This is a genomic window from Chryseobacterium flavum (assembly GCF_003385595.1).
Taxonomy (GTDB): domain Bacteria; phylum Bacteroidota; class Bacteroidia; order Flavobacteriales; family Weeksellaceae; genus Chryseobacterium; species Chryseobacterium flavum.
In genome coordinates this window covers 230,685-346,027 of record NZ_QNUE01000003.1, presented here as the reverse complement: position 1 = coordinate 346,027, position 115,343 = coordinate 230,685, and the positions used below count along the sequence as shown (strand labels likewise).

Annotated in this window: 106 protein-coding genes and 5 tRNA genes (2 of these 111 cut by a window edge); 48 read left to right on the top strand and 63 right to left on the bottom strand. The window is 36.5% G+C overall.

Annotated elements, in window-relative coordinates:
- From DRF59_RS05490 to DRF59_RS05475, 4 genes are all read left to right on the top strand, one after another.
- On the top strand, positions 1-304 hold the end of the coding sequence (locus DRF59_RS05490) for an ADP-ribosylglycohydrolase family protein (protein WP_115957559.1). The gene continues 638 nt to the left of window position 1, outside the view; the window shows 304 of its 942 coding nt (coding positions 639-942); its start codon lies off the left edge, out of view; the stop codon is at positions 302-304.
- Positions 305-316: 12 nt separating this feature from the next.
- Positions 317-859 (top strand): RNA 2'-phosphotransferase, encoded by a 543-nt coding sequence (locus DRF59_RS05485; protein ID WP_115957557.1) that lies wholly within the window; start codon positions 317-319, stop codon positions 857-859.
- A gap of 2 nt (positions 860-861) precedes the next feature.
- Entirely contained in the window at positions 862-1,593 is a 732-nt protein-coding gene (locus DRF59_RS05480) for a metallophosphoesterase family protein (RefSeq protein WP_115957555.1), read from the top strand.
- A 143-nt stretch (positions 1,594-1,736) separates the two neighbouring features.
- Positions 1,737-3,461, top strand: a complete 1,725-nt coding sequence (locus tag DRF59_RS05475) for a M14 family metallopeptidase (protein WP_115957553.1) — start codon at positions 1,737-1,739, stop codon at positions 3,459-3,461.
- Positions 3,462-3,521: 60 nt separating this feature from the next.
- On the opposite strand, the gene DRF59_RS05470 is transcribed toward DRF59_RS05475, so the two are convergent.
- Positions 3,522-4,403, bottom strand: coding sequence for a cupin-like domain-containing protein (locus DRF59_RS05470; protein WP_115957551.1), 882 nt, complete (start codon positions 4,401-4,403; stop codon positions 3,522-3,524).
- A 330-nt stretch (positions 4,404-4,733) separates the two neighbouring features.
- On the opposite strand from DRF59_RS05470, the gene DRF59_RS05465 reads away from it, so the two are divergent.
- On the top strand, positions 4,734-7,445 hold the full coding sequence (locus DRF59_RS05465; RefSeq protein WP_115957549.1) for a TonB-dependent receptor: 2,712 nt from the start codon (positions 4,734-4,736) through the stop codon (positions 7,443-7,445).
- Positions 7,446-7,500: 55 nt separating this feature from the next.
- Here the strand turns inward: DRF59_RS05465 and DRF59_RS05460 are convergent, their stop codons facing one another.
- Complete coding sequence (locus DRF59_RS05460; protein WP_115957547.1) at positions 7,501-7,998, bottom strand: DinB family protein; 498 nt, start codon at positions 7,996-7,998, stop codon at positions 7,501-7,503.
- Positions 7,999-8,175: 177 nt separating this feature from the next.
- Between DRF59_RS05460 and DRF59_RS05455 the strand changes: the two genes are divergently transcribed.
- The 6 genes from DRF59_RS05455 to DRF59_RS05430 all read left to right on the top strand — a co-directional run bounded on the left by DRF59_RS05455 (position 8,176) and on the right by DRF59_RS05430 (position 16,230).
- The gene (locus tag DRF59_RS05455; protein ID WP_115957545.1) at positions 8,176-9,081 is read left to right on the top strand and encodes a GLPGLI family protein; all 906 of its coding nucleotides are present in this window, start codon (positions 8,176-8,178) and stop codon (positions 9,079-9,081) included.
- Between the two features lie 518 nt (positions 9,082-9,599).
- Positions 9,600-9,854 (top strand): FeoA family protein, encoded by a 255-nt coding sequence (locus DRF59_RS05450; protein WP_115957543.1) that lies wholly within the window; start codon positions 9,600-9,602, stop codon positions 9,852-9,854.
- On the top strand, positions 9,854-11,887 hold the full coding sequence (gene feoB, locus DRF59_RS05445) for a ferrous iron transport protein B (protein WP_115957542.1): 2,034 nt from the start codon (positions 9,854-9,856) through the stop codon (positions 11,885-11,887). The genes DRF59_RS05450 and feoB overlap by 1 nt, the downstream gene beginning before the upstream one ends.
- Before the next feature lie 218 nt (positions 11,888-12,105).
- On the top strand, positions 12,106-13,122 hold the full coding sequence (locus tag DRF59_RS05440; protein ID WP_115957540.1) for a DUF4421 family protein: 1,017 nt from the start codon (positions 12,106-12,108) through the stop codon (positions 13,120-13,122).
- Positions 13,123-13,188: 66 nt separating this feature from the next.
- Positions 13,189-14,571, top strand: coding sequence for a phosphoglucosamine mutase (glmM, locus tag DRF59_RS05435; protein WP_115957538.1), 1,383 nt, complete (start codon positions 13,189-13,191; stop codon positions 14,569-14,571).
- Between the two features lie 279 nt (positions 14,572-14,850).
- Complete coding sequence (locus DRF59_RS05430; RefSeq protein WP_115957536.1) at positions 14,851-16,230, top strand: tetratricopeptide repeat protein; 1,380 nt, start codon at positions 14,851-14,853, stop codon at positions 16,228-16,230.
- 156 nt (positions 16,231-16,386) lie between these two features.
- Here DRF59_RS05430 and DRF59_RS05425 read toward each other — a convergent pair whose 3' ends face one another.
- The 3 genes from DRF59_RS05425 to DRF59_RS05415 are packed head-to-tail and all read right to left on the bottom strand — an operon-like array spanning position 16,387 to position 18,342.
- Positions 16,387-17,265, bottom strand: a complete 879-nt coding sequence (locus DRF59_RS05425) for a DMT family transporter (RefSeq protein WP_115957534.1) — start codon at positions 17,263-17,265, stop codon at positions 16,387-16,389.
- Positions 17,252-17,905: a leucyl/phenylalanyl-tRNA--protein transferase gene (aat, locus tag DRF59_RS05420; protein WP_115957532.1), complete on the bottom strand. Its 654-nt coding sequence runs from the start codon at positions 17,903-17,905 to the stop codon at positions 17,252-17,254. The genes DRF59_RS05425 and aat overlap by 14 nt, the downstream gene beginning before the upstream one ends.
- Before the next feature lie 59 nt (positions 17,906-17,964).
- The gene (locus DRF59_RS05415; protein WP_115957669.1) at positions 17,965-18,342 is read right to left on the bottom strand and encodes a DUF3127 domain-containing protein; all 378 of its coding nucleotides are present in this window, start codon (positions 18,340-18,342) and stop codon (positions 17,965-17,967) included.
- A gap of 176 nt (positions 18,343-18,518) precedes the next feature.
- Here DRF59_RS05415 and DRF59_RS05410 point away from each other — a divergent pair.
- From DRF59_RS05410 to DRF59_RS05390, 5 genes are all read left to right on the top strand, one after another.
- A tRNA-Leu gene (locus DRF59_RS05410) sits at positions 18,519-18,600 on the top strand.
- A gap of 4 nt (positions 18,601-18,604) precedes the next feature.
- A tRNA-Gly gene (locus DRF59_RS05405) sits at positions 18,605-18,680 on the top strand.
- Between the two features lie 6 nt (positions 18,681-18,686).
- Positions 18,687-18,770: transfer RNA gene (locus DRF59_RS05400), tRNA-Leu, on the top strand.
- A 122-nt stretch (positions 18,771-18,892) separates the two neighbouring features.
- Positions 18,893-18,974, top strand: a tRNA-Leu gene (locus tag DRF59_RS05395).
- Between the two features lie 53 nt (positions 18,975-19,027).
- A tRNA-Leu gene (locus tag DRF59_RS05390) sits at positions 19,028-19,111 on the top strand.
- Between the two features lie 58 nt (positions 19,112-19,169).
- Here DRF59_RS05390 and DRF59_RS05385 read toward each other — a convergent pair.
- On the bottom strand, positions 19,170-19,790 hold the full coding sequence (locus DRF59_RS05385; protein ID WP_115957530.1) for a helix-turn-helix domain-containing protein: 621 nt from the start codon (positions 19,788-19,790) through the stop codon (positions 19,170-19,172).
- A 121-nt stretch (positions 19,791-19,911) separates the two neighbouring features.
- Here DRF59_RS05385 and DRF59_RS05380 point away from each other — a divergent pair, with 121 nt between their 5' ends.
- From DRF59_RS05380 to DRF59_RS05345, 8 genes are all read left to right on the top strand, one after another.
- A complete protein-coding gene (locus DRF59_RS05380; protein WP_115957528.1) occupies positions 19,912-20,307 on the top strand; it encodes a type III secretion system chaperone family protein in 396 nt (131 codons plus the stop codon).
- Positions 20,308-20,326: 19 nt separating this feature from the next.
- Positions 20,327-21,028 (top strand): PspA/IM30 family protein, encoded by a 702-nt coding sequence (locus DRF59_RS05375; protein WP_115957526.1) that lies wholly within the window; start codon positions 20,327-20,329, stop codon positions 21,026-21,028.
- Between the two features lie 3 nt (positions 21,029-21,031).
- The gene (locus tag DRF59_RS05370; RefSeq protein WP_115957524.1) at positions 21,032-21,682 is read left to right on the top strand and encodes a hypothetical protein; all 651 of its coding nucleotides are present in this window, start codon (positions 21,032-21,034) and stop codon (positions 21,680-21,682) included.
- A gap of 119 nt (positions 21,683-21,801) precedes the next feature.
- Complete coding sequence (locus tag DRF59_RS05365) at positions 21,802-23,823, top strand: SPFH domain-containing protein (RefSeq protein ID WP_115957522.1); 2,022 nt, start codon at positions 21,802-21,804, stop codon at positions 23,821-23,823.
- Positions 23,824-23,954: 131 nt separating this feature from the next.
- Positions 23,955-28,757, top strand: coding sequence for a DNA repair ATPase (locus DRF59_RS05360; RefSeq protein WP_115957520.1), 4,803 nt, complete (start codon positions 23,955-23,957; stop codon positions 28,755-28,757).
- 230 nt (positions 28,758-28,987) lie between these two features.
- Positions 28,988-29,353, top strand: coding sequence for a hypothetical protein (locus DRF59_RS05355; RefSeq protein WP_115957518.1), 366 nt, complete (start codon positions 28,988-28,990; stop codon positions 29,351-29,353).
- Between the two features lie 40 nt (positions 29,354-29,393).
- Positions 29,394-30,812 carry an aminotransferase-like domain-containing protein gene (locus DRF59_RS05350; RefSeq protein ID WP_115957516.1) on the top strand — a complete coding sequence of 473 codons (1,419 nt, stop codon included), beginning with the start codon at positions 29,394-29,396 and terminating at the stop codon, positions 30,810-30,812.
- A gap of 11 nt (positions 30,813-30,823) precedes the next feature.
- The gene (locus DRF59_RS05345) at positions 30,824-31,309 is read left to right on the top strand and encodes a GNAT family N-acetyltransferase (protein WP_115957514.1); all 486 of its coding nucleotides are present in this window, start codon (positions 30,824-30,826) and stop codon (positions 31,307-31,309) included.
- Positions 31,310-31,385: 76 nt separating this feature from the next.
- Here DRF59_RS05345 and DRF59_RS05340 read toward each other — a convergent pair whose 3' ends face one another.
- The 6 genes from DRF59_RS05340 to DRF59_RS05315 all read right to left on the bottom strand — a co-directional run bounded on the left by DRF59_RS05340 (position 31,386) and on the right by DRF59_RS05315 (position 40,662).
- Positions 31,386-33,239, bottom strand: a complete 1,854-nt coding sequence (locus tag DRF59_RS05340; protein WP_115957512.1) for an alkaline phosphatase family protein — start codon at positions 33,237-33,239, stop codon at positions 31,386-31,388.
- Positions 33,240-33,604: 365 nt separating this feature from the next.
- On the bottom strand, positions 33,605-34,273 hold the full coding sequence (locus DRF59_RS05335) for an HAD-IA family hydrolase (RefSeq protein WP_115957667.1): 669 nt from the start codon (positions 34,271-34,273) through the stop codon (positions 33,605-33,607).
- Positions 34,274-34,280: 7 nt separating this feature from the next.
- Positions 34,281-35,435: a TIGR03364 family FAD-dependent oxidoreductase gene (locus DRF59_RS05330; RefSeq protein ID WP_115957510.1), complete on the bottom strand. Its 1,155-nt coding sequence runs from the start codon at positions 35,433-35,435 to the stop codon at positions 34,281-34,283.
- An 11-nt stretch (positions 35,436-35,446) separates the two neighbouring features.
- Positions 35,447-36,739: a DUF5690 family protein gene (locus DRF59_RS05325; RefSeq protein WP_115957508.1), complete on the bottom strand. Its 1,293-nt coding sequence runs from the start codon at positions 36,737-36,739 to the stop codon at positions 35,447-35,449.
- 9 nt (positions 36,740-36,748) lie between these two features.
- Positions 36,749-39,574 carry a TonB-dependent receptor gene (locus DRF59_RS05320; RefSeq protein ID WP_115957506.1) on the bottom strand — a complete coding sequence of 942 codons (2,826 nt, stop codon included), beginning with the start codon at positions 39,572-39,574 and terminating at the stop codon, positions 36,749-36,751.
- A 518-nt stretch (positions 39,575-40,092) separates the two neighbouring features.
- Positions 40,093-40,662, bottom strand: a complete 570-nt coding sequence (locus tag DRF59_RS05315) for a helix-turn-helix domain-containing protein (RefSeq protein ID WP_115957504.1) — start codon at positions 40,660-40,662, stop codon at positions 40,093-40,095.
- Between the two features lie 175 nt (positions 40,663-40,837).
- Between DRF59_RS05315 and DRF59_RS05310 the strand changes: the two genes are divergently transcribed.
- The 6 genes from DRF59_RS05310 to DRF59_RS05285 all read left to right on the top strand — a co-directional run bounded on the left by DRF59_RS05310 (position 40,838) and on the right by DRF59_RS05285 (position 47,260).
- Positions 40,838-41,545, top strand: a complete 708-nt coding sequence (locus DRF59_RS05310; RefSeq protein ID WP_115957502.1) for a response regulator transcription factor — start codon at positions 40,838-40,840, stop codon at positions 41,543-41,545.
- A 3-nt stretch (positions 41,546-41,548) separates the two neighbouring features.
- A complete protein-coding gene (locus tag DRF59_RS05305; RefSeq protein ID WP_115957500.1) occupies positions 41,549-42,949 on the top strand; it encodes a sensor histidine kinase in 1,401 nt (466 codons plus the stop codon).
- Positions 42,950-43,145: 196 nt separating this feature from the next.
- Positions 43,146-43,640 carry a hypothetical protein gene (locus tag DRF59_RS05300; protein WP_115957498.1) on the top strand — a complete coding sequence of 165 codons (495 nt, stop codon included), beginning with the start codon at positions 43,146-43,148 and terminating at the stop codon, positions 43,638-43,640.
- Positions 43,641-43,663: 23 nt separating this feature from the next.
- Positions 43,664-44,491, top strand: coding sequence for a YoaK family protein (locus tag DRF59_RS05295; RefSeq protein WP_115957496.1), 828 nt, complete (start codon positions 43,664-43,666; stop codon positions 44,489-44,491).
- A gap of 241 nt (positions 44,492-44,732) precedes the next feature.
- Entirely contained in the window at positions 44,733-46,526 is a 1,794-nt protein-coding gene (gene mutL, locus DRF59_RS05290; RefSeq protein ID WP_115957494.1) for a DNA mismatch repair endonuclease MutL, read from the top strand.
- Positions 46,527-46,531: 5 nt separating this feature from the next.
- Positions 46,532-47,260: a rhomboid family intramembrane serine protease gene (locus DRF59_RS05285; RefSeq protein WP_115957493.1), complete on the top strand. Its 729-nt coding sequence runs from the start codon at positions 46,532-46,534 to the stop codon at positions 47,258-47,260.
- Between the two features lie 2 nt (positions 47,261-47,262).
- On the opposite strand, the gene DRF59_RS21085 is transcribed toward DRF59_RS05285, so the two are convergent.
- Positions 47,263-47,475 carry a hypothetical protein gene (locus DRF59_RS21085; RefSeq protein WP_115957491.1) on the bottom strand — a complete coding sequence of 71 codons (213 nt, stop codon included), beginning with the start codon at positions 47,473-47,475 and terminating at the stop codon, positions 47,263-47,265.
- Between DRF59_RS21085 and DRF59_RS05275 the strand changes: the two genes are divergently transcribed.
- The 4 genes from DRF59_RS05275 (at position 47,474) to DRF59_RS05260 (ending at position 50,081) form a co-directional block, all read left to right on the top strand.
- On the top strand, positions 47,474-48,262 hold the full coding sequence (locus DRF59_RS05275) for an endonuclease/exonuclease/phosphatase family protein (protein ID WP_115957489.1): 789 nt from the start codon (positions 47,474-47,476) through the stop codon (positions 48,260-48,262). The genes DRF59_RS21085 and DRF59_RS05275 overlap by 2 nt on opposite strands.
- Positions 48,263-48,336: 74 nt before the next feature.
- Entirely contained in the window at positions 48,337-49,308 is a 972-nt protein-coding gene (locus DRF59_RS05270) for an endonuclease/exonuclease/phosphatase family protein (protein ID WP_115957487.1), read from the top strand.
- A 4-nt stretch (positions 49,309-49,312) separates the two neighbouring features.
- Positions 49,313-49,675 (top strand): hypothetical protein, encoded by a 363-nt coding sequence (locus tag DRF59_RS05265; RefSeq protein ID WP_115957485.1) that lies wholly within the window; start codon positions 49,313-49,315, stop codon positions 49,673-49,675.
- Positions 49,676-49,703: 28 nt separating this feature from the next.
- Positions 49,704-50,081, top strand: coding sequence for a hypothetical protein (locus DRF59_RS05260; protein ID WP_115957665.1), 378 nt, complete (start codon positions 49,704-49,706; stop codon positions 50,079-50,081).
- A 27-nt stretch (positions 50,082-50,108) separates the two neighbouring features.
- Here DRF59_RS05260 and DRF59_RS05255 read toward each other — a convergent pair whose 3' ends face one another.
- The 16 genes from DRF59_RS05255 to mraZ form a co-directional block, all read right to left on the bottom strand.
- Positions 50,109-51,623, bottom strand: coding sequence for a GH3 auxin-responsive promoter family protein (locus DRF59_RS05255; protein ID WP_115957483.1), 1,515 nt, complete (start codon positions 51,621-51,623; stop codon positions 50,109-50,111).
- A 103-nt stretch (positions 51,624-51,726) separates the two neighbouring features.
- Positions 51,727-52,137 (bottom strand): BrxA/BrxB family bacilliredoxin, encoded by a 411-nt coding sequence (locus DRF59_RS05250; protein WP_115957481.1) that lies wholly within the window; start codon positions 52,135-52,137, stop codon positions 51,727-51,729.
- A 446-nt stretch (positions 52,138-52,583) separates the two neighbouring features.
- Positions 52,584-53,030: a GatB/YqeY domain-containing protein gene (locus DRF59_RS05245; RefSeq protein WP_115957479.1), complete on the bottom strand. Its 447-nt coding sequence runs from the start codon at positions 53,028-53,030 to the stop codon at positions 52,584-52,586.
- An 89-nt stretch (positions 53,031-53,119) separates the two neighbouring features.
- Positions 53,120-55,030, bottom strand: coding sequence for a cell division protein FtsZ (gene ftsZ / locus DRF59_RS05240; protein WP_115957477.1), 1,911 nt, complete (start codon positions 55,028-55,030; stop codon positions 53,120-53,122).
- 78 nt (positions 55,031-55,108) lie between these two features.
- Positions 55,109-56,494 carry a cell division protein FtsA gene (ftsA, locus tag DRF59_RS05235; protein ID WP_115957663.1) on the bottom strand — a complete coding sequence of 462 codons (1,386 nt, stop codon included), beginning with the start codon at positions 56,492-56,494 and terminating at the stop codon, positions 55,109-55,111.
- Positions 56,495-56,565: 71 nt separating this feature from the next.
- On the bottom strand, positions 56,566-57,528 hold the full coding sequence (locus DRF59_RS05230; protein ID WP_115957475.1) for a cell division protein FtsQ/DivIB: 963 nt from the start codon (positions 57,526-57,528) through the stop codon (positions 56,566-56,568).
- 63 nt (positions 57,529-57,591) lie between these two features.
- A complete protein-coding gene (gene murC / locus DRF59_RS05225; RefSeq protein WP_115957661.1) occupies positions 57,592-58,950 on the bottom strand; it encodes a UDP-N-acetylmuramate--L-alanine ligase in 1,359 nt (452 codons plus the stop codon).
- 80 nt (positions 58,951-59,030) lie between these two features.
- Complete coding sequence (murG, locus tag DRF59_RS05220; protein WP_115957473.1) at positions 59,031-60,128, bottom strand: undecaprenyldiphospho-muramoylpentapeptide beta-N-acetylglucosaminyltransferase; 1,098 nt, start codon at positions 60,126-60,128, stop codon at positions 59,031-59,033.
- 1 nt (position 60,129) lies between these two features.
- Positions 60,130-61,368, bottom strand: a complete 1,239-nt coding sequence (locus DRF59_RS05215) for an FtsW/RodA/SpoVE family cell cycle protein (RefSeq protein WP_115957659.1) — start codon at positions 61,366-61,368, stop codon at positions 60,130-60,132.
- Positions 61,369-61,390: 22 nt separating this feature from the next.
- Entirely contained in the window at positions 61,391-62,728 is a 1,338-nt protein-coding gene (gene murD / locus DRF59_RS05210) for a UDP-N-acetylmuramoyl-L-alanine--D-glutamate ligase (RefSeq protein WP_115957471.1), read from the bottom strand.
- Positions 62,729-62,788: 60 nt separating this feature from the next.
- Positions 62,789-64,030, bottom strand: coding sequence for a phospho-N-acetylmuramoyl-pentapeptide-transferase (gene mraY, locus DRF59_RS05205; RefSeq protein ID WP_115957469.1), 1,242 nt, complete (start codon positions 64,028-64,030; stop codon positions 62,789-62,791).
- Positions 64,031-64,097: 67 nt separating this feature from the next.
- On the bottom strand, positions 64,098-65,558 hold the full coding sequence (locus DRF59_RS05200) for a UDP-N-acetylmuramoyl-L-alanyl-D-glutamate--2,6-diaminopimelate ligase (protein ID WP_115957467.1): 1,461 nt from the start codon (positions 65,556-65,558) through the stop codon (positions 64,098-64,100).
- 59 nt (positions 65,559-65,617) lie between these two features.
- Entirely contained in the window at positions 65,618-67,609 is a 1,992-nt protein-coding gene (locus DRF59_RS05195) for a penicillin-binding transpeptidase domain-containing protein (RefSeq protein WP_115957465.1), read from the bottom strand.
- Positions 67,593-67,958: an FtsL-like putative cell division protein gene (locus tag DRF59_RS05190; protein WP_007842000.1), complete on the bottom strand. Its 366-nt coding sequence runs from the start codon at positions 67,956-67,958 to the stop codon at positions 67,593-67,595. The genes DRF59_RS05195 and DRF59_RS05190 overlap by 17 nt, the downstream gene beginning before the upstream one ends.
- 81 nt (positions 67,959-68,039) lie before the next feature.
- The gene (rsmH, locus tag DRF59_RS05185; protein WP_115957463.1) at positions 68,040-68,933 is read right to left on the bottom strand and encodes a 16S rRNA (cytosine(1402)-N(4))-methyltransferase RsmH; all 894 of its coding nucleotides are present in this window, start codon (positions 68,931-68,933) and stop codon (positions 68,040-68,042) included.
- Between the two features lie 43 nt (positions 68,934-68,976).
- Positions 68,977-69,435: a division/cell wall cluster transcriptional repressor MraZ gene (gene mraZ, locus DRF59_RS05180; RefSeq protein ID WP_115957461.1), complete on the bottom strand. Its 459-nt coding sequence runs from the start codon at positions 69,433-69,435 to the stop codon at positions 68,977-68,979.
- Between the two features lie 272 nt (positions 69,436-69,707).
- Here mraZ and DRF59_RS05175 point away from each other — a divergent pair, with 272 nt between their 5' ends.
- The 3 genes from DRF59_RS05175 to DRF59_RS05165 all read left to right on the top strand — a co-directional run bounded on the left by DRF59_RS05175 (position 69,708) and on the right by DRF59_RS05165 (position 71,598).
- Positions 69,708-70,469 (top strand): alpha/beta fold hydrolase, encoded by a 762-nt coding sequence (locus DRF59_RS05175; protein WP_115957459.1) that lies wholly within the window; start codon positions 69,708-69,710, stop codon positions 70,467-70,469.
- Between the two features lie 63 nt (positions 70,470-70,532).
- On the top strand, positions 70,533-71,156 hold the full coding sequence (yihA, locus tag DRF59_RS05170) for a ribosome biogenesis GTP-binding protein YihA/YsxC (protein WP_115957457.1): 624 nt from the start codon (positions 70,533-70,535) through the stop codon (positions 71,154-71,156).
- Positions 71,149-71,598 carry a GNAT family N-acetyltransferase gene (locus DRF59_RS05165; protein WP_115957455.1) on the top strand — a complete coding sequence of 150 codons (450 nt, stop codon included), beginning with the start codon at positions 71,149-71,151 and terminating at the stop codon, positions 71,596-71,598. The genes yihA and DRF59_RS05165 overlap by 8 nt, the downstream gene beginning before the upstream one ends.
- A gap of 52 nt (positions 71,599-71,650) precedes the next feature.
- On the opposite strand, the gene DRF59_RS05160 is transcribed toward DRF59_RS05165, so the two are convergent.
- The 15 genes from DRF59_RS05160 to DRF59_RS20710 all read right to left on the bottom strand — a co-directional run bounded on the left by DRF59_RS05160 (position 71,651) and on the right by DRF59_RS20710 (position 81,496).
- Complete coding sequence (locus DRF59_RS05160) at positions 71,651-72,550, bottom strand: hypothetical protein (protein WP_115957453.1); 900 nt, start codon at positions 72,548-72,550, stop codon at positions 71,651-71,653.
- Positions 72,551-72,561: 11 nt separating this feature from the next.
- Positions 72,562-73,902 carry a beta-carotene 15,15'-monooxygenase gene (locus DRF59_RS05155; RefSeq protein WP_115957451.1) on the bottom strand — a complete coding sequence of 447 codons (1,341 nt, stop codon included), beginning with the start codon at positions 73,900-73,902 and terminating at the stop codon, positions 72,562-72,564.
- A 6-nt stretch (positions 73,903-73,908) separates the two neighbouring features.
- The gene (locus DRF59_RS05150) at positions 73,909-74,316 is read right to left on the bottom strand and encodes a hypothetical protein (protein ID WP_115957449.1); all 408 of its coding nucleotides are present in this window, start codon (positions 74,314-74,316) and stop codon (positions 73,909-73,911) included.
- A gap of 6 nt (positions 74,317-74,322) precedes the next feature.
- Positions 74,323-74,724 (bottom strand): DUF6804 family protein, encoded by a 402-nt coding sequence (locus DRF59_RS05145; RefSeq protein WP_115957447.1) that lies wholly within the window; start codon positions 74,722-74,724, stop codon positions 74,323-74,325.
- A gap of 9 nt (positions 74,725-74,733) precedes the next feature.
- The gene (locus DRF59_RS05140) at positions 74,734-74,949 is read right to left on the bottom strand and encodes a TM2 domain-containing protein (protein WP_115957445.1); all 216 of its coding nucleotides are present in this window, start codon (positions 74,947-74,949) and stop codon (positions 74,734-74,736) included.
- A gap of 3 nt (positions 74,950-74,952) precedes the next feature.
- Positions 74,953-75,579: a PH domain-containing protein gene (locus DRF59_RS05135; protein WP_115957443.1), complete on the bottom strand. Its 627-nt coding sequence runs from the start codon at positions 75,577-75,579 to the stop codon at positions 74,953-74,955.
- A 16-nt stretch (positions 75,580-75,595) separates the two neighbouring features.
- Positions 75,596-76,105, bottom strand: a complete 510-nt coding sequence (locus DRF59_RS05130; protein WP_115957441.1) for an SH3 domain-containing protein — start codon at positions 76,103-76,105, stop codon at positions 75,596-75,598.
- Between the two features lie 12 nt (positions 76,106-76,117).
- Positions 76,118-77,188, bottom strand: a complete 1,071-nt coding sequence (locus tag DRF59_RS05125; protein ID WP_115957440.1) for a type I restriction endonuclease — start codon at positions 77,186-77,188, stop codon at positions 76,118-76,120.
- Between the two features lie 5 nt (positions 77,189-77,193).
- Positions 77,194-77,532, bottom strand: coding sequence for a YegP family protein (locus tag DRF59_RS05120; RefSeq protein WP_115957438.1), 339 nt, complete (start codon positions 77,530-77,532; stop codon positions 77,194-77,196).
- 8 nt (positions 77,533-77,540) lie between these two features.
- Positions 77,541-77,825, bottom strand: a complete 285-nt coding sequence (gene yidD / locus DRF59_RS05115; protein WP_115957437.1) for a membrane protein insertion efficiency factor YidD — start codon at positions 77,823-77,825, stop codon at positions 77,541-77,543.
- Positions 77,797-78,060, bottom strand: coding sequence for a hypothetical protein (locus tag DRF59_RS05110; protein WP_115957435.1), 264 nt, complete (start codon positions 78,058-78,060; stop codon positions 77,797-77,799). Before DRF59_RS05110 ends, yidD begins: the two co-directional genes overlap by 29 nt.
- Positions 78,061-78,190: 130 nt before the next feature.
- A complete protein-coding gene (locus tag DRF59_RS05105; RefSeq protein ID WP_115957433.1) occupies positions 78,191-78,856 on the bottom strand; it encodes a response regulator in 666 nt (221 codons plus the stop codon).
- A 113-nt stretch (positions 78,857-78,969) separates the two neighbouring features.
- Positions 78,970-79,632, bottom strand: a complete 663-nt coding sequence (locus DRF59_RS05100; protein WP_115957431.1) for a DUF5932 domain-containing protein — start codon at positions 79,630-79,632, stop codon at positions 78,970-78,972.
- A gap of 10 nt (positions 79,633-79,642) precedes the next feature.
- Complete coding sequence (locus DRF59_RS05095; protein ID WP_115957429.1) at positions 79,643-81,274, bottom strand: tetratricopeptide repeat-containing sensor histidine kinase; 1,632 nt, start codon at positions 81,272-81,274, stop codon at positions 79,643-79,645.
- A 57-nt stretch (positions 81,275-81,331) separates the two neighbouring features.
- On the bottom strand, positions 81,332-81,496 hold the full coding sequence (locus DRF59_RS20710; protein WP_157967433.1) for a hypothetical protein: 165 nt from the start codon (positions 81,494-81,496) through the stop codon (positions 81,332-81,334).
- Between the two features lie 380 nt (positions 81,497-81,876).
- Here DRF59_RS20710 and DRF59_RS05090 point away from each other — a divergent pair, with 380 nt between their 5' ends.
- Positions 81,877-82,689 (top strand): hypothetical protein, encoded by an 813-nt coding sequence (locus DRF59_RS05090; protein WP_115957427.1) that lies wholly within the window; start codon positions 81,877-81,879, stop codon positions 82,687-82,689.
- Positions 82,690-82,903: 214 nt separating this feature from the next.
- Here DRF59_RS05090 and msrA read toward each other — a convergent pair whose 3' ends face one another.
- The 9 genes from msrA to DRF59_RS05045 form a co-directional block, all read right to left on the bottom strand.
- Entirely contained in the window at positions 82,904-83,458 is a 555-nt protein-coding gene (gene msrA / locus DRF59_RS05085; RefSeq protein WP_115957425.1) for a peptide-methionine (S)-S-oxide reductase MsrA, read from the bottom strand.
- Between the two features lie 267 nt (positions 83,459-83,725).
- Complete coding sequence (locus DRF59_RS05080; protein WP_115957423.1) at positions 83,726-84,694, bottom strand: ROK family protein; 969 nt, start codon at positions 84,692-84,694, stop codon at positions 83,726-83,728.
- 76 nt (positions 84,695-84,770) lie between these two features.
- Positions 84,771-85,982, bottom strand: a complete 1,212-nt coding sequence (locus DRF59_RS05075) for a PepSY-associated TM helix domain-containing protein (protein ID WP_115957421.1) — start codon at positions 85,980-85,982, stop codon at positions 84,771-84,773.
- A 49-nt stretch (positions 85,983-86,031) separates the two neighbouring features.
- The gene (locus DRF59_RS05070) at positions 86,032-88,146 is read right to left on the bottom strand and encodes a TonB-dependent receptor (RefSeq protein WP_115957657.1); all 2,115 of its coding nucleotides are present in this window, start codon (positions 88,144-88,146) and stop codon (positions 86,032-86,034) included.
- Positions 88,146-89,348 (bottom strand): PepSY-associated TM helix domain-containing protein, encoded by a 1,203-nt coding sequence (locus DRF59_RS05065; RefSeq protein ID WP_115957419.1) that lies wholly within the window; start codon positions 89,346-89,348, stop codon positions 88,146-88,148. The genes DRF59_RS05070 and DRF59_RS05065 overlap by 1 nt, the downstream gene beginning before the upstream one ends.
- Before the next feature lie 40 nt (positions 89,349-89,388).
- Positions 89,389-91,578, bottom strand: a complete 2,190-nt coding sequence (locus DRF59_RS05060; protein ID WP_115957417.1) for a TonB-dependent siderophore receptor — start codon at positions 91,576-91,578, stop codon at positions 89,389-89,391.
- Positions 91,579-91,728: 150 nt separating this feature from the next.
- Positions 91,729-94,803, bottom strand: coding sequence for a preprotein translocase subunit SecA (gene secA, locus DRF59_RS05055; RefSeq protein WP_115957415.1), 3,075 nt, complete (start codon positions 94,801-94,803; stop codon positions 91,729-91,731).
- Positions 94,804-94,926: 123 nt separating this feature from the next.
- Positions 94,927-95,148, bottom strand: a complete 222-nt coding sequence (locus DRF59_RS05050; RefSeq protein WP_002662059.1) for a DUF2795 domain-containing protein — start codon at positions 95,146-95,148, stop codon at positions 94,927-94,929.
- Positions 95,149-95,281: 133 nt separating this feature from the next.
- A complete protein-coding gene (locus DRF59_RS05045; protein WP_115957413.1) occupies positions 95,282-96,310 on the bottom strand; it encodes a GDP-mannose 4,6-dehydratase in 1,029 nt (342 codons plus the stop codon).
- A gap of 90 nt (positions 96,311-96,400) precedes the next feature.
- Here DRF59_RS05045 and DRF59_RS05040 point away from each other — a divergent pair, with 90 nt between their 5' ends.
- Both DRF59_RS05040 and DRF59_RS05035 read left to right on the top strand, forming a co-directional pair.
- A complete protein-coding gene (locus DRF59_RS05040) occupies positions 96,401-97,198 on the top strand; it encodes a DUF2797 domain-containing protein (RefSeq protein WP_115957411.1) in 798 nt (265 codons plus the stop codon).
- Positions 97,199-97,225: 27 nt separating this feature from the next.
- Positions 97,226-99,877, top strand: a complete 2,652-nt coding sequence (locus DRF59_RS05035) for an AsmA family protein (protein ID WP_115957409.1) — start codon at positions 97,226-97,228, stop codon at positions 99,875-99,877.
- Between the two features lie 77 nt (positions 99,878-99,954).
- Here the strand turns inward: DRF59_RS05035 and DRF59_RS05030 are convergent, their stop codons facing one another.
- Positions 99,955-100,305, bottom strand: a complete 351-nt coding sequence (locus tag DRF59_RS05030) for a hypothetical protein (RefSeq protein ID WP_115957407.1) — start codon at positions 100,303-100,305, stop codon at positions 99,955-99,957.
- 176 nt (positions 100,306-100,481) lie between these two features.
- Here DRF59_RS05030 and DRF59_RS05025 point away from each other — a divergent pair, with 176 nt between their 5' ends.
- Together DRF59_RS05025 and DRF59_RS05020 are read left to right on the top strand one after the other, a co-directional pair.
- A complete protein-coding gene (locus tag DRF59_RS05025; protein WP_115957405.1) occupies positions 100,482-100,676 on the top strand; it encodes a hypothetical protein in 195 nt (64 codons plus the stop codon).
- Between the two features lie 123 nt (positions 100,677-100,799).
- Entirely contained in the window at positions 100,800-101,846 is a 1,047-nt protein-coding gene (locus DRF59_RS05020; RefSeq protein WP_115957403.1) for a PA0069 family radical SAM protein, read from the top strand.
- Between the two features lie 76 nt (positions 101,847-101,922).
- Here DRF59_RS05020 and DRF59_RS20705 read toward each other — a convergent pair whose 3' ends face one another.
- From DRF59_RS20705 to DRF59_RS05015, 3 genes are all read right to left on the bottom strand, one after another.
- A complete protein-coding gene (locus DRF59_RS20705; protein WP_157967432.1) occupies positions 101,923-102,093 on the bottom strand; it encodes a bacteriocin-like protein in 171 nt (56 codons plus the stop codon).
- Positions 102,094-102,221: 128 nt separating this feature from the next.
- Complete coding sequence (locus DRF59_RS20895) at positions 102,222-102,386, bottom strand: bacteriocin-like protein (protein ID WP_167456646.1); 165 nt, start codon at positions 102,384-102,386, stop codon at positions 102,222-102,224.
- A 251-nt stretch (positions 102,387-102,637) separates the two neighbouring features.
- A complete protein-coding gene (locus DRF59_RS05015) occupies positions 102,638-103,588 on the bottom strand; it encodes an isopenicillin N synthase family dioxygenase (RefSeq protein WP_115957655.1) in 951 nt (316 codons plus the stop codon).
- A gap of 83 nt (positions 103,589-103,671) precedes the next feature.
- On the opposite strand from DRF59_RS05015, the gene menD reads away from it, so the two are divergent.
- Positions 103,672-105,348 carry a 2-succinyl-5-enolpyruvyl-6-hydroxy-3-cyclohexene-1-carboxylic-acid synthase gene (gene menD / locus DRF59_RS05010; RefSeq protein ID WP_115957402.1) on the top strand — a complete coding sequence of 559 codons (1,677 nt, stop codon included), beginning with the start codon at positions 103,672-103,674 and terminating at the stop codon, positions 105,346-105,348.
- Here the strand turns inward: menD and DRF59_RS05005 are convergent.
- Both DRF59_RS05005 and DRF59_RS05000 read right to left on the bottom strand, forming a co-directional pair.
- A complete protein-coding gene (locus DRF59_RS05005) occupies positions 105,345-105,971 on the bottom strand; it encodes an aminotransferase class IV (protein WP_115957400.1) in 627 nt (208 codons plus the stop codon). The two genes, menD and DRF59_RS05005, sit on opposite strands and share 4 nt — an antisense overlap.
- Positions 105,955-106,932, bottom strand: coding sequence for an aminodeoxychorismate synthase component I (locus DRF59_RS05000; RefSeq protein ID WP_115957398.1), 978 nt, complete (start codon positions 106,930-106,932; stop codon positions 105,955-105,957). Before DRF59_RS05000 ends, DRF59_RS05005 begins: the two co-directional genes overlap by 17 nt.
- 44 nt (positions 106,933-106,976) lie before the next feature.
- Between DRF59_RS05000 and DRF59_RS04995 the strand changes: the two genes are divergently transcribed.
- From DRF59_RS04995 to DRF59_RS04980, 4 genes are all read left to right on the top strand, one after another.
- Complete coding sequence (locus DRF59_RS04995; RefSeq protein WP_115957397.1) at positions 106,977-107,702, top strand: hypothetical protein; 726 nt, start codon at positions 106,977-106,979, stop codon at positions 107,700-107,702.
- Between the two features lie 72 nt (positions 107,703-107,774).
- Positions 107,775-108,503: a beta-carotene 15,15'-monooxygenase gene (locus DRF59_RS04990; protein ID WP_115957395.1), complete on the top strand. Its 729-nt coding sequence runs from the start codon at positions 107,775-107,777 to the stop codon at positions 108,501-108,503.
- Between the two features lie 15 nt (positions 108,504-108,518).
- A complete protein-coding gene (locus DRF59_RS04985; protein WP_115957393.1) occupies positions 108,519-109,598 on the top strand; it encodes an AI-2E family transporter in 1,080 nt (359 codons plus the stop codon).
- A 14-nt stretch (positions 109,599-109,612) separates the two neighbouring features.
- Positions 109,613-109,840 carry a DUF3820 family protein gene (locus DRF59_RS04980; protein WP_115957653.1) on the top strand — a complete coding sequence of 76 codons (228 nt, stop codon included), beginning with the start codon at positions 109,613-109,615 and terminating at the stop codon, positions 109,838-109,840.
- A 60-nt stretch (positions 109,841-109,900) separates the two neighbouring features.
- Here the strand turns inward: DRF59_RS04980 and uvrB are convergent, their stop codons facing one another.
- The 3 genes from uvrB to DRF59_RS04965 all read right to left on the bottom strand — a co-directional run bounded on the left by uvrB (position 109,901) and on the right by DRF59_RS04965 (position 113,878).
- Positions 109,901-111,892 carry an excinuclease ABC subunit UvrB gene (uvrB, locus tag DRF59_RS04975; protein WP_115957391.1) on the bottom strand — a complete coding sequence of 664 codons (1,992 nt, stop codon included), beginning with the start codon at positions 111,890-111,892 and terminating at the stop codon, positions 109,901-109,903.
- 195 nt (positions 111,893-112,087) lie between these two features.
- On the bottom strand, positions 112,088-113,503 hold the full coding sequence (locus tag DRF59_RS04970; protein ID WP_115957389.1) for a M56 family metallopeptidase: 1,416 nt from the start codon (positions 113,501-113,503) through the stop codon (positions 112,088-112,090).
- Positions 113,504-113,506: 3 nt separating this feature from the next.
- Positions 113,507-113,878 (bottom strand): BlaI/MecI/CopY family transcriptional regulator, encoded by a 372-nt coding sequence (locus DRF59_RS04965; protein WP_115957387.1) that lies wholly within the window; start codon positions 113,876-113,878, stop codon positions 113,507-113,509.
- Between the two features lie 107 nt (positions 113,879-113,985).
- Between DRF59_RS04965 and DRF59_RS04960 the strand changes: the two genes are divergently transcribed.
- A complete protein-coding gene (locus DRF59_RS04960; RefSeq protein ID WP_115957385.1) occupies positions 113,986-115,203 on the top strand; it encodes a PQQ-dependent sugar dehydrogenase in 1,218 nt (405 codons plus the stop codon).
- 81 nt (positions 115,204-115,284) lie between these two features.
- Here DRF59_RS04960 and DRF59_RS04955 read toward each other — a convergent pair whose 3' ends face one another.
- Positions 115,285-115,343: the 3' end of a TonB-dependent receptor plug domain-containing protein gene (locus DRF59_RS04955; protein WP_115957383.1), read on the bottom strand. The gene runs 2,377 nt beyond the window's last position; only the last 59 of its 2,436 coding nucleotides appear in the window; its start codon lies off the right edge, out of view; its stop codon occupies positions 115,285-115,287.

Genomic DNA, 115,343 nt, shown 5'->3' with positions numbered 1-115,343 from the left:
CAACAGGGTTTTAAAAAATAATATTTCCGGATATGCTGATGATGAAATCAAAAGTGGCGGCTATGTTCTCCATAGCCTGGAAGCCTCTTTATGGTGTTTTTTAAACTCAGAAAGCTATGCTGAAGCTGTTTTAAAAGCAGTCAATCTGGGAGAAGATACAGACACTACAGGAGCAATTACAGGAGGTATTGCAGGAATTTATTACGGATATCAAAATATTCCTAAGGAATGGATTACAGAGCTGGTGAGAAAGGATGATATTGAGAAGTTATGTGAGAAATTACACCAAAAATTAATGAATTAAAATGTACAAACCATGAACGAAATAGAAAAGAAAAAAATAAGTAAATTTTTAAGCCTTATTCTACGGCATCAGCCGGAAAGCATTGGGCTTACATTGGATGAAAACGGCTGGGCTGATGTAGAAGAACTGAGAGAAAAATCTGCAAGGAAAAGAATATTTTTTACTCCCGAAGAACTGGATGAGGTTGTAGAAACCAATAATAAAAAGCGTTTCGCTTTTAATGAAGATAAAACCATGATCAGAGCCAGTCAGGGACATTCTATTGATATAGATCTGGCGCTGCAAGCATTACAACCTCCTGATTTTCTGTACCACGGAACAGCAGAAACCAATATTTCTTCCATTTTAAAAAAAGGAATTGAAAAAAGGACACGTCAGCATGTACACTTAAGTGCTGATAAAGAGACGGCTGCAAAGGTCGGAATGAGACACGGTAAACCTGTGATTCTTACCATCAGAACCGGAACCATGCATAAAAATGGAATTTTATTCTACCGTTCTGCAAACGGGGTTTGGCTTACAGATTTTGTTGATGCAAAATATATTTCAAAATAAAGATGAGCAGAAAGCTGGTAATTGGAGATATTCACGGAGGATTTAAAGCATTAATACAGGTTCTTGAAAGAGCAGAAGTAACACCGGATGATCAACTGATCTTCCTTGGAGATTATGTGGACGGCTGGAGTGAGTCTTCACAAATTATACATTTTTTAACGGAGCTATCCGGAAAACAGGAATGTATTTTCATTAAAGGAAATCATGATGCCTGGTGTGAAGATTGGCTGGCATCGGGTCATACTCCTGATGTATGGCTTTTCAACGGAGGAAAAAGTACCTTAGAAAGTTATGAAGACTATCTTCCGGAAAAACTGGATCTTCATCTTGAATTTTTCCAGAGAATGAAAAACTATCATATTGACGATCAGAACCGGCTGTTTATTCATGCCGGATATGCTTCCATGCATGGCCCTGAAAGAGAAGTGTATTCCAGCAATTACCGTTGGGACAGAACCCTTTGGGAAACTGCTGTAGCAATGGATAAAAAACTGCAGAGAAATTCAGAATTATATCCTAAAAGACTGCTGTTGTATAAGGAAATATTTATCGGACATACTCCAACTCTTGATATTGGCAGCAGAATACCAGTCAACAAAGCCAATGTCTGGAATATGGATACCGGAGCGGCCTATACCGGAGCTTTATCTATCATGGATATTCATTCCAAGCAATTCTGGCAGAGTGATCCGCTTCCTTCTTTATACCCGGATGAAAAAGGCAGAAATTTATAAATAGAGAATGATCCTCAAGGAGTTTCAAAAACCTTGAGGTTATATTTTAAAGTAATTTGTCTATTTTGCTGTACAATTTTACCAGTTTCTTTATTCCCTTTCATAAAAGATAAGTACTTTTAAAGTCTGAAAATATGACTTCAATGAAACTGAAATACCTTTTATTTATTTTAAGTTCTACCTTATTTTTTGCACAGGAATCATTTCAGACTCCTTTTGAAAAAGGAAATGGCAATCAGACGGTTACCTACGATGAAATGAACAGCTATTATCATAATCTGGCTAAAAACTTCAATGCCATTGAATATCTTAAAAAAGGAGAAGATGACAACGGAAAACCGATTTATGTAGTCGTTTATAATCCTTTTGCAGAAAAAGACCTTGAAAAATTAAGAAAAGATAAAGCGATTCTTTTTGTTAACAATGGAATTCACCCGGGAGAACCGGATGGAATAGATGCCACCATGATGCTGATGAGAGATCTTGCCACCAAAAAGATCAAAGCCCCGCAAAACTTTATTATTGCTGCTATTTCAGCTTACAATATCAGCGGAATGCTCAACAGGGGTTCTTACTCCAGAGCCAATCAGAATGGACCGGAACAGTATGGCTTCAGAGGAAATGCAAGAAATTATGACCTGAACCGGGACTTTATTAAAGCAGATTCCAAAAATGCCAGAAGCTTTCAGGAAATCTATCAATGGCTGAAGCCGGATGTTTTTATCGATAATCATGTCAGTAACGGAGCGGATTATCAGTACACATTTACCTATATTTCCACCTTTAAGGAACGTCTGGGAAATACTCTCGGAAATTATTTCTATAACGATTATCAGGCCAAAAATCTGGCGGACATGCAAAAGCTGGGCTACGAAAGCACTCCTTATGTAAATATCCACGGGGACATTCCGGAAGTCGGATTTGCTTCATTTGAAGACTCTCCGAGATATTCCACAGGATATACTTCGCTGTTCAATTCATTAGGAACGGTTCCCGAAACCCATATGTTGAAGCCTTACGACAAAAGGGTAGATGCTACTTATAAATATATGCTGGTCAACCTGCAGAATTTAGATAAGGACTATCAAAAAATAAAACAGCTTCGCATTGAGAATCTGAAACAATATCAGGCAGAGAAACAATACGGAATCCGTTGGAAAATAGACTCTACGAAATTCTCAACGATGGATTTTAAAGGATATGAAGGACAATACAAGCCAAGTGATATTTCCGGAAAGCCAAGGCTGTATTATGACAGGAACAAGCCTTTTACAAAAAAAATAAAGCTCTTTACAACGGCAGTACCTACAGGATATATCACCATTCCGAAGTATTATGTGATCCCGCAGTCTCAGTATCGTGTTATCGAAGAATTTAAAAGAAATCATATTCAGATGAAACCGATTCAGAAAGACAGTACCTTAGCCGTTGAGTCTTATAAAATTAAAGATTATAAAACTGTTAAAAACCCTTATGAAGGACATTATCTGCATTTTGAAACTACTGTGGATACTTCCCGTAAAAACATGACATTTTCAGCAGGCGATTATCTGGTTACTACCAATCAGCCTGGTGTAAAATATATTATAGAAACTCTTGAACCTGAGGCGTTAGACTCATTTTTCAACTGGAATTTTTTTGATGGGATTCTGGCGCAGAAAGAATACTATTCTGCTTATATCTTCGAAGATACAGCGTCTGAACTTCTGCGAAAAGATAAAAATTTAAAAGAAGCTTTTGAAGCCGCTAAAAAAGCAGATAAAAAACTATCAGAAGATGGTGAGGCACAGCTGGATTGGGTTTATAGACATTCACCTTATTTTGAAGAAAAAACTTTCAGACAGTATCCTGTTTATAGAGTTTTGTAAATTATTGATAATAAACATGTAATATATAAAAAAGACGTTTCATTTGAAACGTCTTTTTTATTATTTTGGTAAGCCTCTCTTCAAAGCAATTTCAGCTCTTTTAATTGCCATTTTTTCTTTCCAGTCCATATATTTCTTTTTGAAATTGGCTTTCATAATATCATCAAACTTTCGCTGTACCGTAAGATTCCATAAAGAATGAGCCTTTACTGCCCAAGATTTGTCCCAGGCTCTGAGTGAAATGGAGAACGAACCATCCAGATATTTCATCCAGTGCCACCATCCTGTTGGCATAAATAAAGTATCTCCATGCTCAAGGAAGCATTCTATACCCTCCACACCATCCAGGGCAGGGAATTTCGTAAAGTCCGGATTTTCAATATTATAGTCTTCTAACGCATAGGTAGCATAGGGAATCTGATACAATCTTTCTTTCCATTTGTAGTCAAAAAGAAGGATGTGTTTTCTTCCGTTGAAATGCGTATGGAATATATGCGCCATATCAATGTCAAAGTGAAGGAAGGTTACTGATCCTTTACCTCCAAAGAACATATTCGGATATTTATCAAGGAAGCCCCCCATGAGTTCTTTCGGAGAAATATAGTCCTCCAGAAGTTTTGGAGCGTATTTTATCGGGTCAAAAAGAAAAATTCTGAGATCTGTAGGCTCTCTTTGGATAAGGTCTATATAATCTCCGAATTTCATTTTTGCTGCTGAAGCATTGATGGGAGCAGATGGGTCTGCCTTTGAGCTGTCATATAGCGGAACCTCCACATCTCCTACGACCTCTTTCATATATTCCATCGTCCATTTCTGATAAGCAGGCCATTTTTTTGCCATATTTTTGATGACAACGGGCCTTCTTGGCTTTAGATATTTTTCGTAGAAATCCTCTTTGGAAATGTCATCTACAACATCTATAGGCTTTAAAATAATTCCCATTTTATAAATTTTATGTTACAAAATTATTAAATTAAAATATACGAAAGAATGTTTAAGCTTTTTTTAATCTATGATTCAAATCATTTTTACCTATTTAGACTAAATAATAATAATAAATATTTATTTTCATTAGTATTAAAAGAACAGAGATATGATTTGTCGTAAGATTATTAATTTCAGCTGTAATCATAAATATGATGCTGTTTTTTTAAGGCTGAACACGGTATAACTATTCTTATAGTGATATTGATTTAACCTTTCAATTTAAAATTGATCTTTAGAAGTGTAACGAATAACAATAGTACCTAACTAATAGAGCAAATAATAAACATGAAAAAAAATATTTCTTTATTTCTGATGTTCTTTATTTCTGTATTCACTTTTGCACAGAAAACAGTATCAGGAAAAATTACTGATGATGACGGTGTTGCGATACCAAGCGCCAGTGTAACCATTGAGGAGCCTGGTAAAGATGCTATTCTGGCGTATGCAATTACGAATTCTAAAGGAGAATATAAAGTTGTATTCACTTCTGCAGAAGCCAATGTAGATCTTAAGGTGAAAGCATTCAACCAGAAACCCCTTACCAAACAGATCAGTAATAGCGATCAGATTCAGAATTTTAAAATGCAGTCAGAAGCTACGGAAATAAAAGAAGTACAGCTGAAAACCAAAATGATCACAGCAAGAGGGGATACAATTTCCTATGATCTTAAAGCATTCAACAGTAAAAATGACAGAACACTTGCAGATGTGATGAAAAAGATCCCCGGCATTGAAGTGAACAAAGATGGAACCATTCTTTATCAGGGAAATGCGATCAATAAATTTTATGTTAACGGAAAAGACCTGATGGAAGGAGGATACGGAACAATCAACAATTCCCTTCCTAAAGACGCTGTGCAAAAAGTAGAAGTTCTTGAAAATCACCAGCCAGTAAAAATTCTTCAGGATAAGGTTCCTTCAGATCAGGCAGCAATCAATATCAAGCTTAAAAACAGTGTTACCATGACCGGAAGAGGAGAGGTAGGAACAGGTTTTGGAGAACCATGGCTATGGAATGTAAAACTGACTCCCATGTTTTTCGGACAGAAAAGCCAGTGGGTAGTCAATTATAAAACCAATAATATGGGTGAGCAGGTGGAAAATGAAGGGAATATTCTTGCTTTCGGCAGCACATGGGAAGGGAGAAGAAGTAATATATCACAGAACAACTGGCTCAATGTGGAGAATGCAAGTACTCCTGATCTTCCGGTAAAAAGATATTTGATGAACAGCGTTCATTATCTGTCAGCGAATTACCTTACCAATATTGACAAGAAGAAGGAATGGGAACTCAAAGCGAATGCAAACTATACGAATAATGCAGTAGAAAGAGAGTCAAATAGTATTACCAGGGATATCCAGCAGGGAACACAATATACTACAAGATTTCTGAACAATTTCTATACGGATAAATTGAAAGGAGAGCTGATTTTCACAAAAAATGCTAAAAAAGGATTCTTTAAAAATACAACTACATTTTCACAGTTTTGGAATGGTGACAGAGCTTTTGCAGAAAGAAATGATAAACAAGGTTACAGAATAGGAAACGAAGCACTGGAATCCCCTACAACCTCTTTTCAGAACTCTCTGAGCACCATTATTCCGTGGAAGGAAAAAATGGTAAATTTCAAATCTTATATCAGCTATCAGAATGACAGGCAGATTTTAGAAATTTCTCCTGCCAATTATTTACAGTTCCCATATAAAGAACCGGGCAGTAATGATTTTACAACCATAAAATTCACACCGGGAAGTACAGCTTTACAATATTTCAGAATCAAATCTTTAGATACGTCGCATTCTGCAAATATCAGTTTTTCTACAAAAGGATGGACATTCACGCCTCAGGTAGGTTTTGACTTTTCTACAGACAAATTGACAACAGATTTTGATGGAAGTACAGTTAATAACTCTCCGGATTTTGCAAGCTTAGCCTATGAAAATGATTTGAAATTCACGAGAATCAATCCGTCTGCCTCCGTGGGGATTAATTATAAGTCCGAATCATGGAGTTTATTTTCAAGTTTCCCGGTAAACTTCAATAATATTAAGGCTGAAGATGCATTTAGAAATGTTTCCAAATCATTAAGCAAAGTAACATTTACCCCGAATGTTTTTGCTCAATATTCATTTGCTTCGTTCTTCAAAGCGAGTGTAAATGGAGGAGTCAGCAACAATTTCGGAGATATTCAGACGGCTTATGCAGGATATATTCTGACAAGCCCGGGAGGATTTAATGTGATGAATCCTAAAAACCCGATTCCTCAGGCCACTACAAAAAATGCAGGAGCAAGATTGGAGTACAGGAATCCGTTAAATAACCTTTTCTTCAACCTGGGATACAGATTAAGTGATGCAAAAAACAACCTTATTGCTTCAAGCGTCGTTAATGAATCCGGATTTAGGGTAACAGAATATCTTGAAAAAGAAAATAAAAGAACAAGTAATACATATTATGCAGAAATAGGAAAATATTTTCCAAAGTTTAAAACCAATGCATCCATAAACTATAACAATTCTGTATCCAAGTCACAATCAATAAGAAATGATGAAAACATTGATAATAAAACCAATGGGAATACACTCGGAATTAAATTTAACAATACCTATTTCTCCTGGATGAGTGTAGATTTTAATGCTTCTAAAACGTGGAATAACACCTCCAATATTTACCTTACCGGAAATAAAGGAAAAACTGAAGGGTACAATCATAATTTAAATGTCTTCTTCTATCCGTTAGAAAACCATACCATAGGATTTTACTGGGATCAGATCAATTCAAAATCTGCAGACGTAAAATATAATAATGGGTTCTTTGATCTTTCCTATCAGTTCTCATGGGCTAAAAAGAAAGTGGATTTTGAGCTAAAATGGATGAATATTGCTAATAAAAAGGTATTTGAAAGAATCGATATTGATAATACAACGATAACCCAGACAACCATGCAGCTCCGCCCAAGCCAGGTCATGTTAAGCGTAAAATTCAATTTTAAATAAAATAAAAGCCAATCCTGAAGGATTGGTTTTTTGTTGAATATATCTTGCATTACAGTTAGAAACTTTGCTGGTCTGCAGAAGGTCCATAGCTGCCCGGTAAAGGAATATCATTTAATCTGTAATAGACTCCCAGCTGGGCTCTGTGATGGGTAATCTGGTTCAGGGCATGACGAATAGCTCCGTATTTGCTCCAGCTTGCGAGCTCATGCCCGTCATTCTTAATCGTCCAGCTGGGGTTCAGTTGTTCTTCTGATGCATTTTCCAGGGCCTTTACACCAGCCTGGTAACTTTCATCCAGTTTTTTTAAAAGATCATCTTTGCTTGAAAGCTGAGACGGCTGATACCCGCCTTTGGCAAAGTCGAGTTCTGAGGTATTTAAAATAGTGTCAGGCCATTCAAAAATTTCAACAAGGTGAGTGGCAAGAGGCATCATTTTCATGCTTTTTTCATGAGGAGCATAATCGTTTTTTCCTTCAGGATAACGTTCAATAAATTTTTTTGTGGTTTGGAATTCTCCTTCCAGTTCGGATTTTAATTGAGATAAAGTATCCATAATATTTGTTTTTTAGAAGCTTAAAGGTAAGCGTTTTAAAAATGAAAATGTTTTAAGAGAATCATAATTTTTCGTTAGCTTCTATCGTAAACACATTGGCCAATCTTAAAAAAATAAATTTCAAAAAAAATGTAACAAAAGCAGACATGTGATTACTAATTATATAAACTTACTACAATGAAAAAGTTGTTCTCCGTATTTCTTATCACTCTTTTTGCTTTTGCCGGAGCTCAGGAATCAAAAGAAACAGCCAACCGCTTCTTTTATGAACTGACTTTTAAACCTAAGAAAGATTCAGCGAAGTTGGATAAGGTTATTACAATTTTAGATATTACAGATAAAAACAGATCCATTTATCAGGATTATACTGTAATAGCACAAGATTCTATTATGAAAGTAGAAATAGAAGCAATGCAAAAAGCAGGTATGATGAAAGATCTTTCAAAATCTCTTAAAACTCCGAAAATTTCAGCAAGAATTTATAAGTTTTATCCAGGGATGAAAGTTCAATATGTTGACAAAATTGCAAATGGATTCACACCAAGTAATATTGGTTATAGTGAAGATCTTAAGTTCAACTGGAATATTTTAGCCGATAAACAAAAAATAGGAGAATATAATGCTCAGAAAGCGACAACTGATTTTGGGGGAAGAACCTGGACGGCTTGGTTTAGTACGGATATACCATTTCAGGATGGACCTTATAAATTTTATGGGCTTCCGGGTTTAATTGTAAAGATTGAAGATGCGGATAAGAACTATTCTTGGGTGTTACAAGGAAATAAAAAAGTAAAAGATTATACAGAATTCTCTTATATTGAAAATTTAATGCATGCTTCGGGAGGAAAAGTGAATGAATTATCAAGAGAAAAATTTGAAAAAACATTTAATGATTTTAAAAAAGATCCTTTTGCATCAGTAAGACCTATGATGACACAGGAAATGATGTCCAAAACTATACCTGGAATGGATGGTACAGTAGGTGATATGATGAAAAAACAAGAGAAACAGTATAAGGACTTTTATAATGCCAACGACAATCCTATAGAAAAGGAAATTCCTTCTGACAAGAAGAAAAAATAAGCTTCATATCAACTAAATTATATTCAAATCAACCCAAATACATTGTTGTATCTGGGTTGATTTTTTGTTAAAAATTTAAGCATTTCAATTTACTGTAATAAAATATTTATCCAACTTTATAAATGGAAAAAGCATGATCAATTTAAAAATTTTCAAATTAAAATTGGATTTTCATTCTTATTCTAAACAGAAGCTAACAAGGAAAAAAAAGAAACTATTTTAATTACAAAAAAGAATATTAGAGAAGAAAAGAAATCCATAAAAATTGAATTAAAGACAGAAAATATTGATTTACATACGGCTTGTGTCATAGGTCTTGCTTATAATGTATGGAGTCATGGAGGAAATTTTCTTGAAGCAGCTGCTATAGGAGATGCTATTTGTCCATAAATGACAATCAAATTATAATTTCTAATCAACCCGGATACAGTAATGTGTTGGGGTTGATTTCTTTCATAAGCAAACGTTATTTAGATTAAATTTAAATAGCGTATATTTGCGTCACAAAAAATTAGGCTTTGAAAGAGAACGGCTTACATAAATTAAGTGGATTTCCTAAAAATAAAATGGGAAAGATATTGGGATATGATAATGACCATCTGAAAATGCCCAATAAAATCATTGAAATGGGACTCCTTCCGGAGACTGTTTTCAGGATTTTATATCAGGCTCCATTCAATGGGCCCATGTATGTAGAATTTGGAACAGAAAAAAGCCGGATTGCTCTTCGTGAGGAAGAAGGAGAATATATCATTGTTGAAGAATTGAATTAATGCAGGCAAACAAAAAAAAACAGATCCTTTTAGTAGGGAATCCTAATGTCGGAAAGTCTACGGTTTTCAATACACTTTGTAATAAGAAGCAGAAAACCGGGAACTATGCAGGGGTTACCGTTGCTAGCCATTCAGGAAACTATACTTACAAAAATGAAGAAGTAGAGGTTATTGATCTCCCGGGTTCTTACAGCGTTTACCCAAGTTCAGAAGATGAAGCTATTTTCTCCAAATACCTTATTGATGAACAGAAAAACTACGCAGGAGTAGTTTATATTCTTGAAGCATTAAGCTTAAAAAGAGGGCTGCTTCTGTTTCAGCAGATTCAGGATCTTGGAATTCCGATGATTCTCATTGTCAATCAGATTGACCAGGCAGAACGAAGAGGAATTTCTATCGATATTCAAAAATTTTCAGAAACATTAGGTATTAAAATTATTCAGACCAATGCCAAAGAACAGATCGGGATCGATGCGGTAAGAGAAGCTGTTTACAACAATGAATTTGTAAAAACAGATAAACTTTCATTTGAAACACCAAACGAGCATAGAGATTTTATTCAGAAACTGGCAGCACATAAAGGGTTTGATAATGAATATAAAGCCTGGATGAGCCTTTCATTGGGAACTGATCTCGGAAGAATAGGCTCTGTCATGGATCAGCTCAATGAATCTGATTCTAAAAGTTTGGTTCCAAAAAGATTACAGGTTCAGGAAACTGTTAGAAGATATCAGAATGTTGACAAAATACTGGCGGATATTATTTCTAAAAAACCTCAGTTCAAAGAATTACTGACCGAAAAACTGGATAAAGTTTTAGTTCATAAATTCTGGGGTTATGTAGTCTTTTTAGCGATCCTTCTGATTATTTTCCAAAGCGTTTTCTTCCTTGCAGAATATCCGATGAGCTGGATTGAAGATACATTCTCCTGGCTGGCTGCATTTACAAGCGAACACCTTCCTGAAGGACCTGTTAATTCATTGATCTCAAATGGGATCATTCCCGGAATCGGAGGAATTGTAGTTTTTGCACCACAGATTGGAATCCTGCTGTATTTCCTTTACCTGCTGGAAGATTCTGGATATATGGCAAGAGTAGTATTCCTGATGGACAGACTGCTTCGCCCTTTTGGGCTTAATGGTAAAAGTATTGTTCCGCTTGTTTCAGGAACAGCCTGTGCCATCCCGGCGGTGATCTCTACCAGAAATATTGAGAATGTAAAAGAAAGATTGCTGACCATATTGGTAACGCCATTTATGACCTGTTCTGCGAGACTTCCGGTATACAGTATTATCATCGGACTGATTATTTCAGAAGGAACATTTCTAGGAATAAAATACAAGGCGCTGGTTTTGATGGGAATGTATCTTCTTGGTTTTTTAGTCGCTTTATTTTCAGCATCAATCCTTAAAAGATTTATTAAAAGTAAAGGTAAAACTTATCTGGTAATGGACCTTCCGGCCTATAAAAAGCCACTTTTCGGATACGATTTTAAAATGGTCCTGGGAAAAGTATGGGATTTTATTACCGGAGCAGGAAAAATAATTTTCATTGTAAGCATCATCATCTGGTTCCTGAGCTATTTCGGACCAGGCCAAAAAACAAATGAGTTTGTAGCTACAGACGTTCACCTTGATCATTCTTACCTTGCAAAAATGGGTAAAGGAATAGAACCTGTTATTGCTCCGCTTGGCTACGACTGGAAAATGGGAGTAGGAATTCTTACAAGTTTTGTGGCAAGAGAAGTTTTTGTAGGGACAATGTCTACACTCTACAGCTTGGAAGATGATGCTCCGGAAGTAAAAGTAATTGATAAAATGAGAAGAGATGTAAAACCCGATGGAGAGAAAGTCTTCAGTTTTGCAACCGGAATATCGGTTCTTCTTTTCTATGCATTTGCAATGCAGTGTGTTTCTACACTTGCAGTAGTCTACAGAGAAACCAAAAGCTGGAAATGGACCGGCTTTCAGGTGGTCATGATGACAGGTTTGGCATATTTTGTGTCGATGATAGTATATCAGATTTTAAAGTAATGGACTCATCATTAATCATTCAATATGTACTTATATTATTAATTGTAGCATTTGCCTGTTACTCTTTATTTAAAGTACTTAAAAAGAATTTTGCACCTAAGAAATTCAGTTCCAAAAGGAGCAACTGTGACAAAGACTGCGGCTGTTCTTAATATTGGGTTCATCAGATAATTGAAAAAAATGTAGTAATTTCATTTTTCTAATGTAAATTATTCAAGTTGAATTTCTTAAAAACAGGATTATTAGGATTATTTTCTTTATTTGCCTTTCAGGTAAAAGCTCAGTCAGATACGGCCAACACCAGGTCTTATGCAGACCAGGTAATGATTCGTGTGAATCTTGATACCAATATTGAGAGCTATATTTTTTCAGCAGGAAAAGGAAAGGACGCATTCGAAACAACCCTGTCAATCAACAATAAAACAAAAACATCTGTTTCAATCGATTATAGAATCATAAGTGCAACGGTATCATTTACACCAAGATTTTTAGATGGAAATAATGATGATGAAATGAAAGGGAAAAGCTCTTATACTGATTTGAGCTTCAGATTTTTTCCCGGAAGGTTTATACAGAATGTTTATTATAAAAATGTAAGAGGCTTTTATGTCGAAAACATGAAAGACTTATCCCCTGAATGGCAGGAAGGAAGAGATCCATATATTCAGTTTCCGGATTTAAGAGTGCAAACTTTTGGAGGCTCCACATCTTATATTCTCAATGAAAATTTTTCAGCAAGAAGTATCTACACTCAGGGAGAGTGGCAGAAGAAAAGCAGTGGCAGCTGGATTCCGTTTGTGGATTATGACCTTACCATTTTCAGAAATAAGATTGACGGCGTAAAAAGTAAAGAGATACAATATAATATCGGAGGTAATATCGGGTATTTTTATAATTGGGTGATTGGAAATAAGGTCAGTATTTCTCCTTATCTGGCAGTAGGGATTGGCGGGAAGTTTTCCAGCTACAGGGATATTGAAAATGCACGAGCCAAAGAAAACGCGCAGTATGCAACCATAAGAATGCAGGGAGGGCTTCATATCGGTTATAATACTGACCGGTTTTTATTCGGGGGTAGAATGAATTTTAAGGCCTATGCCTACGATCAGAAAGATAATCAGACGGTAGAAAATAATAACCTCTATGGTTTGCTGTATATAGGGTATCGCTTTCCACCACCAAAGGCTGTCAGAAATACCTATGATAAAATTCAAAAAACAATACCCTTCTTATAAGTTAAAAGTCTTTTAAGTATCTTTGTTCCGAAAAATTTATACAATAAAAAGAAATATCAAATCATAATGTCGTTAATAAAATCTATTTCAGGAATTAGAGGAACAATCGGAGGAAAAGTAAATGATAATTTAACCCCGCTTGATGTGGTAAAATTTGCTTCGGCATTTGGAACCTGGCTTCAGAATAATAAAAATAAAAAAGATTTAACTCTGGTGATCGGGAGAGATGCCAGAATATCGGGACAAATGGTTTCTTCCCTGGTAACGGCTACCTTACAGGGACTAGGAATCAATGTTGTTGATCTTGGGCTTTCAACCACTCCCACTGTAGAAATAATGGTGCCTGAACTGAGAGCTGACGGAGGAATCATTCTTACAGCATCCCACAACCCTAAACAATGGAACGCCCTTAAATTACTCAATGAAAAAGGGGAGTTCATCAGTGGTGAAAATGGAGCAGAAGTACTTGCTTTGGCAGAAAGTGAAGATTTCAACTATGCGGAAGTAGATGATCTGGGAAAATATGAAACAAGAGATGATGCTTTTGATATCCATATTCAGCAGATTCTGGATTTACCAATGGTAGATGTAGAAGCAATCAAAGCGAAGAATTTTAAAGTTGTTCTGGATGCGGTAAACTCTACAGGAGGAATTGCAATTCCTATGCTTTTGGATAGATTAGGTTGTGAAACCATCAAGTTATACTGTGAACCTACAGGGCACTTCCCGCATAATCCTGAACCTTTGAAAGAACATCTGGGAGATATCTGTGAATTGGTGAAAAAAGAAAATGCAGATCTTGGAGTTGTGGTGGATCCGGATGTAGACAGACTGGCCTTAATTGATGAAAAAGGCGAAATGTTTGGGGAAGAGTATACTCTGGTAGCGGTAGCAGATTACCTCTTGAAACATAAAAACGGAGCAGCTGTTTCAAACCTTTCTTCAAGCCGTGCCCTGAAAGATGTTGCGCAAGCCCACAATTCGGAATACTTTGCAAGTGCTGTAGGGGAAGTAAATGTAGTTACTTTGATGAAAGAGAAAAACGCTGTCATCGGTGGAGAAGGAAACGGAGGAATTATTTACCCTGAATTACATTATGGGAGAGACTCTTTAGTAGGCGTTGCTTTATTTTTAACCCATCTTGCAAAAGAAAACAAAACGGTTTCTGAATTAAGAGCAGGATATCCGGGCTATTTTATGGGTAAAAAGAAAATAGAACTGACTCCGGAAATTGATGTAGATGCTATTTTAAGCAGAATGGAGAAAGAATACGAGAATGAAGAAGTTTCTACCGTAGATGGTGTTAAGATAGATTTCGAAACCAACTGGGTACACCTCAGAAAATCAAATACGGAGCCGATTATCAGGATCTATACTGAGGCTAAATCTCAGGAAGAGGCAGATAAATTAGGAGACGATATTATCGCTAAAATTAAAAGTTTAATTTAGAACTTACAATAAAAACGGATTCAGAAGGGTCCGTTTTTTAATTGGAGAAGGATTGACATAAAAATAACTTAATCCCAATTTCCGTTTTTTTATCCACAATCCTTTTATCTATTTTCTTTTTTTACTATTTTTATAATAGAAATTTATGAAATGGAAAATTCAAAAAAAAGTTGCAACTTTGCATAAATATTTGAATATCAGTTTCAGATGTATTATTAATTAAAAGTTTGCCGGGGTTTGTAAGTAATTTCAAACATCGGGCTGACAAAGAGGACACTATTGGAAGAGTATTTTGGAAATGAACTTGTAAAAAAGTTCGAGGAAATGATGGAAAATAATGATGAATTCTACTTTGATACAGAAGAGTTGGAAGACATTATTGTTTATTATTTGGAGCTGGGAGATTTTAATTACGCTGATATGGCGGTAAATTATGGATTGAAGCTCCACCCTAATTCTTTAGATATCAAGATCAAAAGACTTGAAATTCTTTTAGAATGGGAAGAATATAATACGGCGAAGGAACTTATTGATGAGCTGAAAGGTTCATCAATGGAAAATACAGACTTCATGGTTTGTTACGCAAAGTATTATTCGAACTTAGGAAATCCCAGAAAATCCATCGAAATCTGCAAACAAGCCCTTCAATTAGGAGAAGAGGAGAACTTTCTTCATAACTTTATTGCAGATGAATATGTAAATCTAGGAGATCCTTTTAACGCTCTTAAACATTACAGAAAAGCACTGAAAGAAGATCCTGCGGATGAATATGCGCTGGAAAATTGTATGGTATGCTTCAGTGACCTGAATAAGAGTGAGGAGGCTATTGCCTTTCTAAATGAATATCTTGATGAATTTTCCTATTCAGAAACTGCATGGTTTGAATATGGGCAATTCTATTTTAACAGAAAAAATTATGAAGAAGCCATCAGGGGATATGATTACTTATTGGCAATCAATTCAAATTCTGTAGGCGTGTATGCAAATAAAGCAGCCTGCTATGAAGCCCTGGGGCAATACCAGAAAGCCATAGATGTTTATGATGAAATGCTCGAACTGGAATATACAAAAGCATTTACTTATTATAAAATCGGGCTGTGTCATAAAGCTTTAAAACAATCTATCCTAGCTCTGAACTCGTTTCAGAAATCGCTGAGAGAAGATCCGCAGTTTTATCTTGCCATGATGGAGCAGTCATACCTGTATGAAGAAATGGGCGGAATGACAGAAGCATTGCATTTTGCCAAAGAGGCTACCCAATTGAATGAAAACAATCTTGACTATCAGAAAAGATTGGCCTTTTTATTCATTGATTCAGGTAAATTTGAAGAAAGCCTTTCCTGCCTTAAAAAGTTAGTGCATGATGAGCCTTCAAGATTTTATAATTGGTATGCTTACTCGGAAGTATTAATGCTTTTAGGTGAATATGAAGAAGCGGTTTTGGTTTTGAATAAGGCAGTGAAAAAGCATCACAGGGCAGAGCTCTATTATCAGCTGAGTAATTGCTTTTTTAATCTTAAAGAACAGGAAAAAGGCATAGAATCACTTCAGAAAGCATTGGAAATTGATCCTTCCCTGGTAAATGATATGCAGAAAAAATATCCTTTTATTAAAGAAGAAGTAAAAAAAGTCAAGGCTAATAAAGTTAAGAAGAGCTGACAATACATAAAAAATCCTGCAGATGCAGGATTTTTTTATATTGATTTGTATTCATAAACAAATTTTACCGGAAGTATTATTGAGTCAGTTATTTTATATTGAAATGATAATGAAAAAGAAAGTCTTGTAGTTATAATAACAGGATTTAAAACCAGTTTATTTTTTTTGATTAGTCCTTAAAAATATTAATCCGGCAATAATAATTCCGGCTCCTATAAATTGCAGATAAGTTAGCTTTTCTCCATCTATAATACCCCATATAATGGCTACAATAGGCATAATTAATGTAACTGTAGAAGCAAAAAGCGGTGAAGAGACTTTAAGCAGACGGTAATTCATCATCATGGCTAATCCGGTTCCGAATACAGAGAGTAAGCTTACAAACAATAAACCGAGCATATTGTCTTTTGAAAAAGTAAATTCTGAGAAGAAACCAGTAAAAGAAAGAGCAATTACTGAAGGGAAAAATAAGACAAATGAGAAAACAAAAGCTGAAAGAACGGTAGATGAGACCTCCATCAGTTTTGATTTTACGGTTGTGGTACTCAATGCATAACATAAAGTAGCCAATAGCAGCAATAAAATAGGAATAATTTTAAAATCAGCACTTTCTCCACCACCGAAAGCCAGAATACAGACTCCCGTAAAGCTGATCAATGTCCCTATAATCTGTTTCTTTGTAGTTTCAAACTTCCAGATCAGACCTCCTACGATAATAACAAATATAGGCATCATGGAATTGATGATTCCCGCAATGCTGCTGCTTACTTCCGTCTCTGCAATGGGGAAGAGGAACATAGGAATAAAGTTTCCGGTGAATGCAGCCAGAATAAGCCATTTCAAATGTCTTTTCGGGAACAAACGGTAATTGGAAACGGCAACCGGGAGTAATATAATTCCTGCAATCAGCACCCTTAAAGATCCTACCTGAAACGGATTGAAATGTTCCAGTGATTTTTTGATCAGTATAAAAGATGATCCCCAAATAATACTCAGGACGGCCAGAAGGATCCACTTTTCTTTATCTGCGTTCATTATTTTCGTGTAAAATTTTTAAAAATTCTTTTTTAGGAATCATTCTGGCTCCCAGACTTTCAAGATGTTCGGTATGAGACTGACAGTCAATGAGTTCAAGATGGTTTTTATTGTTTTCTACAAAATGGATAAATCCTGCCTTGGAAGCATTGCTAACTTTGGCAAACATACTTTCTCCACAAAATACATGACCGATTTGCAGACCGTAAAATCCTCCCACAAGTTCTCCCTCCTGCCATACCTCTATACTTCTGGCAAGACCATACTCATGAAGTTTAATGAATGACTCCATCAGCTCATCCGAAAGCCAGGTTCCGTTTTGGTCCTTTCTCCGTGCCTGCTGACAGTTGTATATGACATCCCGGAAATTCTGGTTTTCTGAAAATGTAAACACTTCACGGTTTAATATTTTCCTCATGGATTTTGAAATTCTTATTTCATCAGGAAATAAAACAAACCTGGGATCCGGACACCACCATAGAATTTCTTCTCCGGGATTGTACCAAGGGAAAATCCCCAGTTGATAAGCAAACCAGATACGTTCTACAGACAGATCACCACCAAAAGCAATCAGCCCTTCATGACCATCATAAGCTTCAGGATCAGGGAATGAAATCTCGTTTTCGTCTAGTCGAACCATTTTAGAAAAAAAATCCCACTTTCAGAAAGCAGGATTTGTATTTGATCTTTATTCTTCAATTAAAAAGGTAAATCATCATCGTCGTCTCCGGCGAAAGGATTTTCATTGGAAACAGGAGATGCCGACTGCTGAGGCATAGCCTGAGTAGGTTCTGCAGCATTGTCATATACTTTTTCTACTCTCCATCCTGTAATAGAGTTAAAATATTTAGTTTCACCCTGAGGAGAAACCCATTCTCTACCTCTGATGTTGATTCCTACTTTTACGTTTTCTCCTTCTTTAAGATTATCTAATAAACTGATTTTATCAGATAAAAATTCTATGTTTATCGGCTGTGGATACTGTTCCTGGGTCAAAATAACCATTTCTCTTTTTTGAAACCCGCTCGCAAATGTTTGAGCATCAAAAAGTTTCTTTACCGTTCCTTGTAATTCCATATCGTAAATATTAACGATGTAAAAGTAAGAAAATGAAATGTAATAAAAGGTGCCGTGAAAAAAAAATGTGGAAATTTTAATTTTTTTTCTTGAAAAGTTTGGTACTAAAGGAAATTGTCCTATATTTGCACTCACAAAAACGAAGCAAGCTCTTTAAACTTACAAATAAAAAACCAGCGGATGTGGTGTAATTGGTAGCCACGCCAGACTTAGGATCTGGTGCCGTGAGGCGTGGGGGTTCGAGTCCCTTCATCCGCACTATGCGAAAATAGCTCAGCTGGTAGAGCACAACCTTGCCAAGGTTGGGGTCGCGGGTTCGAATCCCGTTTTTCGCTCCACACCATGCCCTGGTGGTGGAACTGGTAGACACGCAGGACTTAAAATCCTGTGCCTCTTTTGGCGTGCGGGTTCAAGTCCCGCCTGGGGTACAAGACCCTCTGTACGATCATACGGAGGGTTTTTTGTTTTATTAGAGAAGAGTTCTTTAAATAAAATATCTTATATTTGTAAGAAATCATTCTGATTTTGAAAATTCAGATCAGTAAAACCAGCGGATGTGGTGTAATTGGTAGCCACGCCAGACTTAGGATCTGGTGCCGTGAGGCGTGGGGGTTCGAGTCCCTTCATCCGCACTATGCAAAAAAGATTTGAACGCAGGTTTGAATCTTTTTTTGCTTCATGTCCTGCCCTGGTGGTGGAACTGGTAGACACGCAGGACTTAAAATCCTGTGTCCGCAAGGACGTACGGGTTCAAGTCCCGTCTGGGGTACAAAAGCCCTCTGTAATGACTTTACGGAGGGTTTTTTTATAATTTATAATTTAGTTTCTCAGATTTTCTTTTCCAGTCTTTCCAGTCTTTCAAAAATGCCGGTAAATATATTCTTGTCTGTTGTGGAAACATATCCTACAATCTTATAATATTCTGCGTTTTCTTTATTCTTGGATTGATTGTCCGTTGCGTGGTGAAGGTTTTCATTGGTAAAGATGAATAAATTGCTAATAGTATCTACCGTCAGATCTGCTTTATTAAGAAATAGAATATCACCATATTGATATTGGGGTAGTAAATGTTTTTCAGAAGTAAATTCATATATAACATCAATTTTTGCTAATATTTTTTGCAGTATTGATCCGTTAGGATTATTTTCTTCCACTTTAGGCTGCATTCCTTTGCTGTTCTGAATTGCCAACTCCGGAAAAAGCATTAACTGGTCAATGTCAGAAACACTTGCGAGCTGGTTTACCGGCAGGATTTCAGTCAGCAACTGATCAAGATTAAGGTTAAAATGATTTGCTACCTTTAATATTGTTTCGATCTTGGGTTCAGCACGTCCTTCCTCATAAGAGCTTATAACTCCTCTGTTTAAATCAAATAAATCAGCAAAAGCCTTTTGGCTCAGTCCTTTTACCTGTCTTATCTTCTTAATATTGGTTCCAAAGAAGCTCATTTTGTCTAATCTTTTTTGCAAATATAGAGAATCTGAAACAAATAATTGCTAATATTATTTGCATTTTGGAAATTTTATTTTATATTTGTCTAGACGAAAATAAAACACTAAACCAGCCATCATGAGAAATCAAATATTCAGAACGGTCAAAGAGTGGTTGTTAGATTATGAGTTTAACATCACGCTTGAGGATGAAGCCCAGAGAATCTTAATCATTGAAAAAGAATCCAACGGTATAAAAAACATGATCCTAATAATATCAGATTCTATTCTGATTATGGAACAATTTCTTTTTGAAATCAAAAACCCCTCCGAAAAAATATTTCTGAGGCTGCTTCAGAAAAACAGGGATATTGTTCACGGGGCATTTGCCCTGGACGGGACAGGGAGACGGGTAATTTTCAGAGATACACTTCCAACTGATAATATGGCACAAAACGAAGTAATGGCTTCTATCAATTCCTTAGGAATCCTGGTGGGAGAATTTACAGCAGAAATGCTTGAGATGAGTAAGTAATTCACAAAAGATATTTAAAATGAACATTTTTAAAAGGTTGTTAACAATAGGAAAAGCAGAGATTCATTCTGTGATTGAAAGCTTTGAAGACCCCATCAATTTAACGGAAGAAGGAATCCGTGAAATGAAAGAACAGCTGGGAAAAAGTATAGAAGCTCTTGCCCAGATGAAAGCTCTTGCTATTCGCAAAAAAAATGAAGCGGAAACAGAAGGGCAAACAGCCCGGGATTATTATAATAAAGCCATAGTCATTGTTCAGAAAGCTGAAAAAGGAGAAGTAAAAACTGCAGAAGCAGACCGTCTTGCCAAAGAAGCGCTAAAAAGACAGGTCTCTTCGCTGGAAAAAGCAAAAACACTGCAGAATGAGCATGAAAAGCTATATGATGAATGCGAAAAAATGCAGGGAAGCATCAATCATCTGAAATCTGGCATTGCGAAGTGGGAAAACGAATTGAATACCCTGAAAGCAAGGGTCCAGGTAAGCGAAGCCACCAAAGATATCAATAAGAAGATGACTCAGATGGATACCGGAAGCACGGTAAGTATGCTGGAAAAACTTAAAGACCGGGTTATACAGCAGGAAACCCTTGCAGAAGCTTATTCTGATCTTTCAAAACCAGGGAAAAGTATTGATGAAGAAATAGACGCTATTATAAACAATAATGATACAGAAGCTGAAGAAGCATTAAACAGATTAAAAGAAACACTTAAAAAAGGCTAATATATGACCTTTCAGGAATTTTTAAATGTAGCATTCTCTCCGGTGAATACGGTACTGACAGTTCTTCTGGGACTTTCTGTGATCTACTGGCTCTTCACCATTCTAACAGGGCTGGATATAGATGTCGGGATTCACTCTGATCTGGATACAGATATAGATGTTCCGGACGGACATTTCCATACCCCTGACCACGATTCTTCGGCATGGATGCATTTCCTGAAATTTCTGAATCTGGATATCGTTCCTGTGAGCTATTTTCTTACGCTCTCACTTCTGATTACTTGGCTGGGCTCATTTTATCTGAATTATTTTATCCCATTACCTACATGGGCAGGAATACTGATTCTCTTTCCGCTGATGATTGCAGGAATGCTGCTGACTAAAATAATACTAAAACCTCTCAATCCCTTTTTTAAAGAGATTAATCATAAAGGCGAATTATCATATGCTTTTTTAGGAAGAGAGGGGCGATTAAAATCCACTATTCATAATGATAAAATAGGAATGATGGAAGTTTTTATCGGAAGCGATCCTATAACGCTGATGGTGAGAAGTAAAGATGGAAGTAAACTGGAACATGGCGTTCGTGTCATGATTGTAGATGAAGAACCCGAAAAGAGAATTTATTACGTACAGAGATCAATGAGATATTAAAATAAAATCGAATAACCATGCTGACTGTTTTTTTGATTCTGCTGAACCATATCCTAAGTATCATCTGCTAATTTTTATAACAAAAAACACAATCTATATAAACTATAAACATATAAACTATGAACTTACCTTTAATTGCTGGAATTGTTGTTGCAGCCGTAGCATCAATCGGATTGATTTTCTGGATTTTATCGATGTATAAAAAAACTGTTCAGGGAATCGTTATTTTAAGGACGGGTTATGGAGGTACAAAAGTCTTCTTTAATGCCGGTATTGTCATTCCCATTATCCATCGTATGGAATCTATGGATATTTCAGTAAAAAAACTGGAGATTTCGAGAGAAGGAAGAGCAGGGCTGATCTGTAAGGACAATATGAGGGCAGATATTCAGGTGGCATTTTTTATCCGCGTCAATAAATCAGTAGATGATATCGTCAATGTGGGGCAAACTATTGGTTGCCAGCGTGCTTCCGATGCGCAGACATTGAGAGAACTGTTTGAAGCAAAATTTTCGGAAGCCCTTAAAACGGTAGGAAAGAAATTTGATTTTACAGAATTATACGAAGCCAGAAGTGAATTCCGTCAGGAAATACTTGATATCATCGGAACAGATCTTAACGGATATGTGCTGGATGACTGTGCAATAGACTACCTTGAGCAGACTTCCATTGATAAATTAGATAAAGATAATATCCTTGATTCTGAAGGAATTAAGAAAATCACCGAGCTTACAGCCACACAGAATATTAAAGCCAACCAGGTTCGTCGGGATGAAGAAAAAACCATTACAAAACAGAATGTAGAAGCTAGAGAAGCAATTCTGGAACTTGAAAAACAACTGGCAGAAAAAGAAGAATCTCAAAAAAGAGAAGTAGCTAATATCAAAGCCCGTGAAAATGCTGAAATTTTGAAAGTAGAGGAAGAAGAACGTTTGAGATACGAAACAGTACGTATTGCTACAGAAGAAAAATTACAGATTGCAGAAGAAAACAAACTTCGCCAGGTAGTTATCGCTTCTAAAAACAAAGAACGCGCTGATCTGGTAGAAACAGAGAGGGTATTAAAAGATAAAGCACTTGAAGCAACAGAAAGGGAAAGAATTGTCTCTCTGGCTCAGATTGAAAAAGAAAAAGCAATAGAACTAGAGAAAAAAAGTATTCAGGATGCGATCCGCGAGCGTTTGACAATGGAAAAAACCGTAGTAGAAGAACAGCAGGGAATCAAAGATCTGGAAGCCTTCAAAACAGCAGAAAGAAACAAGCAGGTAGAAATTACCTTGGCTACTCAGGAAGCGGAGAAAAAACTCATCGAAGAAACGAGAGCTGCAGAATCCCGCAGATTGGCAGCTGAAAAAGATGCCCAAAAATATGTGATCGAAGCACAGGCTAAGAGAGATGCAGCAGAAAAAGAAGCAGAAGCACGTAAAATCATCGCAGATGCTAAAGCAAAAGAAGAAGCAACAGTAGGATTATCAGAGGCTCAGGTAATGCATGCGAAAGCAGATGCTGCAGAAAGACAGGGAATCGTAGAGGCTGTCGTTATTGAGAAAAAAGCCGATGCTTCCAGGAAAGAAGGCATTGCACAGGCTGAAGTGATCAAAGAAAAAGCATTGGCAGAAGCAGCGGGCATCACTGAGAAAGCAGAAGCAATGAAGAAGCTGAATGATGCAGGAAAAGACCACGAAGAATTCCGTCTTCAGCTGGCCAAAGAAAAAGATGTGGAACTGGCTCAGATCGCTATTCAGAAAGACATTGCAGAAGCTCAGTCTATGGTATTGGCTGAAGCCTTCAAATCTGCAAAAATTGATATCGTAGGAGGTGACAATACTTTCTTTGATAATGTGGTGCGCCAGGTTTCTGCGGGTAAGGGGCTGGATAAATTCATCAGCCACAGTGAAAACGCACAGATTGTGAGAGAAAATCTTTTGGGAGACGGGGAAAACATCATTGGAAAAGTAATGGGAATGGTAGATAAATACAAAATTTCTTCTGATGATATCAAAAATATGAGTATTGCTTCCCTGATCTTTAAACTGAACAGCGTTGCCACTTCACAGGAAAAAGGAATTCTGGAAAGAGCACTTGACATGGCTAAACACCTGGGAGTGGAACATAAACCGGTGAACAATAATCATGTTTAACCCGGTAATGCATTAAAAATATTTTAACCTTACAGATTCCCAAATAAGGTTAATTTCAGAACCATTTTCAGAGTACCCAAGTTATATAAACCCTGCGTGATATGGCAGTCATGACAACCTAAATAAAAACGATGTCAGAACAACTTAATTCAGGAACTTACGAAATTATTCAGAACCGTTTAAATGAGCAGAAGAATGACTTGATTCAGAGACTTCAGCAGCTTAACGAAAACCGTAAAAATATATTTGGAGGAGTGGATTTCTCACTCATTGCCAATGAAAGGATTTCAACGGATCACAGCTGTATTGCCAAAGATATCTATTCACTGGGGGATCACCTGATATTCGGGTCTAATGCCCATCTGGGACTTCAGACGGAAATTAATATTTCGGACGTTTTTTCAATATATAAAATTAATAATAACCGGTTTGAACCTCAGGATCACATCCTGATCAATGATGAAGTTTTCATCGATGAGTTTAAAAACCTTTATAAATATTACAGAAATACTTTCTTTGCCAGGTTTACCTTTACGGAAAACTATCTTTATATGATTTTTCAGCTGTCAGAAAGTACTACTGATATCAAGGCCTTTAAATGGCTGATAAAAGAAAACCAGCTGATCTATGTAGATTCAAGAAGTGCATCTGAGACTTCATATCCTCAGCAGCATGGCTTTGTTTGGATAAAGGCAACAAGAGATATGCAAAGATCTGGAAAGCATCCGCATATCTCCCTTGCCGATAAGGTTTTCGTAGAAAGTATAGGTGGAGATATAACCATTAAAGTTGAAGACAATACAGATACCGGAAAAGGAATTTATTCAGAGGATGTAATCCATAAAGATCAGAATCTGGACGATGCAGAGATCCACTTCTGTGATCTTGATAATCTTGTTTTGTTTAGAATAAAGCCCTATCAGGAAACAGAGCGCTATTTCATTTACAATCATAAAGAAAAAACTGTTTCCCGGGCTGATGCTCTTAAGTATTCAGGGTTTTTACTTCCTGAAAACCAGGGAGTTTTATTTTCAAACGGATATGCTCTTCAGACAGGAGGCTTAAAAGTGATCTCACAGGATCAGACCAGGCTTTATTATTTAAAAACCATAGTTGAACCGAACGGAGAGAATTTTTTATATGTTTTTTACGATGATAAAACCAATAATTATCAGCTTATTTCCTATAATATCATCACCCAGACTATTGAAACACCCATTCGATGCAGTGGATTTACGTTTCTTAATGATGGAAAACTGATCTATCTCAGAGAGAGTATTGAAACAACAAAACATCATCTGGCCCAGATCTGGCAGACTCCTTTTTCAAAAGAGTTGTTTCCCAATATAGAAAAAGCGGACAGCTTACTTTATAAAATCGGAAACAAGGATATTGTCAGAGTAATAGCGGAAAGTCAGGAACTGATCACGCTCCTGAATAAAAAAGACTCTTATAGTGGCTTGTATGATGATATTGTGAAGCTTTCCACATCTATTATGGATACCTATTACTTCCTTGGTGAAGATGAAGTTCAGAAACTGGATCTTCCGCTGAAGGAAATCAGAGCAATTGCCCATTCTGCAATTAATGAATATGAAAAAGTAGTAGAGCAGAGGAAAAATACAGAAGAAACCTTAGAAAAAATACAAAAGTCCTGTGAAAAAATTCTGGATGATACGAAAAGGCTTCACTACTCCCAACTGACAGAATATATTGATGTACTTTCTCAGATCAGAGTCCTGCGGGGGGAAGTAACAGGAGCCAGGGAGCTTAAGTATGCAGATACAGCATTGCTGGATACACTGGAAAAGTCTCTTGCAGACCGTTATACAGAACTATCAAATGCCTGTGTGGATTTTCTGCTTCAGGAGGGAGCTCTGCTGCCTTATGAGGAGAAAGCACAACAGATTTCGGAAGATATCATTGGATTACAGAAAGCAATTGATGCCAGGACAATTGAAGAAAAGATCAACACCCTTTCCGGTCAGCTGGAATTGTTGGTGGATATCGTTAACAACCTTAAAATTGAAGATACTTCGCAGTCTACCCAGATTATTGAAAACATCTCATTAATTTTTGCAAGGCTGAATCAGGAAAGATTGGAGCTCAGCAAAAGGAAAAGAGAAATCTCAGGAAAAGAACTCGCTTCGGATTTCCAGGCCCAGATAACATTATTTGACCAGTCTGTGATTAATTTTCTGGAACTCTCGCAAACTCCGGAGAAATGTGATGAATATCTGACCAAACTTTCTATTCAGCTGGAAGAAATGGAAACGAAATTTATTGATTTCGAGGAATTTATCCTGCAGATTGGAACCAAGAGAGAAGAAGTTTACGAACATTTCCAGAATAAAAGGGTACAGCTTACCGAAGCAAGAAATAAAAGAACACAGAATCTCTTCGATGCAGCACAGAGAGTTCTGAAGTCCGTACAGACCAAAGCTGAATCCTTTGATTCTGAAAATGAGATCAATGGTTATTTTGCAGCGGACCTGATGGTGGAGAAAGTAAAAGACCTTTCAAGACAGCTTGCAGAGTTGAAAGATTCAGCAAAGTCAGAGGAAATTCAGACGTTATTGAAAACCCTGCAACAAGAAGCGGTAAGAAAGCTGAAAGATAAAAAAGAGATCTATGCAGATGGGGAAAGCGTTATTGCACTGGGAGACTATAAATTTACGGTCAATCAGCAGAAGCTGGATCTTACTCTGGTGCTGAGAAATGCGCAATATTACTATCATCTTACAGGTACAAGCTTTTATGAGCCTCTGAGCTTTGCTGCAGACGACTTCCAGGAGGTCTGGAATCAGGAATTTGTTTCAGAAAACAGCAAGGTAAAAAGATTTGAATATCTTGCCTGGAACGTATTCTCAGCTCTTAAGGAAATAGTCCCTGAAACAGAAAACGAAAAGATTGTACGGCAGTTTATGGCGGAGCATTTCGGAGAGGGTCTTGTAAAAGGAATTCACGATAAAGATGCCGGAACGGTTGTGGTGAAACTGCAGCAGATACACAATGAGCTGGGACTGATGAGGTTTACAGCACAGGAAAGAGCACTTGCACAGCTTTTCTGGTTTTTCCTGGGAACTGAAAGGAAAGAGTATTATACCAAACAATTTGAGGCAGAAGCTATTATTGCCCGGTCATTCACTGTGAAACAGGGATTTGAATATCTAAACAGAGAACTTTCGGAAGAAATGAAATCTTTTGCATCAGTTCATAACATTTTTGAAGAGACAGATTATATCAGTGCTGCCAGATACCTGAAGCAGGAAGACAAAGAAAACTTTCTGATCTCAGAAAAAGCAGCCACTTTGTACGGACTTTTTCTGAAAGAACTGAGAGATAAAGGAAAAGATCTGGAGTTTATTTCCCGGTTACAGGCAATGTATCAGTATCCTCAGGCATGTTATTCGATTGCTGAAAGTGCATTACAGGCTTTTAATCCTAAAGCTGATCAAGATACGATACAGGAAGCTGCCGGATTTATCATCACTCAAAAGTTTGATCCGAAAAATATCAGACGCATTGCTTATGAAGTTTCTGTAAAAGAACTAAAGTCTCTTGAAAAAGATGCAGAATACCATCTTAATTACTTTGAATTTGTACCCCGCCTGAACCATTTTAATACCGTTACTGTTCCAAAATATAAGCGTCTTCAGGAATTAAAATACAGTTGGGTGGAGGAAAAGAAGAAAGCATTAAAACTTGATACTTTCAAACCTCAGGTATTAAGTTCATTTGTAAGAAACAAACTGATCAATGATGTTTATTTTCCGTTAATAGGAGCTAATCTTGCAAAACAGCTTGGAACAGGAGGAACAGATAAGAGAACAGACCGGATGGGAATGCTTCTTCTGGTATCTCCGCCGGGATACGGAAAAACAACCCTGATGGAATATATGGCAGAGCGTATGGGGCTGGTATTTATGAAAATCAACGGGCCTTCACTGGGATATGATATTGTTTCCACAGATCCGGATGAAGCAAGGAATGCAGGAGCCAGACAGGAACTTGAAAAGTTGAATCTTGCACTGGAAATGGGAGATAATGTAATGCTTTATCTTGATGATATCCAGCACTGTAATCCTGAGTTTTTACAGAAATTCATCTCCCTTGCTGACGGACAGAGAAAGATTGAAGGAGTCTACAATGGAGAAAGTAAAACATATGATCTCCGGTCCAAGAGATTCTGTCTTGTAATGGCAGGAAACCCATACACGGAGAGTGGAGAAAAGTTTAAAATCCCGGACATGCTGGCGAACCGTTCAGATACGTATAATCTGGGAGAAATATCCGGATCAAAAACAGATTTGTTTGACCTGAGCCTTATTGAGAATGCCCTGATGTCTAATGAATACCTGACCAGGCTGACAAATCCCGGAATGGAAAATCTGTATGAACTTTATGATTGTATAATTACAGATAATCCCGCTGATAATCTGAAAGGAAATTTCAGTTCCAATGAAATTTCGGATTTCAGAGCAGTACTTAAAAATACCATCAGAGTAAGAAATATGGTGCTTAAGGTGAATAAAGAATATATCGTATCAGCAGCTATGTCAGATGACTACAGAAATGAGCCTCCATTCAAAATGCAGGGGTCTTATCGCAATATGAATAAGCTGATTGCACAGATTCAACCGATTCTGACAGACCATGAAGTTACTCAGATCGTCTTAAATCACTATCAGAATGAATCTCAGACGTTAACAACAGGAGCCGAAGCCAATATGCTGAAACTGAAAGAGCTGATAGGAGTTCTCACAGAAGAAGAAACAGAACGCTGGAACGAAATAAAGAAAACCTTTGTTAAAAATAAAACCTTAAAAGGACTGGGGGAAAATGATAGAATGTCACAGATTGTAGCATTGCTTGCTCAATTTGGTGATGGACTGGAGGGAATAAGAGAAGTCCTGAAAAAACCAGAACAATAATCATGAAGCTTTAAATAGTTGCAGAGACAGGCTGTTTCAAATAGAATCAGCCTGTTTTTCATTCCTGTTCCTCTCACACTCCTTTAAATTAGTCGTTGGATCTGTGTAATTTCTTTAACTGTAAAAGATTAAACGGATAAATAAAAATCTGTACCCATAATATTGTGTAGTTCTGTATCTGTATCCAGGATTAAATACTCCATAATTTTGTTTAGCTTAAAGAAGAAAATATGGAAACAATCGTTCAACATCAGAAACAGTTTCAATATGCTGAAGCTTATATATCAGACATGTTGGTACTGAAAGATATATTTCTGGAAACACAGAATGTAAAGATTGGAGATCAGAGTTTCGGACTTCCCTTTCTTTTAGCTAAAAACAAGGATGAAGTAGTAGCTTTTGCCAGTCTTGTCATAAATAAAAAAGATGAAATCTCTTTTAAAATCTATGATAAAAGCAGAATGACGGAATCTGAAAAGGAAAATTTCTTTTCCCGTGCTGAAAGATATTTTAAAAATAATAATACACCCAATTTCAAAGATCCGACCCAGTTAAAAAGCAGTATCAACAATCTGATCAGCTGGCTTAATCCTTAATAAAGAAGGGAAAATTGTACATTTACTTAAAACTGATTGTATGTCTAAAGATGTTCTGTACCTTAAAATAGCCAATTCTGTCACAGAGCAGATTAAGAGCGAAACCCTGCAGTTTGGGGACAGGCTTCCTTCGCTGAGAAGTGCCCAAAAACTGTATAATGTAAGTCTGAATACCATAAAACAGGCTTATATGGAGCTTGAAAGCCGATCTTTGGTAGAGTCACGGCCAAAATATGGGTATTATGTAAGCCAGTCTTCCCAAAGAAAACTGGCCCTGCCTTCTGTAGCTCAAATGAAACATTCAGAAGAAGAAAATAGCCCACAGGATCTTTTTGATAAAGTATTCGGAACAATTGCCGGTACGGATGTAACGCAGTTTGCGTTGGGAATTCCGGGAAAAAGCCTTCTTCCGGTGGCTAAGATGAAGAAATGTATGATTGATGTTGTAAAGAAGAAAAGTGACAGCGGAGTCAATTACGAGTCGGTGCAGGGAAGTGAACAGCTTCGGCGTGAAATTGCCAAATGGTCCATTGTAATGGAAGGAAAAATTACAGAAGATGACCTGGTGATTACTTCCGGAGCAATGAATGGCGTGTATAACTGCCTGATGGCGGTTACGAAACCCGGAGATTGTGTAGCTGTAGAAAGCCCTGTCTATTTCGGAATTCTTCAGGCTATTCATCTGTTGGGACTGAAAGCAGTGGAGATTCCTACTCATCCTATTACCGGTGTGGATCTGGACGCCTTAAAAAAGGTACTCCCAAAGCTTTCTGCATGCTGTTTTGTAGTCAATTATAACAATCCTTTAGGGTTCCAGATGCCGGATGAAAATAAAAAGGAATTGGTAAAAATGCTTACTGAGTACAATGTGCCTCTCATTGAAGATGATGTCTATGGAAACATCTATTTCGGGGCAGGAAGACCAAAACCCTGTAAATTTTATGATGAAGCTGGAATTGTGATGTGGGTGGGATCGGTTTCCAAAACACTGGCTCCCGGTTTCAGGACAGGATGGGTGGCCCCCGGAAAATTTAAAGAAAAAATTATCCGTCAGAAACTGGTTCAGACCGTTTCCAGTCCGTCATTATTTTCAGATGTGATCTCTGATTTCCTGACTCATGGGAGGTACGATCATCACCTGAGAATGTTCAGGAAAAAGCTATATGCCAATTATCTTCAGATTCAGAAATCTGTGGCTGAATATTTTCCTGATAATACTAAGATTTCAGAGCCCAAAGGAGGTTTTATGCTCTGGCTGGAACTGGATAAGAGAATTTGTACAGAAGATCTTTATGATATTGCTTTTGAGCAAAAAATAAACTTTGCTCCCGGAAGAATGTTTTCACAATATAATCAATATCAGAATTGTATGCGGCTAAATTATGCATTAGAATGGACAGACAGAGTGGAAAGCGACCTCGAGAAACTGGGAAAAATGATAAAGAACAGAATTAAATAAATCTTATAGCAATGAATGATATTAAGAATGAAGTAACAATTGTAGCCTATGAACCTCAGTATAAAGAAGCTTTCAAGGCTTTGAATGAAGAATGGATCAAAACATTTTTTGTCATGGAGCCCGGAGATTATAAGCTGCTGGATCATCCGGAAGAGGAGATTTTAAATAAAGACGGGCACATTATCTTCGCTTTGCTGGATGGTGAAGTAGTAGGAACCTGCGCATTGGTAAAAATGGAGGATCATCCTCTTACTTTTGAACTGTCAAAGATGGCAGTAAGCCCTAAAGCCCAGGGAAAGAAGTTGGGATACCTGCTGGGAAATACTTTAGTGGAAAAAGCGAAAGAATTAAACGCTGAAAAAGTCTTTTTAGTAACGAATTCTATACTTGTTCCGGCTATTAAACTCTATGAAAAGCTTGGTTTTATCCATACTCCTGTAAGCAAGGCCGAGTATGACCGTGCAGATGTACAGATGGAGTTGATTTTCAACAAATAAGCAAAAAAAATCTTAGAACCCGGGCAGAAATGTCCTTGTTCTAAGATCAAAATTTAAATCTAATTGCTTTACTGTTTTATTTCTTGATAAAAGTCTTTATCTGTGACTTTTTGCTTCCGCTGATTTTAATAAAATATGTTCCTGCCGGAAGATTTTCAACATTGAGTTTTTCATCATAGTGGCCTGTTGAAGATTGCAAATGTACCGTTGAAACAACTGAGCCTTTATTATCAATGATTTCTGCTGTAATTGTTTTATGACCTGATTTATACTGAATGTTAATAAATGCTGAAACAGGATTCGGATAGATTTTAAAGCCATCACCTGTTTCTTTAATTTCCCTTGTTGCTAATGTTTCCCGGGAACATTCCGGAATTCTGTTAACACCATCGATTCCCCAGGATGTCTGTACCGGAATACAAAGCCAGTTCAATACTGTAGGCAAATGGTCTGTTTCTCTTGTTGTTGAAGTATAATCATACACCTTAAAATTGTTGACCGTATTGACGTTATAAGCCGGAGAGCCTGTTATGGTCATACTATTGGCGTTTGGGCTGAAATCTGCTAAAGTATTTCCTGAAGTTTCGTTACATTTCCAGTTGGCTAATAGTTGAGAATAATAAGGATGTGAAGGTGTAATATCCTGATGAGCCCAATTCACAATAACATCGTTGGGAAGAGCTGATTTCCATATTCTTATATCTTTGTAAGAAGCGGCCAGATTGATTCCATAGACATTTGTCCCATCCTGATTTAATGTCAAAGGAAGTCCTGAATCAATATTTCCGATCGTGTTCATTTTAGCAAAAGTTACCGGAGCGCCATCCTCATACAGCGTTACAAGGCCGTCCCTGTCAAAGCTGGCAGCAATATGTTTCCATTTATTTGTTTCCATCTTGCCTCCCACCAGGTCAATTCTGTTGGTTCCATCACCTATATTCATCTTAAATGTCTGTCCGGAATATCCTGAGAAAACAAAGCCTTTATTTTTTCCGTTAGCCCAGTTTTTATTGCTGATCATCACTGGGTCACTGGAATAAGCTGCATTAGGTTTGACCCAAAACTCAATCGTAAAATCCTGATTTGCTCCAAAATTGAAAGAATTCTGGCTGGATGGTTTTGCGTATGTTCCTGCCGGGAAATTCAGCTGATTAAAGGTTTTATTGGATTCCAGAACGGTTCTGCTGATCTGTTGAGGAGTAAATCCGGGATTGGAGTAAACCGTAAAAATATTTCTTTCAGAAAGATTTCCGCCTCCGTGCGAAGTGTTTACTGCTCCATGATCTGTGGTCAGTACGACTAGCCAGTCTTCATTGTTATAGGATGCTCTTCTTTTCATTGCGGAAACAATTTCTCCGATATAAGTATCAGTTGTCTTAATAGAAGAAACGTATTGAGGAACAGTAGATGAGAATCCATAAGAATGTCCTGCGTGGTCTACATCATCAAAGTCTATGAAGAGAATATCTGGATTGTCATTCTGTAAAGCCGTTACGGCTGCATTTTTCACCGCCAGATCCGTTGCCAGATTGGTTTTTACATCAGCATTTTGGATAATTTTGTCGTTGATAGGCGACCAGTGAGCCAGAGAAATGGTTCTTAAACCAGGGTTATAAGTTTCTGCTCTTGTTAAAAAATCTGGGTAATTAACATAGTTCGGATTGGTAAAATTATTATCCTGAACATTATGTTTGGTGTGCCATACTCCGGTAAGCATAGTGCTCCATCCGTTTCCGCTCCAGGTAGTGGCAGCGCAAAGCCCGTCTATAGAATAAATTGACTGGCTGATGAGGTTCTGAATGTTAGGAGTTGGGGTAGACATCATGACATCTGGGCGGCATCCGTCAATACCGATAAAAAGAACTTTTTTGGTCTGAGCTCCAAGGAAACAGCTCATTACAACAGCCATTGAGAATAGTTTTGTTTTCATGGGGAAAGAATTTTGAATGTTTACAAATAGTAATTTATTTTTTACTATTGTAAAATTAGTTTACCATTTGTAAACATTTATGAATTGAAAGTTAAATAATTGATAATTAAAAAGTTCGCGAAAAGGTTATATATTAACTACAAAAGCCGCAAAAGAAAATGTTTTTATTTTAAGTCAGGAAATATAAAGTTCAAAACAACATCTGGAAATTTCCGATTTTAACAAATATTCGATCGAACGTACGAAATTCCTCCGGAAGGTGTCAGATTGGAAGTGTAACGGGTGTAAAAACACAAATATTTCCAATAGAAGAACTATGAAAACATTTGTGTCAGGAAGTATTTAAAGTATGTTGAAAAAAGTTGCTAAAGGATCCCGGTTGCCTCAGAAATGGTATTCAGAATATAATCCGGGGCAGCCTTTTCAAGTTCTGATTTACCTTGGGCGCCTGAAAGAACAGCTACCGTTAATCCACATCCGGCATTTTTACCTTCCTCAATATCAATAACAGAGTCGCCAGCCTTTAAAACTTTATTGGCTTCAGTAATATTAAATTTTTTCATTGCCAGATAAATCATTTCAGGGCTTGGGCGGCTTTCAGAAACATCATCCGCGGTAATCAAAGCATCAAAGTGAACGTTTTCTTTCCAGTTAAGTTTGTTCAACAGCTGATGGGCGATTTCAGAGGTATAACCTGTATTTAAAACAATTTTTTTGTTTTGAGACTTCATGCTGAGAAGGAAATCTTCAGTCCCGTTGATAGGCTTTACATCCAGATTCTTATATGATTCCTTTAGCTGCTCAGAAAATTTCTCAAAAATTGCAGGAGCGTCTTCTTCTTTACCATTAATTTCTTTTAAAAGACTTGTGATGGCTTCCAGTTTTTCCATCCCGGCACAGCTGGATAATACTTTTTCAAGACTTACGGGATAGCCGTAATCATTCACAGCGCTGGTAAGTGTTTTATATACTACATTATCTTCATCAATCGTTGTTCCGGCCATGTCCAGAACTAATAATTCTATATTTTTCATTTCAATTTTATGCGTAAATTTTTTCAATATTAAACTTGGAGAAGCCACCGCTTCCCGTCATTCCTTTTCCTCCGATACCCGTTACAATATGAATATTGGCAGATGGACTGTGCTCAAAAATATCTTTTGTTTTGCACTGGGAATAGATTCCGAACCATCTTCTCTGGATTTCATAGGCAGGAAGATCAATAATTTTCTTAGCCTCATGAATCATGAATTCATCAATCTCCATATTAAGATCATATCCAAGATCATCAGCATTTTTAGCATCTGCATATTCATGTGAATCTCCTATGATCACAGAACCGTCAAGAGCCTGTTTGAATAAAATGTGAATACCGTATTTCTTTTCAAAAGAGTTCGGATCTTCTAAAGCCTTGATTTTCTGAAAAGAAGGACATTCGCTGAATGATTCGTATCTTCTGACTGAAAGCCCGGTAAGGATATTTCCCTGAAGCGAATAAATTCCCTGCGGTCTGGTCTGAAGCATCTGCAGTTTGCTGACTTCCAGGTCGCTGTCATTGAATACTTTAGGATATAAAGTTTTAAACTCATGCCCACCGCAGATAATGATTTTGGAAGCATTGATTTCTGTTCCTTCAGCGGTTACAGCTGTACATTCCTGATCATCTTCATAGGTTTCGAGAACTGTTGTATTATAGAAAATCTTCAGCCCCATTTTTTCCTGAAGCAGCTTATGAAGCTTTAGAATCATATCTGCAGAATCTACTGAAAGTTCCTGAGGGAAAAATAACCCTCCCTTGCAATAATCTGAACGGAGACCGTCAAATTTCTTGATGCAGTCGTTTTTAGATAATAAAACAGATTCATAATCATTATTTCTGTTGATTTCATAAAGCTCTTCAATCAGCTGAAGTTCTTCATCGTTTGAAGCAATATATACAGATCCGTTTTGTCTGATGGTAAGGTCTGCGTGCTTATGAAGTTCATTGTATATTGCCAGACTCTCCCTTCCGAAATTCTGCCATTTAAGATCCATACCGGATGGCACTACCTGTCCGAAATTCCTCACAGTAGCCCCCTGAGGAACAGAATTTCTTTCAAGTAAAGCTACCTTAAGATTTTTCTTCAGCGCATGATAAGCATGGAATGTTCCTAAAATTCCACCTCCTACAACGAGTAAATCAAATTTTGTTGTCATTGTACTATAATTTATAAAATTTTCGACGTATCGAAATTGATGAATTGATTAGATTTAGGTTTTGACCTTTTTCTGAAAGCCAGAAATGCAATTACCGAAAGAACAAAAACCGTTATAGCGATGATATAATTTAAGTTAATATAAAAATGCAACCACGAAGTCTGAGCCGAACCAAAGTTTTTATACAGCAGGATCAACACGCTTCCCAGGTAACCAAAAGAATCTACAATATAGATCAGAAAACCTACATTTCCTTTGATTTCAAAAGCTGCGATCATCCTGTCAAAATAAATTCCATTGAAAGGAATATAGCAGATGTACATTCCCAATCCTGAAATCGTCATCCATAAGAAAGGAGACAAAAACTCCTGCTGAAACAGATAAGTAGAAAGTCCTACTGTAAGAATGCCCGCAAAAAGGATGTAATGGTAATATGCAAATGCCTTTTTGTTGTTTTTTACTCTTACCATAAAGCTTAAGACCACAAGAACCATTACCGCAATTGGAATTTCCGTTAAGGTGAAAATGGAACTGTCAAAACTAAAGTTCAGTCCGTCCCAGATTTCCCGGTTGAAATTATCTCTGAAATCCCTTAGAACCGTTAAGCTGATATACAAAAATATGATACAAACAATCGGAACAAAAAACTGCTGGATCAAAGCTTTTCTTTCCGAACCATTCAGCGGTTGTCTCTTATTTTTAAGTAAAATATCTTCTTCCGAAGGTTTAGGAATCCTTTCAAGTAACAGCCCGAAAAAAATCAATGGAATAATAAAAACAAGTCCGGTTGAAAAAGGCATCCAGAATTCTGAAACCGAGAAAGTATCCATCAGGAATTTTCCTGCAGATTTTGTAAATCCTGAAGAGACCACAAAGCTTGAACATAAAAATAATCCGATGATTTCTGTGGTTTTCCGCCCTTCAATATAAGAGAAAACAATTCCCCAGATCATTCCCAACGGAATACCATTGATCAACATGAATATAATATTGTAAGGAGCGGGAACTGCTGCAAATCCCAACAATGCCAGTTCGGCTATGGTAATGAAAATGAACAGGTAAGTAATTCTTTTCTGAGGTTTCAGTTCCGAAATAAATTTAATTCCGATGAATTTCGAGATAAAATATCCTACAGCCTGGGCAATGATAATCAGAATCTTATAATCTACTCCTAAATAAGAAAGTCCCTCGAAAGATGCGACGGTAAAAGGTTTCCTGAAACCGTACATGCAGAAGTAAACACCGAAAGCAGCAAAAGCAGCCTTCAGTGTTACCAGTGTTTTTTTATTGATGGTTTTGTCCATAGTAATGGGTCAGAAGTTCAGTTTTATTCCAAGATTGAATCGTACTCCATAATATTCCACCTGCTCCGGACGGTCTTCATTTTTACCAAAATGATAGATCAGGGGTTTGTTCAGGATATTGTTCACATCAGCATATAAAGTCAGGTATTTCGTAAACTGATAAGAACCTCCGAAGTCCAGATTACTGTATTTACCATAATAAGAGTCATTGATATCCTCTTCAGCATATTCTACAGCATATTTTCCTTTATAATTGTAAGCAAGCCTTGCATTGAATCCTTTTTTCTCAAAGAAAAGCTGTGCGTTATACAATTCCTTTGCCTGATAGGGAAGTGCTACCTTTCTCCCGCCTGGCTTTTCCATTTCAGAAGTCATAAATGTAGCATTCAGCTGTACTCCGAAGTACTGTAAAACCCCTGGAAGGAAGTCAAATCTCTTGTTAATTCCAAGCTCAATTCCTCCCAGCCATGCCGCTTTTCCATTATTAGGTGCTGAAAACTGTACCCCGCTGATTCCGTTATAGTTTCCGATAAAGGAGTCCTGGAAAATAGGATCTGTAATGGATTTATAGAAAATACCACCGCTCAGAATCCCTACATTGGAAAAATAATATTCTCCCATCAGATCAAAATTCAAAGAATACGTAGGGTTAAGATTCGGGTTTCCTCCTTTAAATTCGTTGTCTGCTTCAATATAAGTTCCTCCCGGAGTCAGATCCCCGAAATTAGGTCTTGAGAAAGTTCTGGTTGCAGCAAAACGGAGGTTGGTTTTATCATTTAATGTATATTTTAAATGGATCATCGGAAGAACTGCCAGGTAATTTTTGGTGTTTTCTACCGGTGTCAGTACATCATCATTCAAGTTGTACCCTTTTACTTTTGTATGGGTATTTGATAATCTGATTCCTCCTAAAATGATGATCTTATCATTCAGTTTGTACGTTGCCATTCCATAAGCATCCGCGTGCTTTTCAAACACATCAAAGTTTCTTCCTAATGCTTTATTATATTCAAGTGCTTCAGAATCTGCAGTATTAATCTTCAGGTTTCCCTGATGATCATACCAGAACTGGTTCATTCCTGTGGTAGAAAGTACCGGACCAAAAGTATTGCCGATATGGGAATTCATTTCACTTAAATATCTTGAACCATTAGGCTGTGTCGTGATATATTGAGAATAATCGGACAGTAGTGGTACGGTTCCATCGCTCCAGTTGTAAAAAATATCAGAGAACCTTGCATTACGTTCTTTATCTCTGTACTTAAAACCATACTTTAATGTCAGTTTATCTGAAGTATTGATTTCATGATTGAAAGCTGCTACAATTTTGTCCTTTTCTTCCACAAAGACTTTATAAAATTCAAGATCTGTAAATTTCATTTGGGAAGCATCCATTTTAAAGTCCGGATTGCTATAGAAACCAAATAAAGCATCCGGATTTTTATAATCCAATTTCCCACCATCTGCTTTCCAATACGCTCTTGGGCCATTTCCATGATCTGAAATATAATCAGGATTGATGCCAACACCGGATTGGGAATATTTGATAACATAATAAGAATTGTTCTGTTTATCAGGGATATTTCCATACTTGAATTTGTTGTCGTAGTAAGATAAATCCCAGTCGATTTTTCCCTTATTTAAATTGTGAACAGCTCCCAAAGAAACAGAGGTAAGCTCCGTTATCAGTAAGTTGTGGATATTCTGAAGCTCTACTCTTGCCGTATTGTTTGTGCTGCTGAATTTATCAAACCGGACCCTGTGTTTATAATGGGTTTCGTCATCCGATAATGTACCATACATTCCCTTTAAATAGAAGGTTGTTTTTGGAGACAATACATATTCAAAAGCGGTGTTGATTCCTGTTGTTTTCCTGACCCCGTTATAATCACGAAGTTCCATTCTGAAAACTCCTTCATCACCGCTTCTTCTTGCCTCGAAATTATCGGTAGACCAGTTTCTTATGAAATGAGCAAAATTGAATAAATACCCGAATTTTTTATCTTTTGTTCTTCCTCCATACAAAAATCCAAGGTTGTAAACACCTTTATCAGCTTTGGCATTATAACCACTTTCTATGGTGGCTTTAAATTCTGTTTTCATCGGTGGCGTTTTGGTAATGAAATTGACACCACCACCAATTCCGTCAGCTTCGATATCAGGGGTAAATGATTTATTTACATGTACATATGAGATCAGTTCTGTAGGAAAGAAGTCGAATGCTGTAGCTCTGGAAGTGGTTTCTTCCTCAGCAGTGGGAAGTCTGTTTCCATTGATCGTTGTAGAAGCCCAGAATGGCGGCAGACCTCTCAGGGAAACAAACCTTCCTTCTCCCTGGTCTCTTTCGATAGAAACTCCCTGTACACGCTGTACCGTCTCTGCTGCATTTCTGTCCGGAAGTTTTCCTATTCCGTCTGAGGCAATGACATTGGTAATGTTGATAGCATTTTTCTGAAGATTTAAAGCTCTTGCTTCCGTATTTTTCAACGTTCCGGTTACCACTACTTCATCAATGTTCTTTCGGGGTTGGGAAAGTCTGATGATTCCTAAATCAATAGTTTCCTCAGGTTTCAGATCAACAGTAATATCTGAAGATTCATACCCTATATAGCTGATTTGTAAAGTATATTGGCCTTCTTTGATGTCATTTATGGTAAATTTTCCTTCAATATCTGTCTTTATATTTTTAGATAAGCCCCTTATTTTAACTATGGCCCCGGGGAGAGGCTGGCTGTCGTCAAGTACAGTTCCTATAATTAACTGTTTTTGCGCTGAAACAAATACAATGAAACAGACAAAAACAAGGGTAAGTAATTTCTCTAATTTTGTTTTCATTTTTACATATATTAAATTTTTTATGCAAATCAAGCTAATAATTTTAATATATATAAATATTTTGTATTAAGTATTGATTAACAAATACGTCTGTTTTGTTACACTTATTTTACGTTTAAACCTACTAATACCAATCTTTGAAAACAGACTGAAACAAGGTTTAAATTCACTATTTCAATACTTTTACAAATATTTTCCTGAAAATAAATGGAATAGAAACCTTCCAAAACAGGCTTGTCTTTACTTAATATTTCGTTCATCTTGCAAGAAAACGAGAAAATAAAAGTTGCATATTTGTAAACTTTTGTGTCGTATAGACAGCAGAAATTGAAAAATGGGTTTTATTTTAAACGCAAGATCGTATGGGGTTATATTTTAAGAAACTGAAGACTGCGACGTATTGTTAATGAAGCTTTTTCATATGCCCACAATTAGAGAGAAACAATGAAATTGTTCTACTCATTGCTCCCTTAAGGTAGGAAGTTAAAATAATAAAAAGCTTTACGTTAAAAATGTATTTAAGCAGTATAAAAGTAAAGAACAAGCATCACACAGCTTTCATTGCTGATACTTACCGGAACGTGAGGAAACTTCCCGTTAAAATAAAGAGAATCACCTTCTTTTAAAATGACCTCTTCATTGTCAATCACGTATTTCACTTCTCCTTTAAGGATGTATTTGAATTCCCATGCGTCAGTAATGACCTTTTCTCTTTTAGAATTGGGTTCAAGAGTCAGCAGAACAGCTTCAAAGCCTAAAGAATGAAGACTTTTGCTGAAGATATGCATATACCTGAATCCTTCGGCTTCTACTTCCTTTTCTATAATTTGCTGGCTTTCTTTCGGGACATAAATGAATTTGGCGTTAGATTTTTTCTCAACTCCTTCAAAAAAATAACTGGCGTCAATCTCGAGCGACTGGATCAGATCTAATAAAACAGGAAGAGAAGGAATTGTTCTTCCGTTCTCAATCCTCGAAACCAGACCGTTGCTCACATTCGCTTTGAAAGCCAGTTCGTTAATGGTTAAATTATTCTTTTTTCTAATATCCTTTAATCTCTTGCCGATACCTATTAAAAAGTCATTCATACCGTGTGTAATTTAACCTGGATTATTTTTCGCCATTTTATTAAAAGCAAAGGTAATATTATTCTATAGAGTTTGGATAAAGGAGGAATCAATTCATTGAAAATTATTATTGAGACAAAAGGCTTTTGCCCATCCTAAGAAAATTTCTCTATTTTTGTAAATCTCCTTATTTCATATGAAAAAAATTATTCTTATCGAAGATGAAACCAGTGTGGTATCTTTTATTAAAAAGGGGCTTCAGGAAAATGGATATGAAATTTCTGTAGCATTTGACGGGCGTACAGGAGTACAGTTGGTGCAGGCTAATGATTTTGATCTGGTAATTTTAGACATTATGCTTCCGGAAATGAATGGGCTGGATGTGTGTAAAGAGATCAGAAAAACCAATCAGAGCGTACCTATTCTATTTCTGACAGCTTTGGGAACTTCTGAAAATATTGTTCTGGGCCTGGAAAGCGGGGGAGATGATTATCTGGTTAAGCCTTTTAAGTTTATTGAATTGGTAGCCAGGGTAAAATCATTGTTGAGGAGAAGCCATAACAACGGACCACAGGAAACTATAGAACCGGAGCCTGATAACGAGCATGTATTTCAGTTCTCAGACCTGAAGGTCAATGATTATAGTAAAAAAGTAACCAGGGGGGATGAGGAGATTACCCTTACTTCTACGGAATATAAATTATTGCTGTATTTCCTTAATAATCCTGAAAAAGTAATTTCCAGGGCGGAAATTCTGGACGCGGTCTGGGGGGTAAATTATGAGCTTGGAACCAATGTTGTAGATGTTTACGTGAATTATCTTCGTAAGAAACTGGATAACCATGATGACAATAAATTAATTCATACTGTAATTGGAATGGGGTACGTGCTGAAAAAATCATAACAGATGTTTAATAAAGTGATCACAAATCAAACCAAAACAATGGTTCTTTTAATGTTGGTTTTTACCGCCATTATATTGCTGTTCAGTGGATTGGTTTATTTTTCGATCGTTAACTTTTCACATCAGAGGTTTTATGAGCTGTTAAAGATCCGTACAGCTACCATTGTTCAGATAGAAAAAAGTAAAGATCACCTCGATCTTCCTGAAAATTATATTCTCAGCAATCTGAATGATGAAGAACTTCCCATGGAAAAAGATTATGTTTTTGCTGTGCCTACTGATTCCAATTTCAAAAAAATATCCCAGGAGGTTCATATTCCTGCCTATTTTTTTAAAAATATTATCAAGGAAGGAGAATCCAATTATAATGATAAAGAATTCTATTATATCGGGCAAAGCTTTAAATATGACAATAAAGATTATATTGCTATTGCTTCTGCCAAGAATCATTATGTGATCTATTATCTTGGATTTTTAAAAAGAACACTGCTTACCTGTATTGTTTTGTCTTTATTCTTCAGTATGATTTTTTCCTTTTATCTTTCAAAGACCTTATTTAAGCCTATTCTAAAAATTACCGGAAAAGTAAAGGAGATCAGTTCTGAAAACCTTCATTTACGTTTAGAGCCTCAGCCCGATAATAAAGAGCTGAATGAACTGGTAGATACATTCAATGATATGCTTAACCGCATTGAGACCTCATTTGAAACCCAGAATCATCTCATAGGAAATGTATCACATGAGTTGAGAACTCCGTTAACTTCGATTATGGGGGAAGCGGATGTCGCCCTCTCTATCAACAGAACACCGGAAGAATATCAAGAAACTCTTGGGATCATCCTGGATGAAGCTGAGAAACTCGATAAAAAAATCAAGGCCTTATTAATGATTGCCCAAACCGGTTTTGACGGAAAGATCCAGAAAATGGATAAGGTAAGAATGGATCAACTGCTCTGGGATGTTATTGAAACCCTGAGAAGAATTGATTCAAGGAATAATATCTACCTGGATATCAGTATGCTTCCCGATAATCCGAAAAAGCTTAAAGTACAGGGAAATGAACAGCTGCTTCATCTTGCTGTGGCTAACATTATCAGTAACGGCTGTAAGTACTCCAACTTCCAGCAGGTAAAGGTGTCTTTAGGTGCTACCGATACAGATGTGTACATTATCGTTAAAGATAACGGAATCGGAATTCCGGAAATAGAAATGAACAAAATCTATGATCCTTTTTTCAGAGCTTCCAATACCAATAACTATGAAGGATATGGAATTGGCCTTCCGTTAGCCAGAAACATTGTAAGAATGCATCATGGTGAACTGATCGTCAGCTCCCATGAGAACCAGGGTACCACAGTACAAATGCGTTTCCCGAATTTTTACAGCACACAGAAAGAGATATAGAAGAGTTATCTGGAACCTGTTTTTGATTAGAAACTCACTCTTAGGCACCTTCCATCTTTTCACATTAATTTCCTTAACAATTTTCTAATCTCATTTTAATCTCTTTAATGACATTTTAATCCTATTCCAAAGATCTTTTAATATGGTCGTTCTAGTTTTGTATCATCAAAAATGGTAAACACAAAACAAAAAGAACATGGCTAAAACAATTTTAATTGCAACGGATTTCTCGCTTGAGTCATTAAACATATTAAAAAAGGTACTAAGAGAGAAAGAAGCATCGGAAGATCAGAACCAATATGACATTATGCTGGTTTCAGGGTATGATTCAGGAGATTCTATAAGAGATCTTTTATTTAATACAAAAACTTCAATTTTCAACAGGATAAGACCGGATGAATTCTGTGATGCTTATGGAATCATCAAGAATAAATATTCTCATTTGGTCAATAAGATTATCTGTGATGTATTTACGGGAAGCTTTCAGAGGACATTCAATCAGTATATAAAAGCAGAAAATGTAGAAGAAGCTTATTATTCATCTTCTATTAAGAGCAAAGGAAAAGGGCGGTTTGATATCATTCCTTATATCAAAAAATGTAAAGATCTGCCATCTTATGACATCAGTGTTGAGATCAGGGAGAAGCTTCCGGAAAGAGGAAAGCTTGCAGAGATCTTTGTAGAGGCTTAAGTAAACACAATTAAAATAAAAATATGTTAAGAAATTATAGTAACAGCAGGACACTTGGAGACAATATCAGACTGGGGACGCTGACTGCATTTACAGCAGGTACTATAAATATTGCATCCCTATTAATATTTCTTTCGTTTACGTCAAATGTGACAGGACATTACGCTATACTGGCAGCGGAAATCAGTAAAGCAAACTGGGCACAGGTTGCAGTGGTTGGAGGATGGATTTTTTTATTCTTTTCCGGAAGCTTTGTATCCAATTTTATTGTAATTAACTTTAATAAAAAGAGTAAATATTTTGCCCATGCAATGCCCATCGTATTGGAAATCATATGTCTTCTTTTTGTTGGAGTATATGGGCAGCTGTATTATCAGAAAACGCTGGAAGAAACAGAATACCTGGTAGCACTGATGCTGTTTGCTACGGGACTTCAGAATGGATTAACAGCAAGTATCTCGAATTTTTCAGTGAAAACAACCCATCTGACGGGAACCACTACTGACCTTGGAATTCTGGTTTCCATGTTTACTCAGAAAAAGTACAGGAAGAACGGAGAGCTGATCGGAAGGGCAAAACTGCTGATGAGTATCATGATTGCTTATGTTTTAGGGGCCGTTTTTTCGGGATTAACATATTATTATCTTGAATTCAGGGTATTTTATGTAATCAGTGTATGTCTGCTGATTGTTATCGGATATGATGCATATAAAATTCATGTACGACATTTTAACACCAAATACAGGTATAACAGAATTTATAAAAAACCGAACCTCGTTGCCTATCTGTATGAAAAAATCCATGGTATCCCTAAAAGAGAAAAAAAGAGAAAACTCGTTTTTGAGGACTAATATAGAATGATAATATAATATCACTATTAATTTTTGTATAAACTAGCTGTGAATCAATCCTCTATTTGTGTGAAAACAATAGGGGATTGTTCTTTTAGAAAAACCGTTGTTATAAACGGTTTAGTGTATAGATTGTAAAAAGGTGCATTGTTGAAATGTTGATAATTAAATATTAATTCACGGTTTTAATGTTTTAATTCCCGTTTTCATTGACTATTTTTGTAAGTTGATTTACGTTTTTATGTCAGATATTATTCAACTTTTACCGGATCATGTGGCTAACCAAATTGCAGCAGGAGAAGTGGTGCAGAGACCTGCATCCATTGTAAAGGAGCTTTTGGAGAATGCAATAGATGCAGAGGCTACGAAAATAGAACTGATTCTCAGGGATGCCGGAAAAAACCTGATCCAGGTAGTAGATGACGGAAAAGGAATGTCCGAAACGGATGCAAGAATGGCCTTTGAAAGGCATGCTACTTCCAAGATCAGGGGAACAGAAGATATCTTTAAGATCGCGACAAAAGGCTTCAGAGGTGAGGCTCTTGCTTCTATTGCAGCGGTTTCACAAGTCGAATTAAGAACGAAACAAAAAGATACTGCCATTGGAACAAATATTTATATTGAAGGAGGGGTTTTTCAGTTTCAGGATCCGGTTCAGACAGCAGACGGATCTAATTTTTTGGTAAAAAACCTATTCTATAATGTTCCTGCAAGAAGAAAATTCCTTAAAAATAATAATATTGAGTTCAGGCATGTAATTGATGAATTTCAGCGCGTTGCACTGGCTCATGAAAATCTGGAATTCTCATTGTTTCATGACGATGAACCGGTTTTCAGATTAAGGAAAGGAAGCCAGATGCAGCGTATAGTAGATATTTTCGGAAGGAAATTACAGCCACAGCTGATTCCTATAAAAGAAGATATTATCTGGTGTAAGCTTCATGGGTTTGTTGCTAAACCGGAAGGAGCAAAAAAATCAAGAGGAGAGCAGTTTCTTTTTGTTAACGGAAGATATTTTAAGAGCCCATATTTTAACAAAGCAGTTCAGGAAGCTTTTGAAGGGCTGCTTTTACCAGGATATGTTCCTACATTTTTCCTTTATCTGGAACTTGATCCGGAAAAAATAGATGTTAATATCCATCCTCAGAAAACAGAAGTTAAATTTGAAGATGAACATCTTATCTTTGCTTTGCTTCGCTCTACAATAAAAAGATCTTTGGGGATTTATAACGTTTCTCCAAGTCTTGATTTTGACAGGGATCCTGAGCTTGATGAAATGATGAATAAGCCGGTCCCAAGCAAAAGTAATGGTGGAGGCGGAGTTATTAAAATGCCGGAGATCATTGTAGATAAGGATTATAATCCGTTTTTGGAAGAAAAAACAGTTGTTCTTCCGGAAGAGATACAGAATCTTACGGAAATGTATCATCAGAATATTACAGCAGAACCTTCCAAGATCAATCTGTTTGAAGATGAAGACTTTGATGAGGATCTGATGAGGCTTCCGAACGGATATTGGCTGTTCAATAAAGGAGATGTAACACTGATGTTGGACCTGGGCAGGATGCACAGGCTTGTCGTTTCTGAAAATAACAAATCGTCATCTGGCAAAAAATCAAATACAAACAGCCATGCACTTTTGTTTTCTCTGGAATACCATATGAATGAAATAGAAAAGACTAAATATAATTCTATTAAAAAATATCTTCCGGAGCTTGGGTTTGACATGAAAATTGCCCATGAAAGCGTTCTGAGAATAGATTCACTTCCGGAAGGGCTGAAAGAGACACAGGCCATGAAATTCCTCGAGAATCTTTTTGAGATCCTGGAGTATAAAACGGAAGAAGAATTTATGCAGTATTATCAGAACCAATGGAATAAAATGCAGTCGAAGTCAAGATTTGACTTCCTTTATAAGAAGGATGCCGAACAGCTGATCAAGGATTTTACAGCACTGGGATTCCCTGAATTTTTACCAGATGGGAAAAGATGTTTTTACGAAGTTCCGTTTAATGACTTTAAAAATAAATTTTAAAAAAGATGTTTAATAATATACCGCCGATTACAAGAAATATAATCATCATTAATGTCATTGTATTTATTGTTACCAGTCTTCTTGGAAATCAGGTGATCGGTTATCTTGCCGGCTTTTATCCTTTTTCTCCATTTTTTCATTCATGGCAGATAATTACCCACATGTTTATGCATGGGAGTATTATGCATATTTTGTTTAATATGCTAACATTATTCAGTTTTGGACCTATTCTGGAACAGACATTAGGGGACAGAAAGTATTTAATACTTTATTTCGTGAGTGGATTAGGAGCCTTTTTTCTGTTTAATCTGTGGAATTTTGTGGAAGCTCAGCAGATTTCTAATGAATTACAGCAGCTTGGCTTCAATGTAAGTGCATATCTGTCCGGAGCAAATGTAGAGTTTACGGGAGGTGCAGATGAGGTTCTCAGACAAAAAGAATTACTGGAAAGCCTGAAGGCTATTGTAGCCACTCCAATGGTAGGTGCTTCGGGTGCTATTTTTGGGGTGGTGGCAGCTTTTGCAACACTTTATCCCGATTCAAAAATCATGATGATGTTTATCCCGATTCCAATGAAGGTAAAGTATCTGATGCCTATTGTTATTATTGTTTCCATATATCTTGGAATTTCCGGAAACGGAGGAGGTATTGCTCACCTGGCTCACGTAGGAGGAGCATTGGTAGGATGGCTTTTGGCACGAAACTGGAAGAAGCACTTGTACAGATTTAATTAAAACTATTTTGTGAAAGTTTTCCGGCTTATAATACTGATACTGCACCTGGGAATTTTGTTCCTGCTGTTAGGTTCTTTAATGAACGCGTATATTCCCCCCAGAATATTTCCATGGTTTAATTTGCTTTCTTTAGGCTTTCCTGTCCTGATGATAGCATATATAATATTGACTGTTTTTTGGGTATTAAGTTGGAAAAAAAGGGCATTTGTTTTCATGTTTGCAGGCTTGTTTTTTTTAAGTCCCGTAAAGCGATGGATTAATTTTTCTACTGATAAAAAAGAAAGTGCTGATATCAAAGTGATCTCCTTTAACGTAAAAAATGGCGTGATGGGAAAAGAGGAGCTGCAGAAATATCTGGTTGGTCAGGAAGCAGATGTTATCCTTTTACAGGAAGATGGAGGAGGGAATTTTCCAATGTTGAAAGATTATAACAAAACGGATTCAAAAAAAGGATTAACCATCTTTACAAAGCATAAAATTCTTAATAATAAGGAAATTGTTCTTGATGAAAATGAAATTCTTCCGGCTATTCAGGCTGATATTGAAATAAAAGGGAAAGTATATCGGTTTGTAGATGTGTATCTTCATCCTTTTAAGTTTGAAAAAGACATGATTACACTTACGGGGAATACGGATACTAATGAGCAGAAAATGAAGGATGTTATAAGACGGCTTATACCTACTTTCAAAAAACATCAAAAACAGGCTGACCTTATTTACCAAGCTGTTGAAAATTCTCCCTATCCTGTTATTTTAGGAGGGGATTTCAATTCAGTTCCCAATTCTTATGAATACTATCACTTGTCATCAGGCCTTGAAGATGCATTTCTGAATGCCGGAAAAGGTAGTGCTACAAGCTTTCACGAATATAAATTTCCAATACGAATAGATTATATATTTTCTTCAAAATCCATACGTCCGGTTTCCTATGCAGTTGACCGTTCTGTCAGACTTTCAGATCATTATCCTGTGATTTCACAGTTTCATTTAGGCCGCAAATAATCATAAAAAAAGTTAATTTTTTATTTCTTGGTAGGGTTTTTGCTTAAAAAAATCCGTACCAAGACCGTTTTTTCATGAAGTCGAATCAGATACTGCTGTTTATACATATTGTTATTGCTGTTTTATTGCTCTGCACATTAGGGAATGCGTGGATTCCACCAAATATTCTGGGGAACCTTAATCTTCTTTCTCTGGGTTTTCCGTATCTGATTGTAGCCCATTTAATTCTTACTGTTGTATGGATTTTTAAACAGAAAAAAGTTGCAATTGCTTTTGCTTTGGGAACGTTCCTGTTTTATAATCCGATCAGAAGATGGGTCAACTTTTCTCCTAAAACAGAGAATATAAAAACAATACGGGATATCAAAGTACTGACCTTTAACGTAAAATACGGAGACTATGGCTGGGATAAGGTAAAAAATTATATCCGGGAGCAAAATGCCGATATTGTGCTGGTACAGGAAAAAGATACAAACAGAGCTTTAAGACAGGATTTGATTAAATATCCTTCAGTTATTCTTAAAACAAAGCATAAAATTGTAAGACAGGCTGAAATTATTGAAGAACAGGCAAGAGGAAACTCTTTCTATGCAGATATAGATATTAACGGGAAAATTATAAGAATTGTAAACGTTTATCTGGAGCCATTCCGTCTTAATAAATCTATGTTTATGAAGCTGGATGGTTTAGGAATGGGAAATATTTCTACGCTTCTTTCTCATATGGTCCCTACATTTCAGGCCCATGAAGATCAGGTGAAAAAGATTAGAAAAGTGATAGACCTGTCTCCATATCCTGTGATTCTGGCAGGGGATTTTAATTCTGTGCCTAATTCCTATGAGTACTATAATCTTGGAAAAGATCTTCAGGATGCATTTTTAGTAGCCGGAAAAGGGAGTGCGAGCAGCTTTCATGATTATAAAGTACCGTTGCGAATAGATTATATTTTCAGTTCAAAATCAATTATTCCTCTGAGTTATAAAGTAGATCAGTCTGTGAAATTATCGGATCATTATCCTGTAATTGCAGAATTTCTGCTAAATTAGTTCCATGAAAAATTTATTGTTTGCAGTTTTTGTTTTTTCCACTCTTTTCACTGCCTGTTCCAAGAAAGAATCTGCCGGATTTGGTGCAGAGCAGGAGCTTAAAATAAACTATGATACTACAGCGATAGATTCGTTCTCCACAGGAGCTGTTTCAGTGGATATAGCCCGAAAGATAAGGATGTCTTCCCCGCAGTATCTGGATTCAGTAAAACAGGCCGTAAAACTGCAGGAAGAGGAAAAAAAGCTTAAAGAAGAACTGGAGAAGGAAAATAAACAGAAACAGGAAGAAGAAAAGAAAAAGACAGAGGCTGATAAAAAGCAAAAAATTTCTGAAGCTCCAGCCGGTAATGAAACCAAAACAAACTGATAAAAAACATCAATTAAAAATATACAATATGAGAAAACAAATTTTAGCAGCTATGGCTATCTCTGTGTTTATGGTAGCATGCACCAAATCAACTACAAAAACAGAACAGGTAGAAAACCCTGACGGATCAGTCACCACTACTACCACTACTGTTACGGAAACATCAGCTCACGTTGATACCTCAAAAATCAACAAGGCAAAAGAAGATGTTAAAGTAAAAGTAGATGAGGCCGGAAATAAGATTGATAACGCAGCCCAGAAAACAAAAGAAAATCTTAATGAGGCTGGGAAAGATATCAAACAGGGCGCACAGGAAATTGGAAAAGATGTAAAAGATGCAGCTGCGAAAAGTGCTGCAAAGGTAGAAGAAGGTGCTAAAAAATTAAAAGAAGATTTAAATAAATAAAAAATGCGATCAGAAAGATCGCATTTTTTATTTATTTAAATCCAGTAAAGAATCAATATATTCTCTGTCATTACTTAATCTTGGAACCTTGTTTTGCCCTCCTAGTTTTCCTTTGGATTCCAGCCAGCGATAAAAAAGATTAGGCTTGGCAATATGTACAACAGGTCTTTTAAGTGTTATATTATTGTATCTTTTTGCCTCATAGTCTGAATTTATGGTCTTCAGGTGCTGATCAAAAACGTCGATAAAGTGCTCGATGTTGTCCGGATAATGACTAAATTCAAAGATCCATTCATGAGCACCGCTGTCATTTTCTTTCATGAAAATCGGCGCTCCTGTGAAGTCGGTAACATGAGCTCCGGTAGCTTCACATGCTTTGGCAAGAGCAGACTCTACATTGGTGATCATCAGCTCTTCTCCGAATGCATTGATATAATGCTTTGTTCGTCCTGTTATTTTTATCCTGAAAGGACTGGTAGAAGTAAATATGACAGTATCACCTATCAGGTATCTCCAGAGTCCGCCATTTGTTGTAATGACCATAGCGTAATTTTTTCCGACTTCCACATCTTCAAGGTTGACTATTTTGGGATTGGAAAAGTGGAACTGATCCATTGGAATAAACTCATAAAAAATACCATAATCAAGCATAAGGAGCATCTCATCACTATCTGAACGATCCTGTATCCCAAAAAAGCCCTCAGAAGCATTATAAATTTCGTAATAGTTGATGTTCTTTCCAATAAGCTGCCTATATTGATCCCTGTAAGGTTTAAAGCTTATGCCACCATGGAAAAATACTTCCAGATTAGGCCATAGCTCTGAAATGTTTTGTACTCCGGTCTCTTTCACGACCCTCTGGAGGAGCACCATCATCCAGCTCGGTACCCCGAGAATGCTGCCTACATCCTCGTTTTTTACCTCAGAAGTAATGGCCTTTAACTTACTTTCCCATTCAGACATCAGCGAGACCTTTTTACTTGGTGTAGTAGTAATTTCCACCCAAAACGGAAGATTATCGATCAGTATGGCTGAAAGGTCTCCAAACTTGGTGTTGAAATCGGCATACAGTTCGGAACTTCCTCCCAACCGTAGGTTTTTATTGGTGAAAAGTTGGTTTTCAGGATGATTATTGGCATAAATGGATACCATATCCTTACCGGCTTTCATATGACAGTATTCAAGACTTTCTGCAGAAATAGGAATGAACTTGCTTTTTGCATTAGTCGTTCCTGATGATTTTGCAAAATGTTTGATAAGTCCCGGCCAGCTTACATCCTTATGCCCCTGCCTTGCTTTTTCAATAAAGGGTTCAAAATCTTCATAAGTTACGACCGGAACCTTAGTTTTAAAGTCCTGATAGCTTGAAATAGAATTAAATCCATATAATTTACCATATTCCGTGTCTTCAGCATGGAAAAGCTGTGAAAACAATATACCCTTTTGTGTTTCAATAGGATGATCTATGAAATTCTGTATCTGATCTATCCTTTGGCGGATAAACCAGTTAACTACGGTATTGAAAAGTGCTTTGGTTGCCATTTCAACAAATATAATAATATTTGATTTTTCAGGGAATTTTTATCGTGTTAAATAAAAAAGCCGTTACAAAATGTAACGGCTGATGATATTTATTTATTATTATTTAGCAGTATTCATCATAAGCTGCCTGCAAATTTGCAGCAATAGCTCCTGCCGGGTTGCCCTCAATATGATGTCTTTCAAGCATGTGAACAAGTTCTCCATCTTTGAAAAGCGCAACACATGGAGAGCTTGGAGGGAAAGGAGCAAGGTGTTTTCTTGCCTCTACCACAGCTTCCGTATCAAATCCTGCAAAAACAGTAGTAAGGTGATCAGGTTTTTTATCTCCTGTCAAAGAGTATACCACCCCTGGTCTTGCAGCACCTGCGGCACAACCACATACGGAGTTGATTACTAATAATGTAGTTCCGGGTTGCTTTAAAGCTTCTTCTACCTGAGCCGGAGTTGTTAAATCCTGAAAACCTTTATCTGTAAGTTCAGCCTTCATAGGCATTACTAAATCTGTTGGATACATATTTTTTGTTTTTATCTGTACAAAGTTAAACAATTCTTTACGTTTGATCAATATATAATAACTATCAATAGATTAGTCATATAAAATTAACTGAATGTTAATAATTTATATATATTCATAAAAATGTGAATTAATTGTAGGAATAATAAAATATATTTATTAAATTTGAAATGATTCTGAAAAAACAAACGACCATGAAAAAAACATTTAAGGCTTTCCCTCAAGCTAACACATTATTTAGCTCTGTTTAATATAGCTGCTAAATAAATTTTTCAGTTTATTTAAAACTGAATGACAAAACTTAAATATCCAATAAAATGAATCCCGGGACTAAAAGTTCCGGGATTCTTTAATCAAATCGATATGCAAAGGTTGTATATCCTGTTAGGGTTGAAAACATATATTCAGGCTATAAGGATAACCTTAAGCCAGAAGATATGATTCTGTTATGAAAGAAGCCTTTTAGCCGTCTCAGAAATGCTCTTTCCATCTGATTTCCCGGCTAATGCTTTTGAAGCGACTCCCATTACCTTCCCTAAATCCTTAATAGATTCAGCTCCGGTTTCTGAAATAATATTTTTAATTTCTGTTTCTAATTCTTCTGCAGAAAGCTGTTTTGGTAAAAACTGCTCAATAACTTTCATCTGAGCATCTTCTACTTCGGCAAGGTCATTTCTTCCCTGTGCTGTAAACTGGTCGTAAGAATCCTTACGTTGTTTTACCATTCTCTGAAGAATAGCTATTTCCTGTTCTGCGGTTACTTCGGCTCCTACAGCCTCCGTTTTAAGCAGCAATATCTGAGATTTTACAGCGCGTAGAGAATCCAAAGCTACTTTGTCTTTAGCTCTCATTGCTGTTTTTATTGCTTCGTTTATTGTATTTTCTAAACTCATAGTTTTGGCTTTAGGCTTTAAGCAATAAGCAGTAAGCCCTTTGATTCGGCTGGAATAGCCTGTAGCTTACTGCATACAGCTTATAGCGTTTAATCTACGTCTTTATTTAAAAACCTGTTTTCTCTGATCTGCATGGAGCCGTTATTATCAGACAGATATGTATTTATATTCTGGTCTGAAGCGTTTGTTCCGTCAATTGAGATATTTTTTCTTTTGAAGGCAGGCACGGATTCGAATTCGCTTGTGCTGTCAAAGCTTTGATAACGTGAGTTAAATTCTTTAAGTTTATTCCTTCTTTCCATTACTTTTTCCTGATCTACTGCCTTATTCACGAAAGTAAACTCTGATTCTTCCGTTTTTGGTGATTCAATTTCTGTTTTCTTTTCAAAGGCAGTTTTTGATTCTGCTTTTGGTTCTTCCTGCTTTTGGATAAAAGTTTCAACCTTTTGTGCAGGCTCAGCTATGGCACTTGCAGGTGCATTAAATTCAGCCTTAGGTTGTCCAAAGTCGGTTTTCGGCTCATTTCTGACAGGATCGTTTACAAAGAAACTGAACTCAACTGGTTTTTCCTGTGAAAATGAATTACTGAATGTATTTCCTGGCTGTGGTTCTTCTTTTTTATTGTCAAAGTCAAAAGTGAAAGACTGAATCTCAAGATCGTTAGGGTCTTCATTTTCATCAATAGAAAACAGACTGTATTCATTCTGCTCGTTTTCTGCTTCGTTTCTCCAGTTTTGCTCCGGAGTATTCAGTGTATCTTCTTCTTTATCAAAGAATTTGATTTCAGTTTTAATTTCTTCTTCTTCAACAATCATTTTTTTTTCAGAAGAGGTGATGTTGAATGGTGTGTCATGTTCTTCATCATCCAGTCTGAAAAGATTTTTTCCTCCGAAATCGTGTGTTGCTTCAGGAGCAGCTTCTCTTTCTTCTCTTGTTTTAAAAGGGGAAGATTTAGGAGACTCAAAACTATCGTTCAGGCTGATTCTTATTTTCTCTGTAGGTCCGGCAAATTTTTTATTTTCATTAGAGAATCCTGTAGCAATAACAAGAACGCTTACCGCATCTCCAAGTTCTTCATCTGCACCAACCCCGAAGATAATATCAGCAGTATTTCCAGCTTCTTTCTGGATATGGTCCATAATCACACCGATTTCGTCCATGGTAACTTCTTCTGCACCACTTCTGATCAGTAATAGAACGTTTTTAGCCCCGGTAATTTTATTGTCATTCAATAATGGGGAATCCAATGCTTTTCTTACTGCTTCCTCGGCTTTATTTTCACCTGAAGCAATACCGGTAGACATTAAGGCCGTACCTGAATTTTGAAGTACAGATTTAGCATCTCTAAAGTCAATGTTTACATCAAAGTACCCTGTAATAACTTCTGCCATGCCTTTCGCAGCATTGGTTAAAACTTCATCAGCTTTTGAGAACCCCTGCTTGAATCCAAGATTTCCGAACTGTTGTCTTAATTTATCATTATTAATAACAATCAGGGAATCAACATTATTTCTTAATTTATCAAGTCCGTTTTCAGCCTGCTCCAGCCTCCTTTTACCTTCGAAACTAAAAGGAACAGTAACGATACCAACGGTTAAGATACCCATATCCTTTGCTACTTTTGCAATAACAGGGGCTGCACCTGTACCTGTACCACCTCCCATTCCGGCAGTAATGAATACCATTTTAGTGTTCTGGCCCATAGCGGCTTTGATATCTTCAATACTTTCGATTGCTGATTTTTCACCTACTTCAGGGTCAGCTCCGGCACCAAGACCTTCCGTAATGGAAGTTCCCAACTGAACTTTATTTGCAACAGGGTTATTATCTAGAGTTTGAGCATCCGTATTACAGATCACGAAGTCAACCCCGTGAATACCTTTTTCGTACATGTGCTTTAGGGCGTTGTTTCCACCGCCACCTACACCGATTACTTTTATGATCGATGAATTTCCTTTTGGTAAATCAAATGAAAATCCTTGTGTACCTATATTTTCCATAACTATACTTTTTACAATTGATGAATGATGAGTGAGGGTTGATAAATCAATTATCAGTTATCATCTATCCTTTATACCTTATTCTACTTCTTCAAAGAATTTTTTAACTTTTTCCATAAGCGACTGCCCGAAAGTCAGTTTTGCTTTTCTGATTTCCTGTTGTTCGTTGACTGCAGGTTGTTCCTGAACAGGGATTGTCTGCTGCTGGACTGACTGAGCTGTTTCTGTTTGTGCAGCAGCTGTTTCAGGCTGATGCTGTTCATTTACAGCTTCCTCAGTTTCGTCAACGGTCTGTTTTTTGTCCCTGATCTTTAAACTTTCCATAAGTAACCCGATAGACGTAGCAAATTCAGGACCTTTCAGATACTGATTTTTATCGTTGGCAATATATTCATTAGCAAAACCGATTCTGCTGTCAAAACCTGTAGTATAATTAGCCAGCTGTCTTAGGTGTTTCAGATTGGATCCTCCACCTGTCAGAACAATTCCGGCAATCAGTTTTTTCTTTTGTTCAAATGCTCCGTAAGCCTTCAGCTCTGTATTAACCATTTCCAAAACTTCTTCCACCCTTGCATTGATAATCTGCGCCAGTGTTTTTAAAGAAATTTCTTTATCTGGTCTTCCGTGAAGACCGGGAATAGTCACAAAAGTACTGTCTTTTTCCAGTTCAGGAACAGCCGAGCCAAATTTTACTTTCAACTGTTCTGCATGTTTTTCTATAATAGAGCATCCCTCCTTAATATCTTCTGTAATAATTCCTCCTCCATAAGGAATAACACAGGTATGACGGATGATATTGTCTTTAAAGATTGCAATATCGGTAGTACCTCCGCCGATGTCTACAATAGCAACTCCAGCTTCTTTTTCTTCTTTGGTAAGAACGGCTTCTGAAGAAGCTAAAGGTTCCAGTGTAAGGGCTTCCATCTCCAACCCTGCTTCACGAACACATCTTGCGATATTCCGGATACTACCCATTTGGCCGACAACGACATGAAAGTTAGCTTCTAAACGCTTTCCATGCATTCCGACAGGTTCCTGGATTTCGCCTTCGGAATCCACCTTATATTCTTGAGGAAGGACGTGAATAATTTCTTCACCGGGAAGCATAACCAGTTTTTTTACCTGATCTTTTAATGCTTCAATGTCATCATCTGTAATAAATTTATCAGGATGTTCACGCATAATATAATCGGAATGCTGCAGAGAACGAATGTGCTTTCCTGCAATTCCTACCGTTACTTTACGGATAGGAACTCCGGCACTTGATTGTGCTTCAGACACTGCGGCTTTGATTGAATTAATAGTTTGTGAAATATTATTCACAATACCTTTATGAACACCAAGACTCTTAGCCTTTCCTACACCGAGAACTTCTATTTTCCCGTGTGCATTCCTTCTACCGACAATCGCGACAATTTTTGTTGTCCCGATGTCCAGACCTACTGAATACTCTTGATTTTCCATTTTTATATCGATTTGATTTTTTCTACTTTTCCTATATACAGGATGATCCTTTCTCATCCTCCAGAATTCTTTTATTCTATTTTCACCTTTGCTTTCGGCTTTGGCTTAGACTGTGCCGGAACCTTTGCTTTTTTTTCTGTTTTTTTTGTTTCTTTTGGTTTGGTACTCTCTTTCTGTCTTACCGCTGCATCTGTTTTCTTTCTTTCCGTTGTCTTTGGTTTACTTTCTGTTTTCTTTGCAGCGGCTGTTGGTGTCGGAATTTTTGCCAAAACCTGTTTCCCTGCTTTTAAAATACTGTCATTCTCTTTAAAATAGGGGTTTAACGTGGTTACAATCTGGTTCTGATATTTTACTGATACCATACTGTATTTTTGCGGGTCCTGATATACCAGGTATTTTTCTACAAATGTTTTAAACCCTTTTACTTTAAAATCAATATTATCCAGGTCTCCGATTTCAACCCTATAATTTCCCTCACTGGTCAGAAGATTATAGCTGTCTTTGCTTTTAGAAATTCCAATAAAGAATTTCTTGCTGAAATCATCTTTATCAATTTTTTCCACAAGTTCCGCCAGCTTTTGGTATTCATCCGGCTGAACATTTCCCGTTACCAGCATACAGGGATGGGAGTAGGTTCGGGAAATTGGAAACTCTATACCCTTTTCATCCACATAAAAGTCCTTTCCATCTTTATTGAGCCTGAAAACAGGAACTCTTTGCCTGATATCCAGGTTTAATTTTCCGTTTAAGTTCAGATAGACATTGGCACTGTCAACAGCCGGGAGAGCATTGATCTTTTTTTCCAGTGAGGGGATATTAAGATCTCCTACTCTTCCCGATGGGTTTTCTTTTTTTACAATTTCTCTGATATCTTTTTCATCAACAAAATAAACCGGAGTTTTTTCGCTCATTTTTACAGAAATCTTATTGTCCGTAATCTGCTCACGGCTGAATCTCCGCAATGAGAAGCTCAGTAAAAATCCTAAGATAATTACAGTGACAACAATTTTTAATATTCTGTATTTATTTTTCATATTTATTTAATCGCTGAGGATACAAAGTATTTATTTTCCCTTTCGTATACCGCGTTTATATTATCAAACTTTCTCTATCCATTCACAAATAGGATCATACAGGGTATCTATATTTCCTGCTCCAACGGTCAGAAGGATATCAAAATCTTTTTCCTTTATCTTTTCAAATGCACCGGATAATGCCGATACTTCTTTTTTATCCAATGTCACTTTTTCCAACAGCCATTGTGAAGTAACTCCTTCAAAGTTTTCCTGAAGCTCTCTGGCAGGATAAATCTCAAGCAGAATTAGTTCATCAGCTTTGCTTAAACTTTCTGCAAATCCATCTGCGAAATCTTTTGTTCTGCTGAAAAGATGAGGCTGGAAAACTACCAACAGTTTTTTATCAGGATAAAATGTTTTAATTGAGCTCATTACAGCATTAATTTCTGTAGGGTGGTGAGCATAGTCATCAATATAAATTTTACCGTTTTGATAGATATGTTTGGTATATCTTCTTTTAATTCCTTTAAAATTGGAAATTGCTTTTTTCAGCGTATCAAAATCTGCGCCTAAATTATGAAGAATGGCCAAAGCTGCCGTGGCATTTTCTACATTATGGATTCCGGGAATTTCCCAGACAAAATCTTTTACAGTTTCTGCAGGAGTATGGAAGTCAAAATAAATTTTATCATGATCCATACGCAGGTTATCCGAATAATAATCTGCAGGTTCATTGACGGCATAGGTCTGATGGCCTCTGCCAATTTCCAGCCCTTTTCTTATAAAAAGCTGTTTGTCTTCAGGCACTAAGGCGGCAAACTGTCTGAATCCTTCTTCAATATGGTTTTTATCTCCATAAATATCCAGGTGGTCTGCATCCGTAGAGGTTACTACAGCCCAGTCCGGAGACAGATTCAGGAAGCTTCTGTCATATTCATCAGCTTCTACTACGGAATAAGTAGAGCCATTGTACAGGAAGTTAGATTTAAAATTTTCAGAAATTCCGCCTAAAAAGCATGAAAAAGGAAGATCTGCCTCTTTGCATAAATGTGCCACAAGAGTAGATGTGGTGGTTTTTCCATGCGTTCCTGCAATAGCAATACAATCTGTATTTTCGGTAATTAATCCCAAGACCTTGGCTCTTTTTAAAACTTCAAACCGATGTTGGTTGAAGTGATCAAGTATTCCAAGTGTTTTGATAGCCGGAGTATAGATTACCAATGTATCTTCTTTCTGAAGGGAAGTTATCCTTTCATCAATAAGGTCTTCAAAAACAATATCAATTCCTTCATTCATCAGATTCCGGGTAAGTTTGGTATTGGTTTTATCATAGCCCAATACTTTTTTTCCGGATGCATTGAAATAGCGTGCCAATGCACTCATTCCGATACCTCCGATTCCGACGAAGTAAAAAGTCTGATATGTTTGTAAAATGTTCATTTCTTTGTTTTGTATTGCTGTATTCATGTATAATGCATTTTATGATATTGTTTCATTAATACATTATACAATGGTACTTTTTACAGTTTATTAAATATTTCGTCTACAATCTCTTTTGCTGCGTTTGGTTTGGCAAAATATTTCAGATTGTCGGACATTTCCTTTCTTACTCTTTCATTCTCGCAGATTTCTGATAATGTATTCCAGAATTTTTCCTGCATTTCAGAGTCTTTTACCATTCTTGCGGCATTTTTTTCAACCAGATTCATGGCATTTTTAGTTTGGTGGTCTTCCGCTGCAAAAGGGAAGGGTACCAAAAGCACCGGCTTCTGTGCTACGGCCAGCTCTGAAATAGCAATAGCACCGGCTCTGGAAACAATAATATCAGCTGCCGAATAGGCCAGTTCCATGTTTTTGATGAACTCAAGGATCTGAACATTACTGGTGTCTGTATCTTTTGTTTCTGCTAGAATATCTTTGTAATCAAGCTTTCCTGTCTGCCAGATCAGCTGATAATCTTTATCTGCAATTTGTTTTAAATGAGATTTCCATGCATTATTTAATGTTCTGGAGCCTAAAGACCCTCCTACAGAAAGAATTGTAAGTTTGTCTTTGTTCAATCCCATTTTCTCTTTTGCCTGAGCAGTATCCTGCATTCCTGAAACGATATTTTCACGAATCGGATTACCCAGGAATTTTATTTTTTCTGTGGGGAAACCTGCTACTTCCGGGTAGGCCGTGAAAACTGCTTTGGCTTTTTTGCTTAAAATTTTATTGGTTACTCCTGCATGGGCATTCTGCTCCTGGATGAAAACCGGAATTCCCATTTTACTGGCTTCATAAAGAGCGGGTCCGCTGGCAAACCCTCCTGTTCCTACAGCAAAATCAGGAGCGAAATTTTTGATAATCTTTTTAGCTTTTGATAAGCTTTTCAGAATTTTGAAAGGCAGCCCCAGATTGGATAGAAGGTTTCCTCTATCAATTCCTGCGATATCAATTCCCTCAATTTTATAGCCTGCCTGAGGAATTTTTTCCATTTCCATTTTCCCGTTGGCTCCTATGAACAAAAATTCTGCATCAGGAAATCTTTTTCTGATTTCATCCGCAATAGCAATGGCGGGGAAGATATGTCCTCCCGTTCCTCCACCTGATAATAATATTCTTAATTTTTTGTCCATTTTAGGCGATATCGTTTATTTCTGCTATACTCTGTTTTTTGCCCATTCCTTCTTCATCATAAATCTGGATCCTTGAGCTTATATTTAAAATAATTCCCAATTGTAAATAAGTTACCAGCATTGAGGTTCCTCCATAGCTTATTAAGGGTAATGGCTGTCCTGTTACCGGGATCAGGTTGACGGCAACGGCAATATTAACGGACAATTGTATAAAAATCATCACCCCGAGACTGAGCACGAGCAACGATCCAAAAAACGCCGGCATTTTACTCGCTATCATGACAATCCGTATCATCATAATGAGATATAAACTGATGAGAAATGCGGCCCCAATTACCCCATATTCTTCTACAATTACTGCAAATATAAAGTCCGATGCAGACTGTGGGAGCATTTGTTTCAATGCGCTCTTTCCTGGCCCCATACCGGTAATCCCTCCATGTACAATAGCGGCTTTTGCCTGCATTACCTGATAATTTTTTGCTTTTACACTTTCATCATCAGTGTCGGCAGTTTTTGCTTTGCTGGATGTAAATGTTTCAATACGGCTCATCCAAGTATGAACACGGTTTCCGCCAATCATATTGGTATTTAGTGCAATCAGAAGGAAGAATACAATGGCTACAAAAGAAGCGGAAATAAAGCCCGCAATGTATTTCCAGTGCAGCTGTCCTATAACCAGAACTACTACAGAAACCATCAGAATCATTAATGCTGTAGATCCGTTATCTTTGGCAACCAGTACAAAAACAAGAAGAATAGGTCCGAAAATGTACATGATGTTTTCTATCGGAAGTCTTTCTCTTGTGATTTTTTTTGTTAAATATCTGCACAAATAGATGATTAACATTAAAAAAGCAAATGATGACGGCTGAAAAGAGATCGGAGTTCCCGGGATTTTTAACCATCGGGAAGCGCTGGCCCCGTCTATCGTCTGACCGGTAAACATTGTAACCACTAACAGAATAATCATTAATCCCAGCAGAATGCTGCTCAGCTTTCCGATATATTCGTATTTTACGGTTCCCACCAGTCTCATAATTCCTAAACCTAAGACTACAAAAAACATATGCTTGATAACGTGACCTGTAGTGGTCCCGTTATTAACAATATATTCCAGATTTGAACTTGCAGAGTATACAGGGAAAATAGAGAAAATGGAGATCACAAGGATGACCATCCAAAGTACTTTATCGCCCTTTAGAAACTCAAATCTGCTTTCTGTGTTCTGTTCGTCCATATTTAATGCTACTGGCTTCTGGCTACTGGCCATTGGTTTTTAATACCTGTTCTTTAAATTGGTTTCCTCTGTCTTCATAGCTTTTGAATAGATCAAAGCTTGCACAGCATGGAGAGAGAAGGACAGTATCTCCTTTCTTGGCCAGTGACTTTGATATTCTCACGGCTTCTTCCATACTTGAAGTATCATAAATAAATTCCTTTTTATCTTTAAAGAAATCAATAATCTTTTTATTGTCAATTCCAAGGCAGACAATAGCTTTGACTTTCCTTTTGACTAAATCTTCTATTTCAGTATAGTCATTTCCTTTATCCAGCCCTCCGACAATCCATACTGTTGGCGTTTTCATACTTTCCAGAGCATAGTAGGTTGCATTGACATTCGTTGCTTTACTGTCGTTAATGTACTTAACCCCTTCAATTTCCGAAACAAATTCAAGTCTGTGCTCAACTGCCTGAAATGTCATCAGAGAATTCCTGATGCTTTCATTGTTGATTTCCAGTATTTTACCAGCAATGGATGCCGCCAGGCTATTGGCTACATTGTGATTTCCAATCAGGGACAGTTCATCAATTTTCATTGTAAATTCATCCTTCATCTTTACCACAAGTCTGTCGTCGTAAATGAACCCCCCTTCCGGTAATTTTTCTTTTGTGGAAAAAGGAATCATCTTTGCTTTTATCTCCAGCTTTTCAAGAAGATTTTTACTCATTTCATCATCTTTATTATAAATGAAGAAATTATCATTTTCCTGATTTTCTGCAATTCTGAATTTTGCCAGCGCATACTCCTCATAGTTATAGTTATACTGATCCAGATGATCCTGGGATAAGTTCAGTAGTAAAGAGATATACGGTCTGAAATTTTGGATATCATCCAGCTGGAAGGAGCTTACTTCCAGAACATAATATTCATAAGTTTCATCAGCAACCTGCTTGGCAAAGCTATATCCGATGTTTCCGCCCAGTCCTACATTTAATCCATCATTTTTAAGGATATAATAGATCAGTGAAGTAGTGGTGGTTTTTCCGTTACTTCCTGTAATTGCAATAATCTTTGCATCAGTAAACTCTGAAGCGAATTCAATCTCAGAAGAAAGCCTGATTCCTTTCTCATGAATTTTAGTGATCATCTCCGCTTTTTTTGGAATTCCCGGGCTTTTTACAATCCAGTCTGCGCTTAAAATTCTTTCTTCATCATGTGTCCCTTCCTCAAATTCAATCTCATTATCAGTAAGAAACTGTCTGTATTTATCTTTAATAGCTCCTTTGTCTGAAAGAAATACTTCCAAACCTTGCTTCTTAGCTAAATAAGCAGCACCACATCCGCTTTCTCCTCCTCCTAAAACAACTATTTTCATATTATAAAAGCTTTATGCTATAGGCTTTAAGCTCTAAGCTTATTGCTACAGCTTTTAATTTTATCTCATTTTTAAGGTGATCAGACATACAATCGCCAATATTACTCCAATGATAATCATCCGGTTCACAATTTTACTTTCGTGGAACCCTTCTTTCTGGTAATGATGGTGTAATGGTGACATTTTAAACAGTCTGTTGTTTTGGGCATATTCTAGCCCATATTTCTTTTTTCTGTATTTGAAAACCAATACCTGTAACATAACAGAAAGGTTTTCGATCAGGAAGATTCCACATAATACGGGAATCAGCAATTCTTTTCTTAAAATAATCGCCAAAACAGCAATTACCCCCCCCAGCATCAAACTTCCGGTATCCCCCATGAAAACCTGTGCAGGATAAGTATTATACCAGAAAAATCCAATTACGGCTCCTACCATTGCCACTGCAAAAATGGTGGTTTCTCCCATATTCGGAAGGAACATAATGTTGAGATAATCTGCAAAAATGATGTTCCCCGACAGATAAGCAAAGAGAGCGAGGGTCAGCAGAATGACCACACTTGTTCCTGCTGCAAGTCCATCAATTCCATCTGTAATATTGGCACCATTTGAAACAGCTGTTACAATGAAGATAACGATAGGGATAAAGACAATCCATGCCCATTCATGGGCATCTTTATCATTCATCCAAAACAGTATCCCGCTGTAGTCAAACTCATTGTTTTTTGCAAAAGGAACAGTGGAAACTGTTATTTTTTCAGTAGGCATAAAGTTCTGTTCCACATTGTTTCTGTTCACAACCTTTGCATCTGCATACTTTCTTTTAACGGTAATATCCGGATGAAAATACATTGTAATTCCGACAATTAATCCTAATCCGACCTGGCCTACAATTTTAAATTTACCACTTAACCCGTCTTTATTTTTTTTGATTTTCTTTAAATAATCATCAAGAAAACCAATAGCTCCCATCCATAACATTGAAACCAGCAGCAGGACAATATAAACATTGGTAATCCTGGTAAAGAGCAATACCGGAATAATGGTTGCCAGAATAATGATAAGCCCTCCCATGGTAGGAGTTCCTTCTTTCTGTTTCTGGCCATCCAACCCAAGATCACGTACCAATTCGCCCATTTGTTTTGTTCTCAGGTAATTGATGACCCTTTTTCCATAGATAAGGGCAATAATCAGGGAGAATAATACAGCCATACCGGCACGGAAGGAAATGTATTTCAGCATTCCCAGTCCCGGAACGTGAATTCCATGGTTGGTTAGATATTCGTATAGATAGTATAACATAGTTTCAATTGTTAATAATAATCATTGATAATTGATAAACATCTACATATCAATTACCCTTTGTAATTTATTTGCTCATTAATTTCCAGAGCTCATTAATTACTTCTTTGTCATCAAAATGATGTTTTACACCATTAATCTCCTGATAGGTTTCATGGCCTTTTCCGGCAACCAAAACAATATCTTTGGGTTCTGCAAACTTTATAGCCATTTTAATAGCTTCTTTTCTGTCCGGAATTGAAGTGTATTTGCTGAAATTTTGTGGCTCAACACCTGCTTCAATTTCTTTAATGATCTGTGCCGGATCTTCTGTTCTTGGATTATCAGAAGTGATAATTGCCAGTGTTGATTTTTTTGTGGCAATATTTCCCATTTCAGGTCTTTTGGAGTGGTCTCTGTCTCCTCCGCAGCCGAATACCGTGATTAATCTTTCGTTTTTGGTTCTGATATCGTTGATGCTGTCCAGAATGTTTTCCAATGCATCCGGGGTATGTGCATAATCTACGATAAAGAAAATTCCACCATCGGATTTGAATGTTTCAAACCTTCCGGAAACTCTTTTTAATTTGCTGATAGCCTGAAGAATTTCATCCTGTTCAAAACCCAGTTCAGTGGCAATCCCGAAGACCAGCAGCAAATTGTATACATTGAATTTTCCGGTCAATGTCGTCCAGAATTCTTTTCCGTTGAAGTTCAACAGCATCCCGTTGAAATCAACTTCTAAAAGCCTTCCGTGATAGTCTGCCATGGTTTTCAGAGCATAAGATTTCTTTTTGGCCTTAGTGTTCTGAAGCATAACATTACCGTTTTTATCATCCACATTGGTAATGGCAACGGCTGTATCTTCTAACCCGTCAAAGAATCTTTTCTTGGTTTTTAAATATTCTTCAAACGTTTTATGATAGTCTAAATGATCGTGGGTAAGATTGGTGAAGCCGGCTACTTTGAAGTGTAAGCCCTCAATTCTGTTCTGGGCAATCCCGTGTGAGCTTACTTCCATAAAAGCAAATTCACATCCTTTCTCAACAGCATCTGCCAGGATCTTGTTAATCGTAATTACATCCGGAGTCGTATGAGTTGCCGGGATAACTTCTTCCCCGATTCTGATTTCAACAGTTGATAACAGTGCAGAATCATATCCTAAATTTTTAAAAACGTCAAAAAGAAGGGTTGAAACAGATGTTTTTCCGTTAGTGCCTGTAACACCTATCAGTTTCAGCTTTTGTGATGGATTTCCATAGTAATTGGAAGCAAGATGTCCTAAGGCTTTAGACGAATCTTTTACCTGAACATATGTTACTTTTTCTGTTAATGTTTCAGGAAGTTCTTCGCAAACAATTGCTACGGCCCCTTTTTCAATAGCAGATGCAATGAATGAGTGGCCATCTGCAGCTGTTCCCCTTATTGCAATATAAAGAGCACCTTCTGTTACCTTTCTGCTGTCAATCACCAATTCAGAAACCTCACGGGTATTATCACCGTGAATTTTTATTACTGGGATTCTGTTTACTAATTCTGTTACTATCATCTTTATCAATAGGATGTATCCTATTTTTGTTAAATCGTCCTTGGGACAGGTTTTCTAATTTAATTCTGCAGAGATAAATAAATTCTCTGGTTCTTACTGATTGTAGTGCCTTCCAGAGGAAATTGTTCCTTGATTCTTCCAACTCCTTTGTAGTCGACACGATATCCTAAATTTTCCAATTGTGGGATAATATTTTTTCCTATCAATCCTACCACATTTGGCATCTGTTTATTATTTACTGCTATTTTTACATTCGGCTCTACCATTTTGTTCAGGTTTACCTTTTTGTCTACAAGCATTTCTTTTTCAATATTCTGAGGGGTCTTCAGGAATGTTTTTCCTGCAATTTCTTTAAATACCGGCGCTGCAACTGTTCCTCCATAAAACCCTTTTGAAGGGCTTGGTTCGCTTACCATGACATAGCATGTATATTTCGGGCTGTCAGCAGGATAAAAACCAGCAAATGATGCGCGGTACTTCATAGGACCCGGAAGCCAGTATTCAAATCTTGCTGTTCCTGTTTTTCCTGCCATTTTCAGGTTCGGAGTGAAGATACTTCGTCCGGTTCCTTTTTCTACGGCCTTGGTTAATGCGCTGGTCATCATTTTGATGGCTTTCTCAGAGGCCATTTTGCTTACCATTACTTCAGGTTTGGCTTTATACATTACCTTTCCGTCTTTCATGATTTTATCTATGAAAAGCGGCTTAAGCATTTTACCACCATTAGCAACTCCATTGTAGAAAGTTGTTAATTGCAACAAATTAATGTTTGAAGAATATCCATATGAGATGGAGGCCAATGTTGCTGCATTCCATCTTTTGTTTTGCGGTGTAACAATCTTTGGCTTCGTAATTCCCGGAAGCTCGATGTCCATTTTGTCGAATAATTTCCAACGTTTTAAATGGTCGAGGAAAATCTGGGGTTTCTCTGCATAATATTTTGTGATAAGCTTTGCTGTTCCTACGTTACTGGATTTTGCCAGAACATCACTGATGTCGTAAGTTCCTCCGCCATGCCCGTCTGAGATCCTTTGTTTTGCATAAGTCCAGACTCCGTTTCCTACATTTACGGTAGTATTTTCATCAATAAATCCATCGTCCATTGCTGCCAACAGTGAAATGGTTTTAAAGGTAGAGCCCGGTTCAATATTGTCTTTGAGGGCATAGTTGTAAGAATCTTCGTATTCTCCTGCTTCGGTTCTTCTTAAATTAACCAGGGCACGTACTTTTCCTGTTTCTACCTCCATGACGATTACGGTGCCATGCTTAGCTTCATAATTGATCAGCTGTTTCTCCAATGCGGAGTGTGCAATATCCTGAATTCTGAGATCTAAGGTTGTGTACACATCTTCCCCGTCTACCGGCTCTTGTACTTTCCAGAAGTCGATAGGTTTCCACTGTGAAGAATTGATTCTCTGCTCCAGTCTCTTTCCGTCAGTACCGGTCAGATATTTTGAGAAAGCACCTTCCAGACCTGACTTAAGTTCGCCGTTATCCATTCCGATTGTTCCGGCTCCGATTTCTGAAGTAGCCAGTTCTCGTTTATAGTTCCTGTCAACAATGAATCCTCCTTTATTTTTACCCTTTTTGAATATCGGAAATTTTCTGATCCTGTCATATTGGTCAAAGTCAAGTCCCTTAACCAAAGTATAATATTGGTTTTTCTTTTTCTTTTGCTCGTCAAATTTCTGTCTGAATTCCGCTCTGGACTTTCCGAACATTTTGCTTAAAGAATCTGTCAGTGCACCGATATTGTTGCTGTAGACCGTGTCCTTCATTGTTTTGAAGTCAAGATAGATATCATAGCGCATTACAGTGGTTGCGAGAATAGATCCATCCGAAGCAAATAAATTGCCACGGGCAGCTTTTAGAGTCGCTTCCCGGTAATTTTTATTAATGTAATCGTCTTTAATTTCCTGAACATTAGTATTTTGAAGAATTACAATCCTTGCCAGAAACATTACAAACACGCACAAAGCTACCACTGCGAAGAGGTAGCCCCATCTTAACGTTTTTTTACGTTTATTGTCGTATTCATTTTGCCTTTGCATCTGTACTGTCCAGTTTTATTAGCAATTTATGAGGATGATTTTCGAGGGTCATTAAAGAGTCCCGCGCCACTTCTTTCCCCAGTTCTGATTCCATCTTTACTTTGATCAGCTTACTCTGTGCGTAAGCGTTCCTTGATTTATATTCTTCTGTTTCTTCTTTTAAGGCATTTACAATCTTAATCTTCTTGTTGACGAGGTGATTACTGTAAATCATGGCCATCATCAGAACAAACAATAATAAAAAATACTTATAATGTATCTTTATCTCATCCCGGTTCAGGAAGTTCCCTTTTATAATGTCTATAAAAGTGAGCTTTTTCTGTGGGCGATATGTTGTTCTTTTTGCCAATTTTATTATATCAATTGCTTTGTAGTGAATGACTGTGTGTCAATGACCAATTTTCACTATTGACGATTCACTCATTCACATTTATACTTTTATCCCTGTCCTCATTTTTGCACTTCTTGCTCTTGAGTTTTCTTCAATCTCCTTATCATCGGGGATGATTGCTTTGCTCTTCAGCAGCTCAAATGCCTTTTTATAGTTCCCGTAGATATCTCTTTCCGGCTCACCTTCAAACATTCCGTTTTTCAGAAACCTCTTTACCAGACGGTCTTCCAGGGAATGGTAGGAGATCACGACCAATCTTCCTTCCGGCTTTAAAATATTGTAAGCCTGAACTAGCATTTCTTTTAGCACATCAAGCTCCTGGTTCACTTCTATTCTGATAGCCTGGAAAAGCTGCGCATAGAATTTATTCACCTTATGAGGAGGGATATAACTGAAAAGTTTTTTCAGATCCTCTGTAGTTTCTATACTTTTTGTTTTTCTGTGATGAACAATTTCTCTTGCCAGTTTTCTTGCTTCTCTTAATTCACCGTAATGATAAAAAAGATCTGCAAGCTCTTCTTCTTCATATTCATTGATCACCCTTTTGGCATCCAGATTCTGCATAACGTTCATCCTCATGTCCAGAGGAGCATTGCTTCTTGTAGAAAAACCTCTGTCTGCTTCATCAAACTGATGAGAGGAAACTCCCAGGTCTGCCAATACACCATCAACCTGAGGAACGCCGTACATTAACAAAGAATTTTCCAGAAATCTGAAATTCTGATTGACCAATGTAAACCTCGGGTCATCAATTGTGTTTTTCAGAGCATCCAGGTCCTGATCAAAACTAAACAGTCTCCCCTTATCAGATAGTCTGCTCAGAATCTCCCTTGAGTGGCCACCGCCTCCAAAGGTGCAGTCCACATATATTCCGTCAGGATTCGTCACCAAATCATCTACACTCTGCTTCAACAAAACGGGGTTATGATACATGCTTAGTTGTGTTTTTTATTTATACTATTAATAACCGACAATATTATTCTTCTTCAAAAGAGCCCATTACATCTTCAGCCAGGCTTGCAAAATCAGTTTCATTGGTAGAAATTACTTTTTCGTAAGCTTCTTTATCCCAGATCTCAAAAAGTTCTCCGGCACTTGTAATCACAATATCTTTCTGAAGATTTGCGAAGTGCATCAGGTCTTTAGAAATTTGAAGCCTTCCTGCATTATCCAATTCTACTGTTTTTACTCCTGCTGTAAACATTCGTATGAAATCAGCATTCTTTTTTATGAACCTGTTCAGTTTATTAATTTTGCCCATCAGTTTATCCCATGCATTCATAGGGTAGACTTCCAGACAAGACTGGAACACAGATCTTTTGACTACAAACGCCTTGTCGTCGAAGTTTTCCATCTGTTTGATCAAAGATGAAGGAACTTTTAAGCGGCCTTTGTCGTCAATTTTACACTCATATGTCCCAATGAAACTTTTCATTTGGGACAAATTTATATAATAATTTCCAAAAATTCCCACTTTTTCCCACTTTTTGACTCAATGTTAATAAGTTTTATTAAAGATTTAATTTTAAGCCTGTAATAACCTGATTCGAAAGTGATTGCAAAATGTACTATTCAGGCCATAATAATGCGGTTTTGAAAAAAAAAGTTAAAAAGGCAAATATTATATTATTTTTATCTTAAATTAGGATAATCAAAATATTTTTGAGGTTTAATTTGTATTTTTGCAGGGCTTCATTAAAGCGTTTTATGATATTTAGTACAAAAAAAGAAAAGAAATATTCCTATGTAGAGGCGGGAGAAGGACATCCATTAGTGCTGTTGCACGGGTTAATGGGTGGTTTGAGTAATTTCGATAAAATGGTAGATTTTTTTTCGGACAGGGGGTTCAAGGTATATGTACCTCAATTACCCATCTATGATCTGCCGGTACTCAATACGAATCTTACCACTATTGCAAAATATATCATCAAGTTTATAGAAAGTCATATCTCAGAACCTGTAACGATTGTAGGAAACTCAATGGGAGGACATGTAGGGCTGATCCTCACTCTGGCAAGACCGGATCTTGTGAAGAACCTTGTTTTGACCGGAAGTTCAGGGCTATATGAGAGAACATTCGGCGATAGTTTTCCAAGGAAAAACGACCGGTCTTACATCAGAAAGAAGACTGAAGAGGTTTTTTATGACCCGAAAATTGCAACAGAAGATCTTGTTGATGAAGTATTCAGTGTTGTAAATGACAGAATGAAAGGAATAAAAACAGTAATGCTGGCAAGAAGTGCCATTAAACATAATATGTTGAATGACCTTCCCAAAATTCAGACACCTACATGCCTGATATGGGGAAAACAGGATAATGTAACCCCTCCGGAAGTTGCAGAGGATATGCATAAGTTTATTCCTAACTCGGATTTGTTCTGGATAGACCAATGCGGGCATGCTGCGATGATGGAGAAACCGGATGAGTTTAACGAGATCCTGTATAACTGGATAAAAAATAAAGTTTAAGAACATACATAATGACCATTAAGAGCTTTTCTTAATGGTTTATTTTTCTAAAAATATATTCAAATGATTATAAAGACAGCAGATTTTGTAAAGAGTAGTGGAAAATGGCAGGAATGTCCTGAACCCAATATTCCTGAATATGCTTTTATCGGAAGGTCTAATGTAGGGAAGTCATCATTAATCAATGCTATGATGAATAAAAAAGATCTTGCCAAAACCTCACAAACTCCGGGAAAAACACAGCTGATCAATCATTTTTTAGTAAATGAAAACTGGTATCTTACAGACTTACCAGGATATGGTTATGCAAAAGTGTCAAAAGTTCAGCGAAAGGATTTTGAAAAGCTGATCACCAATTATATCCTGAACAGAAGGAATCTGGTGAATCTTTTTGTTCTGGTTGATGTAAGACATACTCCTCAGAAAATTGATATGGAATTTATACAGTGGTGTGGTGAAAGCGGAATACCATTCTCAATTGTCTTTACAAAAGCTGATAAGCTAAAACCGAATGCTGTGATAAAAAATGTTGAAGACTATAAGGCCGAGCTTCATAAAACATGGGAAGATCTTCCTGAGTTATATATTACTTCTGCAGAAAAGAAAGAGGGAGGAGATGACATTCTTGATTTTATAGAGAAGACGAATGATTTTTTAACACTTAATAATGTAAGTTTTGATGAATAGTATAATCTGGAAAATTAAAACTTTTGAAGAGTTTGCTGTTCCTGAGTTATATGCGGTATTAAAAGCACGGGTGGATGTTTTCATTATCGAACAAAACTGTCCTTATCCTGATCTGGACGATTATGATCAGAAAGCAGTTCATATCTGGGCAGAAGAAAATGGACAGGTTTTAGCTTACTGTCGTATTTTTGATAGAAGAATAAAATATAATGAAGCTTCAATCGGGAGAGTATTGACAACAGCGCAGGCAAGAGGGAAAAATCTTGGTAAACAACTGATACAATATGCTGTGGAAACTATAGAAAACAGGTTCCATACTTCTGAAATCAGAATCTCTGCACAGGATTATCTGCTGAGATTCTACAATGGATTTGGTTTTGAAGATACAGGGAAAAAATATCTGGAAGATGATATTCCACATACGGAAATGATAAGAAAATAAAAAAGCGAGGAAATGTATTCTTCGCTTTTTGATTGTGAAATAGCTGATGTATTTATCTTCCGGAAATTGCTTTTAAAATGATTGGTTCCAGGTTAGAGGGAAGATCTGCAGATTTGACCTGGTAATTTTTAATTTTCATTTCCTTAAACCAGTTTTCCCAGTATTCTTTAATAACAGCTTCTTCGAAAGGATTTCCTTTTTCCGGATTGATTCCTAAAACGATGACCTCAAGGTTGCTCAGATTTTCATTTGCTTTTACAAAACCATAGCCATTTTTTTCAATGGTATCTTTAAAACCAGAGGTTGTTAAGTTATTGGCTTTTATAAGTTTGGTTGTTAAATAGGACGTCTTATATGAACCTTCGCTTTTTTCTTCAAACTTAGTATTTTGATGATACATATAACCGTCGGTCAAAATGAAAAGGATGTTTCGGCGATCATTTTTTATACAATAATCTTTTACCTTATTTTTGAAGAATTCCCAGATATCGGATCCTACATATTTTCCATCCTTTATAGCAGACTGATAGATATTTAAGGGTAATTCAGAATACTTTTTATCAACAGAATCAAAATAATTTCTTGAAGTATCTTTATTGAAAGAAACTTTCAATTCTTTAGTGAAATCGTTTATTTTGGGGTCAGAAGGTTCAGGGTTAAAGAAAACCTGCATCTGATCATCATATGTAATGATTTTTTTTGATTTAATATGATTTATAAATCCTTTTTCAATGGCTTTGATATATTCTACGTCTCGTTGGTAGTATTCCATTGTGGGATTAGGGTTTGTGCCGGGATCAATTCTGTCAGATAAATCAATCAAAATACTGACATTGATGTTGTTTGAGTCAACAACAATAGAATGTTTCTTTTCTTCGTTTGTTCTGTCATTTTTGTCTTTACAACAAGAAACCAAAGAAATGATCATTAATATATAAAGTGTTATTTTCATAATCTGTGATTTTATAAAGATGATAAGTACACTAAATTTTGATTGTCGGAATTAGCTCCCACAGTTTCCAGATTGGTATTATAAGTGGCAATACAGTCATCAATCATCGTTTGCTTTTCAGTTCTTGATACTGCAATTTTTTCACTGATAAAAGTGACCCAACCCTGAACATATTCTGATGCATACAATTTGTAGTCTTTGGTAGGAATAATGACACCGTCAATAATATTCTGAAGCTCTTCGATCCTTCCTCGTGATTTGATAACAGTTTCTTTTATTGTTCCGATACTGGTAAGGATTTCTTCGATTTCTTTTTTCAAAATATTGATTTTTTCCTGAAAGAATTCAACCCTTTTTTGTCTGATTTCCTGTTCATTTCTGATCTTGTCTTTTTCTCTGTGTTCTTTCATTACAAAGTCAAAAACCAACCCCCAAATAATGTAAACAATGAATCCGGCGAAAATAATTCCCCAAAACTGAATTTTGGTAAAAGCTATTTTAATATCGAAAGGAGGAGAATTAAAGGTTCTGTTTAGCTCATATAATTTTGATTCAATTTCATAAGCTAAAATAGAATCGAAAACAAAGGTTACAATAAATAATAATCCGAGCTTGATATAATTGGCTTTCGTTTTATTCTCCCAGAACATGTGAATTAAATAGCCCAACCCTAGAAACACAAAGGGAATCAGTGTCACAAAAGCACCTTCAATAACACCTTCATTCCATGCTTTACTGAAAGCCTGTGCATCCAGAACACTTTGGATTACAGTACTTTTTGCATCAAAACTTTTAAAGAAAGCAGAGTAAGAGGTTGAAATATAAAAAGTTGCTAAATATAAGGTGATGGGAATCAGAATGATCAGGCCGATCCAGAATTTTGCTGAAGCTCCTCTTGTTGCTTTTACGTTATATTTTTCGGGGTTCCTTGGAAGATCAATAATCTCAGCCTTTAAAATTTCAATATTATGCTGATGATTTTCAATTTCTGTGTTTTTGCTTTTTAGCTGCTCCTCTTTTGTTTCCTGTGATACTGTTAGTGCCTTAATTTCAGTTTCTCTGTTTTTCTGTTCATTGACATAGGATTCTTTCAGTTTTTGCTGCTTTTCTACCATTTCTTTTTCTTCATTCTGGAATTTCGAATAAACGGCATCCAGACAGATGGATAGGGTAGAGTGGTTTCCGTTGGTTCGTGAACTGTCCCTGTATCCCGATTCGTGATAAGTTCTTTTTCGGGTTTCTTCCAGAGATTCATTGTTCGGATTTTCATCGTTTTTGGGAAACGGTTCCTGCTTGGGCTCTATCGGAACCGATTTTAGTTTAAATAAATTTTTTATACTGGTGGTATCCATGATGTGTTAGTTTTTTAATTCATATAAAATTTCGCTTTTGTTCTTTCCGTTTTTTACGGCTTCAATAAGATAATCTACAATAGCTGTCGTATTTTCCTCCAGAAAACCGAACATCAGAACATATTTTTGCATTGCAGAATATTCATTCGGAGAAACGATTCCATCAGCCCAGATCATTACGGTGAGATCATACAGATAATCTACTTTTTCTTCAATAGTCTTGGGAACCAATGATTTTAAATTGATCGGGTTCAGAAGGATCTCATCTAAGTTTTTTGATGAAATTCCTCTTTCTTCAGCGCATCTGTAGAGCATTTTTAATTCTAGTGCACTGAAATCGTCATCACAGATTGCCATTTGATACAGCCTTAGAAAATGGGCTTTAAGGTTTTCTGTTATTTGATTGTTTTCCATGATGAGTTACTCTTGTTTTGTTTTTTTAGGATTAATAATTCTGTCTCTGGAAACAGTTCTTTGATGTATGAGAGGTATATGTGGTGCGGTTTCTTCGGCAGTTTCCTCTTCCTTTTTATGCTCTTTTCTTTCTGCGAAATTGATCAATAAGAATAAAACCCCTGTTACCGTATCAAGTGGGATCCAGATATTTTTCCGATACAGATAAATAGGGAAGACGGGATTAAAAAGAATAAGAATGACCAGAAAAATTATACTGAAGTAGTGTTGTTTAGAACTCAATGTATTGTATAAAACCAGTAAAGCTCCAATGGAAACAAGAATTCTGAGAAAAGTATAATATTCTATAGGAAGTTTGAAAATACCGATGAAACAGCATAACGCACAGAAGGTGAGAAATGGTTTCATTTATGTTGTTTAAAATCCTGTTTTGAAATTATATTTAGAGTTAAATCGGCTTTCAGACATAAAAATAAGTATGAAGAAATCGAAAAATGCAATGAATGCAGGAATAAAAGTCCAGCAAAATATCAGGTAAAGTATGCCCATAACATTCTGGCCTAAGTAAAATCTGTGAATGCCTAATCCTCCCAGGAAAAAAGCAAGTAATGCAGCAATAGATTTTGATTTCATAATTTAAACTCTTGATAAAATTTCGTTCTTTTTTAATTCAAACTCTTCAGGAGAAATGATTCCATTCTCCTTTAGGCCTTTTAATTTCTGTAATAAAGCAAAAGGATCTTCATTGTCTATCAGCAATGGCTTTTTTTCCTGCTGAAATTGTTGAGGTTGTGTGATAATAGGAGTGGCATTGTTAACAGTAACACCTCCTGCCGAAGCTCTTAAAGTTTCAAGATTCTTTTCTCTTCGTATACCCCGCATTCTTTCTTCTACTTCCTGTGCGAACTGATACAGTTTTCTAGCTTGGTTTTTAGGGAGATAATCCATCATATTCGTATAGTTTTTTGTAGTCCTCATTATAAAAGTAGAGCCAACAATTCCTTCTTTGATATGACAATCTGCTATATCTACCCAGCTATAATCCTGAAAATCCATTGATAAACCGAAGGTTTTAGGCCTGCAAAAAATAATTCTTCTATTGGTTAGAGCAATGCAATCAGGAGATAAGTTAAGTACAGGTTTTTTTTGAACAGCTATATATTCTACCGTTTCCTGAGAGGTCAGAAGACTATTAATTCTTCCTAAAAGCTTTTCAATAGCTTGAGGATCCTGTTCTTCATTTAAAAAGTTTTTTAAGTTCATATTATTTTGTTTTTTGTTATTTTACATCTTTATTGAAAACAAATCCTACTTTTCCACTTGTTTTCACCTGTACTTTATACCATGACCCTTCTTTTGAGAGTTTTATGAGTTTAACATTTTTAGGTACTGTTGTTATTATTTTAGATTTAAAAGTGGGTTTCTCATAGACATTTGTTGTTGCAACGCTTGCAATGTATCTGTTGTTAGAGTTAAGATTGATGTTTACCTTATCAATAAATACTTTTGGAGGGTTGCCGGTATGGGGCTTTGAGGATCTGTAGGAATCCGGGGATTTATTTTTTTTAGACTTGCTTTTCGAAGAGCTTTTTCCGTAAGATCCGCCACGACAGACGCTACAAGTTCCACCACTGCTACAATGTCCGCATCCTGAACAGGTAGAACAAGCTGTACAATTTGCCGAACCTGTACATCTTCCGCCATGCACTACATTGTCATTGGCTTTAAAACAGGAATTTAAGATAAATATGCTGAAGGTAAGTATGATGAATGGAATTAGTTTTTTCATAGCTATTAATTTTTATGCATAGTTTTCCAATGTCAGATGAAGCTGGTTTCTGTAATTGTAGATTTCATCAAGGGTATTTAATAAAACCTTTTCTCCCGCTTCTTTTCCGTTGTGGAAAGTTTCCAGATATTTATTTGTTGTATTAAAATGCAGTCTGCAAAGTGGCTTTCTGTTGTTATCGTCCAGTAAGATTCCGAAATAGGATAAGGTATCCCGGTATGCAATTCTCGAAGAAGGAATTTTCTCTCTTAGGATCGCTTTTACAATTTGAAAACCTTCCAGCTCTTCCTCTGTAGTTACAATTTTAGAGTCGTTATTTTGATCGATAGGTTGTGCAGACTTCACATCATCTTCTTTTTTCTCCATTTGTTCATTAATACTCAATGCGGATTTTAACCTGAAACTGATGGATTCATTAATAGAAGTCATCAAGGCCTTTTTAGCATATTCCTTGAAGGAAATCATTCTGTTGGCGGTTAAGGGCTTTTCAAAGAAGCGGTTCACCAAAAGCTTTACCAGCTCATCAGATGGGTTTTCAATCTCTTTTTCGAATTCTTTTCTGATGGCCTTAATGTATTTTAAGGCTTCTGCAGAATCAAGAATACTTTCCAGGTTATAACCTTTCTTGGTGAAATTTTCCAGAATTTTAATGGAACTGTCTTTTAAGTCTTCAATATTGATAGTGAAAAACGGTTTTTCATCCATGATATTGGGCTTTTCAAGATCTGTATAAAAGTTGTACACAATTCCATTCGTCAGAACACCAAATCTTGTTTTAGAGACATGATAATATCTGTGAAGCTGCGAATTATGCGCATCAGCACTTTCTTTCCAGTGCTTACATTCGATAATGAAGATGGGCTCGTCATTATTTTTGATTACATAGTCTACTTTTTCCCCTTTTTTCGTTCCAATATCACAAACATGCTCGGGAACTACTTCTGTGGGATTGAAAATATCATAGCCCAGGATTTGAATGAAGGGCATCACAAATGCATTTTTTGTGGCTTCTTCTGTTCCTATCTGGTCTTTCAGACCCATTACTTTCTGATGTAATTGCTCCAGTTTAATTTTAAGATCCATAGTTTTTAGTTTTTTAGAGTTTTGTCAACGATTTCAGCAGTTGGAGCATTTGATTTTACAGAGGCTATACCATTCTCCATTCCGGATTTTGAACTGTACATCTGGCTGTTTCCGATAATTTCACCATTTCTTGCTTTTAACACGAAATAGTCTTTTCCATTTTTCGCAAGTCTTCTGTCATATTTTGAAAGATCCTGAGAATTGACTTTCACGGATTCAATACCTTTCTGACAGGATGCTTTCTGAATATATCCTTCACTGGTTAAAATAATTTCACCGTTTCCGGCTTTCAGATTAAACTGATACTCTTTGTTGACTCTTTGTGTGATTACGAATTTTCCCATAATTAATTTTATTTACTTTCAATAAATCTTTCTGAAATTTCTGTTTTATTAAGAATTTGATGATTAGGTAAAATGATTTGTATTTCTCCGTAGAGATTTTCTATGATATAAGCTCCGGATCTGCAGTTTTGAAAACGATATTTGAAAGCTTTTAATCCTGAAATAAATCCTTCTTGTATTGTTTTTTCGTAGACGTGTCTTGAGCAGCTGGTTCTGAAAATACATTTTCTTCTTTTTGATTGAGGAATGACCAGCCAATAGATTTTAATAAGAAGAATTAATAAATTTTTCATTTTCTTTTTTACTGAAAACTACCATTTGATAAGAAGTCATATAACCTGGTTTGACTGTATTCCCAAAACATCCTTCGACAGGCCGGATATAAGTGGATACACTTTCCAGTCTTACATATTCCCAACCGTCATTGGTATGGATTTTTATCAAATTGTCTAATTGTTCTGCAATATTTTTTGCACTCATATTTTGTTGCTGGGCAGTTGCAACAAATGGTATTACTTTGTATTCCATAATTGGTTATTATTTAATATCCCAAAAATATGAGCATTAAATTTTGGTCCGTTACGGGTTTCCGTAAAATGGGCAAAAAATAAAAAAACCTTTCAAAAAGTTTGAAAGGTTGTATGTAAAATGAATTGTTTTAGATGATTCCGATGTCCTTGCAGAAAGCTACCAGCTGCTCATTACTGTTTATTTCAAGATCTTCCTTCAAGCTGTTTAATCTTTTTTCAACGCTGCTCAGGCTGGATGGTTTAATATTTCTTTCCTCAAGATGGGCAGGAATATTTTTCTGTAAAATTCCTTTAGAGAGGAGGGAAACAAGGGTAATATCAAAAGAAGAAAACTCATAGCTGTTGAACTTTTTCATATCCTGCTTGAGATCAAAAGATAAATAATTTTCGCCGATATATACGGATGCAATAGACTTTTTCAGATCCTTTGAATCGTTTCTTGCTTTACGGACATAGCCGTTGATCTGGTAATCTGAAAAAAGATTTTCTATTACCCCTGTTTTATGTTCTGCCGAAAACACAATGACTTTCAGATTGGGCTGTATCTCTTTTGCTTTCCTGATGAGTTCTTTTCCGTCTTTAAGATTTTGCTCATGATGATCATCTTCATAATACAGATCTGTAATTAATAAATCATAAGGGTATTCTTCCCGTATTGCTTTTTGAATTTTTCCTATAGCATCATCACAGTAATATACATAATCGACATTGGGAATATGCAGATCCTCAAGGGTTTTCTGAATGGAAATATTGATGCTTTCATGGTCTTCGGCAATTAAAATTTTTTTAAACATGGTTATACGGTTTAATTTTAAAAAAGGTTAAGACCTCAAAAATATATTCATTTATTATTCCATCATTACGGGTTCACGTAAAAAGAACGAAAAAATCTTTTCGGCAGAGAAGATCAGATGAGGCCAATGTCTTTGCAGATTACGATCATCTCAATATTATTTTTTGCGCCCAGACTGTCCCGGAGTTCATTCAATCTCTTTTCAATAGACCTGATGCCATACGGCAGCATTCCATTCTCTTTCAGATAGCTGCTTATTTCACTTTGTTTGTATCCTTTGGCAAGAAGTTCAAGCAATTTGATATCATATTCATCAAATTCTGAAGAAATATGACGCATTGTATTCAGAACCTCCTGAGGAATTACGGTCTCTCCATTAAAAACTCTTCGTATTGTGTTTTTCAGGTCTTGTCCGTCACGCCGTGCCTTGCTGACAAATCCGTTGACCTGATAGATCTTGTAAAGATCGTCAATTTTCTTAGCTTTCTTTTCAACAGAAAACACGACTACTTTTAAAGCAGGCTGAACTTTTTTCGCCTCAAGAATAAGTTCCTGTCCGGAACGAAGTTTCTGTGGAATATGGTCTTTGTCAAATGACAGATCTGCAATAAGAAGATCATACGGATTTTTCCTTTCTAAAGCTGTCCTGATCCTGTTTAAAGCTTCATCACAATACGTTACATAATCAAAATAAGGGATATTTAATTCTTTTATTGTATTCAGGATTCCCTGGTTCATTATTTCCTGATCTTCAACGATTAAAACTTTTTTGAACATGGTTGCATACTTAGGAAACAGGAAATGAAAGATTTACTTTCAGTCCCTTTTCAATTTTCGTGTCAAAAGTAATAGTTCCGTTAATCGCTTCAATACGGGATGCCGCATTGCGCAGGCCATTATTATAGATAAGATCCCCTGAGATTCCTACTCCATTATCTTTGTATTGAATGTCAACAATATTGTTTGCTTTTTCAAATTTAACGGCAACGTGACTGGCCTGACTATGTTTTTTCATATTCACCATCAGTTCGCGAACCAGTTGATAGATTTCCTCTTTTACCGTAGGAGAAACAGATTCCCAAATCGCAGGACTGTTTCCCGCCGTAAAGGTTTTTACTGTATTATTATTGAAGGAAGCGATGAGTTCTGAGATTATTTTGCTAAACTCTTTTTGTTCTCCAGTTTTATCATATGAAATATCCCTGGATTTTTCATACACAAACTCCAGTTCATCAAGTGCCATATCCCGGTTAAAATCTTCCTGGTTTTCTATCTTTGTCATCACCTGGTAAATGCCATTGGCAACAACATCGTGAACTTTTTTTGACATTTTGAGCTGCGTATTTTTTACTTCCAGTTCTTTTTCTTGTTTTAATTTTAACTGTCTTCTTCTGTAACCGACTACAGTAAATATTATTACTACAATTAATGTAGCAACTCCAACTAAAAGTTTTAAAATATTATTATCTTTTTCCAGGTTTTCTCTTTTAAGCTTTTCAGAATCATATCTTTCGAAAGCAAACTGGTTTTTAGACTTATTACGGGAAGTTTGTAAACTGTCAGCCAAGGCCTGATATTTTTTAAAATAAGTTTTTGTGTTTTGAGGGTTCTCTAGAAAAATAATTTTTTTTAATGCGTTTAATCTATCATCGGGACTTTTGTTGATTAAAGCAAAGTGAAGCATATTATTTGCATAAGACAATGCTTTTTGTGGATTTTTACTTTCAAAATATTCAGTTAAATGTGAGTAAGAAGCGATTAAACCCCAATTATCATTTATACTGTCTCTAATTTTTAGTGCACCTAATAGCTCATTTTCGGCATTATAATTCTTGTCTTGAAGAAATTTAAAATAGGCCTGATTATCATAAACTTTTGAATATAGAATGGGTTGCTTTTTTAAATTGGGATAATTGAGAATTTTATTGAAAAGACTAATTGCGGAATCAAATTTTTTTGAATAACTAAAAGCAACAGCTTTATTATTTAGATGGGTAAGGCTATCTGTAGCATTTTGTGAAAATTTTGCAGCAAGACTATAATATTGTGTGGCTTTATTATATTCTTTAAGATTTTGAAAGGTTATCCCTAAACTATTATAGTTAGAAGACAGTTCATAGGAATCTTCTTTTTCGTTTAAATATTTAATTGCAGAAAGACCTGTTTCTTGGCTACCATAATAATCTCCATAATCATTCTGTATAATAGCCATATTAACTAAACAACTTCCGGCATATGAAAAATTTTCTTGGCTAATAAAGTCATCTTTTGCTTTATTGAAATATTTAAAAGCACTATCCTTTTGAGAATTTTTTAAAAAGCCATATGCTTTATCATATTCTGTTCTGTCAATTTTAGTATTGTTTTTGTTACAGGAAGAGATAATCAGGAGTAGTAAAAATGGTATTAGCTTTTTCAATTTGTTTTTTATCAAAATTAATAAAAAAAGCGAAAGAATGTTCTTTCGCTCTATTGATTACTTTTTTGGAGGTGGAGGAGTCTGTCCTGTTTCCCCTCCGGTATCAGGGTCTTCTATACTGTTGGCTGTTACAGTTGTTGGGGTATTGTCATTTACAGTTGTTGTATTGGCATTATTATCTGAGAATGCTAAACCTAATAGCATTAATATAATCTGGATCATTTCCTTAAAATTTTAGAAGTTTTTTGACTGTTTTTCTTCCTCCTGAGATGTATTTATCTCAGGCTGTACACAATTAAAATTTTGAAGCGCTTCTTAATTTTTTAGGGAAGTAAACCTTCAAAAACGGAGGAAAAACATCTGCTTCCCAACCCGGAGTTTTCATCCGTTTTATCTGGTGATTTTTGAAATCAGAGTTTTTAGATTTTATTTTTAATGTTTGTAATTGTCCCTGATCTCGATTACAAAATTGCATCAAAATGGAAAGCAGGGGGTAGTAGCTTTTTGGTAAGATTTTGGAAACTTTAAAATGTTGATATTTACGGTTTTCCGCATATTTTTCTTATGAAATCTTTTTATTTTTCCAAATAATTACTAAGATCATGGCAAAAAATTTACAAGAGAAAAAAAAATTACTTCAAGAGGTACATTTTAAAGCAAAAAAGGATAGTTCAGAAAGCTCAATAAGTGGCATTTTTAAATACTTGTCAATAATATTATTAAACGAATTTAGATTTCCTTTGAATTATAAAACTATGCAAGGCTATTATCAGTCTATAGTGGACAACAATAAGGATGTAACTATAAAACCTGTCACGTTAGATGTGTTTAGTAAATACTTAGGTTTTAATGATTTCAAACATTACCGAGAAGAAAGAAAAGTACATTGTGTAAATAATACTGAAGATACTGAAGTGAATGTCACAGTGAATAAAGGCAATTCATTTTCTGACAAAATGTCAAATATCATGATAGTAATAAAGAACCAACCTGTCTTCAACATTCCACAGATGGCAAAAAACGGCATGGGAATAGGAGCTATGGTTTTAATTTTATTTGCAAGTTTTTCTTACGGTGGAAATGGAGGTATAAAATTTGGTAAAGAGAATAAATGTATGTACTGGGATGGGGATGAATATAAGCTAACATCCTGCGATGATAAAAACCCCAAACACCAGTTAATACCCGTTGATACTGTCAAGTTGAAGTATTTTAAAAAAATTACCAGGCCAGATACTTTAACAGTAGAAAATGGGTTAGGGAACTCTTGGTATACAAAATATAATAATGTAGTAGAGTTTTTTACAATGGACGGAATTAACCCGGATAATGGTAAAAGCTTAAGGGATGCAAGCAAGCATATGATTACGAAATACGCAGGGAAAAATTCAGAATCTTTTTCGATTGAAGAGTAAAACTTTTTTTACAATTATTTAAATTCAAACTAAAGTATTTCCGTATTTGCTTTTTTAATTTGTCTTATTTTGAAATGAGCAAAGAAATATCCCATAATCGTAAGGCGTTTAAAGAATAAGGATATGAATTGTATAGGGAGAAATGCATCAGCAAAAAGAAGATTAGATTTTTCAGGTGAACAACAAAAAAGCGAAGATTTCTCTCCGCTCTGTGTTACTCCGCATTCAGCATTCCCAGTTCCCCGAAATGCTTTTTAAACTTCTGGATTTTGGGACCTACTACAGCGCTGCAATAAGGCTGTGTCGGGTTTTCATTATAATATCCCTGATGATACTGTTCTGCCGGCCAGAATTTATCGAATTGGGTTACTTCTGTAACATAAGTTCCTGTCCATCTTCCTGATGCCTGAGATGTTTTGATAGCTTCTTCCGCTTTTGCTTTTTCAGGATTATCCTTATAATAAATAACAGAACGGTATTGGGTTCCGATATCATTCCCCTGTCTGTTCAATTGAGTTGGGTCATGAAGGAAGAAAAATACATCCATCAGTTGTTCATAGGAAATAATAGCAGGATCGTAAGTGATCTGTACCACTTCTGCATGCCCTGTTTCTCCTGTACATACCTCCTGATAAGTAGGATGATCTTTGTGCCCTCCCGAATATCCTGAAACAGCAGACTGTACTCCTTTCAGCATATTGAAACAGCTTTCCACGCACCAGAAACATCCACCGCCGAAAGTAATCTGTTCTAAATTATTGTTGTCCATTTTGGGTAATTATATTGTTTTATTTTCTTCTGTCCGTCCGGAAAATCCAATCAAAAGTATGAAAAACTTTTTCATTTGAACATGATTATATGTCTTAAAACCCAAATTGTAATGATAGATATGGCAAATGTTTTTTAAACACAATTAACATCATTGTTTTCATAAATAGACACAAGAAAATATAGCATAATCATCTGTGAAAATCTGTCTGAAAAACAAAAAAGCACCCTAATTAAGGATGCTCTATATGATTTAGAAAGTACTCAGTTATTTTTCCCAAACCAAAGCACTTGCTCCAAGAATAGCTGCATCTGCTTCGTCCAGCTCACTGAATACCAGTTTTACTTTATTTCTGAAGATCGGAAGAAGATTTCTTTCCATATGAAGCTTAGCCGGCTTTAAGATAAAATCCCCTGCCTTGATTACTCCTCCAAACAAAAGAATAGCTTCAGGTGAAGAGAACATCACAAAATTAGCTAATGCTTCACCCAGCTTCTGACCTGTATATCTGAAAACTTCAATTGCAATAGGGTCTTCTTTGATGGCACATTCATAAACGGTTTTAGAATTGATGGCATCTTCAGGATACTGGTTCAGCATAGATTCCGGGAATTCGGCTCTCATTTTTTTTGCTGTAATGGTGATTCCTGTTGCAGAGGCATAGGCTTCCAGGCTCCCTTCAGACCCTGTACTCCAATGTTTTCTACCGCCAGGTTTTACAATCGTATGCCCTAATTCTCCGGCGAATCCGTCATGTCCATAGATTAAGCTTCCGTTGGCAATGATTCCGCTGCCTACTCCGGTTCCCAGGGTAATCATTATAAAGTCTTTCATTCCTCTTGCCGCACCGAAAAGCATTTCTCCCAGGGCGGCTGCATTGGCATCATTGGTAACTGTACAGCGTAAATTGAATTTTGCAGTCATCAGTTCTGCGAAAGGGATCACACCTTTCCATGGAAGATTAGGTGCCAGTTCAATGGTTCCCTTGTAGTAGTTCGCGTTAGGTGCTCCCACTCCGATTCCATCAAAGTGTTTCTCAGCACCGTGCTTTTCCATCAACGGTTGTACATGATTATATAAAGCATCGATAAAATCTTCAACTTTGTCATATTCATCGGTTCTCAGGTTTCCTTTGTCCAAAACTTCTCCACGATGATTTACAATTCCGAACTTCGTATTGGTTCCTCCGATGTCTACTCCAAGAGCAACTTGTTTTGATAAATCTATTAATGACATTTTTATTAAATTCTAGGGGCTAAAATTATAAAAAAGATTGTATTAATGGATTAATAACGCAATTTTATTTAAGACTCTAAGCTGTTTTTATTGGTTTTTTCTTTCTTCTACCCCACCAGATCATAAATCCGGTAACCGGTAGAGAAGCACAGATAAGACTTACAATAAAAGCAATAATCTTTGTAGGAAGCCCTAAAATAGCTCCTACGTGAATATCATAATTGGCATTCACTACTTTTTCCCCGAAGTTCTTATCCTTTGGATCATGAGTATGAAGAAGTTCCCCGGAGTTTTCATCAAAAATTAAACTGCTGCTTTTATGATAAGAGTAAGAAAGATGTTTCACATATACCTCAAAGTTCGGATGCTCATGGTCGTCCATGTGTGGATGGCCTAAATCTATAGCAAATCCATAGGAATCAGGATATTTTGCCTGTACTGTATGGATGATTTTATCCAATGTTCCCTCTGTTCTCAGCTCAATTGGGGCTTTTGTCTTGATATGGGAGAAATCAGGATATTTTGTTTCTCCACCGGAAAATATCACATAAATCATGGCCTGAACAACAAAAAAAGCATAAAATAATCCTGTAATAGAGAAGATCAAAGCAAAGATTGATGCATAAAAACCCAATACATTATGAAGGTCGTAATTCTTTCGCTTCCAGCTTTTGATATTTTTCCATTTGAAAGCAAAACGCTGTTTTCTAGCTGCTTTGTTTTTGGGCCACCACAGAATAATCCCGGAAATCAGCATAATGATAAAAATAATAACCGGAATTCCCACTACATAACTTCCCCAGTCTTGCTTTAAAAGGTAGCTCCAGTGGATCATTTTTACAATATTGAAGAATCCGTTTTTCTCATCATAAACTCTCAGTACCTTTCCGGTGTATGGATTTACATAAGCTTGTTTGTAAATAGGAAACTCATCAAAATAATTCCAGGCATCTGTATTATGCTCGTACCAAAAGAACATGTAGGACATTTTTTTATCAATAGGAACATTTACCCAGTGGATCGGATATTTTTCTTTTACCTGTTCCGCGACAGCCTTTTCCATTACCCGGATAGGAAGTACCTGCTTCTGTTCAATATTCTGCTCATGATGGTAGATGACATCTTTTCGGGTGATATTTTCCACTTCATCCTTGAAAACATATAAGGCTCCGGTAATAGAAATAATAAAAATAAGAAAGCCTATCCCCAATCCAAACCAAAGATGCAGTTTTGCAGACCACTTTTTAATGAATCCCGGTTTCCTTTTATGATGATGTTTTTTCTTCATATAGCAATAAAAGTAAGCAAATATAAGCTTTGCTTTTTATTTAGTTTAATTAAAATCTATATTCAACCATGAATGTTCCTCTAAGGCCCAGAGCATTGGTAAAATCACTGTCTCTGGCTGTCCACCATGAAATAGCAGGCTGGTACAGTTTATTGAAAAGATTTTCGATACCTAATGATACTCTCCAGTTGTTATTAACCTCATAACTTGATTTGAAATTGAAAACAGTATATTCTGGTACATATCCTTCACCATAAGCATACAATCCCGTCTTAGCATTAGGCTCAAATCTGTTTTGCTTGAAAGAGTGAAGCATATCAAGCCCAACGGATAGAGCAGGAATCGGTCTGGCCTGAACATATGCCAAAACCTTAGGCGCAGAAATTCTGCTGTTATTGATCTTTGTGGAATAGTCTCCGTCATCTTTTACAGAAGTAATTCCCTCCATCCAGCTGTAGCTTCCACCAAACTGGATCCATTTTACTGGAGTAAAGTGTAAAAACCCTTCAACACCGTACACGATTTCAGGAGATCTCTGAATCATTAACGCTCTGTCCGGGCTCTGTACGAATGAAGCTCCCAATTTAGAGGTACTTACATAAGAAGTTAATTCATAGTTCAGCCAGCTGGAAAGTTGTCCTGTAGCACCCAATTCATAATTGTTGACAATAATCGGTTTGGTTTCCAGGTTTTTAATCGTTTCAGAAGTTGAAGTTCTTAAGATTCTTCCCAGCTCATTAATAGAGTATGCCTGAGAGAAACTTCCGAAAAGGTTGATATAAGGTTCAATATTGTAACGGATACCGATATTTCCTACCAGAGCATTATAAGTCAGCTTTCCACCGGCCACAGGAATACTTTTGGTGAAAGTTCCGTCACTTTTAAGCGTAGAAAGAGTATTGAAGTCATCAACATTTACTTTGATGTTTTCATAACGAAGTCCTCCTTTAATCGTAAACTTTTTAAAAAGATCAATTTTTGCCAGTACGAAAGGGGCAATATTGGTCATGTTCATATTAGGAGTCCAGAAACGTCCGTCTTCTAGTTTTTGTACAGTTTCATCATTCAGAATATCAGCTCCATAGATAATCTCTCCCTGAGAGTTGGCCGAATTCCAAAGCTGGGTATCAAAATTGAATCTTGCCCCTGCTTTTTTTGAAATGACATTAGACTGTCCACCATTGAAAAAGGTGTCGCTGTATCCATAAACGGTTTTGAAATCCTGATAATAAAGGTTGATATTCAAAGAGGTTCCGGCAAAAAGATTCTTATTGTCATAGCTCACTCTGATATTGTGGTTCTTCGGAGTTCCCTGAGGGGTTGTTTCCAAACCTTTTCCAATTCCTTCTCCAATAGTAGGCTTGATGCCGTATTTTCCGGTTTTTAATCCCACATTCAGGTCTGATCTTGAAGAATATCCGATATAAGAAGCTTCAATTCTTTGATTTTCGTTGATATCATACCCTATTTTCAATAATCCATTGTAGTTGTCCATTTTGGCAATGCTATAAGTAGGGCTTATCAAAACACCATCTCCGTCTTTTGTATATCCAGTTCTTTCATAGGCCAGAGAAAGGGTATAATCAAACTTGTTAATCTTTCCGGATAAAAGTTGGCTGGTTCTTACTCCTAAAGTACCTCCGTAAGGCTGTCCGGTAAAACCTACCTGTGAAATTCCGGAGATTTTTTTATCTGTTTTGCTTCTTTTTGTAATATAATTGATGATCCCTCCGTCTGCCCCGTTACCATAAACGGAAGAAGCGCCTTTGATCACCTCAATTCTTTCAATAGCTGAAGGATCAATCGTTCTTAGATCTCTGGCCCCGTTACGGAGTGGAGTAGACTGTGGAATGCCGTCAATCAAAACCAAAACCTGACGTCCTCGTAACGTCTGTCCTGTATTGGAAGTTTGCCCTGAATTGGTTCCTAAACTGGGAACAGTGTACTGCAGGATACTTGTAATATCTGAGTTAACAGTCAGCTGTGACTGGATCTGCTTTTCTCCGACAACAGTAACAGAACCTGGAACCTCTTTTATATTTTCCTTTTTTCTGGAGGCTGTCATTACAACCTCGTCTACATTTTTGGTCAGTAAACTATCTTTTACCTGGGCAAAAACGGTAGTGGTTCCTAGACAGGCAGCTGATAAAAGTACTTTTTTCATTATATTTTTTTTCCTTTTTTCTTTCTTTTCCCCCACCAAACCAGAAACCCGGTTACAGGGAGTGATGTACATATGAGTCCTGCAATAAACCAGATAATTTTTCCAATAATTCCGAAATAGGACCCGGTATGAATATCATAATTGGCGTTGGAATATTTCTCGGCAGTATTGAGCTCGTGATGAGGTTTGTTTGCCAGTAATTTTCCGGAGTACTTGTCAAATGTAAGAAGGTTTCTTTCACTGTATCTGCCATCCAGTCCGTAAACTGTTACCGGAAGATTTTTTAGTTCCTTTCCTTTTTTATTCTTTCCGTTTAAAGTAATTCTGAAGCTGGATGATTTTGCATATAACTTTTCAGTCTGTGCCGCAGCCAGATCAAAAACAGCTTCATTCTTTGCCATCAGAGAGTCCGGAGATTTTCTTTCTTTTTCTTTTGGAAGCTCCCATGAACCAGATAATGCAAAAGTAAAGGTGTTTTTTACGTAGGGATAGGCAAAATAGAGACCTGTAACACTTAATAATAAAGCAATAAATGAGGCATAAAAACCCAGGATATTATGAAGATCATAGTTTTTGCGCTTCCAGTTTTTAACAGCCTCCCAATTGAACCAAAAACGTCCTTTTCTGGCATTTTTATTTTTAGGCCACCATAAAATGATCCCTGTGATTAGCATAATGATGAACAGTACCGTTGGGATTCCTACGGTATAAGGCCCCCATTCAGAATTGAGCAAAAGTCCCCAGTGGATATATTTCAGAATGTTGAAGACATCGTATTTTTCATCATAAACCGCAAGGACTTGCCCGGTATATTGATTTACATAAACCTGTTTGTTGATAAGCACCTGCTGAAAATAATTCCATCCCTTTTTACTTTTTTCATAGTACTGAAATTGATAGGATTTGGTTTTGTCCAAAGGAATTTCTACCGCACTTACAGGGTATTTTTCATTAAGCTCCAGGGATACTTTTTCACGAAGCAGATTGATAGGTAATGGTTTTGTTCCGACATTTTCGTTTTTAAGGTAAATGGCTTCTTTTCTTAAACTATCCTGTATTTCATCCTTAAAAACATACAAAGTCCCTGAAAGAGAGACTATAAATACAACGAAGCCAACAGACAAACCAAACCACAAATGCAGCCTGGAGGACCATTTTTTTGTTGGAGAAACCTTCTTTTTATGATGATGCTTTTTTCTCATAGCAAAAAGTTAACCCCATGAGGGGCTAACCTTTGAATTTTTAAAATTTATATGTGAAGCTTCCTAATACGTTGGCAAGAGCTTGTGCATTGGCCGTAGTATATCCGCTCCAGTAATGTTCGTTAGTAAAGTTGTCTACCTTTACCCCGATTCTGAACTTTTTTGTATCATAAAAGGCATTAGCATTCAGTACCAGATATTTTGGAAGTATGAAAGTTCCCATTGTGGTTGAGTTGACAATCTTGTTATCGCTGGCATAGTTTCCTCCAACTCCGAATCCAAGACCTTTTAATTTTCCATCAAGGAACTGGTAGCTTGCGTTGAAGTTAACCAGCCATGGAGACGAAGCTGTCGCTGGCCTTCTTCCGATTACCGTTTCGTCAGCCTCTGTATATTTCATATCATTGTAGCTTACCCCGGCAATTACAGAGAACCCTTTGATCAGATAAGCGTTTGCTTCCAGTTCAACACCTTGGCTTGTTAGTGAGCCAGCTTGCCTTTGAATTGCTCTTCCCTGATCAGTATATCCGACATTCAAAAGGGTGTTCTTTACCTTGATATTGTAATAACTTAGTGTTGTACTGATTCTTCCTTTTATAAGGTTGGTTTTGAAGCCTCCTTCAAACTGATTGGCCCTTTCCGGATCAGAAAGTGTAAGATTGGAATTTGCGTCAGAAATATAATATCCATTGCTTGTAAAACTGTTTTGATAGTTTCCAAAAACAGATACTTTATCCTGAATAATCTGATACACAACTCCTAGTTTAGGTGACCATGCTCCTTGAGTATATGCGGCGGTAATATTTTGTCCCGTTTGACCCCCTTTAAAATCTATACTTTCATATCGTAAAGAAGTAAGGATATTAAGCCCAGATATAGGAGTGATTACATTAGAAATATAACCACTGTAAGTATCTTTTTTTCCTGTACTTATATAAGTATAATTTTTGTCAAAGTCAGGCTGGCTTTTCAGATTATCGTACATAGCACCCAATGTCTGTCCGTTCATGTTAGAATAATCTGTGCCTGTAAAAGGAACCCAGTCAAAATTGGTGAACATAAAATATTGATTGTCATTCAATCTCATATAATCGAAACCAGCTACAGTTCTGTTTCTCACGCTTCCGATATTGAAATCAAAATTGAAGTTTTGCTGAACCTGAAAATATGTCCTTTTGCTATCTTTGGTTGACTGGTCGGCCCTTGCTATTCCAACTTCAGAACTATTTGTAGGATTGGGAGCGAAATAAAAATATGGGCTAAATCCGTCTGAGTAAGAATAAGCAGTACTTACATTAGTGGAAGATTTAATATGCTCATTAATCTTATAGTTAACCTGCCCAAAGAAATTTCTTGCTTTACCTACAGTTTTAAGACCTTCTCCGGTGTAAGACTGTTTATAATTATAACCAAGATTCTCCATTTTGTCCATGTTGTCTGCACCAAGTTGTGAGCTCGGGAAATAAAAGAAAAATGCTGTTTCAGGATACGAATTAGTTTCAAACATTTCCAGTTCTGCATTGATCTCTAAATTATCCGTAGGACGGTAAGTGATGGAAGGTGTAAATGCATAGAATGAATTCTTTGCATTAGTTCTTTGGAAAGTCCCTTGATTTGTATAAGCTGTATTTAATCTGAATAATAATTTTTTATCATTGGTCAGCGGAGTATTGACATCAGCCTGCACTCTGTAGTAATTATAACTTCCTCCTGCCAGAGAAACTGCCCCTGCAAAAGTTTCAAATGGTTTTTTAGTAATTCTGTTCACTACGCCTCCGTAAGAAGTCACATTGCTTCCAAATAAGGTTGCGGACGGTCCTTTTAAAACTTCAATTCTTTCGACATTAATGGCATCCATAGAAGTAGTAATAGGCGCCACCATACCGTTCCTGATAGAGTTTCCGGCTACAAAACCTCTTAAATTAAGATAGATACCTCCATCTCCGGATCTGTTGGTTGCGCTCCACATTTTTTGTGCACCTGCCACATTCCTGAAGGCATCATCTACGGTAAATAATAGTTGGTTTTCCAGAACTCCTTTGTCAATAGAAGAGTAGACCTGTGGATCTTCTATAGCTTTAAGTGGCATTTTGTTGGAATAATCACTGTCTTTCTTGACGTATGTATTGATAACTACTTCATCAATGTTTTTTGTGGTTAATGAATCTTTTTTTTGGGCAGAAACCAGCATTGTTCCCAGTGCGGAAGCGAAGATCAGTACATTTTTCATGAAAGTCAAATTTTCTGCAAATATATTATTTTTAACTGTTCTAAATAAATAATATTATTGATATTTATCATAAAATTATTATATACTGAATAACAAAAAACCGCTTCAGTCAATGCTGAAGCGGTTTCTTTGTAATATTATGAATTTTTCCTATGCCGGGATTTCTCCTTTATATAGGAAAGAAATTATTTCTTTGTTTAGTTTATCAATCATTTCACTGAATAAGTGGAAAGATTCCTGCTTATAGATTACAAGAGGATCTTTCTGTTCGTAAACAGCCCCTTGTGAAGATCTTCTTAAATCATCCATTTCACGAAGATGCAGCTTCCAGTTCTCATCAATAATAGATAAAGTGATATTCTTTTCAAAATCGTTGATTAAACTTTCACACTGTGTTTCATAAGCTTCCTTCAGATCAGTAACAATAGTCATTGTCTTATGTCCGTCAGTAAAAGGAACCTGGATCATTTTAAACATGGATCCCTGATTTTGGTAAACATTCTCAATGATCGGGAATGATTTTTCCTTTAGCAGATTCAGCTTCATCTGATAATCTTCCTGAGCTGCCTTAAATAGAAGGTTGGTAAGATCCTGAATATTTTTGTTTCCAAAATCACTTTCAGAAACAGGAGATTCCATTGTAAATGTTTTGATGATATCGTATTCAAAATCTTTGTAATTTCCATTAGCTTTTCCTTTTGTAACGATAGAATTCGCAACATCGAAAATCATATTGGTAATATCATATTTCAGGTGATCCCCGAACAGTGCGTTCTTTCTTCTCTTATAGATTACGTCACGCTGTTTGTTCATTACATCATCATATTCAAGAAGTCTTTTTCTTGTTCCGAAGTTATTCTCCTCTACTTTTTTCTGAGCCCTTTCGATAGACTTACTGATCATAGAATGCTGAATTACTTCTCCTTCTTTATGACCCATTCTGTCCATCATTTTAGCGATTCTCTCAGAACCGAACAAACGCATTAAATTATCTTCCAGAGATACATAGAACTGAGAACTTCCCGGGTCTCCCTGACGTCCTGCTCTACCTCTCAGCTGTCTGTCAACACGTCTTGAATCGTGTCTTTCTGTACCGATGATCGCTAAACCTCCTGCATCTTTTACTTCTTTGGTAAGCTTAATGTCGGTACCACGTCCTGCCATGTTTGTTGCAATGGTTACAACTCCCGGACGCCCGGCTTCTGCAACGATCTCTGCTTCTTTTTTGTGAAGCTTTGCGTTCAATACCTGGTGCGGAATCTTTCTTAACTGGAGTGCTTTTGAAAGCAACTGGGAAATTTCAACAGAAGTAGTACCCACCAATACAGGTCTTCCAGCTGCTGTTAATTTTTCAACCTCTTCAATTACGGCATTATATTTTTCTCTGTTAGTTTTATAAACTAAATCTTGTTTGTCATGTCTCAGAATAGGACGGTTGGTAGGAATTACCACAACGTCTAATTTGTAGATTTCCCAAAGCTCTCCTGCTTCAGTCTCAGCAGTACCGGTCATTCCCGCAAGTTTGTTGTACATACGGAAATAGTTCTGAAGCGTGATGGTTGCAAAAGTTTGAGTAGCTGCCTCAATTTTTACATTTTCTTTCGCTTCGATTGCCTGGTGAAGACCGTCTGAATAACGACGTCCCTCCATGATACGGCCTGTCTGCTCATCAACGATTTTTACTTCACCGTCAATGACTACATATTCATCATCTTTTTCAAATAATGTATAAGCTTTTAACAGTTGGCTCATTGTGTGAACACGCTCAGATTTTTCAGCAAAGTCAGCAAAAAGTTTTTCTTTTGCTTCAAATTCTTCTTCTTTGGAAAGGTTTTTAGCTTCTACTTCAGCAATTTCAGTTCCGATATCCGGAAGCACAAAGAAGTTTGGATCAGAGTTTCCTTGAGACATGTATTCAACACCTTTGTCTGTAAGATCTACCTGATTGTTTTTCTCCTCGATAACGAAGTAAAGGTCTTTATCTACGATCGGCATATCACGGTTGTTATCCTGCATGTACTGCGCTTCAACTTTCTGAAGCAATGCTCTGTTTCCGCTTTCCGATAAGAATTTGATTAATTGTCTGTTTTTTGGAAGACCTCTGTACGCCTGAAGTAATTTGAATCCACCTTCCTTTGTATTTCCGGCTGCGATTAATTTTTTCGCCTCATTGAAAATAGCAGAAACGGTTTTCTTTTGTACTTCAACGATTCTGTCAATAGAAGGCTTAAGAACATCAAATTCCTGTCTGTCTCCCTGAGGAACCGGACCGGAAATAATTAATGGAGTTCTTGCATCATCTACCAATACAGAGTCTACCTCATCCACGATAGCAAAGTTAAGTTCTCTTTGTACCAGTTCTGAAGGAGAGGTCACCATGTTATCTCTCAGATAATCGAAACCGAATTCGTTGTTTGTTCCGTAAGTAATATCTGAATTATATGCTTTTCTTCTTCCGTCAGAGTTCGGTTGATGGTTATCGATACAATCGATAGACATTCCGTGGAACTGATAAAGAGGGCCCATCCATGCGGAGTCCCTTTTCGCAAGATAGTCATTCACGGTTACTACGTGTACCCCTCTTCCCGGAAGGGAATTTAAGTAAATTGGTAATGTTCCTACCAAAGTTTTACCTTCACCGGTTGCCATCTCGGCAATTTTACCACTGTGAAGAATAACTCCTCCGATAAACTGAACATCATAATGGACCATATCCCAAACTACTGGAGTTCCGGCAGCGTCCCATGAGTTTTTCCAAACAGCTGTGTCTCCCTGAATGCTGACAAAATCTTTCCCTGCATTAACTAATTCTCTGTCCCAGTCAGTGGCTGTTACACGAATTTCTCCATTCTGTGCCCATCTTCTTGCTGTTTCTTTTACCAATGCAAAAGCTTCAGGAAGGATCTGGCCAAGAACTTTCTCTTCAATTTCGTATGATTCTTTCTTTAGAGACTCAATTTTTGAGAAAAGAGCTTCTTTCTCATCAACGTTTGTTGAATTTTTTATCTGCTCTTTTATCTGTTCTATCTGAGCTGTAATTTTACTGGTTGCAGATTTTATATTCTCTTTAAACTCAGCAGTTTTTTGTCTCAACCCATCATCCGTTAATTGTTGAATGTCAGGTTCTACAGCTTTGATTTTTGTTACAACTTTTTTTACTTCTTTTAGGTCCTGCGCTTTTTTGTCTCCCAAAAACCCTTTAAGAACTTTGTTTAAAAAACTCATAAATTTTTTGCTTTATGCTTAATGCAAGATGCTTTAAGCGTTTTAATGACACGCTTATCGTGTAAATTAATATATAAAAAGGGCAAAAAAGCTCTAAGCACGCAGCCTAAAGCTTATTGCTTATTAATATTCGTCCTCGTTCCAAAGGAAGTCTTCGTCAGTAGGATAATCACTCCATACTTCTTCGATAGATTCATAAATTTCTCCTTCGTCTTCGATTGCCTGAAGGTTTTCCACTACTTCCATAGGTGCACCAGTTCTGATTGCGTAGTCAATAAGCTCTGCTTTTGTCATTGGCCAAGGTGCGTCACTTAGATATGAAGCTAATTCTAATGTCCAGTACATAATTTTCTAATTTTTTGCAAAAGTATAAAAATAGGTTATATTATAAACTTTTTTATACTTGATTTTCAATTCTTTTTATATTTTTTTTGATAATTGTCTGTCACAACTGTATCAAAGCGGTGTCAGCAATTACTTAATGTCGTTTTCTCAAAAACCATTCCACAAATTTTTTTATGCCATTTTGGAAGTTTGTGTCTGGCTGGTATCCTATTAAAGCCTTTGCTTTTGTAATGTCGGCATTGGTTTTTGTGACATCCCCCGGTTGCATTGGCAGATTTTTTTTTAAAGCTGTCATTCCCAGTGCATCTTCGATAGCAGCAACCATTTCAGATAAAGTGATTACCTGATTTTCTCCTAAATTAATGATCTCATAAACGCCTGAATGCTTTTCCAGATACAGAACAGACTTGGTAATACCGTCAATGATATCGTCAATATAAGTGTAATCTCTGGCTGTATTTCCATCTCCGTAAAAAGGGATTTCCATCCCCTCCGAAATAAGTTTTGTAAATTTATGAATGGCAAGATCAGGTCTTTGCCTTGGTCCATACACGGTAAAAAAACGCAGTTGGATCATGTCAATCCGGTACAGACTATGGTATACGTGTCCGAGGAGTTCACTGCATTTTTTAGTGGCTGCATAAGGGGAAATAGGATAATCTACATTATCTGTTTCTGAAAACGGAATTTTTTCATTATTGCCATAAACGCTTGATGAAGAGGCACAAATGAATTTTGTAATATTAAATGTTTTACATAAATCCAAAAGGTTCATCGTTCCTCTGATATTCACTTCCTCATACTCCAAAGGCCTTTCAATAGAAGGCCGGACTCCGGCGAGTGCTGCCAGGTGGATCACCATGTCAATGTTGTGGTTTCTGAATATGTTTTCAATACCTTCCTTATCTCTGATATCCTGATAGTAAAGGGAATATTGATCAGAATGTGAGATCTTGATTAAGCGTTTGATATCCTCTTCTTTATCAGAGAACTGAAAATCAGAATTAATACCAATAGACTCTAAAGTATTTTTTATTTTTATCTGATAGCTGTAAAAATTATCAAAATTGTCAATGTTTATGACAGAATGTCCATTTCTTAATAATTGTTCAATTAAATGAGAACCAATGAATCCGCTGCCGCCTGTTACAAGATAAATCATCTGTGGTTTTTTATTAACACAAAAATATAAATTTTACTTTTTGAAAAATATAATCATTAAATTTACGTAAAAAAGTAATATAAATATAATATGCAGTTTCAAGGGCAAATTTTAAAAATGACCAGCTATGATGATAAACCCATCCAGTATTACCTTAATCTCTCAGGAGATCTCATTCATATGAATGAACTGTTTGGAAAAGAGTTAAACATCAGGCATATCGGGTTTCAATGTGTGAATTGTGGGGAAGATAAACCGATTTACAGAATGGGATTCTGCAAAAATTGTTTTTTTGAAAGCCCTTATGCCAGTGACACCATTATCAGACCGGAACTTTCTACTGCACATTTAGGAGTGGCAGAACGTGATCTGGACATTGAAAAAGAAATTCAGCTACAGCCTCATACCGTTTACCTGGCATATACTGGAGATGTAAAAGTCGGGGTCACAAGGAATACCCAGATCCCTACAAGATGGATCGATCAAGGAGCTACTTTTGCCCTGCCGATCGCAAGGACTGAAAACCGTTATGAAGCCGGAATGATAGAGGTAGCGCTAAAAGATCATTTACCGGATAAAACCAACTGGAAGAAGATGCTTCAGGATGATTTTGAAGGAGAAATAGATCTTGCAGATTTTCAGCAAAAAATCAAACAGTATTTCCCCGAAGATTTTCAAAAGTTCTACAGCGAAGGAGAAAATCTATGGATGTTTGACTATCCGTTTGAAAAACCTGAAAAAGTAACCTCGTTCACTCTCGATAAAAAGCCTGAATTTACAGGACGCCTTACCGGTATCAAAGGGCAATATCTGGGATTTGAAGGAGGAAATTTCATCAATGTAAGAGGGCATGAAGGATATGTAATAGATCTGGAAATCAGGAATTGATCAATGTAAAAAATCAAATCACAAAATATGAGAAAATGGGTCAGAAGATTATTAATAAGTTTCGGAATACTTGCAGGAATTCTTCTTGCAGCGAATTTCGGATTGAACATATGGCTTAAGACCCAGCTTCCGGACTATATAAAAAAGAATACGGATTATAAAGTTTCCTATAAAACCCTGGATGTGGATTTAGGAACAGGAAATATTTTCGCAACAGGAATTTCAGTTAACAGTAAAGACCCTCAAAATACGGAAGTCATCGGGTTGCAAGGGACTATTGATACCCTGAAAATAAGCCGCTTCGGAATTTATGATGCTGTTTTTAATAAAAGAATCAGCTCTTCGGATCTTTTACTGGGCAAACCCAATTTAAATGTTGTTCTTGCAAAACCAGTTGATCGTAAAACCGGGAAAAAGAAAAATCCGGTACTTTTTGAAAATATCAGAATTAACGACGGAAAAATTGCTATTTACAGACATACCAAACAGAAATTTTTATCTGTACAGAATTTAGAACTGTTTGTGGAAAATCTGCAGATGACAGAAGAGTCTGTGGAGGATAAATTACCGGTTGTTTTTGACAGATACAGTATTAAAGGAGAAAAATTCTTTTTCCGTCCTGATCAGATGTATGCAATTACTATCAATACTATAAATACAACTGACGGACAGATGTCAGTTCAGAATTTTAAGCTGATCCCGCTTCTTTCATTGGCGCAATTTAAAAGGTTTTACCCTCAAAAAACCAGATTAGTTGAATTTTCTATTCCAAAGATGGAATTTAAAGATGTCGTCTTGGATAAACATAAAGTTTCTCTTGCCAATGCAGACTTTCAGGCCCCTGTTTTGACCATATACAATACAGGAGCAAAAGGAAAAAAGAGTGACAAAAAATCAAACTTTGAAGTTGACTTAAAAAATATTAAGCTTAATAATGCTATAGTCCAGATCAATAAGCCTGACGGGAATAAACTTTTTTCTGCCGGAAATCTTAATCTGAATATCGATCAACTGATGTTTAATAAAGAAACCTCAGATCAGGTCATTCCTATCGGATATAAAGATTTTCTGTTTTCCGGAAAAGATATCGTCTATTCCAATCATCAGAATATTTCCATTGAAAGCGTTGCATTAAATCCAAAAAGCGGAGAAATAAGAAATATTATGCTGTCTCCCGGTACTTCTGGAGAAAGAAAGACCGCTCTGGGTGCAAAGGCTGATCATATTGCTTTTAATATCAATAAATTTGAATTTCTAAATAAAAAGCTAAACCTGGACATCAGGGACGTTCTTATAGACCATGTCAATGGTACGATCAGGGCTGATGCAAAGAAGCAGGATAAAACTCATGGTCCTGGCATCATACACTCGGTTATTGTAAGGAAAATTTCTTTGAAAAATTCAAATATTATTTACGATAACGGAAAAGAACCTTTAGCTTTCCATGATCTGAACGCCACCCTTAACGTTCTTGAGTTGCTACCCAAACCTAATCAGCAGGGGCTTTCCTTTAAAGTAAAAGATTACTTTTTGACAACCAGAAATTTTGCTTACAAAACTCAGTTTTACAATATCAATCTGGGGCTTCTGAAACTAAACAAGAATAAAGTTCAGATTAATAACTTTGCGATGAAGCCTCTCATTTCAAGAGCACGGTTTATCAAAATGATTCCTGTTGAGAGAGACCTTTATGACTTAAAAGCCAGCCAAATAACTGCAGAAGGAGATTGGGATGTGTTTTCTCAGAATAAGTTTGTGAATGCTTCCCATGTAGTTATCCAGTCCGCGGAAGCTGATATTTTCAGAAGTAAAATTCCGAAAGATGATCCTAAAGTGAAAGCATTGTACTCCAAAATGCTGCGATCCGTTAAAATTCCAATGACAATCCATAACCTTGATCTTAAAAACTCAGTATTGATATATGAAGAGGATACGCCTGAAAGTATGGGCCCCGGAAAATTAACTTTCAGCAACTTTAATATGAATGTAAAGAATCTGAATTCGGCAAAAATAAAAGGAAAGTCAACAAGGGTCAATATTAAAATCAACTGCTCTTTCATGAATCTGGCTCCGCTATCCGTAAACTGGAACTTCGATGTAGCTGATCAGAAAGATGCCTTTGCCATTTCAGGTAAAACAACTAATCTTCCCGCCAGCGGAATCAATCCTTTTATCAGACCTTATCTTCATGTAACGGCTACTGCAGGGACTATTCAGGAGATGCTATTTAACTTCAAAGGGAATCCCGCTGGATTGCATGGAACCTTTAACCTTAAGCATAAAGATCTAAAAATTGCAGTATTAAATAAAAACAATCATGAGAAAAAAGGATTTCTGACTGCTGTTGCCAATGTATTTTTAAAATCAGATTCAGGAAGTTTTCCTGAGGCCGTTACAGTAGAAAATGTGGAACGTGATCCTACAAAATCTTTTTTTAATCTCTTCTGGAGAGGTATTGAGCAAGGATTAAAGAAAACCCTGATAGGTAAAAATGTGGAAAAGACAGAAAAAAAGGTAAAAGATGCCGTTTCTTCAGTGAAAGAAATGAAGCAGTCTGTAAAAGAAATAAAACAGGAAATAAAAAATAAAAAAGAGAGCTCCCGGACTGAAGGAGAGAAAAAGGAAAAGAAAAGCTTTCTTAATGGTGTATTCAGGAAAAAAGAAAGTCCTGAGGAATAATCCTTAAACCATTAAGGATGAATAACATCGGTTGATAACAACCTCAATGGTTTAAGAATTAATATATAATAGATCAGTTAAAAATTGAATTCATCACTTTCCAGAATTGGGATTTCTCTTAAAAACTTGTCAAATTCTTCTCCGGGATAATTGCTGTCTGCCCCGTAAGAATCAATGATCATTCCACGGTTACCACTGTTGTCTTTAACCACATACAGGACGGCATTATCATCCGGGTTGCTGTCTCCTTCAAAACGGTATGTTTTTAAGATTGTCAATTCAGAAGGCTGGTAAACTTTTTCAGAATTTTCAAACTTCATTTCACATTTTTCATTCATTCTGAACTCCCTATGTATCCCTCTTTCCGAAAGTGTTTTCATAACCTGGCTTAAGGTGGTCATTCTGTCAATGTTTTCTGGATTTTCCATAATAATATTTTTACTGATTTAGTACAATAATTAAACCATATTATAATTATAAATGTAAGAAAATTAACGAATTGTAATTTCCTTAAAAATAAAGTTTAATGTTAACAAAATTTATAATTTAAAAAAAACAGATAGGTATACTTTTTGCAATATTACCAGTAATAAATCAAAGAAATATGAAAAAAGAAGTTGGAGTATTACTGGCAGGGGGAGTTGGTCTTTTGGCAGTATTAAGTTTAATCAGCATAAAAAAAATATTGACTAAAAAAGATAAAAAATACAGTGATACCTATTCGGATTATCACAGACACTTTGATGAAAAAAACCATGATGATGAATATCATGGAGTAGAACTATATGCAGTGAAGTAGTAAAAAAATATATTTTAATTATGTTTAAAAACCAACACTTTGAAGTGTTGGTTTTTTTTTGTGGAAAACTTTAGTGTTAAAACTCATTATTTTATAAAAAATCCATTCTAATTTTACATCGGAATGCAAAACGAGAATTTAAAAAAAGGTCAGGGAGCTCAGCGAAATGTTATCAACCGTTTCGACAGGTATACCTATGAACCTGATGATGAAGATCTAGAAACAGTAAAGACATCATTTACGGAAGTTTTCCCTAAAACGATTGTGAATCAGGTAAAAAGCGAGGATCTTTCTATGGAATATTCCATGAACCCTTACCAGGGATGTGAGCATGGCTGTTCATATTGTTTTGCACGACCTACACATGAATATTGGGGCTATAGTGCCGGGATTGATTTTGAACGGAAAATTATGGTGAAAAAGAATGCTCCGGAACTGTTGGAAAAATTTTTTCAAAAAAGAGGTTATAAGGCTGCTCCGATTTTGTTATCAGGAAATACAGACTGTTATCAGCCCGCTGAAAGGCAGTTTGAAATTACCAGAAAACTGCTGCAGGTTTGTCTTGATTACAGACATCCTGTCAATATTCTGACCAAAAATGCCCTGGTATTGAGGGATCTTGATATTTTAAAACCTATGGCAGAACAGAATCTTATCTCAGTTTCGCTAAGTATTCCGACAATTAATGAGGAATTGAGAAGAAAGATGGAACCAAGAACAAGTTCTGCAAAGAATAAATTAAAAGCAATAGAAGTTCTGTCAGAAAATAATATTCCTGTACACATAATGGTGGCTCCCATCATCCCGGGGCTGAACAGTGATGAGCCCTTATCTATATTGAAAGCTATTTCTGATGCAGGTGCTAGGGGATTTGGATATACTTTGGTAAGATTGAATGATACTGTAGAGCCTGTCTTTGTCAACTGGATTGAAGCTCATTTCCCGGACAGGGCCCAAAAGGTACTGAACCTGATACGTTCTATGCGGGGAGGGAAGCTTGGGGATAAAAGATATTTTGAAAGACAAAGAGGAGAGGGAAATATCGCAGAAATGATTCATACCACATTTAAAGTTGGACGGAAAAAATTTTTTGAAGGAAAGGAGTTTCCAAAATTGTCCACCTCTAATTTTACAGGAAGCCGCGACCAGCAATTGAGGCTATTTGATTAATAAAAAGATTCAGGGAAATAAGAAACCCGTTTCCGGTCACATGAAACGGATCTCTTGTTAACTGTTTGAGGTCAGTTTAATAAATGACAGGTTGTTCCCCGTCAGGGCAAATGAATTCAACACGGCATAATTCTTTATACTGTATTCCGTCACTGCACACATAAAAGCAATCACCGGGAAAAGGATAACTGATTCCCCCTGAAATTACTTTTAACTTGCTTTTGCTTAATTTTTTCAGATTTTTCATATTGTCCAATTTGGATTTAATTAAAAAAGATGGTGTATAAAATTATTTGATTTTCAGTTTTTAACAATTGTAACTGTAAATAAAAAGCCGTTTCAGAGAAACGGCATGACTACATTTTGATTTCAATATTACATATCATTAGCTGTGTCCGGGCATTTGAAATCCTCAGTACAGCTTGCACAGATAATAGTTCCGTTACAAGAGTACATACAAAAGTCCGGCTCCGGAAGAATAATTCCGGCTCCTGAAATACTTTTCAACTGGTCTTTTCTTAGTTTTTTTAATTTTTTCATATTGTTTTAATTAAAAATTTGATATTAATGTAAATTTATACAAAATATTTTTAATTAAGTTTGATATGGTATGTAAAAAAAGAAATATGAGACTGTTAAAAATTAGCCAGCGTGTCCTTTGCCCTGATTATGGGTAAAAATGCTGACTTCAGAATGGATGAATAAAAAATGAAAAGATCTCTCTTTGGGGTAGGGTATTGAAAAACAGCCAATTATTGATACGTAAATCGATAATTGACTGTTGGTATATGTTATTTTTTAATTAAGCCAAGCTCAATTAATCTTTCGTGTAAAAATTCTCCGGCTGTTGTATCTTCATACAATTTAGGATTGCTTTCATCTACACAGTTTTCAAGTGCATTGAGTGACATGGCACTTACCGGATGCATAAAGAAAGGAATGGAATATCTTGAAGTACCCCACAGTTCTCTTGGTGGATTTACTACCCGGTGGATGGTAGATTTTAATTTGTTATTGGTATGTCTTGAAAGCATATCTCCAACATTGATCATCAGTTCGTCCGGCTCAGCAATCGCATCAATCCATTCGCCGTTATGGTTCTGAACCTGAAGCCCTTTACCCTGGGCGCCCATCAAAAGGGTGATAAGGTTAATATCTCCGTGAGCAGCTGCTCTTACAGCATCATCCGGTTCTTCGGTAATTGGAGGATAGTGAATAGGTCTTAGAATAGAATTTCCTTCTGCGATTTTATCATCAAAGTAAAACTCATCCAGTCCAAGGTGAATAGCTAATGCTCTTAACACATACTGTCCTGTTTTTTCAAGCATCTGGAATGCCTCTTTACCTACTTCATTGAATTTTGGAAGTTCATCAACGATTACATTGTCCGGATATTCTGACTTGTATTTTGAATCATCAGACAAATATTGTCCAAAGTGCCAGAATTCTTTTAAATCCCCTTTTTTAAAACCTTTTGCGGTTTCTTTACCAAAGCCTACATAACCTCTCTGGCCGCCAATTCCCGGGATTTCGTATTTTTGTTTAGTTTCCACGGGCAGGTCAAAAAAGTTTTTTACCTCACCATACAATTCATCTACTAGATTGTCATCAAGAAAATGGCCTTTTAAAGCAACAAAACCAATTTCTTCATAAGCTTTTCCGATTTCATTTACAAATTTCTGTTTGCGTTCCGGGTTGTCCGAAAGGAAATCACGCAGGTCTACACTAGGTATTTTATCCATTTTTAGAAATTTACGAATAGCAAAATTACATTTTTTTAAATTAAATAATTTTAAAATCATTATTTATCAGTTAAATTTGCTGTATGAAAAAATATTCTTCTAAGAGAAGTATTCAGATACTTGCGCATCTTCTGCAACAGTACGGAATTGCAGATATTGTAATTTCACCGGGATCAAGAAATGCTCCTTTAGCGATTCACTTTTCGGAAGTGGATAGCTTCAACTGTTTCAGTATTGTAGATGAAAGAAGTGCAGCTTTTGTAGCAATGGGAATGGCTAAAAGTGAAAAAAAACCGGTAGCAATTACCTGTACCAGTGGCTCTGCCGTGGTCAACTATTATCCTGCAATTACAGAAGCATTTTATCAGAATGTTCCACTTTTGGTACTGACTGCTGACCGGCCAACAGATTATGTTGATATATTTGACGGGCAGACAATCAGGCAGAAGGATGTTTTTCATCAGCATTCCTACGGGGACTTCCAGCTTTTGGAAGACAGTAAGGAAAATGCAGAAGATATTAACTTTGATACAATTAAAAAGGCTATTGAACTTTGTTTTGAAAAACAAGGGCCTGTACATATTAATATTCCCCTGGAGGAGCCCCTGTATGAACTTGTTTCGGAACTTCCTGCCTTTCCGACTGTTGAGAAAACAATCAGACAAAAAGAATATGAAGTCCCTTCAAATCTGATTGCAGAATGGCATACCTCCCAAAGGATTATGTTATTGGTAGGAACCAGGGACTACAGTCCTGAACTGGAAAATCAATTGACACAATTGGTGAAAAACCATTCTGTAGTGGTCCTGAGTGAGGCAAACTCAAATCTGCATCATGAAAAATTCTTCAGGCATATTGATCGTTTGATCTTTAATTTTACTGAGGAGGATTATAAAACTTATGCGCCGGATTTGCTGATAACAGTAGGGCAAAATGTAGTATCTAAAAAAGTAAAACAATTCCTTAGAAGCGCCCGTCCTAAACAACACTGGCATCTGGATGAAATCTGGCAGCCGGACACTTATTTCTCTCTGACAGAGAAAATTGAAGTTAAACCGGAAGTTTTCTTCTCCAAACTATTAAAGTTCATTAATCTTGAGCCAAGACCTTATTTTAATCTGTGGGATGTCTTGAGAGATAAAAAAGATGCAAAACACCAGCAGTTTTTGAATACTGTTGAATTTTCTGATTTCTATTTTTTCAATAAAGCTTCACAGGCTATCCCCGAAAACTATAATATCCATTTCAGTAATTCTTCAGGAATCAGATATGCACAGCTGTTTGACTTTGGGAAGAGAAAAATGTACTGTAACAGAGGAACCAGTGGAATAGACGGCTCTACATCTACAGCAATGGGATTTGCCATTAAGAATGAGAACCCGACTTTGTTGATTACCGGTGATTTAAGTTTCTTCTATGATATTAACGGCCTCTGGAATCAGTATATACCTCCGTTTGTGAGAATTATGATTTTCAATAACGGTGAAGGAAATATCTTTAAAATTATTCCGGGACCGCGTAATGCCAATCCAAATACACTGGACGAATTTATTGCAACAAAGCACCGTAAAAATGCAGAGTATTTAGCCAAACACTTTGGATTCTCCTATATCAGGGTTGAAGATGAGCTGACTCTGGACAGGGTTTTGGAAAACTTCTTTAAGCCTGATGCGCAGCCAAAGATTCTGGAAGTAAATACTTATGGCAATAACAGTGCTGATGTCCTGAAAGACTATTTCAACTTTCTGAAAGAAAATTAAAGGTCCAGATATTCTTCATTGCCAGGCAGATTAATGATCCTGTCAATCGGATAAATAAACATATCATCGAAATCATTCAGAGCATTAATGATCTGGAAGTGTGTGAATTGCTTTATATTTTGTAAGGTGATCTCTGTTTCTCTGATCTTTTTTTGCTTTAAAAGATATTGTCTTTGTACTCCATTTAAAAGGCAGGTATTAGGGGTAAACCATTCTTTACCTTTTAAAAACAAAAGGTTGGAAAAAGAAGTGTCGGTGATGTGGTTATTCTTAACGATAATGATTTCTTCAGCTTTGGATTTCATTTTCATCTTATCCAGTTCTTTTCTGTCTTCAAACTTGAAGGAGTAGTCGAAACTGTTGTTTTCCACCAGTTGGAAATTCTGTATTTCAGGAATGGCATAAGGAATCATCTGTGTCCGGACTCTTTTATCCAGATCATAGGATATTCTCAGTTTGAAAAGGCCGTCCTCATCATGCTGCAGGCTATTGAATATTTTGCCCAGATCGATGGATTCTTCTTTTCCGAAATGGGTAAAAGTTTGATTTACACGTTTTTGGTGTAGATCCAGAAGAAATATTTCCTGGTCTTCTACTTTAATGCTTTCAATGAATTGGGACATAAATTTTATTTTTCATTTCCTGATATTCGTCTTCTAATTTACTCAGGTGGGTGATACCGCCACCGCTTTTAAAGTAAAGAGAGTCTCCTTCTTTTTCAATAAAACGTATCATGACACAACTGTCAACGTTTTTGCCATCAAACCAACCACATACTCCTGTATAATATCCTCTGTTATAACCTTCTGCATCCAGAATAATCTCCAGTGTCTTAGGCTTAGGGGCTCCCAATATGGAACCTGCAGGAAGTAGTTTTTCCATTATGCTTCCTATTTTACCATCAAATTCCGGTTTCAGTATACCGGAAATTTCAGAACTCATTGCAAACAGGTCCTTTTGCTGGGTTTTGATAAAATCAATATGCTGAAACTGATCAACCTTTACCTCGTCAGCTACCATACTCAGGTCATTCCGGAGAAGGTCAACAACGGTATAATGTTCTGCTTTTTCTTTTTTATCATTTTTCAATATTTCCGCTGCATTTTCCACAGAAGCATCAATAGTCCCTTTCATGGGATAGGTGAAAATTTTACCGTCAATGATTTTTACAAAAGTTTCCGGAGAAAAAAATACGAAAAAATCTTTATAAAAAACTTTATATTTCGCATTTGAATGATAAAAAATCTCTTCCAGTGTTAAATTGGTCTCAATTTTAGTTTTCCGGGTATAATTAACAAGATAAGAATTTCCCAAACGGATATTTTTCTGAACTTTTTCAAAGCCGGATCTGAAGCTCTCAAGTGTTTCCGGAAAAGATTTCCATTCTATAATTTTATCTAATGTGTGTGTGTCTTTCTTGCTGGAAAAATTTTGAAAATCAATGAGTAAGCCTTCTTTTTCAACTTCATTTTCCTGATATATTTCTACCTTCTCCGAGAGAAAGTCGATGACAAAAAAATAGGGAACCTTCTGAAGAGAAAGTTCATCCATTTCCATAAATTTTTGATGATTCACTGAAAACATTCCGCAAAAATAATTATTGATGTTTACTTTTGCATAAAATTTTTATGATGCAGAACAAATATCCACAAAAACCGGGAATAGATTTTATATTGAAGCAGGCTTTTTTTTATTGGAATAAAACACTGGTTTTTCAGTTGATGTTTTCAATCATTTTTTTTGGAATACTGCTTACCGCTGTTATGCTTTTTGGTGGAAGATATGATATTTTCTCTTACAATAAAGAATTGGAAGAAGCTTTTCTGGAGGGGACAAAGGTGTATCTTAAAAAAGTGGAGGAAATTACGGCCACTGAAAATTATCAGATGTTTACATTGGCAATCTGGGGAACTACCGCTTTTCTGTATCCATTGAATCTTGGAATGTTCCAGATCTTCCGGAAACTTGACCTCAGAGAAAAAATAGGAATAGGAGATTTATTTGCAGGATATAATGGGCTCAATTTCTTTAAATATGTAGGATATTTTCTTTTCTGGTTCTTTATTTACAGATTTACCATACCAACTGTACTGCTGGCTGTCATCTGGGTTGCTGTAACGATCTTTGTGGCTCCACTTATGTTTTTTACGAATAAAAGGATCTTTGAAGCAATTTCCCTGAGTTTTAAAGCTCTTAAAATATATTTTGTGGAGATTATGGTTTGTATCATTGTAGCTGTTTTATTCAAATATCTGGGATTCAGCCTTTTTATTGTAGGTGGTTTATTTACTTTTCCTTTCTGGAATGCTGTCATCTATTCACTTTATAAAACAGCTTTTTCAGAGAAAAGTTAATTTTTACTGAGGTTTAATATGTTTTGTTGGCAAAAAAAGTTAAATTTGGGAAAACCATTAAAATATTAAACTATGTCTGAATTTAACGAATTTGATCAACAAGGTTCTGTTCCTGCCAGAGAAACCGGATCAATTATCTCGCATGCTTTTGAAATGTATAAAGGTGTTTTTGGTTATGGAATTGTTGCCATGATCATATATCTTGTCGGAGGTCTTATCATTCAAACTGTTACCGGGTTTAATTCTGCGGCTATAATGGATGAAATGAGAAGTTCCGGAGGTGATTTTAATTACTGGAGTGCTCCCGGATTCTCAATGTATATGACATTTTCCGGTCTTTTTGGAATTTTATTGGCACCACTGTATGTGGGGTTGATTTATATTGTAAATAAATTTAATACTAAAAACCAGATTGAGTTTTCAGATTTGTTTATAGGATATCGTCAGAACTTTGTTAATATATTGATTTATAGTATTCTTTCGGGGATTATTTCCTCTATCGCTGCTGCATTGTGCTTTTTTCCGTTTCTTTTTGTATATCCTTTTCTTTTAATCGGATATCCGATTTTGTTGTTTGAAAATGCTTCGGCAACAGAAGCCCTGGGAAAATCCTTTAATATTGCAAAAGAAAATTATGGTATTTTCCTTCTGACTACACTTTTGGGAGGGATTATATCTGTAGCGGGAATTATTCTTTGCGGAATCGGAATTATTTTAACGGCTCCATTTATGATGGTCGTAATGTATTCTACTTATTGTGCTTTTCTTGGAAAGCCAAGACAAATCATGTATAAACAATAAAAGGATAATAAACAAATGATGGATAAAGACAAACAGATAAGCAGTGTTGCCATAAAGCAGGTGTTTTTATTGGCAATTATTTTAATACTGGCAGGGTTGATCTGTTTCAACCTTGGGTTATTTGTTCCTTCAGTGTTAGGAGCGATTACGATTTATGTTGTTTGTCGTAAATATAACTTTTACCTTCAGGAGGAAAAAAAATGGAAACCTTCTCTTGCGGCTTTTGCCCTGATGTTTGCCAGCCTGATTGTCCTTATTTTGCCTATTTATTTTATTGCAGACCTGATTATTGATAAATTGGGAAATGCTCAGGCTTATATGGAGAAATTCAACATATTTTTAGATAAGATTCACGATTACATCTATTCCAAAGTTAATTTTGATATTCTCAGCCCGGAAAATATGAGCAAACTGAAAAACTCTGTAGGGAAAATATCGACATCTGCGCTTAGCGGTACATTCAATACCCTCACGGTGGTAATTTCTATGTATTTTATTCTCTATTTTATGCTGGAAAAACCCAGGCTGTTCGAAAAGATACTTACTTCATCGGCACCGCTAAAGAGAGCCAATATATCATTAATAGGCGATAAAATGAGAAAGCTTATTATGGCCAATGCTATTGGGATTCCGGTTGTAGCAATAGGACAGGGGATTGTCGCATTAATAGGATATCTTATATTTGGAGCTCCCGGACCGGTGTTACTTTTTGCCCTTACTGCTGCGGCTTCGGTGATTCCTGTGGTAGGAACTGCTATTATTTATGTTCCGGTATGTATCTTTATGATTGCGGAAGGTAATACGGCACAGGGACTTGGTTTAGCTGCATACTGTTTAATTGTGGTGGGACTTACTGATAATCTGCTGCGTTTTACGCTTTTGAAAAAATTAGAAAATATTCATCCTTTAAACACCGTATTCGGAATTATTATGGGTATGAATTTATTTGGTTTTATGGGACTTATTTTTGGACCGATCCTCATATCGCTTACTCTCCTTTTGATCCAGGTATACAGAAATGAATTTTCAGACGAAAATGCACCTCCGGATCTGGAGCTGCCCAACCAGGGAATTACTGAAGAAAAAATAATTTAATTAAATTGGAAGGAATAAACTCAGAAATATTAAGGGAAATCTGTGTGGCTAAAATGCCGTTCGGGAAATATGAAGGAATGATACTTGCGGACCTTCCGATAAGTTATCTGGAATGGTTTAACCGCACCGGAATGCCTAAAGGAAAGCTGGGGATGCAGCTGTCAACAGTTTACGAAATAAAACTGAATGGGCTGACAGAGCTTCTGATACCTATCAGGGCTTCTGTTAAAAATGGGAAATAATGTATGTATTGCAATGAATTAAAAATTTCGGGGGCTTCATTTGATGCCCCCGAAATTATATCAGCTTTTCAAAGCGGCAATTTCATCTCTTAGTTTTGCAGCTTTAATAAAATCAAGATTCTTGGCTGCAGCTTCCATTTCTTTCTGTTTTTGTTCAATCATTTTTTCAATATCTTCACCCGCATAGCTGGCTTTTGCCTCTGCTACTTTTTGAAGGATTTCTTTCTGCGTATATTTTTCATCAGGGAAGTCTTTACTTCTTCCGACCAGGCTTTCTGAAATCTTTTTATTCAGCGCTTGTGGTTTAAGACCGTGCTCCTCATTGTACTGCATTTGTTTGGCTCGCCGGTATTCCGTTTCATCCAGGGTAGCCTGCATTGATTTAGTGATTTTATCCGCATACATGATCGCTTTTCCATTTACATTTCTTGCGGCACGTCCTACGGTTTGAATCATCGATCTCCGGCTCCTCAGCATGCCTTCTTTATCAGCATCCAGAATAGCTACCAGTGAAACCTCGGGTAAGTCCAGCCCCTCTCTTAATAAATTCACTCCAATCAATACGTCAAAAAGCCCCAAACGCAGATCCTGCATAATCTGAATACGCTCCAGGGTTTCCACATCAGAATGAATGTACCTCGTTCTGATTCCGAATTTTGTGAAATATTTAGTTAGCTCTTCAGCCATCTTTTTAGTTAAAGTAGTGACCAAAACCCTTTCATCTACATCTGCTCTTTTCTGTATTTCTTCCATCAGGTCATCAATCTGGTTCAGGGTAGGTCTTACTTCAATAACAGGATCAAGGAGACCTGTAGGGCGGATGATCTGCTCAATATAGGCTCCTCCTGTTTTTTCCAGCTCGTAGTCTGCCGGAGTTGCAGAAACATAAATAACCTGGTTCTGCATACTTTCAAATTCTTCAAACTTTAGGGGCCTGTTGTCCATCGCTGCCGGTAGCCTGAATCCATATTCTACCAATGCTTCCTTTCTGCTCCGGTCTCCTCCGTACATGGCATGAACCTGAGGAACCGTTACGTGGCTTTCATCAATCACCATTAAAAAGTCTTTTGGGAAATAATCTATCAGACAGAACGGGCGGGTTCCCGGAAGCCTGCCATCCAGATATCTTGAATAATTTTCAATTCCTGAGCAGTAGCCTAGTTCTTTTATCATTTCCAGATCCAGTTCTGTTCTTTCCTGAAGTCTTTTGGCTTCGAGAGGTTTTTCAATGGAATTAAAGAAATCAACCTGCTTTACCATATCATCCTGAATTTCCCGGATGGCACCATTTAAAGTCTCTTTCGAAGTAACAAAAAGGTTAGCCGGATAGATCTGAATCTGATCAAAATTAGAATCTACATTTCCTGTTACAGGATCAAAACTTTGAATTTTTTCAATCTCATCTCCAAAAAACTGTATTCTGATGGCATTATCAGCATAGGCAGGAAACACGTCTATTACATCTCCTTTTACACGAAATGTTCCTCTTTGAAATTCATTTAATGTTCTGGCATATAAAGCATTTACCAGTGAGTGGAGAAGAGCGGTTCGGGTTACTTTTTCGCCAATTGCTATGGAAATCAGTGATTTATGGAATTCTGTCGGATTTCCGATACCATAAATACATGAAACTGAAGCGACAATTAAAACGTCTCTTCGTCCGGAAAGAAGACTGGCTGTAGCTGAAAGTCTGAGTTTTTCCACTTCTTCATTGATGCTCAGATCCTTTTCAATGTAAGTACCTGTTGTGGCAATATAAGCTTCAGGCTGATAGTAGTCGTAATAACTTACAAAGTACTCAACAGCATTTTCAGGGAAGAATTCTTTGAATTCCATAAAAAGCTGTGCGGCCAAAGTCTTGTTGTGAGCCAGTACTAAAGTAGGGCGTTGCACGTTTTGCACCACATTGGCTACAGTAAAGGTCTTACCTGAGCCGGTTACCCCAAGAAGGGTCTGGTATTTTTCACCGATCTCTATTCCATGGGTAAGTTTTTGGATGGCTTGCGGCTGATCACCGGTAGGTTTATATTCTGATTGAAGCTTAAAATTCATAGGAAAAAGAATGTATACAACAAAAATACAAAAGATATTATTAGGCTTGATAAAGTTTTGAAGTTGAATCTTTTGATAACAAAATTTTAACTGTGTTTATAGTATTGCATTCCTTTTTGTTGTTATATGGAAGAGTCAAAGAAAGTTTTAGTATTCAGCAATAAAAAAAGCGCTGATTCAGCGCTTTTTCATTTCCTATTGGGCGAAAGACATTGTTACAGGGATTTTTAATACTGCAGCAACAGCTTTACCATTTTCTGTTGCCGGTTTCCAGGTTGTTTCGTTGCTTATAGCAGTAACTGTTTTAAGAAGTTCCCTGTTAAAAGTATCATTATCTCCTGATACTTTTATATCAGTTGCATTTCCTGCTGCATCAATATGAATATATGCTGCTGATTTGATGACTCCTTTTTGGGATGTAAGGCTGGCAATATCCATATTTTTACCAATTTTTTCTCTCAATGTTTTTGAGCCGCCCGGATATTCCGGCAGTGTACGGTTTTGACCGGCCACCGGATCTGCTGTGGAATTTGTGTTATTACCTTCATTGCTGTCTGTTTTTGCTTTCGGAATGATTGTATCTTGAATGGTTTTTAGTTTTTCTTCTTTTATTTCGGATAATCTTGCAGTAGGATTTTTTATAAATATTTTGTTGTGTTCGGGATTTTCTGATAATGTTTCCTTTTGTATATCCGGAATTTTTAAAGGTACTGGGTTTTTCTGCTGGGTTAAAAATTCACTTTTCATGTTCTTGGATTCACTTGCAAAGGCTTTTTCGGAAAATAATGCTACAGAAGCAAGGATCGCTGTAATACCTGCTGTTTTCCGCAACAAGCTGAATCTGGTTTTTTGGTTATTCATCATAATAAATCTTTTTTTGGTGTTTATAAAATTAAATGAATGGGTCAGGTGCAGGTTTTGTCTGCTTATAATTTCATCAAAAATTAAATTCTGATATTCTTTCATATTGAATTTATTGTTCAGGACTGCTTCATCTGCCAGAAATTCATGATTGGTGATTAATGTTTTTTTATACAGGAATAAAACCGGATTAATCCAGGTAAGAACCATGATAATATCAATCAGTATAATATCAATACTATGCTTCTGGATGATGTGGGTTTTCTCATGGAGAAAAATCCTTGGATCGATCATATTATTTTTCACATAATTTTTCCCAATATAGATAGTGTTCCAAAAACTAAACGGGGGAAGATTTGCCTCTGTAAGCATAATGTGATGATTCTGATAAACAATCTTTTTTCCCTTTATCCTCCTGATAGCAAGAAAGGCAGATATGCTTTTTATCAATAGGTAAATACTGACATCGGCATACATTAGTCCAAACAGGCTCATCCAGTTGAATTCTGACTGTTTCGCACCAATTGAGGCAATCTGCTGGGTGGTTTCTTCAAAGATCAATTGAGGACCATGAGCTGTTTCATTGGAAGGAATTGTGAACGTAATAAAGGGAATTACGTAGGACAAAATCAAGGAGGCTAATAAAAAAAAGCGATTGAAAGTGTAAATCTTCTCTCTTTCCAGGAACAGATAGTAAACAGCAATGAAAAAGGAAGAGCACATAATTATTTTTAGAATAATGGTAAGCATCTTTTATTCTTTTATTTGTTGATCTATTATGTCACGAAGTTCTTTCAGTTGTTTCTGGCTTAGTTTGGTATTTGATGTGAAAAAAGACGCAAACTGAGTCACAGAGCTATTGAAAAAACGGTCAATCATAGAAGTCATTTCTTTTTTGAAATATTCTCCTTTTTCTACTTTAGGATAATACTCCCGGGAATTTCCATACAGTGTATAGCCTATAAGGTCCTTATTCTGCATTCTTTTGAGTAATGTAGCAACTGTTGTTGCAGCAGGTTTGGGCTCCGGATAGGTATCCAGGATTTCCTTCATGAAAATTTTTTTCTTTTCCCAAAGAATTTCCATAAGTGCTTTTTCCGAATCTGTTAATTTTATTTCTTTCATTCTACAATGTTGTAATTTGTTCTACAAATGTAGAATAAAATTTTAATCTACCAAATTTTTATGGCATTATTTTTCCATTCATTTTCATAATACCAAATCCTAATATTATGAAAATCAACCAATTTTACATTCCTGTACTTAGTGCTTTTTTTGTTTTGTCCTCCTGTAAAAAAAATAATGTTAATGCCCAGCAAGCCGGTAATGATGGCAGTGTTGAAACAGAACAACCCAATACTGACTACAAACCTGCCTTTAAGGGACAAACAAGAATTAAGGCAGTCAAAACAACAACTGCGTATAATGTTGAAATTTTGAATAAAGACCTGGGAAAACCTTGGGGAATCATTAACCTGCCGGACGGTAAATTCCTTATAACAGATAAAAGGGGGTATATGAATGTTGTTTCACCGGATGGAAAGCAGGTAACTAAAATAGAAGGCTTTCCAAAAGTAGACTCAAAAGGACAGGGAGGAATGCTTGATGTAGCTCTTGATCCGGACTTTAAAGCAAATAATATCATTTACTTCAGTTTTTCAGAGCCTTTTGGTAAAGGTAACCTTACTTCCGTTGCAAAAGGAAAGTTGTCATCTGATCTTAAAAATATATCCGATATTAAAGTAATTTTCCGTGCAGAGCCATCATATGATGGTGACAAGCATTACGGAAGCAGACTTGTATTTGATAAAGATGAAAATTTATTTGTAAGCACCGGGGAGAGAAGTGATAAAGTGACAAGGGTTTACGCGCAGAAAACTGATAATTATTTAGGGAAGATACTAAAAATCACAAAAGACGGAAAGCCAGCTCCAGGTAATCCGTTTATAGGAAAACAGGGATATAAACCCGAAATTTATGCATACGGGGTAAGAAACCCGCAGGGATTGGCAATTGATCCTAACGGAACCTTATGGGATGTTGAAATGGGACCACGGGGAGGAGATGAAATCAATCTTATACAACCGGGCAAAAATTACGGATGGGGAGATGTTACATATGGGATTGAATATTCAGGCCAAAAAGTAGGTGAGGGTATTACACAGAAAGAAGGTACTGAGCAGCCCGTATACTATTGGGACCCTGTAATCTCACCGAGTGGAGTTACTTTCTATACCGGAACTATTGATGAGTGGAAAGGGAATCTGTTTATCGGGTGCCTGAGTGGGGAACATATTAACAGGATTGTGATGAAAGATAATAAAGTAGTAGGAGAAGAACGCCTTCTTGCAGATCAGAAGGAACGTTTCAGGGATGTTCTTGATGGAATGGATGGTAACCTTTATGGAGTAACGGATAGTGGCAAGCTGTATAAGATCTCAAAAAAATAAACTAAATAAACAAAACTCCTGGCAATTCAGGAGTTTTGTTTTTATAAGTCAGCGTTGATTTTTAATATCTTCAGGGATATGTTAAAACTTAAAGTTAAGCCGTGCAAAAACCTGCCGTCCTGAGAACCCCATTTGTACCG

What these genes read in the sequence shown, in the direction of transcription:
- DRF59_RS05485 (WP_115957557.1), top strand. Translation starts at nt 317, where the DNA reads ATGAACGAAATAGAAAAGAAAAAAATAAGTAAATTTTTAAGCCTTATT.
- DRF59_RS05480 (WP_115957555.1), top strand. Translation starts at nt 862, where the DNA reads ATGAGCAGAAAGCTGGTAATTGGAGATATTCACGGAGGATTTAAAGCA.
- DRF59_RS05475 (WP_115957553.1), top strand. Translation starts at nt 1,737, where the DNA reads ATGAAACTGAAATACCTTTTATTTATTTTAAGTTCTACCTTATTTTTT.
- DRF59_RS05470 (WP_115957551.1), bottom strand. Translation starts at nt 4,403, where the DNA reads ATGGGAATTATTTTAAAGCCTATAGATGTTGTAGATGACATTTCCAAA.
- DRF59_RS05465 (WP_115957549.1), top strand. Translation starts at nt 4,734, where the DNA reads ATGAAAAAAAATATTTCTTTATTTCTGATGTTCTTTATTTCTGTATTC.
- DRF59_RS05460 (WP_115957547.1), bottom strand. Translation starts at nt 7,998, where the DNA reads ATGGATACTTTATCTCAATTAAAATCCGAACTGGAAGGAGAATTCCAA.
- DRF59_RS05455 (WP_115957545.1), top strand. Translation starts at nt 8,176, where the DNA reads ATGAAAAAGTTGTTCTCCGTATTTCTTATCACTCTTTTTGCTTTTGCC.
- feoB (WP_115957542.1), top strand. Translation starts at nt 9,854, where the DNA reads ATGCAGGCAAACAAAAAAAAACAGATCCTTTTAGTAGGGAATCCTAAT.
- glmM (WP_115957538.1), top strand. Translation starts at nt 13,189, where the DNA reads ATGTCGTTAATAAAATCTATTTCAGGAATTAGAGGAACAATCGGAGGA.
- DRF59_RS05425 (WP_115957534.1), bottom strand. Translation starts at nt 17,265, where the DNA reads ATGAACGCAGATAAAGAAAAGTGGATCCTTCTGGCCGTCCTGAGTATT.
- aat (WP_115957532.1), bottom strand. Translation starts at nt 17,905, where the DNA reads ATGGTTCGACTAGACGAAAACGAGATTTCATTCCCTGATCCTGAAGCT.
- DRF59_RS05415 (WP_115957669.1), bottom strand. Translation starts at nt 18,342, where the DNA reads ATGGAATTACAAGGAACGGTAAAGAAACTTTTTGATGCTCAAACATTT.
- DRF59_RS05385 (WP_115957530.1), bottom strand. Translation starts at nt 19,790, where the DNA reads ATGAGCTTCTTTGGAACCAATATTAAGAAGATAAGACAGGTAAAAGGA.
- DRF59_RS05380 (WP_115957528.1), top strand. Translation starts at nt 19,912, where the DNA reads ATGAGAAATCAAATATTCAGAACGGTCAAAGAGTGGTTGTTAGATTAT.
- DRF59_RS05375 (WP_115957526.1), top strand. Translation starts at nt 20,327, where the DNA reads ATGAACATTTTTAAAAGGTTGTTAACAATAGGAAAAGCAGAGATTCAT.
- DRF59_RS05370 (WP_115957524.1), top strand. Translation starts at nt 21,032, where the DNA reads ATGACCTTTCAGGAATTTTTAAATGTAGCATTCTCTCCGGTGAATACG.
- DRF59_RS05365 (WP_115957522.1), top strand. Translation starts at nt 21,802, where the DNA reads ATGAACTTACCTTTAATTGCTGGAATTGTTGTTGCAGCCGTAGCATCA.
- DRF59_RS05360 (WP_115957520.1), top strand. Translation starts at nt 23,955, where the DNA reads ATGTCAGAACAACTTAATTCAGGAACTTACGAAATTATTCAGAACCGT.
- DRF59_RS05355 (WP_115957518.1), top strand. Translation starts at nt 28,988, where the DNA reads ATGGAAACAATCGTTCAACATCAGAAACAGTTTCAATATGCTGAAGCT.
- DRF59_RS05350 (WP_115957516.1), top strand. Translation starts at nt 29,394, where the DNA reads ATGTCTAAAGATGTTCTGTACCTTAAAATAGCCAATTCTGTCACAGAG.
- DRF59_RS05345 (WP_115957514.1), top strand. Translation starts at nt 30,824, where the DNA reads ATGAATGATATTAAGAATGAAGTAACAATTGTAGCCTATGAACCTCAG.
- DRF59_RS05340 (WP_115957512.1), bottom strand. Translation starts at nt 33,239, where the DNA reads ATGAAAACAAAACTATTCTCAATGGCTGTTGTAATGAGCTGTTTCCTT.
- DRF59_RS05335 (WP_115957667.1), bottom strand. Translation starts at nt 34,273, where the DNA reads ATGAAAAATATAGAATTATTAGTTCTGGACATGGCCGGAACAACGATT.
- DRF59_RS05330 (WP_115957510.1), bottom strand. Translation starts at nt 35,435, where the DNA reads ATGACAACAAAATTTGATTTACTCGTTGTAGGAGGTGGAATTTTAGGA.
- DRF59_RS05325 (WP_115957508.1), bottom strand. Translation starts at nt 36,739, where the DNA reads ATGGACAAAACCATCAATAAAAAAACACTGGTAACACTGAAGGCTGCT.
- DRF59_RS05320 (WP_115957506.1), bottom strand. Translation starts at nt 39,574, where the DNA reads ATGAAAACAAAATTAGAGAAATTACTTACCCTTGTTTTTGTCTGTTTC.
- DRF59_RS05315 (WP_115957504.1), bottom strand. Translation starts at nt 40,662, where the DNA reads ATGAATGACTTTTTAATAGGTATCGGCAAGAGATTAAAGGATATTAGA.
- DRF59_RS05310 (WP_115957502.1), top strand. Translation starts at nt 40,838, where the DNA reads ATGAAAAAAATTATTCTTATCGAAGATGAAACCAGTGTGGTATCTTTT.
- DRF59_RS05305 (WP_115957500.1), top strand. Translation starts at nt 41,549, where the DNA reads ATGTTTAATAAAGTGATCACAAATCAAACCAAAACAATGGTTCTTTTA.
- DRF59_RS05300 (WP_115957498.1), top strand. Translation starts at nt 43,146, where the DNA reads ATGGCTAAAACAATTTTAATTGCAACGGATTTCTCGCTTGAGTCATTA.
- DRF59_RS05295 (WP_115957496.1), top strand. Translation starts at nt 43,664, where the DNA reads ATGTTAAGAAATTATAGTAACAGCAGGACACTTGGAGACAATATCAGA.
- mutL (WP_115957494.1), top strand. Translation starts at nt 44,733, where the DNA reads ATGTCAGATATTATTCAACTTTTACCGGATCATGTGGCTAACCAAATT.
- DRF59_RS05285 (WP_115957493.1), top strand. Translation starts at nt 46,532, where the DNA reads ATGTTTAATAATATACCGCCGATTACAAGAAATATAATCATCATTAAT.
- DRF59_RS05275 (WP_115957489.1), top strand. Translation starts at nt 47,474, where the DNA reads ATGTTTGCAGGCTTGTTTTTTTTAAGTCCCGTAAAGCGATGGATTAAT.
- DRF59_RS21085 (WP_115957491.1), bottom strand. Translation starts at nt 47,475, where the DNA reads ATGAAAACAAATGCCCTTTTTTTCCAACTTAATACCCAAAAAACAGTC.
- DRF59_RS05270 (WP_115957487.1), top strand. Translation starts at nt 48,337, where the DNA reads ATGAAGTCGAATCAGATACTGCTGTTTATACATATTGTTATTGCTGTT.
- DRF59_RS05265 (WP_115957485.1), top strand. Translation starts at nt 49,313, where the DNA reads ATGAAAAATTTATTGTTTGCAGTTTTTGTTTTTTCCACTCTTTTCACT.
- DRF59_RS05260 (WP_115957665.1), top strand. Translation starts at nt 49,704, where the DNA reads ATGAGAAAACAAATTTTAGCAGCTATGGCTATCTCTGTGTTTATGGTA.
- DRF59_RS05255 (WP_115957483.1), bottom strand. Translation starts at nt 51,623, where the DNA reads ATGGCAACCAAAGCACTTTTCAATACCGTAGTTAACTGGTTTATCCGC.
- DRF59_RS05250 (WP_115957481.1), bottom strand. Translation starts at nt 52,137, where the DNA reads ATGTATCCAACAGATTTAGTAATGCCTATGAAGGCTGAACTTACAGAT.
- DRF59_RS05245 (WP_115957479.1), bottom strand. Translation starts at nt 53,030, where the DNA reads ATGAGTTTAGAAAATACAATAAACGAAGCAATAAAAACAGCAATGAGA.
- ftsZ (WP_115957477.1), bottom strand. Translation starts at nt 55,030, where the DNA reads ATGGAAAATATAGGTACACAAGGATTTTCATTTGATTTACCAAAAGGA.
- ftsA (WP_115957663.1), bottom strand. Translation starts at nt 56,494, where the DNA reads ATGGAAAATCAAGAGTATTCAGTAGGTCTGGACATCGGGACAACAAAA.
- DRF59_RS05230 (WP_115957475.1), bottom strand. Translation starts at nt 57,528, where the DNA reads ATGAAAAATAAATACAGAATATTAAAAATTGTTGTCACTGTAATTATC.
- murC (WP_115957661.1), bottom strand. Translation starts at nt 58,950, where the DNA reads ATGAACATTTTACAAACATATCAGACTTTTTACTTCGTCGGAATCGGA.
- murG (WP_115957473.1), bottom strand. Translation starts at nt 60,128, where the DNA reads ATGGACAAAAAATTAAGAATATTATTATCAGGTGGAGGAACGGGAGGA.
- DRF59_RS05215 (WP_115957659.1), bottom strand. Translation starts at nt 61,368, where the DNA reads ATGGACGAACAGAACACAGAAAGCAGATTTGAGTTTCTAAAGGGCGAT.
- murD (WP_115957471.1), bottom strand. Translation starts at nt 62,728, where the DNA reads ATGAAAATAGTTGTTTTAGGAGGAGGAGAAAGCGGATGTGGTGCTGCT.
- mraY (WP_115957469.1), bottom strand. Translation starts at nt 64,030, where the DNA reads ATGTTATACTATCTATACGAATATCTAACCAACCATGGAATTCACGTT.
- DRF59_RS05200 (WP_115957467.1), bottom strand. Translation starts at nt 65,558, where the DNA reads ATGATAGTAACAGAATTAGTAAACAGAATCCCAGTAATAAAAATTCAC.
- DRF59_RS05195 (WP_115957465.1), bottom strand. Translation starts at nt 67,609, where the DNA reads ATGCAAAGGCAAAATGAATACGACAATAAACGTAAAAAAACGTTAAGA.
- rsmH (WP_115957463.1), bottom strand. Translation starts at nt 68,933, where the DNA reads ATGTATCATAACCCCGTTTTGTTGAAGCAGAGTGTAGATGATTTGGTG.
- mraZ (WP_115957461.1), bottom strand. Translation starts at nt 69,435, where the DNA reads ATGAAAAGTTTCATTGGGACATATGAGTGTAAAATTGACGACAAAGGC.
- DRF59_RS05175 (WP_115957459.1), top strand. Translation starts at nt 69,708, where the DNA reads ATGATATTTAGTACAAAAAAAGAAAAGAAATATTCCTATGTAGAGGCG.
- yihA (WP_115957457.1), top strand. Translation starts at nt 70,533, where the DNA reads ATGATTATAAAGACAGCAGATTTTGTAAAGAGTAGTGGAAAATGGCAG.
- DRF59_RS05165 (WP_115957455.1), top strand. Translation starts at nt 71,149, where the DNA reads ATGAATAGTATAATCTGGAAAATTAAAACTTTTGAAGAGTTTGCTGTT.
- DRF59_RS05160 (WP_115957453.1), bottom strand. Translation starts at nt 72,550, where the DNA reads ATGAAAATAACACTTTATATATTAATGATCATTTCTTTGGTTTCTTGT.
- DRF59_RS05155 (WP_115957451.1), bottom strand. Translation starts at nt 73,902, where the DNA reads ATGGATACCACCAGTATAAAAAATTTATTTAAACTAAAATCGGTTCCG.
- DRF59_RS05150 (WP_115957449.1), bottom strand. Translation starts at nt 74,316, where the DNA reads ATGGAAAACAATCAAATAACAGAAAACCTTAAAGCCCATTTTCTAAGG.
- DRF59_RS05145 (WP_115957447.1), bottom strand. Translation starts at nt 74,724, where the DNA reads ATGAAACCATTTCTCACCTTCTGTGCGTTATGCTGTTTCATCGGTATT.
- DRF59_RS05140 (WP_115957445.1), bottom strand. Translation starts at nt 74,949, where the DNA reads ATGAAATCAAAATCTATTGCTGCATTACTTGCTTTTTTCCTGGGAGGA.
- DRF59_RS05135 (WP_115957443.1), bottom strand. Translation starts at nt 75,579, where the DNA reads ATGAACTTAAAAAACTTTTTAAATGAAGAACAGGATCCTCAAGCTATT.
- DRF59_RS05130 (WP_115957441.1), bottom strand. Translation starts at nt 76,105, where the DNA reads ATGAAAAAACTAATTCCATTCATCATACTTACCTTCAGCATATTTATC.
- DRF59_RS05125 (WP_115957440.1), bottom strand. Translation starts at nt 77,188, where the DNA reads ATGGATCTTAAAATTAAACTGGAGCAATTACATCAGAAAGTAATGGGT.
- DRF59_RS05120 (WP_115957438.1), bottom strand. Translation starts at nt 77,532, where the DNA reads ATGGGAAAATTCGTAATCACACAAAGAGTCAACAAAGAGTATCAGTTT.
- yidD (WP_115957437.1), bottom strand. Translation starts at nt 77,825, where the DNA reads ATGAAAAATTTATTAATTCTTCTTATTAAAATCTATTGGCTGGTCATT.
- DRF59_RS05110 (WP_115957435.1), bottom strand. Translation starts at nt 78,060, where the DNA reads ATGGAATACAAAGTAATACCATTTGTTGCAACTGCCCAGCAACAAAAT.
- DRF59_RS05105 (WP_115957433.1), bottom strand. Translation starts at nt 78,856, where the DNA reads ATGTTTAAAAAAATTTTAATTGCCGAAGACCATGAAAGCATCAATATT.
- DRF59_RS05100 (WP_115957431.1), bottom strand. Translation starts at nt 79,632, where the DNA reads ATGTTCAAAAAAGTTTTAATCGTTGAAGATCAGGAAATAATGAACCAG.
- DRF59_RS20710 (WP_157967433.1), bottom strand. Translation starts at nt 81,496, where the DNA reads ATGATCCAGATTATATTAATGCTATTAGGTTTAGCATTCTCAGATAAT.
- DRF59_RS05090 (WP_115957427.1), top strand. Translation starts at nt 81,877, where the DNA reads ATGGCAAAAAATTTACAAGAGAAAAAAAAATTACTTCAAGAGGTACAT.
- msrA (WP_115957425.1), bottom strand. Translation starts at nt 83,458, where the DNA reads ATGGACAACAATAATTTAGAACAGATTACTTTCGGCGGTGGATGTTTC.
- DRF59_RS05080 (WP_115957423.1), bottom strand. Translation starts at nt 84,694, where the DNA reads ATGTCATTAATAGATTTATCAAAACAAGTTGCTCTTGGAGTAGACATC.
- DRF59_RS05075 (WP_115957421.1), bottom strand. Translation starts at nt 85,982, where the DNA reads ATGAAGAAAAAACATCATCATAAAAGGAAACCGGGATTCATTAAAAAG.
- DRF59_RS05070 (WP_115957657.1), bottom strand. Translation starts at nt 88,146, where the DNA reads ATGAAAAAAGTACTTTTATCAGCTGCCTGTCTAGGAACCACTACCGTT.
- DRF59_RS05065 (WP_115957419.1), bottom strand. Translation starts at nt 89,348, where the DNA reads ATGAGAAAAAAGCATCATCATAAAAAGAAGGTTTCTCCAACAAAAAAA.
- DRF59_RS05060 (WP_115957417.1), bottom strand. Translation starts at nt 91,578, where the DNA reads ATGAAAAATGTACTGATCTTCGCTTCCGCACTGGGAACAATGCTGGTT.
- secA (WP_115957415.1), bottom strand. Translation starts at nt 94,803, where the DNA reads ATGAGTTTTTTAAACAAAGTTCTTAAAGGGTTTTTGGGAGACAAAAAA.
- DRF59_RS05050 (WP_002662059.1), bottom strand. Translation starts at nt 95,148, where the DNA reads ATGTACTGGACATTAGAATTAGCTTCATATCTAAGTGACGCACCTTGG.
- DRF59_RS05045 (WP_115957413.1), bottom strand. Translation starts at nt 96,310, where the DNA reads ATGATTTATCTTGTAACAGGCGGCAGCGGATTCATTGGTTCTCATTTA.
- DRF59_RS05040 (WP_115957411.1), top strand. Translation starts at nt 96,401, where the DNA reads ATGCAGTTTCAAGGGCAAATTTTAAAAATGACCAGCTATGATGATAAA.
- DRF59_RS05035 (WP_115957409.1), top strand. Translation starts at nt 97,226, where the DNA reads ATGAGAAAATGGGTCAGAAGATTATTAATAAGTTTCGGAATACTTGCA.
- DRF59_RS05030 (WP_115957407.1), bottom strand. Translation starts at nt 100,305, where the DNA reads ATGGAAAATCCAGAAAACATTGACAGAATGACCACCTTAAGCCAGGTT.
- DRF59_RS05025 (WP_115957405.1), top strand. Translation starts at nt 100,482, where the DNA reads ATGAAAAAAGAAGTTGGAGTATTACTGGCAGGGGGAGTTGGTCTTTTG.
- DRF59_RS05020 (WP_115957403.1), top strand. Translation starts at nt 100,800, where the DNA reads ATGCAAAACGAGAATTTAAAAAAAGGTCAGGGAGCTCAGCGAAATGTT.
- DRF59_RS20705 (WP_157967432.1), bottom strand. Translation starts at nt 102,093, where the DNA reads ATGAAAAATCTGAAAAAATTAAGCAAAAGCAAGTTAAAAGTAATTTCA.
- DRF59_RS20895 (WP_167456646.1), bottom strand. Translation starts at nt 102,386, where the DNA reads ATGAAAAAATTAAAAAAACTAAGAAAAGACCAGTTGAAAAGTATTTCA.
- DRF59_RS05015 (WP_115957655.1), bottom strand. Translation starts at nt 103,588, where the DNA reads ATGGATAAAATACCTAGTGTAGACCTGCGTGATTTCCTTTCGGACAAC.
- menD (WP_115957402.1), top strand. Translation starts at nt 103,672, where the DNA reads ATGAAAAAATATTCTTCTAAGAGAAGTATTCAGATACTTGCGCATCTT.
- DRF59_RS05005 (WP_115957400.1), bottom strand. Translation starts at nt 105,971, where the DNA reads ATGTCCCAATTCATTGAAAGCATTAAAGTAGAAGACCAGGAAATATTT.
- DRF59_RS05000 (WP_115957398.1), bottom strand. Translation starts at nt 106,932, where the DNA reads ATGTTTTCAGTGAATCATCAAAAATTTATGGAAATGGATGAACTTTCT.
- DRF59_RS04995 (WP_115957397.1), top strand. Translation starts at nt 106,977, where the DNA reads ATGATGCAGAACAAATATCCACAAAAACCGGGAATAGATTTTATATTG.
- DRF59_RS04990 (WP_115957395.1), top strand. Translation starts at nt 107,775, where the DNA reads ATGTCTGAATTTAACGAATTTGATCAACAAGGTTCTGTTCCTGCCAGA.
- DRF59_RS04985 (WP_115957393.1), top strand. Translation starts at nt 108,519, where the DNA reads ATGATGGATAAAGACAAACAGATAAGCAGTGTTGCCATAAAGCAGGTG.
- uvrB (WP_115957391.1), bottom strand. Translation starts at nt 111,892, where the DNA reads ATGAATTTTAAGCTTCAATCAGAATATAAACCTACCGGTGATCAGCCG.
- DRF59_RS04970 (WP_115957389.1), bottom strand. Translation starts at nt 113,503, where the DNA reads ATGCTTACCATTATTCTAAAAATAATTATGTGCTCTTCCTTTTTCATT.
- DRF59_RS04965 (WP_115957387.1), bottom strand. Translation starts at nt 113,878, where the DNA reads ATGAAAGAAATAAAATTAACAGATTCGGAAAAAGCACTTATGGAAATT.
- DRF59_RS04960 (WP_115957385.1), top strand. Translation starts at nt 113,986, where the DNA reads ATGAAAATCAACCAATTTTACATTCCTGTACTTAGTGCTTTTTTTGTT.